A 109207-nucleotide genomic window follows, 5' to 3' on the forward strand; every position below is an offset into this window, starting at 1 on the left:
TGCCGCTCCACAGGTCGCCATGCAGCAGGGCCGGGCGGGGACGGGCCGGAAGACGCTCGGGGAGTATGGCCGCCAGGGCCTCGATCCTCCGCCGGAGCGCGGCGTCGAGATGAGGCGCGTGGCAGAGGAGGCGCCGCTCGGCCCAGAAGCCGGGCCAATCCTCGCTTCCGTGATTGTCGATTCGCACCGTCCCGAAAGCGTAGTCACGGCTCCAGCCGTAATCGTCGCCGGTCACGGCATGGAGGCGCGCCAACACGTGGCCGAGATCCGCATCCGCATTGCCGCCGCCGGCCGGCAGGGGCTCGATCACGAGAGTGCGAAGATCGGCCGCGAACACCTCCGGCGCGGGGATGCCGGCGGCGCGGATCGCGCGGAGCATCCCGGCCTCCGCCGGCGGATCGGGGCCATCCTTGACGATCGCCGCGCTGCCGTCGTCGAGCACGATCCGCACGAGGCTGGAGAGATCGCCGCCGCTCATGGGCTCGGCCCGCACGAGGCAACGCCCGAGCAGTGCCGCCCCGCGCTCTGCCAGTGGCATCATGCCGTGAGCGCGCGCACGAGGTGGCGGGCGCCTAGGGTCACGTCGGCCCAGGTGGTGTCGAACCCCGCATCCGCGCCGTAATAGGGGTCGGCGACCGCCTCGCCCCGGCGCCCCGGCACATGGTCGAGGAGAAGCGACAACGCAGCACCCTCCTGCGGTCGAAGCCGGCGCAGCGTGGCGAGGTTGTCGCCGTCGAGGGCGACGATGTGGCTGAAACGAGCAAAATCCGCCGGCTCGACCTGACGCGCACGGTAGCCGGAGATGTCGACGCCGTTGCGCCGGGCGACGGCCTGGGCGCGCCGGTCGGGCGGTTCGCCCGCATGCCAGCCGCCGGTGCCGGCCGAATCGACCTCCACATCGAGACCCGCCCGCTCGGCCTCCAGGCGGAACGCGGCCTCCGCCAGGGGCGAACGGCAGATGTTGCCCAGGCACACGAACAGGATGGCTGGCTTGCCTGCGGACATAACGGCTCCTCGAATGTCGATGTCAGTTGCCGCCCGACGGCCCGGTCGCCCGATCCTTGCCGGAGCCTTCCGCTTCTTCCATCGCGATCCGCCTCGCCTCCTGCCGACGGCCGAGCCAGAGGCTGTTCAGGAGCCAGGCGACCGAGAGCGGAACCGCTGCGATGGCCACGGCCGTCGAACCGAGGCCCAGCGCTCCAATTCCCTGGAAGGACCAAGCGCCGATCTGGTCGCCGGTCCGGTAGACCACGGTGTCGAGGAAGTTCTTCGCCTTGTAGCGGTCCTCACGCGGCACGACCGTGAACAGCACCTCGCGGATCGGCCGGGCGATGGCGAAGTTGCCGGCCCGCCGGAAGACCTGGAACGCCACGATGGCCGTGATCGTGGGTGAGACGGCGAGCGCCGCGAATCCGAGGATGCTGGCCGCCGGCAGGAGCGCGAGGGCGGGGCCGACCCCGATGCGCCGCACGATCCGGCCGGTGAGGAAGAACTGCACGCCGAGGGTGAGCAGATTCACCAGCAGATCGACGCTGGCGAAGAAGGCCGTCTGCGAGCCGCGATCGGGGAAGCTGCGCTTGGCGATGCCCGCCTGCTCGAAATACAGGAAGGATCTGGCCGAGGACGTCCTCGGCCGTGCCGTAGCTCGGCGCCGTGTCGATGACCGACCCGCCGAGCGCCACGAACCGCTGCACCGCCTCGCGCAAGGGCGCGATTTTTTCGGGGACCGGCTCGACCTCGTAGCGGCGCGAGGTGCCGATCCCCATGGCGGGGAGCATCTCGCCGGAGGACGGGATGGCGCGGCGGATCAGACCGCCCTCCTCCGCATGGGCCGGGGATGTGGCACGCTGCAGCAGCGGCACGATCAGGGGAGCGAGGCCGGCACCGGCCAGGAACGCACGTCGGGATGGCTGCATGCGGGCTCGGTCCTCATCGGGGATCGGGCAGGATCAACGCCGCTGCGCCGCCGAGGTGCCAACGGATCAGGAAACGGCCGTCAGCTTGTCGGCCATGGACTGCTCCTTGTCCCGCCGTGACGAGAAGGCCATGGTGAAGAAGACCCGCTGAACGCCGAGCTGGCTCAGCTTCTCCTCGCAGAGTTCGATGAGCCGGCAGATGTCGGCGAGCTCGCCCTCGATGTTCGTGCCGTTGGCATGCATCTCGGCGTTGAGGTGGCTGGCCTCAAGGATGGTCTTGATCTCCTTCACGTAGGAGGAGACCGAGGGGCCGACGCCCATGGGCACGATGCACAGATCCGCGACGACTTTCATGGACGTTCTCCTCGGGAATGCAGGTGAAACGGAACGGCCGATCCCCGTGATCTCGTAGGCCGCTCATGGGCCTGCGTCGCCAGCACCCAGGGGACGATGGGAACGGCCCGGCGCCCGGTCCGTTGATGAACATATCTCACAACAGGACATTTCGAATGCGCAAGCTCGCACTTCTATCGGCCGCGGCCGTCAGCCTCGGTGCCCTCCTGGCGGCAGCCCCTGCGGAAGCCCGTGGCTGGGGCCATGGCGGCGGATACGGCCACGGTGGCTTCGGCGGCCACGGTGGATACGGTCATCGCGGCGGCTATGGCCGTTACAGCGGTGGTTACGGTCGCTATGGCGGCGGCTACGGCCGGGGTTACGGATATGGCCGTCGCGGCATCGGTCCGGGCGCCGTCATCGGTCTCGGCGTTGCCGGTCTGGCTGCCGGAGCCATCGCGGCCGGCGCCTACAATGGTGGCTATGACGGTTACGGTTATGGCCGCCCCGTCGGCTATTACGGCGGTTACGCCCCCGCGCCGGCCTATGGTTACGGCTACGGTGGTTATTACGGCTACTGAGCCGGGACTGGATTTGGCCGAGACTGGATCCGGCAAGGAAGGGGTCGCCGCGAGGCGGCCCTTTTTTGCGTCGACTCGGCGCTGACGCCCCTGCCCGATCATCCAGGCCGGACGGAACGGCGCCAAGTCGGCAGCCCCGGACGTCCCATGCGATCCCGGCCGATCAGGGCGGCGCGAAGATCGTGATGTTGCCGTTGATCTGATAGGCGGCCGTCGGCGGCGTGTTGACGAAGCGCAGGCGGATGGGGCTCTCGCCCAGGATGGCGCCGAAGGACGGGGTCACCGGGATGGGAAAGCATCGGGACACGGCGTCCCTTGCGGACTCCTCATAGTGTTTCCGGGCTTCCTGATCGCCTTCGAGGCGGCGTGCCGTGACGAGAGGCGCACCGCGCAACTCACCGTTCTTGCTGATGCCGAACAGGAACGCGATCTGTGATCCGCTGGTATTCGGAGGGACAGACCAGCAGGAGGCGAGCGTCGCGCGAAGGTCCGCCCAGTTGTTCACGGCGGCTGGCGGCGACGGGGATTGAGCGAAAACTGGAGCCGTCATCGGCATGGACGATCCGCCGAGCATCGCCACGCCGAAGCGGCACGCGATGACAAACCGGCGGATCGGTTCATGGCTCATGGATGGCAGTCTCAGTGTCGTCGCGGGCCGGAGCAAAACGGCAAGCGGCTGCCACCCCGCGATTGCAGGACTATCCCTATCGCTCGCTGGCCGGCTTCACCGCTTCTTCGAAACATGGAAGATGGCAAAGCCTGCCAGGGCCGCGAGGCCCAGCGCGAGGGGCCGATTGTCGTGGAAGGCGCCGAGCGCGCGCGAGCCGGCATCGCGAAGGTCATCGACGACGGGGTTGCCCAGAAGGATGTTCTGAGCGCGATCCAGATTCTCCGCCTTCGTGCTGATGGAGACTTCGAACGCGTCATCGTGGCGTTCGATATCGATGCTGTTGCGGGCGAATCCGGCGCGAGCCAGCCGTTCCCTGGCCGAGCGGGCAGCCCGGAGAGAAGGGACGACGACCGAGGCTAAGGCACTGTCAGACATTCATGTCCTCCGATTTGGATGGACGAACATCTTTGAAGGCGCAACGGTTCCTTGCCGGAGACGGGCATTCGGCCCGCCATATCGCCCGACATCGTCCGGCCATCCCCGTCCAGGGGATGCTCAGCCCGTTGCCGTCAGCCGCAGAGGATTGCGATGCCGTCCGTCAACGCCGCACGGGCGGCCGGACCGGGCCTCGGGCCGCTCGGCAGGCTGCGTCAGGCCATCGTCCAAGTGAGGAGCATGATCCCGCTCAGGAAGATTCCATAAGTGATCGCGATGGCCGCGATTTCACGGTGTTCGTTGACGATGTTGCGGGAAGCGAGGATCATGGCGATGACCGGCAGGGGTTGAATGCCGGCTCTATAGTCGAAGGATCTCTAACGTGGGGTCGTCATGAATGGTTAATATGATTTTAACCATTTGGTGTCGCCCCGGAAGCACACTCGACCGACGCGAGAGCGATGGGGAGCCGTCGCGTCGAGCCGGAGCGACCGACGGACGCGGCGCGTCGGCCGGGTCACGACGGGTTGGACGGCCTCACGGGAGCCAGCCGGAGTAGTGTCTCCTTGTCGACGGAAAGCGCTTCGGCGATCTCCTCGAGGGCCTGGTGCTCGACGTCGCTGATTCCCTCATGGTCGGCGGCATCGGCGGCGATCAGAAACACCCCGTTCCGCTGTTCGAGGGAGCGGTCCGCGATGGCGGCCACGCGGCTCAGATTGTCCGCCCGTCCGACGCGGGTTCGAGCCCGCGCGATGCCGTCGAACAGCTCCGCCTCCAGCATCAGCGTGTCGTAGCCCTTCTCGATGATCGGATTGGCGCGCATGGCCGCGAGGGCGACCTCGACCTCCCCCTCGTCCACTTCGCTGTCGGCCACGATCACGTTCGAGGCCGCCGACACGGCCGCCTGCATGAGCGTCTTGTCACCGACATAGGCGGTGACGTGTTCGAGAAGGTTCTGAAAGATGCCCATCACGGACTCCATGGAGCGGTCCGGCCGAGGGGCCGTGAAGCAGCAACGCGCGAGCCTGCCCATCGGCGTCGTATGCAAACTTCCTTCGTCGAACGCACGCGCTTTCTTCGGCCCGGCCGGTAAGCGGGGCACTTACGGCATGGCGGGATCGCCCCGCCGCGCGGCCTCGCCGACAGGGCGATGACGGCTGGAACTGTCCGGGGTGCCCCCTCGTTTGGATCAAGACGTCCATGACGAAGATCAGAAGCAGGGGCGTTATGTGTCGATGCCACCTCGTTCTTCGAAAACCGGATCACGTATTCGAATCATAGATCTAAGTTATCGATCAAATCGGCGACAGCAAAAATTTGACGGAATGCCTTCACTCGATGGCGATGTATGCCGGAGCACATGAGGGATGACCTGGGACCGGCACACGAATAGGGCGTACGCCGCGGCCGTTGCCGTAGGCGGCCTCGTCGTGCTGATGATCCAGGAAGCTCCGAACTGGAATGCGACCCTGATCGGCATCGCGTCCCTCGTCGCCTTCGGCATCCTGTGGATTCTTCCCGAGCACAGGACAGTCGATAGGCGCCCGTCGACGGACAGGGGCGACGACGCATTGTGGAAGGTCGCGATACCCCGCGAAGCAGGACCGGCGCCGCACGAGTTGCTTCTGGGGCCGCCGGGTCCCCTCGGTCTCATCGAGCCGAGACGCCGGCCCACGATCCTTGCCCATCGACGCCTTCCAAAGCCGCGCTCGTGAGAGAACGAGCGCCCTGGTCGATCACGCGGCCTCGGCGAAGCTTCGCTCGGCGGTCACGAGGGCGCGGCCCAGCTTGATCGCCCCATGGTAGCGGCGGTCCGCGATCGCATCGTGGATCGCGAGAAGGTGGGGGGCGAGCGCCGGGCTCGCCCTCATGATCTCTGTGGCCTGGCGGGCGAAGAGGTCCTCGGCCTCGGCCGGGTCGTCGGCGAGGTAGAGCATCTGCAGGGTGACGCAGAGCATCTTCGCGGGCGTGTCGGCCTCGCTCTCCTTGATGACCTCGGATTCGCGCAGGAACTTGCAGTGGGTCTCGATGAGGAAGTCGGAGCGCCGCGATCCGTTGCGGATGAGCGCGCCGTTGATGAGGAAGCCCTCGTAGGGCTTGAGGTCGAGGCGCAGGGCCATGGTGGTGAATCCCTTCTGGAAACGGGCCTGAATCGATCGTCGGATAGCGCGGGGGCCGGCCCCGACGGCCGGTCCCCGCGTGTTGGCGCGCGCTTAGCGGAGGAGCTGGAGGATGCCCTGCTGCGCCTGGTTGGCGAGCGAGAGCGCCGAGGTGGCGATCGAGTTGCGGGTCGACAGGGCCTGTGAGTTGGCGGCTTCCTCGTTGAGGTCCGCGTTCACGAGGTTGGCAGCGCCGGTGTCGAGGATGTTGATCAGGTTCTTCGAGAAGTCCTGACGGTTCTGCACGATCGACAGGTTGGCGCCGAAGGTCGAGGACTGGGTCCGCAGCTGGGTGGTGGCTTCGGACAGCTGCTCGATGGCGGCGTTGATGTCGGTGTCCGACTGGAACCCGCCCTCGACGGCGTCGAGGCCGAGGCCGGCGGCATCGAACTTCACGCCCTTGATGTCGAGCGCCGAGGTGTTCTTCTCGTTGAAGGCGATGTGCAGGGTGTTGTCGGCGGCGCTGTTGCTGTTGCGGAACAGCAGGTTGACGCCGTTATAACCGGAATCCTGGGCCTGCTGGGTGATCTTCTCGAGGATCAGGTTGAACTGCTGCGCCAGGGCCGAGCGCACCGAACTGGTGCCCTTGCTGCCGCCCACATCCGTGCCCGACGCCGTCTGGGAGGTGGCACCCGATCCGGAGACGCCGAAGCCGATATCGACACCGGCCGAACCACCGGTCGTGACCTGGGCCGCCTGGATGGTCAGCTTCTGGTCGGAGCCGGAGGACTTCGTCGAGATGACGAGCTTGCTGTTGACGTAGCTCGCCTCGACCTTACCGGCGAGACCGGTATCGGCGTTGATCTGGTCGTTGATGGCCTTGGCGATGGCGGTCTGGCTGGTGGCGGCCGAACTGCCGAGGTTGGTGTTGTTGAGCGTGATCAGCTTGAGCGGGCCGCTGCCGAGCTTCAGGGTGAAGGACGCGTCCTTCGTGCCGCTGAAATCCTTGGTCGCGGTCTGCTCGGTGCCGACGATGGAGGCCTTGGACGAGCCGTCCGTCGCCTCGGTGCCGGAGGCGGTGACGCCGGCGGCGGCGGTGCCTCCGCCCGCGGCGGGGGTGCTGCTGGCCGTGGTGGTGGTGCCGAGGCCGAGGCCGGCGGTGTCGCTGGTCGCGGTCAGGGTCGGGGCGGCGGCGCCGGTACCGACGGCGTTCGATTTCACCTGGAGCTTGTCGCCCACGAAGGAGACTGTGGCCTTGACGCCGGCGGTGTCGAGCTGGACCTGGATGGCTTCGGCGACCTTGGCCTGCGTGGCCGCGTTGCCGATGGCGTTGCCGGCCTTGTCGAGGCTGGTGGACGAGATCGAGACGTTCTTTTTGGTAGTGCCGTCGCTGATCTCGAAGGCGCTCGACTTGCCGCCCGACAGGTCGATGGACCCGGCCGGGATGCCGGTCGCGGTCTGGGCTGGGTTGGCCACGCCCGCCGCCCCGATGCTGAGGCCGGCCGCATCCGTGCCCGGCGTCAGGGTGACGGTGCCGCTGGTGCCGACGCCCTTCGAAGTGAGTTCCAGCTTGTTGGAGCCGTTGAAGGACGCGGTGACGTTAACGCCGGCCGAGTCGAGCTGACGCTGGATGGCTTCCTCCAGCTCGACCTTGGTCGCCGAGTTACCGATCGCGTTCCCGGCCTTGTCTTTGCTCGTGTTGTCGATGGTGATGGTGGCCGTCGTGGTCCCGTCACCCACCGAGAAGCTCGAGGATGCGGTTGTTAGGTCGACCGGGAAGGTCACCGCCGTACCGGCACCCGTCACCTTCGCGGCGGTGCTGGCGGACGGCGTAGTTGCGGCGTTGGTGGCCGTCAGCGTGTTGGCGGTGCCGAGGCCGAGGCCGATCGTGTCGGAGGCAGCGGTGATGACCGGTGCGGCGGTATCGGAATTGGGGCCGACGATGACCAGCTTGTTGGCGTTAGCATCACCGGCGGCAGTAGTAGCGGTGGAGGACGTGATATAAGCCGAGTAGCCGCCGCCGAGCTGCTTGTTGATCGCCTCGGCCAGGGCCTGACGGTTCGGATTGGTGCCGATCGCCGTACCCGAATTGTCGGTGGCAGCCGCATTGAGGGTGACGGTCGAGCCGCCGACCGTGAAGCTCGCGCTCTTCCCGTTGGTGAGGTCGGTATTCGCGGAGATTTCGCCCGCAGTCGTCTTCGAAGGGGCGCTCAGCAGGCCGAGCTGATCGCCCAGCCCGGTGCCGACCGAGGTCACCGAGATCGACGTATCATTGCCCGCGCTGGTGAAGACCAGTCTATCAACGTTGTTGAGCGTAGTGACCGAAGCGGTCACACCGGCACCAAGCTGTTGGTTCAGTGCGCTGAGGAGGTCAGCCTGTGCAGGTGTGCTGCCGAGTTTCGTACCGTCCGCTTTTAATGAATCGGCATTGATCGTAATCGTCTTGGTTGTCGCCGCAGCGGCGCCGACCTTGGTCGTCACATTGAACGTCGAGCCCTGGCCGGCGCCGAAGGCGTTTGCGCCGGTGTAGTTGGCCAAGACGGCGCCGGCGGTTGCCGTGAGGGCGCTCGGGGCACCGGCGGCGGCAACGACGGAGAGCACGCCCGCTGTACCGGCAACGGTACCGGGGGTTGATGTCGTGGAAGTCGCCGCAGCAGTGCCGGCGACCGGCGTGCTCGCGGTGAAGGTGCTGAAGCCGATGCCGGCCGCGCCGTTGCCGCCCGTGGTGTCGATGCCGCCGATCACGGAGATCTGCGCGTCGGGGCCGACATCGGCCGACTTGAACACGAGGCTGTTGGTGCTGGACAGTTCGACCGTCGCGGTCGAGCCGCTATCCTTGAGCTGCTTGTTGATGGCCTTCGCGACATTCTCCCGCGAGGCCGAGGCGCCGAGGGTGCCGCCGAGCTCGTCGGTGGCCGAGTTCTTGTCGAGCTTGACCTGGACCGAGGTGTTGCCGTCGCTCACCACCAGGGAGGCGCTGCCGGTGGAGAAATCCGTGGCGACGGCCAGGGCGGCATTGGCGGTGACGGTGGCGGAGGTCGGCGTGGTGGTGGACTTGCCGTAGCCGATATCGATGGTGGAATTGGCCGAGCCCGCCACGGTCAGGCTGGCGGCCGCGCCCGTCGTCGTGGTCGCGAAGGTGATGCGGCCGTCGGGGCTGGTGCCGGCCGAGACCTTGCCGGCCAGCGCGCTGTTGTTGGCGATCTGGCCGTTGATGGCGGTGAGGAGCTGCTCCGACGTGACCTTGGAGAGGTCGGTGCCGGACGAGGCCAGGGTCGCCGAATCGATGCGGATGGTCGACTTGTTACCGCCCAGGGTGATCTCGAGGGAGGCGTCCTTGGTCGGGCCGGAGAAGTCGAACGTGGTCTCGCCGGTTGCGCCGGTGGTGCCGAGGGAGGCCAGGGTCGAGGTGGCCGTCACCTTGGCGGCCTGCTCCTTCGCGCCGCCGCTGATGCCGCTGCTGCCGCCGGTCTTGTCGGCGAGCGCCTGACTGGCCGTGGACTTGGCGGTTTCGAGGAGCTTGGTGATCGAGGTGATGCCCTGGCTCGCCGCCTGGATCGCCTGGACGCCGTTGGAGATGCCGTCGAGCAGCGAGCTGATGTCGCTGGAGCGTGCCGACAGGCTCTGCGCCGTGAAGAAGTTCGTGGGGTTGTCCAGCGCCGAGTTCACCTTCTTGCCGGTGGAGAGCCGGCTCTGGGTGGTCGAGAGCAGGTTTGCCGTGTCCTGGAGCGAAAGCAGGTTCTGGCGCGTTGCGGATGTGAGGGTGATGCTGCCGGACATCGAGTGGATCCTGTTGATCGAGACATCGCCCTGTTGGCGACGCCCCAGACAGGGGTCGATCCACTTATCGAGACCTTAATGCGGATCTCGACTGTGCTTGTGTTGAGGGGCGTTTCGTCTCATCTAAGTGATGTTTTGTCTCAAAATGCTTTTAAGTTACTTGATGTCTCAAACATAGTCGTTTTCGTCTCATAGTCGAGCCCGCCGGCGGGGCGTGCCGCTTGCCTTGGCCGCCGGTCCAATTCAGATGAGCGTGGCGGGAGACCGCAACTCCATCGGCCGACGATGCTTAATCGTCGCAGAAATAATTCGCTTTGATCCAAAAAATCGTTGATTAATCAATTATTAAATCGATAGTGTGCGCTAATTAATCTGCGCATCAACGCTTAAGTAGTCGAAGCTTTGAGCGTCTTAACAGGGCTGGTCGTCATGATCGATGACATATCGCATGTTGATCGATGATGATCTCGATCATTTGTTCGCATTGGGATGGGTATTCTCGAATATCTCTGGATCGGTACTGCTTGGTGCCGTCCATGGGTCTGCGTTGCATTGAAGGCCACTGATCCGTGACGGACATTCTCTGCGACCGTTTCATCGCTCCCACCGATCCGGCTCTGCTGGCTCAGTCCTGGTGCAATCATCTCGCGCCGGTCTTCGAGGCCGAGCTCGCGCCGGATGCCGACCTGGCCTCCCCGATCTCCCTGACCACGTATCATTTCGGGGAAGCCCTGGTCGGCTCAGTGACCGCGCCGGCCCAGCGCCTGAAGCGCTCGGCCCGGACCATCGCCCGGCAGGGCGTCGACCACATCCTGATCCAGTTCTACACCGCCGGCCAAAGCCGGGTGGGCGCCGCCCGACGCTCAGTGGAGATCAACGCCTCCCAGCTCGTGGTCTTCGACCTCACGCAGCCGATCGTCAGCGAGGCCGGGCCGGTCTCCGCCACAACCGTGATGCTGCCGCGCAAGCTCCTCGGCGACCAGATCGCCACCATCGAGAGCCTGCACGGGAAACCCCTCGATTACCGCTCGGCTCCCGTGCGGAACCTGTCCTACACCTACCTGTCCGGCCTCGTGGCCAGTGCCGCCTCCACCGAGGCGCACCAGCTGCGCTACCTGTCGAGCGCGGCGGCCGATCTCTGCGCCGCCTGCTTCCAGCCCGACGCGAACCAGGCGCCGGCCCTCGACCGGCTCAACAAGGTCGCCATCTGCCAGTACATCGAGCAGGAACTGGCCTCGGAATCCCTCGGGATCGACGCGCTGATCCTTCGGTTCGGGCTCTCGCGGGCCACCCTCTACCGGCTCTTCGAGGAGGAGGATGGGGTCGCCAGCCACATCCGCGAGCGACGCCTGCTGCGGGCCATGAAACTCCTCGGCGCGGCGGGCGGGCGCCCGCGCATCTCGTCGGTCGCCTACGCCACGGGCTTCTCCGACGAGAAGACCTTCAGCCGCGCCTTTCGCAGGCGGTTCGGATTCCTTCCGAGCGAGGCCCTGGCGGAGCGGTCGCTCGCGCATCGCGGCCACGACAGCGCCCCGGTGCTGCTCGGCTGGATGCGAAGCCTGAGCGCCTGAGCCCCGGGCGGGGTCGGCCGAGACGTCACCCGTCCGTTCGGCCGGAGCCCGGATCGGCGGCCTGGACCGGCATTGGCGCAATGCCCGCACGGTCTCGTCGCACAACCCCCGGCTCTTCGAGGGTAGCCGGATTTGACACGGTCCGATTTGAGTCGGCTTAGCCGAACAGTACCCCGTAGCCCTCCTCGAACACCCGTCCGAGTTGGCGGCGGTAATCGGCATAGGCCGGCATGCCGGACGTCACGCGTCCGTAGCTGAGTTCCGGGCCGGCCGAAGCTTCGGGGATGAGGGCGAGCGGAGCCGCGGCCGGGGTGAGTTGCGTGCCGCGTCCCGCATGCAGCGTCGTGAGCAGCCCGAACATCTCGCCATGGATGGTGGGCCGGCAGAGCACGGCAAGGCGACACTGTCCCTGCCAATTGGTGACGAGATAGATCATGCCCGATTGGTTCGGCACCGCGACGCTGCCGGTCTGGGCGAAAGGCGCATCGCTTCGCTCGGCCTCGCGGAAGGCAAGGCGTGCGCTCGCCGCGTCCCACGCGATCTCGGTGCGATAGGCGAAGACCGCATCCGCCATGCCGAAGGAGGGCCGCAGCGTCAGATAGCGCCCTTCGAGCCAGGCGGCGGATTCCCGGGAATAGGAGCCGAGTTCGGAAGGAGCATGCCGCGTCTCCGGTGCTGCGCTGACGGGCTCGGTGCCGTTGCGCAGGCGCTGGCCGAGCGCTTCCTCCAGGCGGATGGTGGTGGCGAGCGTGAAGGGCCGTCGGCCGGCCAGGGCCTTCTCCAGGGTGGAAATGCTGATCCGCGCCAGATCGGCGAGGGTTTGACGGGAGATCCGGCGACGGGCGAGCGCCTCGCGCACGGCCTGGGCAATGGCGCGGCTCTGGCCCTCGGGCAGCTCGGTTTCGGGTTCTTGCACGGTCTCTCGGCTCGTCGCTCGTCTCCGCAGAGATCCGCACGAAACCGCACAGGCTGGCAAGACATGGCCCAGTAAGAGGAGTGGTTCATTCCGTGTCGTCCACCGCCTCTGCCTCCACGACCAGGCGCAGCGGCCCCTGCACCAAGCCATCCAGAGGCCAGCAGGTCACGAGGGCGATGTTTCGTCCCGGGGCGGCCGGATCGATCCCCGATGCGTCCCAGGACACGACCCGGCTGCCGCTGATCCGGAAACGGACGGTGCGTCCGTCCCGCCGGGTCACCGAGACGACATCGCCCGGCTTCACCGCTGCGAGCACCGCGAATTGCGTATCGCGATGAGCCGCGAAGATGGCGGTGCCCGGTTCGCCCGCCTCCGGCGTCCCGTCGAGATGGCCGGGGCCGAAGGCCAGGGCCTGTCCGCTGCCGCCGCGCAGGGCGACGAAGCTCTGTCCCGCCACCGTGAGTCGTGCCACCGGCTCGGTATCGGCCGATGGCCAGGGCCGCACCGGGCGGCCCTCGACGAGGCTTCGGGCGAAGGCACGCTCGAGGAGCACCTGCGCGAGCGCGGCCTTGGCGGGAATCCAGGCGGCTCCGACCAGGACGCCGAGGCCCGCGAGGATGAGGAGGGTGGCGAGCACCCTCCCCCCGGTCATGCGGCTCATCACGCGCTCCGCACCCGGCGAAGGGTGAGCAATCCGCCGAGCAGCAGGACGAGACCCAAGAGGATCTGCGCCCGGGTGCCCGCCCCGGTCTGGGGCAGCGGGACCGCCTGGGCCGGGGCCGGAACCGTGGCCTGGGCCGGGATGAGAGCGGCGCGGCGCTCCCGCGGCGGCTGCGCGGCGCGCTCACCGAAGACTTTCGCGAAGTCCCAGCCCGCCGGCAGGTTCAGGGGCAGTTCGGTCGCCACGAGGGGAGCACCGGTCGGCCGGCGCGGGGTCGCGTCGACCGCGACGAGGCTCGTCAGACGGGTCATCAGCTTGTGCGCCAGGGCGAGCTGCAGGATCGTGGCATCGGCCTGGTTCGGCATCACGCGCCCGGTGACGCGGGCGGTTTCGGCCTCGGCGATCTTGGAGCGTGCCCAGACCTTCGAGATGCCCGTCCCCTCGGCCGCGTCGGCCAGGGACACGCTGGTCCGCCACGGCGCTTCGCCGATGCGGCCCGTCAGAGTCAGCGTGCCCGTCGGGTCGGCGATCTCGGCGGCGAGGACCACCGGCTCGCCACGGTAGAGGTCGGGCAGCGGATTCGGGGTGATGTCACCGCCATTCGACAGCGTCGCGGCAAGGTCGGTGACGGCGGGGTTCTCCAGCTTGGCATAGAGGCTGCGGGTGCGCTCGGCGACCTGATCGACGGTGTGGATCGCGGTGTAGCTGCCCCGGCCGATCTCGGCGGCGTGACGCATCAGGTGCCCGTTCGGAGCCGAGCCGATACCGACCATGAACAGCCGACTCCGGCCGAGCCCGTCATGGATCGCGGCGAAGATCCGGTTCTCGTCGCCGATGGCGCCATCCGTGAGGAAGACGATCTGGCGGACGCGGCTCCGATCCTCCGGATGGTTGTCGGCGAGGGCCGCACGGAGCGGGGCGAGCATCTCGGTGCCGCCGCTCGCTTCCAGTCCGGCGACGAAGCTCTCGGCCGCCCGCAGATTCTCGGGATTCGCCGGGACCGGCTCCGGAAACAGCCGGCTCATGGTGTCGTCGAAGCGGATGACGGTGAATCGGTCCTGGGGCGTGAGCCGAGCGAGGCCGGCGAGCAGCCCGGCCTTCGCCTGCCGCATCGATGCGCCGGACATCGAGCCCGAATTGTCGATGACGAAGACCACGTCACGGGGCTGGCGCTGCGCCGCGTTCGCGTCCGGTGGGGTGACGGTGGCCAGGAGGTAGGTGCGCCCGGCCACCGTTTCCCGGAACAATCCGAGGCGCGGCTCCATGCTCGGCACGGGTTCCCAGGTGAGTTCGAAATCGCGGTCGGCGGGGACGACGCCGTCGGCCAGGGTCACGCGCCGGGAATCCGGGCCGGTCTCGTCGACATGGAGCGGGTGGGTGGCGCTTCTCAGCGTGCCGAGCGGAAAGCCGGCCTGGAGCCGCACCGTGATACCGACGGGATTGACCGGGGCGGCCAGGGAGGGGTCGAGAACGGGCGCGGTGATCCGATCGCGATCGGGCACCGGGTCGGAACCGGTCTCATCGCGCGCCGAGACGAGATCCACTGCGGGCGGGGCCGGGTTGTAGCGAGGAGCCACCACCAGGGGCAGGCGCAGGGAGCGGGTGCCCCCGGATATGGCCACCGTCTGCTGGTACTCGATCTGCACCAGCACGGTCTCGCCCGGTCCGATATTGGCGACGGAGTTGGTGAAGACGTTCGGCCGCTCCTGCTCGGTCAGGGCCGCGCTCTGTCCGGCCGCCTTGGCCGCCTCATAGATGCGCTTGGCCGCCGCGCGTTCGCGGATCTCGGCGACGATCACCTTGTCGCCGATCACGAGCTTCATCGTATCGACCGCCGAATCTTCCGGCAGCGGGTAGAGGTAGGTGCCTTCCACCCAGGACCCGGTGGTGTTGCGGAAGGCCTGTGTCACCACCGTGCGGGCGGTCGGGCCGCTGACGGTGACGCTGAAATCGGTGCTGAGACGCGGCGCCTCGACCGGCGAGGCGGCATCCGGCCCACGCAGAACCAGGCTGCCGCTCGACGGTGCCGGCAGGGCACTGGCCGAGCAGATCGAGATGAGCAGCGCGAGAAGCGCCAGAAAGAGCGGCGAGACGGGCCGGGCTATTCCGGCGCCTTCCGGCAGGCGGAACCGCGTGGTGACGAGTGAGGGCAGCATGGGTCTGATCTCCGGGCTCCCGGCTCGATGGCCGGCTCGTTTCGAAGAATCACCTGCGCATCGAAGCTTCGCCATGGGACGCTTCGGCCAGTCTCGGGCCGCACCCGGACGATTGAGCCCGGCGCAGGCGGATCTGTCCGGTTTGTGTCCGGTCCCGTGCGGACAACGCGGTTCCGTTCCGCCTTCGGGAAGAGCCGAACCTCGCTGCAGTCGGCCGTGTTGCGGAAGGCTGGTCATCCGCGATTGCCGGGGGGGCGAGTTGCGACAGCCAACTCCAAACCCGTGAGATCCCCGCCGGCCTTCGAGTTCTGACTTGGGGCCGGTGAGCATGCCGCGCGGCGGGACGCGACCGCTCCGTTTCGGCAGGCCGGCCTCGCGATAGTAGAGTTCACCGTTGTCCAGCGATAGAGAGCGTCTCCCCGACCGACATTGTGGCTCTGACCCGTTTTATGCCGCCTCCATTCCCGTCTTTAAGAAGACCTGGCGTCTCCCGCAGGCCCATACTCCTGCGCTCGGACCAGGCAACATCTTCGATAAGAGCCCCGCTCCAACCTGTTTTGTAAAACAGGAGCGGATCGAAACTTTCGAATGCGCTCGCAGCACATCACAAATTAATCAAATTCGTCAAATAATGAGTCCTGCTGTTTATTGCAGTATAATTTGAAATTATGCAAAATAATCGAACTAAAAATTATTAACCAGTCATTTGTTCGAACAATAGGCCGTGTGGACATCATTTAACCGCGAATGTGTCTTTTATAGACTTTTGTGTTTAGCCTTTTTATCCATAAATCGGGCGGCAGGAACGCTTGAGACAGTGGAAAGGCTAGAACAGCCAGGGTCTGAAGAAGATCGGATCCGCACATGAAACAGACAATCCAAGATATTGGCCGGCGCTTCGAAGCAGTCTTTCCGCAACGCTGCCAGCCGCGGCGGCCACTGACGCGGGCCATCGGCAGAAACCTGCTCAAATGCTCAAAGTATAACATTCAAAAATAAAGCATAAACGCCGCCTGTCCCGCTCTTCGTCTATGTAGTTTTCTCGTTGTTTGGAGACCAGCCTGTGTCGTTGAAGTCCTTGCTGCGATGCGCAGTCTTTACACTTGCGTCGGTATGCACCGCGCTTCCAACGGTCGTCCAGGCTGAGGACGGTCCTTTCGCGGTCACTACGGGGTCGTACCGTTTCGCCGGTCGGGACGAGCCGCTCGTCGCCACCGACCGCAAGGTCGATCTCTGGGCCGAGGTCTACAGGCCCACGAAATTGTCCGGTGGACCGCTCCCGGTCGCGGTATTCCTCCACGGCAACCACGGCACTTGCGGCAAATTCGACAAGGAACTCCAGGTCCGTGTCGATTCCGGGGCTACCTATACGGATACGGGCAAGTGCGGGGCGGGCGAGGTCGTGGTGCCGAACCATCTTGGCTACGAGTACCTGGCCAAGCAACTCGCCTCGTGGGGGTACATCGTCGTCTCCATCAACGCGAACCGCGGCATCACTGCTGGTATTGGTGACGAGGGGGATTGGGGACTCAACTTGATGCGCGGCCGGCTCATCTTGCGTCATCTGGCGCTCTTGTCCGACTGGAACAGTGGGGTCGGCAAGATCCCGGTGCCGGAGACGCTCAAGTTCAAGCCGCTCGGAACGATGGATCTGTCGCAGGTCGGCCTGATGGGGCACAGCCGCGGTGGCGAGGGGGCCCGCGCGGCGATCCAGCAGTTTCGCGACGCGGCCAGTCCCTACCCGGCTCTGATCCGTGGCCTATCGATCAAGTCGGTCTTCGAGATCGGCCCTGTCGATGGTCAGACTGACCGTGTCCTCGACGCAGACGGGGTCAACAGCATGATCCTGCTGCCCGCCTGTGACGGTGACGTTCTGAACCTCCAGGGCTTGAAGGTCTTCGACCGCACCTTCCTGAGCAGGAAGCCGGACGCGTCGAAGACGTTCCACGGCACCGTCTATGTTTGGGGCGCCAACCATAACGCCTACAACACCGAATGGCAGACGTCGGATTCACCGGGCTGTTCCGGCACCGACGCCCTCTTTCAGCCGGCCGGTCGCTCCAAGCCGCAGCAACTGACGGCTGTTCAGACCTTGATCCCCTTCTTCCGCGCCACGGTCGGCGCCAAGGCGGACCCGTCGCTGGCAGGGCAGTTCGACCCGGCCAACTCACTGCCGTCGCCCCTCCTCGACATTACCAATGTCGATCGAGGTTACCTGCCGGCACCGGTGGGCGACGCTGTGCAGAAACTCGAGACGTTCTCACAGCAGACCGGCAAGAGCGACACCGGCATCCCCACCACGTCCAGAGGTGTTGAGGTGGTGCACCAGCGTCCTGGCAGTACCGAGTGGTGGTTCGAGCACGAGCCGGAAGCCCGGGTCGCGACCGTGTCGTGGACCGCAAATTCCAATCTGAGTAAGATGTTTCAGGTGAATTTCAGCCCAGCCAAGGACATGTCGGCGTTCAAGACCCTCTCGTTCCGCACCACGTTGCGCTGCTTCGGCGAGATCTGCGACTTCCCCGCTTCGGCCGACGGAGAGTTTGCTTACGGCGTGCGGCTTCTCGACGGCAACGGCCAGGCCTCGAGGACATATCTCACCAGCCGGGACGTGCGCATCAGCCGGCCGGTCGGAATGTCGGATACTCTTCACCCGATTCTGTACACCGTCCAGGTTCCGCTGTCGGCTCTGAGTGGGGTAGACCTGAGTCAGATCACGGCGCTACGCTTTACCTTCCATGACCAAAAGATCGGTACCGTGGATATTGGCGACGTGATGCTGTTGAAATCCGATCCGGCGCCTGCACAGGCCATTGCCCAGAGCTCGGCAAAGAGCCCTACGGCTTGGATGGCCGCCGCCAAAGTTCAGGCGATCTCCATGCCTCCGCACGATCCCGCGGCCGACGCCAACACCATGACGATCGTGCGCAAGCCCTCTTCCGCTCGGGCGACCTCCGCAGGGGCATCGCGCAGTGCACCGATGGTCGACATCGTGGTCACTTCGAAGCGGCCATTTCCTTTTACCAACGCCTTTCCCCGGTTCAAAGTGGGTAACAAGACCATCCCCGGCGGCACGATCGGGCCTGACGGCAAGACGATGACGATCAGCATCCCCGAGGCGACATTCAACGAGCTTCCGACCGGTGCTGACGTCTCGCTCTCTCTCCTGGCAAGTGCTCCCCCTTGGAAGTTCGGGCCGCTTAAAAAGTAGGTCGTCAGATATTTCTTAACTGAGGACAAAATCGAGGGTATTCACAATGTGGTATTGTGAATGCCCTCGATTTAATGCTGTGCAGACTTGAGAAAAATTCTAGGTTATCAAAATTATATACCCGCAAGACTGAATGGTGGCCTGCAGGTTTGCTTGCCTTGTTGCGAGAACCTTGCCGGTTTTGAGTCGCACCAACCCGGCCACCGACGCGGTGGTCCGCCTCGCCGATATGGGCGTCGAGCCCTACCTCATCGCCGCGAGCCTGCGCGGCGTCCTCGTCCGGTGCCTGTGCGAGCGGTGCCGCCGGCCGGCTCCCGAGCGCACCGCCGAGGTGCGCGACCTGTGCCGCGCCCGCGGGCTGACCGCGCCGGAAGGGACCGACTATCACCGCGCGGTGGGGTGCCCCACCTGCGGCGGCAGCGGCTTCCACGGCCGCGCGCGCCGACCTCCTCGCCGAGTCCTGGTCCGCAGTTGAGCGTTACTTTCCGCCCGAGGCGGTACTGCGGCGCAGCCTCGAGCTTCCGGCCACGGCGCGCCTCTATCTCGGCCCGATCCTGGCGCACCGCCTGGAACGCCTGACGCCGTGACGCCCCGACCGGATCCTGTACGGTTACCGCGTGGTCCACGAGGAGGCCGAGACGATCGGCGTCGAGTTCGCGGCCGTCCCGAACCACATCGCCGCCGGCCGTCGATCCGCCATCGAGGCCCTCGGCCTCGGCCTGACCGCGCTGGTGCCATCCGAGCGTGCCTGCCGCCAGCAGGGTCGTCGGCACAAGCCCCTGCTCGACGTCGGTCGCCAACTCGCCCTGCAGGCGCGCCGCTGGGTGCCGGGGCGCGACCTCGTGCCGGTGGGCGACGGCGGCTTCTCGGCCCTCAGGTTCCTCGACGCGATGCGCCGCAGCCACGTCACCGTCATCACCCGCCTGCGGCTCGACGCGGCCCTCTACGATCCTGCCCCGCCGCGGCCGCCCGGCACAATCGGATGGCCACGCACGAATGGCGTGCGCCGGCCCACGCTCGCCCAGACCCTAAAGCTGCTTAGTGGATAATACTATGCTCTGCAGGGGGGCGCGCTTACGTCTTTCGAATATTTTCCGCCAGATCAGCGCTGCCTGGCAGGATATGCGCTTGATGGATTTGCCAAAAACCAACGTCCAGAAAGACAATATCGGCGACGTAGCCGATATTGTGTCGGTCTTGCCGCCGATGGATGCTGCGGCATGAGTAATCTTTTTCGCCGAAGCGACGATTTTTCATAGCCAAGTTGAATATCTGCCGTTCTATTATGGCTAAATTTACGGGAAAATCTTTGCAATCCGCAGCTGGAGGAATGTCGACTGTTTCGTTCCATTTTCGACAATGAAGTCCTGGCCAATCATCGCTTGGATTTGAAGGGTCGGCTCGGGAAAATAGGCGACCGCGAGACGGCCATATTGGGTCGCCTGTGAATTTCGCAGTGACGTTTGCTCGAAGGATTGGTTGCCACCGATCTTACCGCCGAGGCCGCCGCCGACTTCCAAGGCAGGATTGATCTTGTATCGCAGATAGGCCTGCAATTCGAATTGAGGGTCCTGCGAGAGCCGACCGATGCCGCCGAGGTTGTAGCGTGTGTTGTCCGAGTAAAAGGCGACATCGCCGATCAGGTCGAGCGACCAAACCGGATTGAAGTGCTTGACGTAGGCCGCTTGAATGACCCCCTGCCAGCGATTGGTTCCAAAATTCAGCGCCTTGTTCTCGTCATACGTCCCCGTCGGGGCGATGAGATAAGGTGTGATGGCGAAGACATCGTTGAATTCGGTATTGAGTTTGAACTTGAAGGCGGTGGCCATGATGAGATCGCCCACGCCGCCCGGCGATCCAAGGGGTGACAGCACGCCGCCGGTCGAGATCGCCCCAACCGGGAGGAGGAATTGCGGGTCGACCGTCACGCCCGGGGCGATTTCATAAACATGCAACAGACGGATGATGCCAACATTCGTCTCGAGCTTCGCATCTGATGTCGTTTTGGCACCACGCGCGTAGGCTTCGTCTCCACGGCCATGCTGATAATACAGCAATCCGATTGTCGCCCCGGAGGGGAACTTTTCGTAATCACCGGGATTCGCTTCGAGCGCCTCGGCGCTAAAGCTCATGCATGTGGATAGAGCAGCCGAAATCAGGCTCAGGCCAAATCTTGATTTCATGAGAGACCCCTCGACCCCAGATCAAATGTCGGGGTTTTCTTCAGGGTCAGCATCCGGATTTTCTGCCTGCGGTCTTTATCCGCAACCATCTTTCGTTGTTCGATTCCTGCTGAAGCCGGCCGCGCGAGGGGGAACAGGCGTTCGCAACGATTTGATCGTCTCGATCCATCCGAAGGGATGGCCGGCCGACGGGAACTCGTCCACGCTCCGTGTCATGGCCGGGGCAGTAAGAAGAGCGCTCAATCGATCCTCTGATCTGCAGTCGTCTTGCGGACCACATCCATTTCCAGAGGCTGGAGACGTCTCTTCGGAGCAAACCACAGCGACTATTTCTGCGCGGAGGCCCGCATCTGGGCTGGGGTCACGCCCATCACCTTACGAAAGGCGCGCGTGAAATTCGCTTGTGACGAGAAGCCGATCGCCGCTGCGATCTCGGAGATCGGTGTATCCTCGGTCATGAGCCGATGCTTGGCGCGTTCGAGCCTGCGGCCACTCACATACTCGTATGGGGTCCGTCCCGTCGCCGCGCGGAAACTGCGGGTGAAATGCGCCACGCTCATGCAGGCGGCCGATGCCAGATCGGCGACCGCAAAGTCCTCGAAGAGGTGAGCGGTGATGTAATTCTCGACCCGTTCCAGGCGTCGTCGATCGAGGGGCTTGTCGCCGCTCTCCGGGATGCGGATGGTCGCGGCCGAATAGCGATGCACGAGATGGGCCGCCAGCGCGATTCCCAGTGTTTCGATGAGAAGACGCCCGGCTGCGGTTTCGTGCTCCATTTCATCGAGGACGCGAGAGGCAACGTATTCGATGAAAGGATCCTGCGGGATCACATCGTAGCGCAATTCACACCGGGCTGGGTCTATGTCGAGATCCCGCAGCATCGTCTGCTCGAATGGGTGAGCCGGCATGAACATATGCAGGCAATCGACCATCGGATCGGCAATATTGATATAGTTTTCCTCGATCCCGGCCGGGCAGAGCCAAATCGTGCCGCGATGGCCGTGAGTCTTTTGACGCCGTCCGTCCCCGACGCGTTCGACGAAGGTGCGACCGCCCAACTGGACGGCAATTTCGGTATCGCGTGGGGTGAGGGACGGGAGCTCGCCGGGCATATGGCTCCAGCGTTCGGCGTGCAGAGTCGACCAGCGCAAATCGTTGGAGGTGTCGAGCAACCGGCCTGTCACGTACTTGTCGACCGAATGGCCCAGCATGGCTCCCTCTCTCGCGTCAGCACTTGGAATTGCTCCAACCGGTGCACAAACCGCGCCATTGAGCCTGAGGTCTGGAAAGACCACCCGTTCCGCCGGGCTTGAGGACCGCAGTCGGGGAATACGAAGGCGCAGGTCCTGATAATGCCCGCGGCCTCGTTTATTGGCACGCTCTCCTCCTGTTCCAGAGTTACTCAACCGGAAAGTGGATATGGCTCGCGAAGTCGTCATCGGCGCATGCCCGCACGATTGCCCCGATACCTGCTCGATCCTCACGACGGTGGAGGAGGGCAAGGCGATCGCTGTCCGGGGCAACCCGGATCATCCCTTCACCAAGGGGCGCCTCTGCGTGAAGGTCAACGATTACCAGAACCGGGTTTATAGCGACCAGCGCGTGCTCTATCCGCTGAAGCGCGTCGGTCCAAAGGGAAGCGGCCAGTTCGCGCGCATCACCTGGGACGAGGCTCTGGACGAGATCGCGGGCCGTTGGAAGGCCATCATCGCCGAGAGCGGCGCCAAGGCGATCCTACCCTACAGCTATCTCGGCACCCAGGGCATCATCAACGGCCTCAACGTCGGCGATCCCCTCTTCAACAAGCTCGGCGCCACCGTTTGCGAGCGTACCTTCTGCGATTCGGGGGCCTGTACCGCCTACATGATGACGATCGGGCATACGCCGGGGGTGGACCCCGAGAGTTTCGTCCACTCCAAATACATCATCCTGTGGGCCTGCAACACGCTCAGCACCAACTCGCACCATTGGCCGTTCATCGAGCAGGCCAAGCGCAACGGCGCCAAGCTCGTCGTCATCGATCCCGTCCGCACCCGCACGGCGCGACTTGCCGATTGGCACATCCCGATCCAGCCAGGCACCGATGGCGCCCTGGCGATGGCGATGATGCACATCATCATCAAGGAAGGGCTCACGGACCGCGATTACATCGACAAACACACGATCGGGTTCGACGAGCTCGCCGTGCGGTGTGAAGCCTACACGCCGGAATTCGCCTCGGCCGAGACCGGTATCCCGGTCGAGGACATCCTGAAACTCACCCGCGAATACGCCACGACGCCGGCGGCCGTGGTGCGGATCGGCGTGGCGGTCGAGCGCCATGCGGGCGGCGGCCAGACCGTCCGGGCGATCGCCTGCCTTCCGGCGCTGATCGGCGCCTGGAAGCATGTCGGCGGTGGATTGCTCCAATTGCCGATCTGGGCCTTCCCCGTGAATTGGGCCGGCCTGATGCGGCCGGATCTCCAGCCGGAATCGATGCGGGTCATCAATTCCTGGCGCCTCGGCCCGGCTCTCACCGGCGAGATGCCCCTCGATCCGCCGATCCGCGCGCTGTTCGTCTACAACGCAAACCCGATGGCGATGGTCTCGCAGCAGCAGACGATCGAGCGCGGTCTCGCACGCGAGGACCTGTTCACGGTGGTCAGCGAGCATTTCCTCACCGACACCGCGCGCTACGCCGATATCGTGCTGCCTGCCACGACCCAGCTCGAGCAGAAGGACATCATGTTCTCCTGGGGGCACCTGTATCTGTCCTACAACAACCAAGCCATCGCCCCACTCGGCGAAGCTGTGCCCAACACCGAGCTGTTCCGCCGACTCGCCAAGGCGCTCGGGATCGACGATCCGTTCTTCTTCCGGTCGGACGACGAGATGATCGAAGCCTCGATGGATTGGTCGAGCCCGGTCCTCGCCGGGATCACGCTCGATGAGCTGAAACAGAAGGGCTACATGCGTCTGACGATGGACGCGGCCGATTCCTGGGCGCCCCATCGCGATGGCAACTTCCCGACCGCCTCCGGCAAGTGCGAGTTCAAGTCGAGTCTGGCCGAAGGCGGAAACTTCGTAGTGCCGTTGTTCCGCCAGGGCTATGGCGGCGATCAGGCGGGTGAGTCGGTCGATCCGCTGCCGCACTATCTGCCACCGAACGAGAGCCGCCGCACCGCGCCGGCGCTGGCCGAGCGCTTCCCCCTCAGCCTGATCTCGCCGAAAAGCCACGCGTTCATGAACTCGAACTACGGTAACCTTCCGGCTCAGGTGGCGCAGGCGGGCGAGCAGCAGGCGGTGCTCCTGCACCCGGAGGATGCCGCGCCCCGTGGCATCGGCGCGGGAACGCCGATCCGCGTGTTCAACGAACGGGGCGCCTTCGAGGCCTTCGCCACCCTGTCGGCCGACGTGATGCGCGGGGTGGTCGTTGCCCCGGCGGGCTTCTGGCAGCGCTCCAACCAGCGCGGGCCGACCGTCCACGCCCTGACGCCCCCGGCCTTCGCCGATCTCGGCCGTGCCCCGACCTTCTCGGACATGCTCGTGGACGTAGCCGCCGCCTGACGGCCCTCTCAGCCTCCCGTCAATGCCAGAGTGAGTAAGACGTCCATGGCTTATGTCGTCACCGATGCGTGTCGAGGGTGTCGTTACACCGAATGCGTCACCGTCTGCCCCGTCGAATGCTTCCATCTCGACGAGCAGATGACCTACATCGACCCTGAGAACTGCATCGATTGCGGCGGGTGCGCGCCGATCTGCCCGGTCGGCGCGATTCACCCGTCCTGGCAGATGCCGGCGGGCAAATCCGATTGGGTCGAGATCAATCGCCTGCGGGCGGCCGAGACCCCGGTGATCGCCGCCAAGATTCCGCCGTTGCCCGGCGCCGACGAGCAGGCAAGGCGGCTGGCCTCATGAGTGCGCTCGCCCGCATCGCAGTGGTCGGAAGCGGTCCTGCCGGCTTCTACGCGACCGAAGCGCTCCTGCGCTCCGGCGTGCCGGTGGCAGTGGACATGTTCGAGCGCCTGCCCGCTCCGTTCGGGCTGGTCAGGTTCGGCGTCGCGCCGGACCACCCGAAGTTGAAGCAGGTGACCACGGTGTTCGACCGGATCGCCGGCCTCCCCGGCTTCCGCTTCATCGGCGGGGTCGAGGTCGGGGCCGATGTCGGCGTGGCCGAACTCAGCGCCTGCTATCATGCCGTCATCCTGGCGAACGGCGCCTCCCTGGACCGGCGAATGGGCATTCCCGGCGAGGATCTGGCCGGCAGCCATCAGGCGGGCGCGTTCATCGGCTGGTACAACGGTCATCCCGACGCGGCCCACTTGAGCTTCGATCTCTCGGCGGAGCGGGCGGTGGTGATCGGACACGGCAACGTGGCGCTCGACGTGGCCCGCATCCTCCTCAAGACCGCTGACGAGTTGCGCCATACCGATATCGCGGCCCATGCGCTGAACGCCTTGGCGGAGAGCCGGATCCGGGAGGTTCAGATCGTCGGGCGCGGCGGCGTCGAGCGCGCACGCTTCTCCCCCAAGGAACTCGGTGAGTTCGGCGATCTGCTCGATTGCGAAACGGGGCTCGACCCCGATGATCTGCCCGAGGGCATTCCGGAGCCGTCGATCGACGCCGGCGTGGAGGCACGCGCCGTCGCTCCGATCCTGCGTGGTTTCGCCGACGCACAGGGCGGTACGGGCAAGCGGCGGCGTTGTCTGATCCGTTTCGGGCTGGAGCCCGTCCGCCTGGCAGGCAAGGACCACGTGCAAAGCCTGCAGCTGCGCCGGCCCGGCTCGGACAGAACGATCGACCTCGATTGCGGCCTCGTCATCTCCAGCATCGGGCGCCGGACCGCGCCGGTGCCGGGCGTCCCCTACGATGCGCGGGCGGGCATTCACGCCAATCTCGGTGGGCGGATTCAGGCGGAGGGCGTGCCGGTGCCCGGCCTCTACACCTGCGGCTGGAGCAAGCGCGGCCCCCACGGCACGATCGGGACGAATCGCGCCTGTGGCGTGGAGACGGCCACGGCCTTGCTCGCCGACCTCGCGTCTCTGCCGGCTCCGATCGGGAGCGCGGATGCCCTGGTGGCCAGCCTCGCGAAGCGGACCGGGCACACCCTCGATTATGCCGCCTGGCGCCGGATCGAAGCCGCCGAAGCCGCCCGTGGCCGAGCGGCCGGAAAACCCCGCGAGAAGTTCGTGACGCGCGCAGAGATGCTCGCGGTCGCGGGCGTGGCTGCTTGAGATGGCAGCACAGAGTGCGGCCTCGACCTGCGGGCTCATCGACAGCTTCGGACGACGCGTGACTTATCTGCGTCTCTCGGTCACCGACCGGTGCGACCTGCGCTGCGTCTACTGCATGTCGGAGGACATGACCTTTCGCTCTCGACGGGACATCCTCAGCCTGGACGAATTGGCTCGGTTGGCGCGTTTGTTCATTGCCCGCGGCATCGACAAGCTGCGCATCACCGGGGGGGAGCCGCTGGTGCGGCCCGGCATCCTCGGCCTGTTCGAGGAACTCTCGCAGCCGCTCCGGGACGGCTCGCTGCGCGAACTGACCCTCACGACGAACGGAACGCAACTCGCCCGCTTCGCCGATGATCTGGCCCGGACGGGGGTGCGCCGGATCAACGTCTCGCTCGACACCCTCGACCCGGAGCGCTTCCGGATGCTGACCCGTGGCGGTTCCCTCGCCAAGGTGCTGGAGGGGATCGCCGCGGCCCGCGCGGCGGGGCTCGCGGTCAAGCTCAACGCGGTCGCATTGAAGGACGGGACGGAGGGCGAGATCGACGAGCTCGTCGCCTTCGCCCACGACCGAAGCATGACCCTGAGCCTCATCGAGACCATGCCGCTCGGTGATGTCGGCATCGATCGCCTCGATCAGTACCTCCCCCTGGACGCCTTGCGCCGGCGGATCGAGGAGCGCTGGACGCTCATCGACGTCCCGATGCGAAGCGGCGGCCCGGCCCGCTACGCGCGTGTCGCGGAGACGGGCGGCCTGATCGGTTTCATCACCCCGCACACGCACAACTTTTGTGCGGATTGTAACAGGGTACGGATCACGGCGTCGGGCACGTTGCACACGTGCCTGGGCCAGGACGACGCGACGGACCTGCGGACACTCCTGCGAACCGGCGGCACGGACGACGATCTCGTGAGAATCATCGACGTGGCCCTCGGCCGTAAGCCCAAAGGCCACGATTTCGTTTTGAGCCGTGGCGCAGCCACTCAACTCGCGAGAAAGATGTCTGAGACCGGCGGGTGATCCTAGATATGTCTATACTATTGATAGGCATGTTGTGGAGATTTTAGCTTTGGACTATATTTCGCTAATTTAGTATCTAAGGATTTTACGGCAGATTAACGTTGCGAAAAATCGAAGCGCGTCGGCGGCAAATCACCCTCAGCGGACCTGCGGCGAACCAAGCATACGGCCATGATCAACGGCTAGCCGTTCTTCATGTCGGGCGTCTGCGCCGTCGTGAACCCGACGACCATCTTCACGCCGGTCTTGCCGTCGTCGACGAGCCGGAGGTCGTTGTTGCAGGAGGCGGCTTGTCCGTTGATCTTCAGTTCGAGGCAATGCCCCGCGTTCACGTCGTCGACGGGTGGGTTGGCTAGCGCTGCCTCGGCTGACCGCATGGCAAGGGCGAGCGCGATCATCGTCCGCTTCATGGGAGATCAGATTCCTGATGGGGTGGGAGGCGTGCTGCCGGGCTACTTGGCCGGATGGTGTCGATGGGGGTTGACCCCATCGCTACTCGTTCAGCGCCGCTTGAGGGTGCCGCCGAAGTCACAGGACGGTCCGTGGAAGTGGTCGCAGTTTTCCGAAGTCACCTGCACGCGGCTGCGATCGCCGTTGTAGCGAACCGTGATCTCGCAGACCTCGTTGGGCTCGCCCGCCTTCACCCTGAGACGAAGAGTGCTCGCGTCCAGCTTCCTATCGGTACCGCGAATTTTGCCAATGCATTGGTTCGGGATCGCAGTATCCACGATCACCAGATACGCGCTGTTCTCGTCATCTCTATCGAGGGCGAGCACTTGGAGTTCGAGGCGGCCGTCGCCACGTCCCTGGAAGCGACCTTCGAGTCTCAGAACTGCGGAAGCGCTTGACGTGAGTAGAGCCCCGATGGCTGCCAAACCGATATCCGCAAACGGCGGCGAGCGGGCTTAACCCAGCGGGAAGTCGCCGCGCGGGCGAATGTCGAAGGCATTGCGAGTGTCCTCTGCGCTCGGGAAAGCCGACAGAGGGGATTCACGTTGGCCCGCCTGAAATTTAAAGCGCCGCGTTGATTCTTGGTGTGGCGGACCGCCGCATGCTGTCGATGGCGCTGTAGACTGAGCCCTTAGGTGCATGGCCCGGTACGCCAATGAAGGGAGCTCGTGAGCTTCGGGTTTGCGCCATAAGTGGAAGTTGGCCGCCTGCCCGGAAGCAGACGTTCCCCCAATGCATACAGGTCGGCCAGGAAGATATCGGTCTCGATCTCGGTCATGCTGGGTCCAGGCGGTTGATCGCGTTCGAAAGTCGCCTCCCCACCATCGCTTAGAGATCGAGGATCACGCTCCCTTCCGCGCGCGAGACGCACGGGGTCATTCGGTTCTTGCGTTTCCCGACCGAGAGCACGGTATCGCGATGGATCACCGTGCCATCGCGGTAGCCGCACTCGCAGGCGCCGCAGACTCCGAGTTCGCACGAGGCGGGCTGAGAGACGCCGTGCTCCCGCAGGATGTCGAGGAGCGAACGGTCTGCAGGCACGTGAAGCAGGGTGCCTGTGGATGCGATGCGCGCCTCGAACGGCTCGGGCTTGAAGGTTTCGTCCGAGAGGGGGGCGAAGTGCTCCACATGGACCTGCTCCGGCGGCCAGCCCTGAGCGTCGAGGGCATACTGGACGGCGTCGGTGAGACGCCGCGGGCCACAGGCATAGACGTGCGTGTCCACCGTGAAGTCGCAGAGATGCGTCGGATCGAGGCGTCGACCTTCATCGGCGAACCAGCCCTGCAGTCGGTCACCGCAGATCGCGCGGACGTCCGCGAGGAGAGGCGCATGGGTGGCGGAGCGCGCACAGACATGAAGCGCGAAGTCCGCTCCTTCCGCCGCAAGCGTGCGTGCCATGGCGAGGAGCGGCGTCACGCCGATCCCACCCGCCACGAGAATATGGCGCCGTCCGTCGTGTGCGAGGGGGAAGTTGTTACGGGGTGCTGAGACGTCGACGACCGCGCCGACGGTGACGTTGCCGTGCACCCAAGTCGAACCCCCGCGTCCCGCCTCCTCGCGCTTGATCGCGATCTCGTATCGCGTGCGATCCGCAGGGTCGCCGCAGAGCGAGTACTGGCGCACGCGTCCATCCGGCAGCCGAAGATCAAGGTGGGCACCGGCTGTCCAGGACGGGAGCTCCGGCCGTCGCGGATGAACCAGGGTGAGATGCAGCACGTCGGGCGTCGTCGCCATAGCCGCTGCGACCTGCATCTTCATGACGAGGCGTGCGCTCACGACCTAGTCCGCCATCTCGATGGTGTCGCCGACCCGGATGATCCCCCCGCGCTCGATCCCGCAATTGAGGCCCGAGCGGTTGTAGAGAGGCAGGTAGACCGGCTGGCCCAGGAGTTCCTCGAGGTACTTGCACGGAAAGTTGAGCCGTCCGCCGCGCAGGATCACCTCGCCCACGCGAAAGCGACGTCCCACGAGGTGGTTCAGTGGGACGCCCCGAACCGTGAGGTTGCGGCGGTGGTCGATCGGCGCGATGTGCAGAGGACCGCTTTGTAGCGGCGGGTCGTTCCGGTTGATCGCGTCCAGCGCCTCCTGCTCGATCAGCGTCACCTCACGGGTGTCGGGCTTGGGCGAATAGGTGCCCGAACCGAGATAGTAGCGGTCGCCCTCGATGCCGCGCCCGGCGACGCACCGGGCCTCGGCGCGCTCTTCCATCTCGTAGCTCGCTGCCGAAGCGGTATGGATGTTGAGCAGGCTGCCCCGCCATCCCACGGCTCCACCCGGCACGCCGACAGCGATCGAACCGGCCGGGTGCGCGAATGCCTCGACCATGCGGGGGGCTGATGCGTCCGTCATCGCGTGGCCTCCGACTGTGTCGCGAGGGCGATGGCTTCGATCTCGACCATGGCATCGCGGGGCAACCGGGCGACCTCGATCGTCGAGCGTGCCGGGGCATCGCCGGGGAAGTGCTCCGCATAGACCGCGTTCATGGCGGCGAAGTCGTTCATGTCCTTGAGGAACACGGTCGTCTTGGCGACCGTCGCCAGGCTCGCGCCACCCGCCTCCAGAACCGCCGAGAGATTGGCCAGGGAGGCCCTGGTCTGCGCCGCGATGCCGTCGGGAAACCCGCCCGTCTCCGGGTTGATCGGGAGTTGCCCGGAGGCGAAGACGAGATCGCCGACGCGTGTGGCCTGGGCATAGGGACCGGCGGCCGGAGCAGCCTTGTCCGTCTTGATGATCGTCCTGTTCATCCGTCCTCCTCGAAGCCGGCGCGGCTCCACAACATGTCTACGATACTAGATAATTATCCACTGTGAAGGAGCCGCGAGCGGCGTTTCGCAGTTCGCGACTCCGAACATCGCAAAGAGGCGGTCGCTCAGTCGATCTGCCGCCGCGCGGTCTCGGGTGAGAGGAACGCGGCGACCAGCGTCACGCAGGCCAGCACGATCAGGTAGACCGAGATCGGCCAGGTCGCGCCGCTGCTCCAGGTCAGCAGGGCGGCGGCGATGAGCGGGGTGAAGCCGCCGCTCAGGGCCGCTCCGACTTGGAAGCCAAGCGAGGCGCCGCTGTAGCGCAGGCGCGCATCGAACAGCTCCGACATCCAGGCCGCCCCCGTCCCGAACATGATGCCCTGGCCGAAGCTCAGCGCCACCGCGACGGTCAGCGTGATGATGGTCGGATCGCGGGTGTCGAGAAGCTGGAACAGCGGGAAAGCGAAGACGATGGAAAACAAGCAGGCGACGACGAACAGGGTGCGGCGGCCGTAGCGGTCCGAGAGCCATCCGAAGACAGGAATCGTGAAGAGTTCGATGATCGCCGCGACCAGGATGCCGTTGAGGATGATGCTGCGCGGCAGGCCGAGTTTCCCCGTCACGTAGGAGATCGAGAACACCGTGACGATGCTGACATAGGCGATCTCCGACACTTTCAGGCCGACGGCCTTAAGGAAGGTCCGAGGGTGCTCGGTGAGGATCTCGACGACCGGGATCTTGGCAACGGCGGCGCGCTCTTTCACACGCTGGAACGAGGGCGTCTCGTGCAGGCGAAGCCGGATGAAGAGTCCGACGCCGACGAGGAAGGCGCTCGCGAGGAACGGCAGGCGCCAGCCCCAGGCCAGGAACTCGGCTTCGGGCATCAGACCCGTCAGGGCGAAGGCTCCGATGGAGAGGATGACGCCCAGGGGATAGCCGAGCTGGACGATGCTCCCGAAGAAGCCGCGCCGATGGGCCGGTACGCTCTCGACCACCATCAGGACCGCGCCGCCCCATTCCCCGCCGATGCCGATGCCCTGGACCAGCCGCAGGGTGACGAGCAGGATCGGTGCCCAGACGCCGATCTGCGCATAGGTCGGCAGGCAGCCGATCAGGAAGGTGCCGAGGCCCATGATCATGATCGTGAGGGACAGCATGGCCTTACGGCCGATCTTGTCGCCGAAATGGCCGAAGACGATGCCGCCCAGGGGGCGTGCCAGAAATCCGACAGCGTAAGAGCCGAAGGCGGCGATCGTCCCGACGACGGGGTCGATGCTCGGAAAGAAGAGCTTGTTGAACACGAGGGCACTGGCCGTGCCGTAGATCAGGAAGTCGTACCATTCGACAGTCGTGCCGATCACGCTCGACCAGACGATCTGCCGTCGGTCCGCGAGGGACACCTCGTTCCGGTCGAGACCGCCTTCGGTTTCCATCACAATCGCCGTACTCGCCATGGCCTTCGACCCTCCACAGAACTGGAGAAAATTCCACTGATGTGGAGGCAATCGCCATGCCAGATGCTGCAGCGATCGTTTGGCGCGCCCCGGGCGCGCATGACGGCGCCCGGCCGTGCGGCGAAAGCCGGGACGTCGCGGGATGGGGCGCGTGCAAACGTCGGGACGATCCCCTATTCAGGGGCGAAGCTGACCCGAACGGCCCTACTGCCGGTCTACCGGGAGGATGGGAGTGGATGACGGCATGTCGGTGAGGGAGATGGTTGCCCCGGCTCAGACAGCGGCAGAAACGAGTCCCCAGATCTATGTGTCCGAGGAGATCCGTCGCCGCCGCAGGGAGCTCCACCTTTCCCTGGAGGCGCTCGCGACGCGCTCCGGCGTGAGCCGCTCAATGATCTCGAAGATCGAGAGGGCCGAGGCGGTGCCCTCAACCGCTGTGCTCTCCCGCCTGGCCGAGGCGCTCGGCGTGACCTTCTCGCGGTTGATGTCCCCAGCGACCGAACTCGAGGTCCTGCTGATCCCGGCGCGTCGCCAGCCCATCCTTCGGGACGAAGAATCGGGCTTCCTGCGTCGCTGCCTGTCGCCGGTCCTACCGGGCCGAGGCATCGATCTGGTCCTGAACACCCTGCCGCCCGGTGGCAGCACGGGCGAGTTCACGGCCCATCGCCCCGGCGTCTCGGAATACATCTACATCCTGCGCGGCCGCCTGCGCGCCGTGATCGGTGACCGGACCGTGATCGCGGAGACGGGGGACAGCCTGTATTTCGAAGCCGATGCGGGTCACGCTTTCACGAATCTCGGCACGGACCCGTGCGAGTATATCCTGGTGATCGATCCGTCCCGCGCTCGGTAGCGATCTTCCGTCGGAAGATCGGGGTTTCGCATGCGTTGCAGAGAATCGGCTTGAGTATCAACCGGAGCGCATCCTGCGATGGAAGACCGTTTTGACATCGCCGTCGTCGGCCTTGGCGCCATGGGCAGCGCGGCCCTCTATCAACTGGGGCTGCGGGGCGCGAAGGCGGTCGGCCTCGATCGCTTCGCCCCGCCGCATGCCCTGGGGTCGAGTCACGGCGAGAGCCGCATCACCCGGCAGGCCGTCGGCGAGGGCCGCGACTACGTCCCCTTCGTCCTGGCTTCGCACCGGATCTGGCGCGCTCTGGAGGCGGAGACCGGGGAGACCCTGTTGACCGCCTGCGGCGCCCTGGTGTTGGGGCCGGGCAGCGGTGACACCTCCCATCACGGCAAGCCGGATTTCGTCGGGCGTTCGATCGATGCCGCGCGGGCCTTCGCGATCCCGCACGAGGTCCTCGACGCAGGCGAGATCGCGCGCCGCTTCCCGCAATTCCTGAATCTCAACGGCGACGAGAAGGCCTATTATGAGCCTGGCGGCGGTTACGTTCGCCCCGAACGCTGCATCGCCGCGCAACTGCGCCGCGCCGGTGAGCTCGGCGCCGACATCCGCACCGGGACGACGGTGCTGTCGATCCTCCAAGAGCCGGGCGGAGTCCGGATCGAGACCGACCGTGGCGTCGTCCTGGCCGATCAGGTGGTCGTCTCGGCGGGAGCCTGGACCGCGCCCCTCCTGGGCTCGCCTTTCACGGACTTGCTCACGGTCAACCGCCAGCTCCTGCACTGGTACGCCCTCGATGACGCCTCGGCCTATGGCCCCGAGGCGCCGGTCTTCATCTGGATGCATGGATCCGGTGAAACGGACTACCTCTACGGATTCCCGCCTCTGCCGGGCGAGGCCCAGGTCAAGGTCGCCACCGAACAGTACGAGACCTCCACGAGGGCCGATGTCCTCGACCGCGCCGTGGGACCCGAGGAATCCGCCGCGATGCATCGGCACCACGTGGCGGGCCGGCTCGCCGGCGCGACGGCGCGGGTGACCAAGGCCGCCGCCTGCCTCTACACCGTGACCCCCGACCGCGGATTCATCATCGACCGCCACCCGCGGATGGACCGGGTCCTCGTCGTCTCCGCCTGCTCAGGGCACGGCTTCAAGCACTCGGCCGGGATCGGCGAGGCCGTGGCAAACGAGATGTCTCGGGCGAGCGGGCGCATCGATCTCGAACCGTATTCGCTCGCGCGGTTCGACCGATCCCCACAGTGATGGCCTGCCGATTGCTTGACCCGCTTGGACCGGACAAGGCAGTCTCTCTGGCGAGGGATCGTGGCACCCGGGTCTCGTACCCGGTCGACCCGGATGTCCCAAGAACAGGTGTCGTTTCATGCGCAAGCCGACAATAGCGTTCCTCGGCTCCAGTCTGCTTGCAGCGGCAACATTGCTTTCAGCCTCTTTGGCCACGGCCGCGGATGGAATCGAGGCGATCAAGCAGCGCGGGACGCTCATCGTCGGTGTGAAGGCGGATTACCGTCCCTTCGGCTTCCGCGATCCGAGCGGAGCGATCATCGGGCTGGAACCGGATCTCGCCGCCGACGTCGCCAAGCGCCTCGGCGTGAAGCTCGAACTCGTGCCGGTGGTCTCCTCCAACCGGATCGAGTTCCTGCAGCAGGGCAAGGTCGACCTCCTCATCGCTACGATCTCGGACAAGCCGGAGCGCCGCCGCGTCGTGCAGGCCATCGACCCGCAATATTATTCCGACTTCGTCAACGTGATGCTGCCCAAGAAGGCCAACATCACCGACTGGGCGCAGCTGAAGGGCAAGCCCCTCTGCGCCACCTCCGGCGCCTGGTACAACAAGGACGTGGCCCGTACCTACGGTGTCGAGATCGTCGCTTTCGACGGCTCGGAGAAGCCGCTCTTCGCCCTCAAGCAGGGCAACTGCCTCGGCTACGTCTACGATCAGAGCATGCTGCAGGGGAAGCTCCTCGACGCCGACTGGAAGGCGGATTACGCCCTGCCGCTGAAGGGCATCTTCGACGCCCCCTGGATGATGGCGGTGGCGCCGGGTAACAGTTCGCTGCAGACGATGATGGAGGCCACGACCAAAGACTGGATGAAATCCGGTTTCATCGTCGAGGGCGAGAAAAAGTGGGGCATCGAGCCGACGGAATACTCGAAGGCGATGCACGAGAAGTACAAGAACGCGACCAACTGAGTGTCTCTCACGAAACTCCCGCTGCGCGGTAGGGGGCAGGGTGAGAACCGGCCACGGTCGGGAGTTTCGTGAGGCATTCCGCGCCGGGCCGATCGACTCGCCGTCTTGAGGAGCACGATGGACGCCGTTCCGAACTGGTTCCGGACCCTTTACGACACGACGGGCTTCAACTTCACGGTCTTCTACGACCCCTATGATTGGGACCGCTACGTCAACGGCCTGAAGACGACCCTGCTGCTGGCGGTGACAACGATTCTGGCCAGTCTCGTCATCGGCGCCGTTGGGGCACTCCTCCAGGGTGGTCCGTCGCGGCTCCTGCGCGGAGTCGTGAACGGCTTCGTCGTGGTGTTCCGCAACACGCCGCCGTTGGTGCAGATCTTCTTTTTCTACTTCGGGCTGGGCACCCTGCTGCCGGCCGCCCAGACCGCCGACGGCCTGCGCGTGCCGATCCTCGACAACGTGCAATGGGCCATCGTCTCGCTGTCGCTGTTCGCCGGAGCCTTCAACGTCGAGATCTTCCGGTCCGGCATCGAGGCGGTGCCGCGTACCACCATCGAGGCGGCCGAGGCCCTCGGCTATACCCGCCTGAAGGCCTACCTCTACATCGTGCTGCCGCTCGCTCTCCGCGTTTGTCTGCCGGCACTCAACAACAACCTCATCAACCTCCTGAAGACCACCACCCTGGCCTACGCCATTGCGGTGCCCGAGACGCTGTACGCAGTGAAGCAGATCTGGTCGGAATCGCAGAACGTGCTGGAGATGATGATCGTACTGCTGGCGACCTACGCGGTCCTCGTCGGCGTGCTTGTCTGGATCATGCATCGCTGGGAGCGGGCCCTCCGGATCCCGGGATACAGCCGGTGAGGGCGGCACCACCGAGTGCCGGCGACCTGCCGGTCCTGCTGCCGTTCCGGGTCTCGCGCACGCGGACCCGGTTCGCCCTCCGCCCGACTCAAGCGTGGCTCCTCGGGGCGTGGCTCGCTGGCCTCGTGCTCGTGGTGCCGGCCTTCGCGCAAGGGCCGGACGCCGTGCTGTCGCCGCTCCAGGTCGTCCTGCGCTGGGCGCCGCTGCTGCTGACGGGCTTTGCCTTCAACGTCGCGATCTCGCTCGTGGCGATGCTCCTCGGCACGGGGGCGGGTCTTGGGCTGGGACTCGCCCTGGTGAGCGAGGGGCCGGTCCTGCGCCGCATCGCCTGGGGCGTGACGCAGGTCTTCCGCAACGTGCCCTGGCTGGTGCTGCTGTTCTTCGTGATGTTTCTCGTGCCGTTCCAGGTCACGGTGTTCGGCTTGCGCGTGCCGCTGCCCGACTGGGTCAAGGCGACGGTGGGGTTCGCGCTGCCGGTGATGGCCAATGTCGCCGAGATCGTGCGCGGCGCCGTGCGCTCGGTGCCGGCCACCCAGTGGGAGGCGGCCGAATCCCTGGCCTTCACCCGGCGGCAGACGCTGTTCCGGATCATCCTGCCTCAATGCCTCAAGCGCATGCTGCCGCCCTGGATGAACGTCTACGCCCTGATCGCCATGGCGACGGTGCAGGCCTCCATCGTCGGCGTCACCGAGATGCTGACATTGACGGCGCAGGTTCACGCCGCCGAAGGGGGCCGGCCGGAACTGTTCGCTCCCCTCTACGGCTTCGCCCTGCTGTGCTTCTTCCTCTACTGCTATCCGATCGACCGGCTGACCGCGCGCCTGGAGCGGCGCTTCGAGACGGCATGAGGCCAGTGTTCCCTATGGTGCGTCCCCGATGCTGAAGGTTCTGACCGCCAATGCGCCAATCATCCAGCTGCTCGACGTGCACAAGTCCTTCGGCGAAGCCGAGGTACTCAAGGGCATCAGCTTCGACGTGCGTCGGGGTGAGGTCGTCTGCATCATCGGGCCGTCCGGCTCGGGCAAGTCGACGCTGATCCGCTGCATCAACGCCCTCGTTCCAGTCACCTCCGGCACCATCCGGGTCGACGGGATCGAAGTGGCCGACCCGAAACTCGACAAGCTGGCCCTGCGGCGCAAGGTCGGCATGGTGTTCCAGCAGTATAACCTGTTTCCGCACAAGACGGCGCTGCAGAACGTCATGATGGCGCCCATCCACGTGCTGGGCCAGGACAAGCGGGAGGTCGAGGCCCGGTCACGGGCGCTCCTTGCCAAGGTGCGGCTCGCCGGCAAGGAGGCGGCCTATCCCGGCGAGATGTCGGGCGGGCAGCAGCAGCGCGTGGCCATCGCCCGCTCGCTCGCGATGCGGCCGGACGTGATGCTGTTTGACGAGGTCACAGCCGCCCTCGATCCCGAGACGGTCAAGGAGGTGCTGGTCACCATCCGCGAGTTGGCCGAGGAGGGCATGACCTGCCTCCTCGTCACCCACGAGATGAACTTCGCGCGCGAGGTCGCCGACCACGTCTACTTCACCGATCGCGGTGTCATCGTCGAGCACGGGCCGCCCGAGACTTTGTTCTCGTCCGCCGTCGATCCGCGCACGCGGCGATTCCTGTCCCAGGTTCTCTAGAAACCCATTCAAGCCTATTCAGACGAGCTTCGAGGTCGGGGCTTTGGCTGCACACCCCGGCGGGCTTAACGTTTCATTGCCGAGCGTTGCACGAAGCCGGCGCGGCGCGGAGCCCGTCAATATTGGGCACGGACGACAAGGTCGGCCTCAGACGCGATCCCTCGTCTATCTCCCGAGCAACTCATCAGGTTCCTGACCCAGCCCATAGCTTGCACGAGATCCTCCGCGGAGCGGGTCGAGATGCCCAGGATGTAGGCCTTCTGGATCACCGCCGTCAGTGTTCCTCATCCTGAGCTTGTCGGAGGGGTCGGCCGTGCGCTGCGGCTTCAGGAGGCCGGGAAGGCACACCCCTTGCGCAGCCCTCCCACGCCGTCAGCCGCTCGGCCGCAAAGCCGATCATCGCGGACCACCCCGCGCGCTACATCACCGCCCTACATAACTGCCTTCCGATACAAGTAAAAAATTAACATTGCACCGATCTGTAAGGCGCCCGATCGGTGATCACCAGTGTTATGGTTTGATCTGCGTGAATAAATAGACAGGAGCGGATAATCAATATCTTGGGCGCGGCAAGACATCGATAGGCATCTGAAGCGCGACCGGACCGATTTGAGGCTCCACAATGGGTCGATCACTCGTGGGAACGGGATTGCCCGGCCCCGCGACGATGCCTGCGCGTTCACAGTCGCGAGCTTCATCGAGACACGGATGCGGCGGACGTTGCACGGCAATCACCCCAGCAACTCATCTTTGCCCCGACGCTGTTGGTTGGCTGCAGTGATCTTCTTCATCAGGCGGATCAGGGTCGCTTGCTCGTCTTCCGAGAGGGATTCGAGCGTCGCGTCGTGCGCCTGTCGTGCGGCCGCCTCCATCCGGCTCAGCAAGACGCGGCCGGCCTGAGTCAACCGGCAGCGTTGAGAGCGCCGGTCGGTCGGTGAAGCAGAGCGTTCGACGAATCCGCGTGCTTCCAGACGTTTGATGGCGCCGGTCGTCGTCGTACGGTCGAGAGCCACAGCATTGGCTAATGTTGTCTGATCGGCTTCGCCGCATTCTGCCAGTAAAGAGAGCAGGCTGTACTGCAGCGGAGTGATACGGAAAGCGCCACAACGCTCTGAAAAGAGGCTGACGTGAATCTGATGAAGGCGCCGGATGAGAAATCCCGGCCGCTCCGGCAAAAGCCAAGGTGTTCCGATGGGCTGAAGAGCCTCCGGTGATGGCGCCGCATTCGCTTCAGCCAGCCCGCTTTCGTTCATCCGCGTCTCGTCTCCCGCTCCCGATCCGAAGCCCGGACCGTTCCTGGCACGTAACATGCCTTGGCAGATATACGAAGCATGCTTCGCATTTCCTTGGTCACGTCCGTGCGAGGCAAGGCGAAGGCCGACACGCGACGATGGAGGAGACGGAATGGACGCTGGTCGCTACGACATGCTGCTGCGCGGCGGACGGGTCATCTGCCCGGTTTCCGGCATCGACGGCATCAAGGACGTCGCCATCCGTGACGGGCGGATCGCCGCCGTCGAGGACCACATCGTCCCCTCCTCGTCGACCGAGGTGGTGAACGTCCAGGGCAAGCTGGTCCTGCCGGGGATGATCGACACCCACGGCCACGTCTACCAATACGTCACAGGCCGGTTCGGACTGCCGCCCGACATGGTCGGCGTGCGCTCAGGGGTGACCACGGTCATCGACCAGGGCGGCGCCTCCTGCATGACCCTGCCGGGCTTTCGCCACTTCGTCTCCGAGAAGGCCGAGACCCGGATCTACGCGTTCCTCTCCGCCTATCTGGTCGGCGGCCTCGAAGGGCACTTCTATCCGAACCTCTACAGCCCGGACGGAGTCGACATCGACGCCACGGTGAAGTCGGCGGTGGAGAACCGCGACCTCGTGCGCGGCATCAAGGGGCACGCCGAGATCGGGGGCTTCGCCCGCTGGGGCATCAAGGTGATGGAGATGGCGGCCGAGATCAGCCGCCGGGCCGACCTGCCCCTCTACGTGCATTTCGGCCAGCTCTGGGGCCTGCCCGAGAGCGGCGCCAACGGCGAGGACGCCAACACCATCATGGAGCGGGTGATCCCGCTGCTGCGCCCCGGGGATTTCCTCGCCCACCCGTTCACGCGTCATCCGGGCGGCTTCATCAACGAGGAGGGCGTCGTCCACCCGATCATCCGGGCGGCGATGGATGCGGGCCTCCGGGTCGATGTCGGGCATGGCAGCCACTTCTCCTATCGGGTGGCCCGCGCCTCCCTGCCGGCGGGCGTCGTGCCCTACACGTTGGGCGCCGACATGCACGGCTACAACACCGAGGTGCCGCGACCGGCGGGCACGCCCGAGGAGCACCACGACGACGAGAACCACCCCTTCCTCGGCCAGGCCCGCTTCAGCCTGACCCAGGCCATGAGTTCGATGATGGCGTTGGGCCTCAGCCTCGAAGAGGTGGTGCCCATGGTGACGAAGCATCCGGCCGAGATGCTGGGCCTGTCCGACCGGATCGGCGCCCTGACGCCGGGCTTCGCCGCCGACGTCTCGGTGCTGCACGACCATCGCGGTCGCTTCCTGTTGCGCGACAACGAGGACACGCAGGTCATCGCCCAGCGCCTGCTGCAGCCGGCCTTCTGCCTGCGCGCTGGCCGCCGCTTCGACGCCGACTCGCCGATCCTGCCCAGCGCCGTCGCGGCCTGACCCTGGCACTCGAAGGAGACGACCGCATGAGGGCCGATCCGTCCCCACTGCCGCCCGACCCCCGGCGCGATTGGTCCCGCCTCGACCGGGCGGCGCGCGATGCTGCCTACGATAACAATGCGGCGGTACCCGATGCCGCCGCCCAGGCCGCTGCGCGGAACGCGGCCTCCGCCGCCTACCGCGCCGCGCATCCGGGCGCCCTCGACATCCCTTATGCGCCGGCGCCGCGCACGGCCCTCGACCTCTATCCGGCGACAAACCCGGCCGCGCCCTGCCTCGTCTTCATTCACGGCGGCTATTGGCAGCGCAATTCCCCTGACCTGTTCGCCTGCTTCGCCGAAGGCACTGCCGCCGCCGGCTGGTCCGTGGCGATGCCGGGCCACACCCTCGCCCCCGAAGCGAGCCTGACGCAAATCGTCGAGGAGATCGGCTTGTGCCTCGACTGGCTGGCAGAGCACGGGCCGGCTCACGGCGTTGCCGGTCCGTTGGTGATCGCCGGCTGGTCGGCGGGGGCGCATCTCGCGGCGATGCAGCTCCATCATCCGGCCGTTGTGGCAGGGCTCGCGATTTCGGGCGTCTACGAACTCGGGCCCATCCGTGACACCGGCCTGAACGATGCCCTCTCACTCACCGACGCTGAGGTCGCGGCCTTCTCACCCCTGCGCCTGCCGGTGATGGGGAAACCCTTGGCCATTGCTTATGGCAGCGCCGAGCGCCCGGCCCTCGTCCACGACGCCCGTGACTTCCATGCCCTGCGCAGCGCCCACCACGCGCCGGGGCCGCTCGTCCCCGTGGCGGGGGCCGAACACTTCTCGATCTTGAACGAACTGCGTCGTCCCGGCGGCGTGCTGGTGCGCGCCGCGATCGACCTCATCGAGGGGAGACACGCATGAGCGACGCGAACGGCCTCACCGAGGGCGTCGGCGCCCGCCTGCCCCGCAAGGAAGACGACCGCCTGATGCGCGGGCGCGGACACTATGTCGGCGATCTGCGCCTGCCCGGCCTGCAGGATGTCGCCTTCGTCCGCAGCCCCCTGGCGCATGCCCGCATCCGGGCGATCCACGTACCTGACGCGTTTCGCGGGCAGGTGTTCACGGCGGCCGACCTCGCGGACGTGCAGCCGATCCGGGCCGTCTCGGGGCTCGCCGGCTTCAAGGTCTCCGAGCAGCCGGTCCTGGCCAAGGACAAGGTCCGGCAGGTCGGGGAATTGCTGGCGATCTGCCTCGCGCCGACGCGGGCGCAAGCCGAAGACATCGCCGCCGCCATCGTCCTCGACCTCGAGGAGCTTCCGGCCGTGCACGACATGCTCGCCGCCCGCGAGCCCGGCTCCGCCCTGGTCCACGAGCATTGGGGCGACAACGTTTTTCTTGAGACCCTGGTCGACGTGAACTTCACTTCGGCGCTCGACGCTCCGATCAAGGTCTCGCGCACCATCTCCACCGGACGCCAGTGCATGGCGCCCATCGAGGGGCGGGGCACGGTGGTGCATCTCGACCACCGCATGGACCAGCTCGTGGTCCACACGGCGAGCCAGATGCCGCACATCGTGCGCAACGGCCTCTCCGAATGTCTCGGCATCGAGCAGGGGCGCCTGCGCATCGTCTCGCCCGATGTGGGCGGCGGCTTCGGCTACAAGGCGATCCTGCTCGCCGAGGATGTCTGCCTCGCCTGGCTGGCGCTCCGCGTCGGCCACCCCGTGCGCTGGCTGGAAGACCGGCGCGAGCACCTCACCGCCAACGCCAATTGCCGCGAGCACCATTACCGCATCACCGCCTATGCGGAACGGGACGGCACCCTCCGGGGCATCGATTGCGAGGCCACGGTCGATTCCGGTGCCTACTCGGCCTACCCGTTCTCCGCCTGCCTGGAGGCCGCGCAGGTGGCCAGCATCCTGCCCGGCCCCTACGACTTCCCGGCCTATCGCTGCCGGACCTGGTCGGTGGCCACCAACAAATGCCCGATCCTGCCCTATCGCGGGGTCGCCCGGACCGGCGTGTGCTTTGCCATGGAACTGATCCTCGACGCGGTGGCGGCCGAGGCGGGCATCGAACCCTGGACGGTGCGCGAGAAGAACCTCGTGCGGGCCGAGCAGATGCCCTTCGACAACATCACCGCCAAGCATTTCGACAGCGGCGACTACCCGCAGGCGTTGAGACGCGCCCTCGCCGCCATCGACGTCGACGCCGTTCGGGCGCGCCAGCGGACACCCGAGGCCGACGGGCGCCGCATCGGCCTCGGACTCTCGATCTATTGCGAGCAGGCGGCGCACGGCACCTCGGTCTATTCCGGCTGGGGCATCCCCATGGTGCCGGGCCACGAGCAGGCCGGCGCGCGGCTCACCCCCGATGGCGGCCTCGAACTCCGGATCGGCGCCCATTCCCACGGGCAGGGATTGGAGACGACCCTGGCGCAGGTGGCGCACGAAATCCTCGGCGTGCCGGTGGCTCGCACGCGCCTCGTCCATGGCGACACCGCGATGACGCCGTATTCCACCGGTTCCTGGGGATCGCGCGTCATGGTGATGGCGGGCGGCGCCGTGGCGTCGGCCTGCCGCGAGCTCAGCTTGCGGGCGCTCCGCATCGGGGCGCACCTGCTCCAGGCCGACCCGGCGGACTGCCGCTTCGAGGCGGGTCGCGTCGTCGGCCCCTCGGGCGATGTCGGCCTCGCCCAGATCGCCCACACCTGGTACCGGCGCCCGCAGGATCTGGCCCTCGATGTCGATCCGGGCGGCCTCGAAGTCACCGCCGGTTACAAGCCGCAACGCGATTCCGGCACCTTCTCCTACGCCGCCCATGCGGCCCTCGTCGCCGTGGACCCCGATTTAGGGGCGGTGGAAATCCTCGACTACGTCATCGTCGAGGATGGCGGCACCCTCGTGAACCCGCTGGTGGTGGACGGCCAGATCTATGGCGGCCTCGCGCAGGGGATCGGCACGGCCCTCTACGAGGAGATGCGCTTCGATTCCCGGGGCCAGCCGCTGGCCTCCACCTTCGCCGACTACCTCCTGCCGGGGCCGGCGGAGGTGCCCGAACCTCGCATCGACCACATGGAGACCCCCTCCCCCTACACGCAGTTCGGCGTGAAGGGGATCGGCGAGGGCGGGGCCATCGCGCCCCCGGCCGCGCTCGCCAACGCCATCAACGACGCCCTGCGCCCCCTCGGTGTGGCGATGCTGCATGCGCCGGTGAGCCAGCATCGGATCGTCGAGGCCGTGCTGGAGGCCCGCGACGCGGCCTCTGCCCGCAGCCGGGAGGCCGCATGAAACCCGCCCGTTTCGCCTATGAGCGCCCCGGCGATCTGCCCGCCCTGCTCGCCCGGCTCGCCACCGCCGAGGGCAGCGTGAAGCTGATGGCCGGGGGGCAATCCCTCGGACCGATGCTGAACCTGCGCCTCGTCGAACCCGACCTCGTCCTCGACATCACGGGCATCCCCGAGCTGCGTCGGGCGTCCGTCGAAGGCGAGACCCTGGTGCTCGGCGCCTGCATCACCCATGCGGATATCGAGGACGGGCGCGTCCCCGACCTGACGGGCGGCGCCATGGCGCGGGTGGCGATGGCCATCGCCTACCGGCCGGTGCGCAATCGCGGCACGATCGGCGGCTCCCTCGTCCATGCCGATCCGGCCGCCGACTGGGTCACGTCGCTGATCGCCCTCGGCGCCGAAGTCGAACTGGCCTCGGCCTCCGGCCGCCGCCGGCTGGCCCTGGAGGACTTCGTCACCGGCGCCCTCGACGTGGCCCTGGCGCCCGGCGAAATGCTGGTCGCCGTGCGGATTCCCGCCCTCCCTCCCGGCACCGCCTGGGGCTACGTCAAGCATTGCTCCAAGATCGGCGAGTTCGCCCACGCCATCGGGGCCGTGCGGATCGAGCCCCATGCCGGACGCGGCCGCGTGGTGATCGGCGCCATCGAGCGTACGCCCCTCGTGCTGCCGGACGCCTCCGAGCTGTTCGGCGGCCGGATCGGCCCCGACTTCGCCGAACGCTTCGATGCACGGGCCGCCGATGCGCGCCTGCGCGGGGCCGGGATGATCGACGCCGTCGACCGCCACGTCCACGTCACCGTTCTGGCGCGCGCCATCGCGCAGGCGGCTGCCGCGCCGCCCTCCCTCACACGCACAGTCGGCGAGGCCGCATGAGCACCGCATCGTTCGCCCTCCGCGACGAGAGCCCGCCCCTCGCTCTCACCGTCAACGGCCGGGCGCGGAGCCTTCGGGCCGAGCCGCGCACCCATCTCGCCGACGTCCTGCGCGACACCCTCGACCTCACTGGAACCCATCTCGGCTGCGAGCACGGAATCTGCGGCGCCTGCACGGTGCTCCTCGACGGCGAGCCGGCGCGGGCCTGCCTGACCATCTCCGGCGCCTGCGCGGGCGCCGAGGTGACCACCATCGAAGGGCTCGACGACGACCCGGTCGCCGGAGAACTGCGCGCCGCCTTCAACCGCGAGCACGCCCTTCAGTGCGGCTACTGCACGCCCGGCATGCTCATCGCCGCCCGCGACCTCGTCCTGCGCCTGCCGGACGCCGACGAGCGCCGCATCCGTGCCGGCCTCTCGGGCAATCTATGCCGCTGCACCGGTTATGTCGGCATCGTCCGGGCGGTGCGCGGCGTCATCGCCGAGCGTCGCGCCCGCGGCATCGGGCCGACGACCGGCGGACAGCGCGGCCTCGGCCCCGTCGGCGCGCGCCTCGGCACATCGTCCGGCCCGGCATCGGATGCGGCCCGCACGCCCCTACGGCCCGTCGCGCAGGCCGAGACCGCACCGTCGATTGCCGATCTCGACGGCGATTTCGTGCCCGCGCACCGGTTCGACCAGGCCTTCACCGTGGCGCACCCGCCCGACACCGTTTTCGCCTTGTTCGGCGACGTCGAGGCCGTGGCCGCCTGCCTGCCCGGCGCCATGCTGACGGGCCAGCCGACTCCGGACGCCGTCGAGGGCGCGCTTCAAGTGCGGATCGGGCCGATCGCCGCGCGCTTTCGCGGTCGCGCCCGGATCTTTCGCGATGAGGCGGTTCGCACGGGACGCATCCTCGGGGCCGGCAGCGACGCGGGCGGACGCTCCGCCACGCAGGGCGAGATCCGCTACCGCGTCGGACCGGGCGAGATCCCCGGTACCGCCCGGATCGATCTCGCCGTCGGCTACACCCTCCAGGGGCCGTTGGCGCAGTTCGGGCGGCCGGGGCTCGTGCGCGACCTCGCCGGACGCCTCGGGGCCGACTTCGCCGCGAACCTCGAAGCCCGGCTCTCCGGTGCGCCGGTCCCGGCCGCCACGGGCCTCAACCCCCTGCGCCTGCTCCTCACGATGTTGACGACCTCCCTGCGCCGGCGCCTCGCCGCATGGGGCCGCCGTCCCTGACCGTCGCCTCCTCCCCGCGATCCTGCCCGCGATCCTGCCAAAGACCGGAGACCACCATGACGCGCAGCCACACGATCCCCGCTCTGACCCTCGCCTTCGTCCTGTCGGCGGGGGTGGCCCACGCGCAGGCCATCCGGATCGGCGTCAACGAGCCCCTGACCGGACCCTTTGCGGCGTCGGGCACCTACGTGGTCAATGGCGCCAGGATCGCCGCCGACCAGATCAACGCCAAGGGCGGTGTCTTGGGACGTAAGCTCGAACTCGTCGTCGAGGACAACAAGAGCAACCCCACAGAAGCGGCGGCGGTGGCCGAAAAACTCATCACCAGCGACAAGACCCCGGTGCTGATGGGCGCCTGGGGGTCCAGCCTGACGCTCGCGGTGATGCCCAAGCTCGCCGATTACGAGACCGCGATGCTGGTGGAGACCTCGTCGTCGGGCAAGATCACCACCTCGGGCAACCCCTACGTCTTCCGCATCTCCCCGCCCTCGGCCCTCGAAGCCGAGGCCTTCGCGCCGATGGTCGAAAAGCTCGGCCTGAAGAAGGTCGATTTCCTGGCCATCAACAACGACTGGGGCCGGGGGGCGGCGGCCGATTTCGGCAAGATGCTCAAGGGCAAGGGTGTCACGGTCGGCCTCGTGGAGACCATGGACCAGGGCGCGCAGGACATGAGCGCCCAACTCTCCAAGCTGAAGGGCTCGGATGCCGACACGCTTCTGATCACGGCCGCCGTCGATCAACTGACGCTCCTGTTCAAGCAGATGGCGGCGCTCGGCCTCAAAAAGCGGATCATCACCACCGGCGGCTCCCAGAATCCGGACCAGATCATCGCCCAGGCGGGTGCTGCCGCCGAGGGGACGATGCATCTCACCACCTTCCTGCCCTGGTACCCGGAGAAGACCCCGAACCCGACGGCCACCGCCTACTTCATCGGCGAGTGGAAGAAGCGCGGCTTCGAGTTCGCCGGCGTCACCGAGAGCTTTCGCGGCTACGACGGCATCCGCGCCATCGCGGCGGCCATCGAGAAGGGCGGCGCCGCCGATGCGGCCTCGATCAAGAAGGGCTTCTGGTCGGTCGATTTTACCGGCCTCAACGGCCCGATCCGCTTCGCCAAGTCCGGCCCCGTCGGGTCCGAGAGCGGCCAGAGCAAGCCCGACGTCTACCTCGTCAAGATCGACGGCGGAAAAGTCGTGGTGCCGACGCTCTAGCCGCGCGCATGCCTCCCGGCTCGCACCCCTCGGGTATCACATGCGGAACAGGCTCTCCTCCTTAGGGCTACTGGATTCCCCATCTGTTTTTGCAGGCAGAGCGCGTCCCTCTCCCCCTTGTGGGGAGAGGTTAGGAGTGGGGGTGGCTCCGCTAGCCCCCGCAAGCTGAGGGTCGCTCAACCACCCCCACCTCCAAATCCTCCCCACAAGCTCGACGGATCTCGGGCAGGCCCGAGATCCGCTGGGGAGGAGGGCCGCCCATCCCGCGCAATTGCCGTCACGCTGACGGACAGGGATCCGCGCCAAGCTTGCTGACCCTGCACTGACGCTCAGCCGACGATCGTATCACCTGCTTACAGGCGAGGCCTCGATGACCGAATTCCTGCAGCACCTCCTCAACACCTTGGTCCTGGGGGGCACCTATGCCCTGCTCGGCATCGGGCTGACCCTGATCTTCGGGATCATGAACGTGGTGAACTTCACCCACGGGGCGCTCTACACGGTGGGCGCCTACGTCATGTACCTCGCCGTCACGGCCCTCGGGCTCGGCTTCTTCGCCGCCCTGCCGACCGCGATCCTCGGCGGCCTCCTGCTCGGCGCAATCCTCGACCTCGTGCTGCTGCGGCCGTTGCGCGGCGCGGACATGGACACGACCATGCTGGTGATGATCGGGGCCGGCATCGTCCTGCAATCGGGCACGCTCTGGCTGTTCGGCGGTGTCGCCAAATCGATCCCGACCCCTTTCCCGGATGCGCCCCTTCAACTCGGACCCGTCTCGGTGTCGTGGTTGCGGCTGTTCGTGCTGGGCGCGGCCCTCGCGCTGATCGGGCTGACCTACTGGCTCATCAACCGGACCCGCCTCGGGCTGGCCATGCGGGCCACCTTCCAGGACCACGACACCGCCTCGCTGATGGGGGTCAACGTACGGCTCATCTACACCGCGACCTTCGCCATCGGCTCCAGCCTCGCGGCGGCGGCGGGCGCACTCCTCGGGCCGGTTTACGTGGTGTTCCCGCAGATGGGCGGCATGGCCGAACTGAAGGCCTTCGCCATCGTGATTCTCGGCGGGCTCGGCAACATCACCGGGGCGGCCATCGGCGGCTTCATCCTGGCGCTCGCCGAGGAACTGGGCGCCGGCTACATCTCGTCGGGCTACCGGGACGCCATGGGCTTCCTGATCATCATCGCGGTGCTGATCTTCAAGCCGACGGGCCTCTTCGCCAAGGCGGAGCGCATCGGATGACCCGGCACCTCCCCGCTCTCGCCCTCCTGGCGGCGCTGGCCGCCCTGCCCTTCGCGCTGGGCCACAACCCCTACCTGCTCAACGCGTTGATCACGACGGGCATCGTCACCATCGCGGCCATGAGCCTGAACTTGCTCCTCGGCTTCACCGGGCAGCTCAGCCTCGGGCACATCGCCTTCTTCGGCATCGGCGCCTATGTCAGCGCCCTCACGAGCCTCGGCTTCGACGTGGAACTGCTGGGGGGCCTTCGCGTCGTGCACGAGCCCTGGCCGCCGGTGGTGGGGTTCGGCCTCGCCGTACTGGCGACGGCCSCCTGCGGCTACCTCGTCGGCCGCCTCTCCTTCCGGGTGCGGGGCGCCTATTTCGTCATCGTGACGATCTCCTTCGCCGAGGTGGTTCGCCTCGTGGCCCTCAACTGGGTGGAGCTGACCCAGGGCCCCCTTGCGCTGACGGGTATCCCGCCTTTCAGCCTCTGGCTCCCCGGCCTCGGCACGACGACCCTGCGCACGAAGCTGCAGAACTACTACCTCGTCCTCGTGGTCGGCACGCTCTGCTACGCGCTCATCGCGCGTCTCGTGCGCTCGCGCTTCGGCCGGGCCATGCGGGGCCTGAAGGAGAACGAGTCCCTCGCCCTCTCGGTGGGCATCAACGCCACCCGGACACTGACCCTCGCGGCGGTGATCTCGGCAGCGATGGCGGGGGCGGCCGGCAGCCTCTACGCCCATTACCTGCGCATCATCGACCCCGACGTGTTCCTGTTCTCCACCACGGTGACCATGGTCATCATGGTGGTGGGCGGCGGCAAGGGCACGCTGCTCGGCCCCGTCGTCGGCGGCCTGATCTTCGGCCTGCTCCCCGTCGCCCTGCGTCCGGTCATGGTCCCTGAGGCGCAGTGGATGGTGTTCGGCCTCGTGCTGATCGTGATCCAGTTCGTCATGCCCCGGGGCATCGTGCCGGGCCTCGCTCGCCTCGCCACGCGCCGCCGCGCTTCGGAACCCGCCCGCGTTCCCGTGGAGGTCAGGCCATGAGCGAGATCCGCGCTCCCATCCTGTCGGTGGACCATGTCGGCGTGCGCTTCGGCGGCCTCGTCGCCATCGCCGACCTGCATTTCGACGTCCATCCCGGCGAGATCGTCAGCCTGATCGGCCCGAACGGGGCCGGCAAGACGACGGCCTTCAACGTGATGACGGGCTTCCTGAAGCCCAGCCAGGGTCAGGTCCGGTTCCGCGGCACCGGCCTCCAGGGGTTGCAGCCCCACGAGATCGTCCGTCTCGGCCTAAGTCGGACGTTTCAGCGTACCAGCGTGTTCCCCGACGACACCGTGTTCGACAACGTGATGATCGGCCTGCATCGGCGGGGCCGCACGCGGCTGGTCGACACGCTGCTCGGGCGGGACCGCGCCGGTGAGGCGGCTCTGCGAGACCGGGCCCGTGAACTCCTCGACTGGGTCGGGCTCTCCGGCCGGTCCCAGGACAAGGCCGGGTCGCTGGCCTATGGCGAGCAGCGCCTCGTCGGGGTCGCGCTGGCGCTGGCCACGGAGCCCGCCATGCTGCTCCTCGACGAACCGGTTTCCGGCATGAACGCCTCCGAGACCCAGGTCTTCGTGCGCCTGATCCGCTCGATCCGCGAGCGCGGCGTCACCGTCCTCCTCGTCGAGCATGACATGCCGATGGTCATGGAGGTCTCCGACCGGATCGTGGTGCTGAATTACGGCCGCCTCATCGCCGAGGGGCCGCCGGCGGCGATCCGATCCGATCCGACCGTGATCGAAGCCTATCTCGGCCAGGGCAGTGCCGCCCGCGAAGCCGCACAGGCCGCCAGGGAGACGAACGATGCTTGAGATCCGGGATCTCGTCTGCGGCTACGGCGCGGTAACGGCCCTGAAGGGGCTCTCGCTCAAGGTGGACGAAGGGCAGCTCGTGGCCCTGGTGGGGGCCAACGGCGCCGGCAAGTCGACGACGCTCCGGGCGGTGTCGGGGCTCATTCCGGCGCGCTCGGGCAGCATCCACTTCGCCGGCCGGGACATCACCGGCACCGACCCGCGCAAGGTGCTGGCCCAGGGCATCGCCCATTGCCCGGAGGGGCGGCGGGTCTTTCCGCAAATGAGCGTCGCGGAGAACCTCGCCATGGGCGCCTACCTGCGGCGCGATCCGGCCGGGGTGTCCGCCGATCTCGCGCGCATCTACGGCGAGTTCCCGCGCCTCGCCGAGCGCAAGCACCAAGCCGCCGGCACCCTTTCGGGGGGCGAGCAGCAGATGCTGGCGATCGGCCGCGCGCTGATGTCCCGTCCCCGGCTCGTCCTGTTCGACGAGCCCTCCCTGGGCCTTGCCCCCAACATCGTCGAGCGCATGTTCGCCGTCATCCGGGCGATCTGCGACACCGGCACCACGGTCCTCCTCGTGGAGCAGAACGCCTTCGCGGCCCTGGAACTCTGCGACTACGCCTACCTCTTGGAGACCGGCCGGATCGTGCTGGCGGGAACAGGCTCGACGTTGATCGCGGATCCTCATGTGCGCCAAGCCTATCTCGGCGGCTGACAGCGGGCGCTGGGTTCACGTCTGCCGTATCGAGGCGCTCGCCGGCAATGCGATCATCCCGGTCTTCGTGGCGGGCCGTCATCTCGTCCTCGTGCAGGACGGCGACGGGATCTTCGCCGCGGAACGGGCCTGCCCGCATGAGGGGGCGGATCTCGCCCTGGGCCATTGCTCCGGAGGGCGCCTGTTCTGCCCGCGGCACCTGGCATGGTTCGCGCTCGCGACCGGTGCCGTCTCGGCGGGATGGTCCTTTCGTGCTCTTCGCACCTACCCGACCCGCAGGGAGGGGGAGGATATCCAAGTTCTGATCGAGTTCCGTGGATGAGGGTGACGAAGGGTGCAGGCCGGTGACGAAACACGTCGTCCTGTAGAAGGGGGATGACCGAGACTGCACCGTTGGCGGACGTGCAGCCCATCTCCTTGTCGAAGGTGGCGGGATCGAGCAACAGGGCTCGAAACGGGCGCTTCGTTCGGCGCGGAGACGGAGCCTTTCGATCAGAGCGCCTTCGGGAAGGCCGGCCAGCATGGATCGTTCATGATCGAACGGGCACGCATGTGCTTCCAGATACCGTACTTGTAGAAGTCGAAGTCGAGGCTGGAGATCGTGTGCTGCACCATCGCCCAAGTCCACCATTTCACATCGGCGAGCGCCTTGTGGACCATCCGGCGAGCGAACGAGGCCTCGTCGTAGCGCCCGAAATACGCCTCGATCAGCTCGCGATCGACACTTTCGGAGGAGAACATCTCTCCGCTCCAGATCGCGAAGTCGTAGAGACGGTCGTTGTTGGACGCGTATTCGAAGTCGATGAGCAGGATGGAGCCGTCCTCGCCGACGAGGAAGTTGCCCGGCATCGGATCGTTGAAGCAGGGTACGAGATCGAGACCGGAGGCTTCGAGCGCCGCCTGTGCCAGGCGAGCCTGGTGGGACAGCCACGCGTGGTCGGGCGGCACGGGCGCCCGAAGTTCCGCCACCTGCCGGTCGTGCTCGGCGATCATGTCGAACACGGTCTTGGTGAGCGGCAGCAGCGGCGCCGCATGGAAGCGGCGATAGACGTCCATCGCCTCGGTCCGCAGGGCGGCGTCGGCAAAGTCGCGGTGGGTCGAGGGGCGCCGGCCATCCACGAACTCGGCGATCTCGATGTCCTGTGCATCGAGATGGTCGAAGGTGCGGGGGGCGAGGCCGATCCCTGCCGGCTGGCGGCGCGGGCGGCGGCGCGGTCGCTCCCTTTCCGCCGTCAGCACCTGTGGGACAGTGATCCTCCCCCGGTTTCGCGGACACCTCTGATACGCTTCTCGCGGGCGGGGAAGGTGTTTGATGGCCAAGACGAGACGCGAGTTTGCTTCGCTGCACCTTTCGGTGTCACCCCGGAGTTCAAACGCGAGGCGGTGGCGCTGCTGGAGAGCAGTGGCCGACCACAGATGCAGATCGCCGCGGAACTTGGGATCCAACCGTCGATGCTGAGGCAATGGCGCACGGCGCTGACGGGCGGCTGCCCGCCACCGCGGCCAGCGGGATTCCCAGGAACCGCGCCGATGAGCCCGGTGTCATCGCCATCCGATCAGGCGGCCGAGATCGCCCGTCTGCGGCGTGAACTCGACCGGACGCGCATGGAGCGCGACGTCCTAGAAAAAGCGATCGGCATCTTCGCGGAGATGCCCAAGTGACGTTCGCTTTCATCGCGCAGCATGCGGGCACCTGGCCGGTGCGTCTCATGTGCCGCGTGCTCGAAGTCTCCCCGAGCGGCTATTACGGCTGGCGATCACGCCCCGAGAGTGCCCGGTCGGCGTCGAACCGTCAGCTCTTGGCCGACGTCCAGCGTATCCATGCCGGGCATCTCAGGCGCTACGGCGCGCCTCGCGTGCATGCCGCGCTGCGGGCAGAGGGCCGAACGGCCAGTCGCGGGCGGGTGGAACGCCTGATGCGCCGTCACGGCATCAGGGCTCTGGCAGGACGTCAGTTCCGGCCCTGCACGACCGACAGCCGTCATGACCTGCCGATCGCACCGAACCTCCTGAAGCAGCAGTTATCGGCCGCGCTGCCCAATACGGTCTGGCTGGCAGATATCACCTATCTGCCGACCGGAGAGGGCTGGCTTTACCTGGCCGCCGTCCTCGATCTCGCAACCCGCAAGATCGTCGGCTGGTCCATGCGCGAGAACATGCGGACCGAATTGACGTCGGCGGCTCTGATGATGGCCACCCAACGGCAACGACCGGGGGCTGGCCTCATCTGCCACTCGGATCGCGGCAGCCAATACGCCGCCGAAGCCTATCGCAAACAGCTCGCCGACATGAAGGCGACGCCCTCCATGAGCCGGACGGGCTGCTGTTACGACAACGCTCCCATGGAGAGCTTCTTACACACCCTCAAGCTCGAACTCGTCCACCAACAACGATGTGCGACCCGGGACGAGGCTCGACGCGACTTGTTCGCCTACATTGAGGGCTACTACAATCGACAGCGCATCCATTCGGCTCTCGGCTACATCACCTCCGAGCAGGCCGAACGGAATGCGAGCTAACCCCCGTGTCCGCGAAAGCGGGGGAGGATCACTGTGCACGACGATGCAGGCCAGCGACGTCACCGCCACGCTCGACCTGGCGCTGGGTGCGGCTGGGCTCGATCAGGCGCGGGTGATGCAGCGGCCACGCCTGCTCTCCGATAACGGGCCGAGCTACGTCGCCAGCGACCTGACCGACTGGCTCGGCATTCGGGGCATGACCCACATCCGCGGTGCGCCATGCCATCCTCGAACGCAGGGCAGGATCCAGCGTTGGCATCAGACGCTCAAGAACCGCATCCTGCTCGAACACGCCTACCTGCGAGGCGAGCTGGAGACGCAGGTTGCCGATTTCGTCGAACGTGACAACCATGCCCGAGCCCATGAGAGCCTGAGCAACCTCACGCCCGCTGACGTCTACTTCGGACGCGGCGAAGGGATCCTGGCCGAGCGGGAACGCACCAAGCACCAGACCCTGATGGATCGCCGCTTGCGCCACCACGCGCAGGCCGCCTGACCTCATTACCCCAGATGGACCAGAGCCTCCGCTCCTGGATACCGCCGAATGTCCCAAATCATCTGACGACGGACACGTCCACGCAGGACGACATTCGCGATCGGCGCCACTCCGCTCCTTCGGCACCTGGCTGGGTGCCTTGTGTAGCAGCGGTGTGTAGCAACAGGCTCACACCGCAGGGCGACTGCGAGAGGAGCTCAATGATCTGAAGGGCTTAGATGTGACAGTGGCTGGGGGACGAGGATTCGAACCTCGACTAGAGGAGTCAGAGTCCACTGTTCTACCGTTAAACTATCCCCCAACGAACCCGTGAAAGACACGACGTTTTTGCCGCCGTTCTCCGAGCTTGGCCGGAAGCTTCGTGAGCGCTTCCGAACGAGGTTGTTCGCATAAGGCACTGTTCCTGTCCGGTCAACCACCCGAATGAAGCCAAACAGGGCGATCGCTCGAAGGGAAGGAATCCCGGAGCTGCGTTTGGCCGGAGTCACGGGGGGCCTGTCACGTCGGAGCGGCAAGCGGTCCGCACTTTCGGGCCTGCGTCGCCCGTACCCCGTGGAGATGCGGCCCGTGGAGGCGTGCGAGATCGAGGCCTGATGGACGTGCGGGGCAGTCGACCCGCGCATGCTCCGTGCCTCGAGCGGGTTCCCTATGGGCCGGACGCATGGCGGCCGGTCGGCTGCCGGTCGAATGGGGAGGATCGTGCCGGAAGGCCGGCTTGTCGAAACGGATATGCCGTTTTAGCCCTTATATCGAGCGGCGCTCATCCCGACCGATGGGTCGTCCTCAGCACGTTCGGCGGACGCCCGCCGCAGCGCAGTCGCGCGGGCGGCCGACGATGAGGTTTCCTCATCGTCGGCCGGTATTAGTGAAAACATCTTGAGGTCCGATGACTTCTCGTGTCGTCTCGATCCGGGCCGGTCGCCGATATCCCCGATCCCGCGATCTCCGGCGCGGGCATCCCTGACGGAGGCGGCCGTGCCGGCTCGACCTGTCCCCCCTCAATTATCGGGAGGGCTTCGAGGATGGGGAGAGAGAGGTCACGGCTTGGACGCGAGCGATTACGATCTCCTCGTCATCGGCGGCGGCATCAACGGCGCGGGCATCGCGCGCGATGCGGCGGGGCGCGGCCTTCGGGTGATGCTCTGCGAGCGCGGGGATCTGGCCGAATTCACCTCGTCCTCCTCCACCAAGCTCATCCATGGCGGCCTGCGCTACCTCGAACATTACGAGTTCCGGCTGGTGCGGGAGGCTCTGGCCGAGCGCGGACGCCTGCTGCGGCTGGCGCCCCACATCATCTGGCCGTTGCGCTTCGTCCTGCCGCATGACGAGGGCCTGCGCCCCGCCTGGATGCTGCGGCTCGGACTGTTCCTCTACGACCATCTCGCCCGCCTGCGCGCCCTTCCCGGCTCCGCCTCGGTGACTCTCCCAGGCTCGGATTTCGGCCTGCCGCTGCAGCCGCGTCTGACGCGGGGCTTCGCCTATTCGGATTGCTGGGTCGAGGACAGTCGCCTCGTGGTGCTCAACGCCATGGATGCGCGCGAGCGCGGGGCCCAGATCCGGACGCGCACCACCGTCGAAGCGGCCCGTCGCGACGGGACATCCTGGGTCGCCACGATCCGCCACATGGGGACTGGCCGCAGCGAGGCCGTGCATGCGGGGATGATCGTCAACGCGGCCGGTCCCTGGGTGAGCGAGACCCTTGGGCACACGCTCGGCCTTGCCAGCCGGGCGGCGGTCAGGCTGGTGAAGGGCAGCCACATCGTCGTCCGCAAGCTCTACGAGGGCGATCACGCCTATATCCTGCAGCAGCCGGACGGGCGCATCGTGTTCGCGATACCCTACGAGGGCGCTTTCACCCTCATCGGCACCACCGACGTGCCCCATTCCGGCGAACCGGGGCCGGTCCGCATCTCCGAGGACGAGACCCTCTATCTCTGCGACTGCATCAACCGGTCGCTCCGGGCTCGGATCCATCCCTGCGACGTGGTCTGGAGCTTCTCGGGCGTGCGCCCGCTCTTCGACGATGCCGCCGCGAAGGCCTCCGCGGTCACCCGCGACTACGTCCTCGACGTCTCCGACCGGGATGGCCGCCTGCCCGTGCTCTCGGTCTTCGGCGGCAAGATCACCACCTACCGGCGCCTCGCCGAACACGCGTTGGCCAAGCTCGCCCCCTATCGCCCCGGGATGAAGCCCGCCTGGACCGGCGATGCGGTTCTGCCGGGCGGCGACATGCCGGGTGCCGATTTCGAGGGGTTCCTCGCCGACCTCATGGCGCGCAGGCCCTTCCTGCCACCCGCGATGGGACGGCGTCTCGCCCGGGCCTACGGCACGCGCACGGACGGCCTGCTCGGCACGGCTCGGACCCTCGCCGATCTCGGGGCGGATTTCGGGGAAGGGCTCACCGAGGCCGAGGTGGCGTATCTGATCGACCGGGAATGGGCGCGCAGCGCTCAGGACATCCTCTGGCGCCGCTCGAAGCTCGGGCTGCACCTGCCGCCCGAGGGACGGGCGCGGCTCGAAGCCTATATGGAGGCCAAGGCCAAAGCCGAAGCGGCCTGACCGGGGACGCGAACCCGCTTCGCTCTTTGCTGTGTCGCGGGTTTTTATCGCAGAACCGGGGGTCACTTCTGCGAAACCTGCTTAGGGGGAGACGGCCATGTCGCGCTATGTCGGGGCGATCGATCAGGGCACGACCAGCACGCGCTTCATCGTCTTCGATCGCGTCGGCGCGATCATCACGGTCGCCCAGCGCGAGCACGAGCAGATCTACCCCCGACCCGGCCATGTGGAGCACGACGCCAACGAGATCTGGCGCAACACCCGGACCGTGATGCGCGAGGCCCTGGAGACGGCGGGGCTGCAGCCGTCCGATCTCGTTTCCATCGGCATCACCAACCAGCGCGAGACCACCCTGATCTGGGATCGCGCCAGCGGGCGCCCGCTCCACAACGCCCTGGTCTGGCAGGACACGCGGGTGGACGGGCTCGTGGCCGAGTTCGCCCGCGACGGCGGCAAGGATCGTTTCCGTGCGCTCACCGGCCTACCCTTGGCGAGCTATTTCTCCGGCCTCAAGCTCGTCTGGCTCCTCGACCGGGTGCCCGGTGCCCGCGCGGCGGCCGAGGCCGGGGATGTCCTGTTCGGGACCATCGACACCTGGCTCGTCTGGAACCTCACCGGCGGCCCGCAGGGCGGTCTCCACATCACCGACGCGACCAATGCCAGCCGCACCCAGCTCATGGCCCTCGACACCCTCGACTGGGATGCCGGCATGATTTCGGCCTTCGGCATCCCGCGGGCGATGTTGCCGAGGATCGTCTCCTCGAGCATGGTCTATGGCGAGACGCGGGGCGCCCTCCCCGGGGTGCCCATCGCCGGCATCCTCGGTGACCAGCAGGCGGCCCTGTTCGGCCAGGCCTGCTTCTCGCCCGGCAAGGCCAAGAACACCTACGGCACCGGCTGCTTCGTGCTGATGAACACCGGGACGGCTCCGGTGCCCTCCACCTGCGGCCTCGTCACCACCCTCGCCTACCGGCTCGGCGACGAGGCGCCGGTCTATGCGCTGGAAGGCTCCATCGCCATCACGGGCGCCCTGGTCCAGTGGCTGCGCGACAATCTCGGCCTCATCCGGGACAGCGCCGAGATCGAGCCCCTCGCCCGCACCGTGGAGGACAATGGCGACGTGTACTTCGTGCCGGCCTTCTCGGGCCTCTACGCGCCGCATTGGCGGGAGAGCGCGCGCGGCATCATCGCCGGCCTCACCCGCTACGCCAACAAGGGTCACATCGCCCGTGCCGCCCTGGAGGCCACCGCCTACCAGACCCGCGAGGTCATCGAGGCGATGGAGACGGATTCCGGAATTGCGATCACGGAACTGCGGGCCGATGGCGGCATGGTCTGCAACGACCTCCTGATGCAGTTCCAGGCGGACCTCCTCGCCGTGCCGGTGCTGCGACCGAAGGTGACGGAGACCACGGCGCTGGGCGCCGCCTACGCGGCGGGGCTCGCCTCGGGATACTGGGCCGGCACCGGCGATCTCGTGGCCAATTGGGGCGTCGACCATCGCTGGCACCCGCGTATGGACGAGGGCCGGCGCAACCGGCTCTACGCCGCCTGGGGCAAGGCGGTGACGCGCTCGTTCGGGTGGACCGAGCCGACGGGATGAAGCGCCCCGGCCATGACCGGGAGCTCTTCCTTGCAAAACAGGGGATCGAGAAAGATTTGGAGGCCTCGCCCGGAATCGAACCGGGGTGCAAGGATTTGCAGTCCTCTGCGTAACCACTCCGCCACGAGGCCTCGGCCACATCCCATCGAGGAAGGAATGGCGCCTCCGGATCGGGCGGGCGATCCGGGGTGACGGGTCTCTTACAGAGCCCGGGCCGGGTCCGCAACGGGGATTCCGCGACAGGAGGCCAAACGGAGGCGAGGCCGTAAACAAAGCCGACAAATATGCGAAGAGGCCTTGCGTCCCGCCAAAGCCGTGTGTAGAGACCCCGCCATGGTCCCCGATAGCTCAGTTGGTAGAGCAAGCGACTGTTAATCGCTTTGTCGTAGGTTCGAGTCCTACTCGGGGAGCCAAATACCTTCTCCGTTCCCCGGCTGTGCCGGACGAGACGCCGGATGAGGGTGGTGAACCTCTTCTCCCCAGCACTTCCCTTGTCGCCGTGATGCCTGCCATCGAGATCGATGGGGCCGCCTTCGGCCTGACCGGCTATGCGCGGTTGGTGCGATGAAGTAGCCTCGTCCGGCAGTGGGATGAGGTCATAGTTTCGACGCGTCGTGCACGCACTTGGCCACTGCGTTTTTAAAGAGGCGGGGCGTTCCGAACGATGGCGAGAATCGCTGACTCCGGGGGCGGTCAGAGAAGGATGCATGTCATGCGGCGATGCCTGTCCATCGTCGGAACCAAAATGCAGGTTCCATGACGGCTTCGAACATCTTGATGGATTACACGGATCTGGTGTCCTTCTTCAAAAGAGGGCTTCCGATCACGGGGATCCAACGGGTCGTCTACGAAATCACCAGCGCGATCCAGGCGGACGATCTCGACTGCGTCATCACACCGATCGGCATCACGCCCTTCAAGCGGCGGCTCGCTCCCATCAGCGCTCCGATGCTGGAGCTGATCGAGGCGTATGGCCGAACCAACACCGTCCAGGGCCGCTCCCTCGTCGCCAAGGCGGTGGAGGAACTGAGCTATGTCCGCATCTTCAAGAACCAGCCGGCGGCGGCGGCCGACAGTTCCATGCCCCGGTCGGCTCCGTGGCTGGTGATGCTCGGGGCGAGCTGGTCGCGCTCGAACTATGCCGGCATCGTCAGCGCGCTGAAATCCGCCGACATCTCCTGTCGCAAGGCGGTCCTCGTCCACGACATGCTGCCGATCGAGCGGCCCGAGCTCACGTTCCGGTCGGCCCATGCCACGTTCAAGCGCTGGATCGACCTCGTGCTCGAGACGGCGGATGTGATCTTCACGCCGTCCCGCGCCACCGCGGACGCGCTCATTGCCTATCAGGGGTTCGATTGTGGGCGGATCGTGACGCTCAATTTCGGTGTGTCCCAGATCGGCGACAACACCCCGCCGAAGCCGCTGAAGGTCAAGGGACCCTACATCCTCTACGTTTCGTCGGTGCACCCGCGCAAGAATCACCGCGTCGCCATCAAGGCCTGGTCGCTGGCGTTCAAGGGCAACGAGGAGGCGGCCCCGAGCCTCGTCTGCGTCGGGCACAGCAAGCGCAAGAAGCGCATGATGCTGCGCGCCATCGTCAGGCGGACTCCGCTCGCGCGGAAGCTCCACTTTCTCGCCAAGGTCGACGACCTGGCCCTGCGGACGCTCTACAAGAACTGTCAGATGTTCGTGTTTCCGTCCCGCTACGAGGGGTGGGGACTGCCGGTGGCCGAGGCCCTGAGCTTCGGCAAGTTCGGCATCGTCTCGAAAACCACCTCCCTGCCCGAGGTCGGCCAGCATTTCGTCGATTATGCTCTGCCCCATATGACGAGCGAATGGGTCGCCAAGATCAAGGCCTACGCCACCGACCCCGAGTCGCTCCGGGAGAAGGAGCGCGAGATCGACAGGAATTATAGGCCCGCCACCTGGACGGAGACCGGCCGGCAGATCCTGGCGGCCCTGCAGCGCGTGGATGACGAGGCCAAGGCCGCCTCTGTCGCCAAGCGCCCCGCCCCGCCGCGCCGCGTCGCGCCGCAGTCGGACGCGGCGCGGCAGCGCGTCCCTCAGACCACGTCGTGATGGCACTCGTCCCCTCCCCGCCTTTCGTCGGCCGGAGCGAGACCGATGGCATCCCGCGGTTTTGCCGATGCCGCGACCTCTCGGCCTGGACACCCCGCGGAATCAGCCTTAATCAGGCGCACCAATGACTTGGGAGGATTGGCGGGCTTGGCATTCAGGCACTCAAATGCAGGATGACCTCGGCGTCCGCCGACAGGACAGGGTCGGCGAACGCTCCGAACTGCCGGAAATATAGTCACTCGAGCGGCGATGGCATTTTTGCGCAGCCCGTATTCCTGGTTGCGGTGGGACGAATACGAGAGCGTCCTGACGATGCTGGCGGATTTGAATCACACCATTACGATACGATCATTGTTTTCGTTTTAGAGAATCCAAGAACCAAGGACGTGATCTATGGCGACATCCATCACCCGGTACGTGCGTGAGAAAGGCGAGATTCCGCTGGCCTGGGCCGGTTCGACCCTGGACATGAACTATCTCAACTTCGGCGACGCTCTGAGCCCGGTGATGATCGCGCTGCTCTCGGGCAAGCCGATCCGCAGGGCGCCGATGAAGTCGTTCGCGCCTCGCCTGTCCTGCGTCGGTACGATCGGCCACGGTTTCGCCAACGGCGAGGTCTGGTTCTGGGGCACGGGCTGCTCCAACTGGGCCAACCCTTCCGCTCCGGCAGCCGAGAAGAAGCCCTTCGTCCCGTCCCCGGAATCGCATTTCACCGTGACCGCCACCCGCGGCCCGGTCTCGGAATCGCTCCTCTCGGCCAAGACCCTCTCGCATGCCGTTCCGTACGGCGACCCGGTCTGGCTGCTGCCTCGATTTTACAAGCCGACGGTCAAGAAGCGCTACAAGCTCGGCGTCATCCTCCACCTGTCGGAACTCGCCAACCGAGAGATGGAGGCGGTGCCGCGCAAGGAGATCGCGCGGTTCCGGATTCCGGCCGAACTCGCCGACGACATCCATCTCATCACGACCGTCACCGAACTGCATGTCGGTGCGCTTCAGTCGAAGATCGACGAGATCCTGTCCTGCGAGCGCATCGTCTCCACCAGCCTGCACGGCATGGTGATCGCGGAATCCTACGGCATTCCCTGCCTGTATTTCGCGCCGAGCCTGAGCAAGGACGGGCTGCAATCGGTGGAGCTCACCCCCGGTGGCGACGTCGACCTGCGCATCGTCGATCTCTATACCGGCCTCGGCCTGCCGAAGATCGACGTCTACAATCAGCCCCGGCCCAAGCCGAGCGACTGGCCCGCGATCATGAAGGCCATCGACAAGAGCTGGTCGCCCAAGACCTTCGATGGCGATGCCCTGATCAACGCCTTCCCGGTCGATCTGAGCCCCATCTCCGCCGCGCCCGGCGAGACGATCTGGGAGCACAAGGCGCTCACCGACCTGAAACTCCGCCACGATGTCGGCGAGTTGAACCGGCTCGACCGCAAGGAATTTCCGGGAGGAGCCAAGGTGGCCGCCGCCCGATTTCCTGACGAATCTCCCAAAGGCGCTCCCAAGGCCGCTGCGAGAGCTGTGGCCGAAAAGACTGTCTCTGAGCCGGCTGGCGAAGATGCTGCGGCGAAGCTAGAAAAAAAAAAGAGCTCCGTCGCTCTCCTGAAGCGCATTAAATCGACCCTGCCGCCCGGCTCGGTGCCCCTGGCCTGGGCGGCCAGTTCGCCGAAGTTTCCCTACGCTAATTTCGGTGACGCGCTGAGCGCCGTCATGGTCGCCGCCATCTCCGGACGCGTCGTGCGGCATGCGGGCTTCGACAGCAATTCCGAGCGCCTCGTCGCGGTCGGAACCATCGGCCACGCCATCAGCAAGGGCACGGTGCATATGTGGGGCACCGGTCTCGATGCCCAGCGCTGCCCGGGCAATCCGAACCCGGCGCCCTATCAGCGTCCGGCGGGAACCGAGTTCCACGTCCATGCCGTGCGCGGCCCCAAGACCGGCGCCGTACTGAGGGCGCAGGGCATCGCGGTGCCGGAGATCTACGGCGACCCGGTCTACCTGCTGCCCAAGTTCTGGCCCATGGACCATGTGGCGAAGACCCATGAGATCGGCGTTATCGTCCACCTGACCGAGCTCGCCTCCCAGGATCCCGCCGCCACCGTCCTCGACGTGATGACGCGCTACGGCATCCCCCCCGAGCGCAAGGGCGATATCCGGATCATCAACACGATCACCGAACGCGACGCATCGTCCCTGCGCGCCAAGGTCGAGGAGATCGTGTCCTGCCGGCACATCCTCTCTACCTCGCTCCACGGTCTCGTGATCGCGGAATGCTACGGTATTCCCAGCGCCTGGTTCGCCACCTATGGCCAGGGCGAGGGCCGTGAACTCAAGCTCGACGACGATGAGGAGAGGGTCGATCACCGGGTGCGGGATTTCTATCTCGGCGCCGGTGTGACCCGCCTCAACGCCTTCTGCCTGGAGCGGCGCGCCAAGCCCGAATGGGACAAGGCCGTCGACTGGATCAAGGCCACATGGCGGCCCCTGACCTACTCGCCCCAGGCATTGTTCGAAGCCTTCCCGCTGCCGAAGGCGGTCGAGTTCGAGGCGACCCCCTGGCCGGTGGAGCCGAAGGTGCTCAAGGCGCTGAAGTTCTAGGCGCCCGGTCCTACGGGACGAGTCGCATCGTCGAGGCCACGCGGCGATCGAGAAGAGGCGAACTCCGTCCTCCTGGAGGCGTCAGCGCCCGAGGAGGAACGGTGTTCGGACAGCACGAGGGGCCGAGCCACCGGCGCGTGAAATCGCATGTGGTCCGAGTCTTTCATTTCTATCGCCAACGACCCCATCGCAGAACCATCCGAGGAAGTCCGGAATGCCTAAAAGTGTGATGTTGGATGGGTACAATCTCGGCCTGGAGAAGGGGACCGGCGTCGCCACCTACGCCCGCAACCTGAGCTACGAGCTGCACGAGCTCGGCTACCGGACCGATGTCCTCTACGGGACCCGCGCATCTCCGGGCCTCGACCCGCTGCTTCGCGAGATTTCGTTCTTCGATCCGGCGGTGGGTATCCCGCCGCAATGGCTGGTGATCCTGCGCTACCTGCGCGACCAGATGACCTCGCCGCTCGGGCGGCGGGCGGTGAAGGTGCCGATCACCGGCACCGTCATCAGCAAGACGTTCGAATCGCGGATGCCGTATTTCGACCAGATCTGGAACAGCGTGAACCTGTTCGACGTCGCGCTCTCCTATTTCAAGACCTACAATCGCACCCTGCGCGTCAGCGGTCTGCGCACGCCCGACATCATGCACTGGACCTATCCTCTGCCGATCCGGATTCCGGGCGCCAAGAACATCTACACCCTGCATGATCTCGTGCCCCTGCGCCTGCCCTTCACCACCGGCGACATCAAGCGGCGCTACCTGCGCCTGATGCGGCGCATCGTGAAGGATGCCGATCACATCGTCACCGTGTCCGAGACCTCGCGCCGCGACATCATCAACCTGCTCGGCTGCCCCGAGCACCGGATCACCAACACCTACCAGTCGGTGGAAATCCCCAAGAAGTTCTCCGAGAAGCCCGAGGACGTGGTCCGCCGCGAGATCGAGGGCGCCTTCGGCCTGCCGTACAAGGGCTACTTCCTGTTCTTCGGCGCCATCGAGCCCAAGAAGAACGTCGGCCGCCTCGTCGAGGCCTATCTCGCGAGCCAGGTCTCGGCGCCACTCGTCATCGTCGGCGGCGCGGCTTGGAAATCGGATATCGAGTTCAAGTTCATCAATCCGGCGACGAACTCGTATCTCGAGCAGATCGACAACATGACCTACCAGCGCGACCGCATCCGGCGGTTCGACTACGCGCCGTTCTCACTCCTCGTCAGCCTCATCCGCGGTGCCAAGGGCGTGGTGTTCCCCTCCCTCTACGAAGGCTTCGGCCTTCCCGTGCTGGAGGCCATGCTGCTCGGCACCCCGGTCATCACCTCCAAGGAGGGCTCGACGCCGGAAGTCGCCGGCGACGCGGCCCTGCTGATCAACCCCTACGACACCCGCGACATCGCCGATGCGATCCGCGCGGTGGATTCGGATGCGGACCTACGCGGGCGCCTCTCCGAGATGGGCAAGGTCCAGGCGGCGAAATACAGCCCCGAGATCTATCGCGGGCGCCTCAAGGAACTCTACGAGCGACTCTGAACGGACCCTTCCGGATCGCCGCCGGCCTCGTCGGCAGGCGGTCCGGGCGACGGTGAGGCCTCGACCCGACAATGGCGATTCTCGTGACCGGAGCCGCGGGCTTCATCGGCTACCATGTGGCCGATCGCCTGCTCGCGCGTGGCGAGACGGTCATCGGCATCGACAATCTCAACGATTACTATTCCGTCGCGCTCAAGCGGGACCGGATCGAAGATCTCGCGACGCGCCGGGGCGACGCGTTCCGCTTTCTGCCCATCGACTTCTCCGATCACGAGGCCCTGGACAGGGGGCTGGACGAGCATGGGATCGACAGGATCGTCCATCTCGGCGCGCAGGCCGGGGTGCGCTACTCCATCGAGAACCCGCGCGCCTACGTTCAGGCCAACGTGGTCGGTCACCTCAACATCCTGGAATTCGCGCGCCACCGGGGCGTGGCGCACCTCGCCTATGCCTCGTCCTCTTCGGTCTACGGCGGGAATACCTCGCTGCCCTTCCGGGTCGAGGACCGCGTCGACCATCCGGTCTCGCTCTATGCCGCCACCAAGAAGGCGGACGAGTTGATGAGCGAAACCTACGCCCATCTCTATCGCCTGCCCCAGACCGGACTGCGCTTCTTCACCGTCTACGGGCCATGGGGACGGCCCGACATGGCTCTGTGGCTGTTCGCCAAAGCCATCTTCGCGGGCGAGCCGATCCGCGTGTTCAACGACGGCGCGATGCGACGGGATTTCACTTACATCGACGATATCGTCAGCGGGATCCTCGCCTGCCTCGACAATCCGCCCCCCGATAACGGCGCGGAGAAGGCCGGCGGCAGCCATGCGCCGCACCGGCTCTACAACATCGGCAACAACACGTCCGTGCCGCTCCTGCGCATGATCGACGTGCTGGAGGAGGCCTGCGGGCGCCCGGCGATCCGCCGGTCCGAGCCGATGCAGCCCGGCGAAGTGAGGGAGACCTACGCCGATCTCGGCGCCATCGCCCGCGACCTCGGCTATGTCCCGACGACGCCGATCGAAGTCGGCATCCCGGCCTTCGTGCGCTGGTTCAAGGCCTATCACCGCCTCGGCTGACGCGGCCCGCTTCCGCCCGAGGCGCCGATCCGCCGGCGGGACAGTCGTCATACCCCATATGGGGGATGGCAGGATTGAACGGGATGGTAGGGGTTCCGTGATCCAGGGCCGCGATCTTGCCCACCACCATGTGGACCACCGATGTTCATCGATTGCCGCATCACCTACGACCTTCGTTCCGATGACCGGAGCCTCGACAGGTGGACGGTCTTCGACACCAAAACCGGTCGACCGGCATGGGTGAAAGGACTGCGGCAGGTCGGGCTTGCCTTCGCCGTGGCCGACCAACTCGTCGACGCATTGAACGCCATGGAGCGCGCCGCACCGGGATCGTCGGTGACCTGGTCGGATCGCTTGAGCGGGCCGCTGCTCGCCCCCGTGTGATCGTCCGTCCCACCGTGCCGGTTCCGTCAGTCCCTGCCTCGATCCACCCACTCGACGATGCGGTCTTAAGACAACGCTAACCCTGTTCTTTTACCACGATGGGGTCGGCGAGGAGCCGTCCCGCATTGGTCTGGCCGCGTCCCGAGGGGGCGCGATCCCCCGGGACGATCTTCGGCCGCCGCGTCCGTCGCGCCGGTCCGGGATGCGCGAAGGGACGTCCGTGAAACATCCCGGGCAGCGGTCCTGTCGCGCGCACCGCTCGAGGCGGGGACCCGCGGAGAGACACTCGTCCGTGATGCGTGCAGGGCCGATCGCAGGATGGCGCAGGAGGGGGCTTCACGGCCTGATCCTGACGGCCGCCGTCGCCCTGCCCGGAAGCCAGGCGGAGGCCCAGTCGAGCCCGACGCCGCGACCCGCCACACCGACCTTCGGCAGCACGAATCCATCCTCGGCCACGGGTGCGGGTAGTACGGGCGGCCCGACCCTGCGCGGCAGCGGTCCCTCCGGCGATGCGTCCACCGGCGCCGCCTCCCCGAGCGAGGGCGCTGTCTCACAGACCGATGACGGTTCGGCCGGCACCCCCGCCCGACGGCGCTCCCTCGCGCCTGTGGCGCGTCCGGCCACGAGCGCCGGCAACAACCGCAATCCCACCGATCTCCTGCGCCTGCGCGCGATCCCGCCGCGCCGCTTCGGCGTGGCGACGACGCGGCCGGTCCGCTCCATCGTGCAGACGCCGCCGCCGGACCTGCGACTCACACCCGTGATCCGCAATGCCGTCGTCGGTGCGCCGCTGCCGACCCCCTCGCCCGCTCCGCCCCCGGCGCCGTCCCTGACCCTGTTGCCATTGGCCGGAATCGGCACGCCAGGCGCCTTCCTCGGCGCCGCCCTGCGCAGGCCGCTGGTGGTGGACGAGGCCTATGCCCCCCTCGGCATCAAGCTCGGGACCTTCACGTTCCTGCCGGTGTTCCAGCAGAGCGTCGGCTACGACACCAATCCGGACCAGATCACCGCCAACCGCGCCAAGGGGTCGCTCGCCCTGCGCACCGAGGGCGAGCTCGCCTTCCGCAGCGACTGGTCCTCGCATGAACTCGCGGGCGAACTCCGCGGCGGCTATCTCGACTTTCCTGACAACCAGGCCGCCAGCCGGCCCAATGGCGCTGGTACGGTTCGCCTGCGCCTCGACGCCAACCGCAGCACCACCGTCGACGTGGAAACCCGCTTCCTCGTCGAGACACAGCGGCCGGGCTCGCCGGACATCAACGCCACGCTGTCGAACCGCCCGATCGTGGCGAGCTACGGCACGACGATCGGCGTCACCGAGACGTTCAACCGGCTGCAGGTCTCCCTGCGCGGCCTCATCGACCGGTCGGAGTTCGAGAGCGCGACGCTGTCGAACGGTGCGATCCTGAACCAGAGCGACCGCAACCTGAACCAGTACGGGTTGAGGCTGCGCGCCTCCTACGAGATCTCGCCCGTCATCTCGCCCTTCGTCGATGTCCTGGCCGATACCCGCGTCTACGACCTGCGCACCGATTCCAACGGGATCCGCCGGAATTCCGACGGCATCACGGTCACGGGCGGCGCCCGCGTGGCGCTCACCCGCTTCGTCAGCGGCGAGGTCTCGGCGGGTCTCCAGCACCGGACCTATGTCGATCCAGGCCTGAAGGACCTCACCGCCCCGATCGTCAACGCGGCCCTGATCTGGACGGCGAGCCCGCTCACCACCGTGCGGCTCAACGCGGCCACCGGCATCATCGAGACCGCCGTTGCGGGATCGAGCGGCGTGCTGACCAAGGCGGTGACGCTGGAGGTGCAGCACGACCTCCTGCGCAACCTGTCGATCACCCTGGGCGGCGGCTACCTCGCCAGCGACTACGACCGGGTCAACATCACCGAGCGCGGCTTCTCCGCCACCGCCCGGCTCGACTACCGCTTCAACCGCTGGCTCTCCATGCGCGGCAGTTACATCTACCAGCAGATCGACAGCAGCTCCGCCGGGTCGAGCTTCAGCGCCAATACCTGGCTGCTGGGGCTGCGGGTTACGCCCTGAAACTCAGCCCTGACAAGACTTTATGCGGGCTTTCTCATGCAATGACGTAAGTCCTTACCTAGCCAGGGCGAGCGAGGCGCCGGACTTGGAGAGCGCTCCGTCCAACGCACCCCCACCCTGGCGCAGGCGGGCCGTCACGGTCCCGCCGGGCTGGTAGAGATAGACCTCGCCGTCGCGGTAATCCCAGGCGGTGACCTTCGCCAGATCCTTGTTGGCACAGCCGGAGGCGTTCGCCTTGTAGAGGTCGAGGGCGGGGGCGCTCGACAGGGAGACCTTGCAGGTCGCGCCCGTGGCGTCCTTGGCATTCCAGCTTCCCACCACCGAGGAGCGTCCGCTCGACACGATCGGCGGGGCCGGCGGCGGCACGTAGACCGGTTCGGCGACGACCGGGGCCGGCGCCAGAGCCACGTCCGCACCCACCGGAGGCGGAGCGTCGACAGGGGCGGCGCTGGCGCCGGGCGGGGGCGCGAGGGGGGCGGACGTCACCGGGCCGGCGGGCATGGCCGGGGCGACCGGCTCGAGGGCGGCCTGGGCGCCGAGGCCGGTGCGGCTGCCGCGGCTCGGCCCGTCGAGGCGCGACGAGCTGCAGGCCCCGAGGCCTGCGGCGAGGGCGACGAGGGCAACGGTCGACAGGAACTGACGCGGCATCGATCTCTCTTCCCGGCGGGGACTTCGGCAATGAACCGTTGCGTCACCGCCAATTGCGCTGACGGCAAGGCAATGCCGCGGGCCTGACAAGGGAAAGGCGCGTCGCCCCGGCTTTTCGGACACGGTGTGGCGGCAAGGCCGCAATCGTGTCCGAGCGAGGTCAGCGGCGGGGTGCCACTCCGTCGATGGCGAGCCGAAGATGCATGGGGCCGCGCAGGGCCGCGCCCGAGCGATAGGGCGGCGGATCGTCGATGAGGCGCGGATGGACGAGGCGCTGTGCCAGCGCCACAAGGGCCGCCTCGGCCTCGAATCGGGCGAGCGGCGCGCCCGCGCAGTAATGGAGCCCGCCGCCGAAACCGAAATGGCGGATATCGGGCCGATCCGGGTCGAACCGGTCCGGATCGCGGAACACCGCCGGGTCGCGATTGCCGGAGGCGAGGAGGAGCACGATGTCGGCGCCTTCCGGGATGGTGGTGCCGGCGATGTCGATGGCGCTCAATGCCCGCCGCGTCCGGAAATGCACCGGCGGGTCGTAGCGCAGCATCTCCTCGATGAGGCGCGGCGCGAGGTCCGGCTCGCCGGCGAGCCGCGTGAGGATGTGGGGGTGTCGTACCAGAGCCAGCATGCTGTTGGCGATGAGGTTCACGGTGGTCTCATGGCCGGCCACCAGCAGCAGGATGGCGGTGGCGATGAGGTCGACCTCGCCCATCCCCGCTCCACCGTCCTTGCCCGATTCGCCGCTCATGCCGGACAGCATGTCGTCCTGCGGGTGCCGGCGCTTCTCCTTGATGAGGCCGCGCATGTAGGTGGAGATCTCGTCGAAGGTGGTGATGTTCTTCGCCCGTGCCTCCTCATTGCCGAGGTTGTCCGGTTCGAGAGCCGAGGCGAGCTGCGTCGCCCAGCCGTGGAATTGCGGCTCGTCCTCCGGCGGCACGCCCAGCATCTCGCAGATCACCGTGACGGGAAGCGGATAGGCGACGTCGCAGACGAGATCGAAGCTCGTCGCATCGCTCTGCTTGTCCAGGAGATCGGCCACGAGGTCATGCGAGCGTCCGCGCATGGCATGGACCCGCTGATGCGTGAACTGCCCCATCACGGCCATCCGCAGCCGGTCATGGTCCGGCGGATCGCGGAAGATGAACGGGCGATGGGTGTTTGTGACGTGATCCTTGACCGGGTTGACGATCCAGTCCGAGAGCGGGTTGCCGGTCCGCGGGCGTTCGCTCGGCGGCAGGGTCTCCGAACTGATCCGCGGATCGTGCAGGAGGCTCGTGATCGCCGCATGGGTCGAGACCACATAGGTGCCGTCGTCCTGGCGCGAGACAGGCGTCTCGCGCAAGCGGGCGTAGAGCGGATAGGGATCGGCCCGGTTGGCCTCGTCCTTGACCGCCTCGAACAGGCGTCCGGCCTTCATGACGATGTCCGTTCCTCGGGAAAGCCCGGCTGCAGCACCGCGAGACCGTGCAGGTCGACCCCGACGCGGATCGGTGGGAACGGGGCGCGCGCTGCGATCTGCTCGGCATAGGCGGGGAGCCAGCGCCCTGAATCGAAGGACAATGCGGCGATGCAGCGTCCCTTGGCGCCATAGACGACGACGAAGCGGCCCTCCTTCGGGCTTCCCTGCGCGAAGACCATGGCATCCGCCCCCTCGGTCAGGCCCACCGACTTGATGGTGACGCCGCCCTGAGACGACCAGAAAGCGGGCATCTCGGCATAGGCCGCGCCCGTGGCCGCTCCTGCCAGGAGGCGCCCGGCATGCTCGCCCTGGGCCACCGCGTGGCCCCAATGTTCGAGGGCGACCGGGCGGCCGTCGTAAAGCGGATGGGGGAACCGTGCCACGTCGCCGGCCGCGGCGATGGCCCTGTCGGGGCGTCCCTCCGTGTCGAGGACGTAGCCGGCCTCGTCGCAGAGGACGCCGCCTGGGCCGGCATCGAGCCCGGAACCGCTCAGCCATTCGGTGTTGCGCACCGCGCCCAACGCCACCACCACGAGGTCGGTTTCCACCTCACTGCCGTCATCGAGAATGGCCCGGACCACCCGGCCCGACGCATCGCCTTCGAGCCGCGCGACCTTGGTCCGGCTGCGCAGGTCGACGCCGAGAGCTCGGTGCAGGGCGGCGACGATCTCGCCCACCGGCTGCCCGAGGATTCTAGCGAGGGGTGCCGGTCCCGGATCGATCAGGGTGACGGTGCGGTCGAGGGCCCGGCAGGAGGCCGCGACCTCGCAGCCGATGAAACCCGCGCCGATGATGAGGACGCGCTTCGGGCCGGCGGCGAGCGCCCGCCGGAGGGCGGCGGCATCGTCGCGCCCGCGCAGGGTATGGACCCCGGCAAGGCCCGCCTCAGTCGGATTCGACCAGGGTCGGGCGCGCGATCCGGTGGCGATGAGGAGCCGGTCGTAGGACAGGGTCGCGCCATCGGCGAGGCGGACCTCGCGCGCCTGCCTGTCGAGGCCTGTGGCGGCGACGCCGAGCCGCCATTCAGCATCCAGGGCATGGAGGTTGGGCAGCGCGGTCGCCTCGGGCGCGATCTCGCCGGTGAGGGCGGCCTTCGAGAGCGGCGGCCGGTCGTAGGGGCGGTGTGGCTCGTCGCCGACGAGGGTGAGGCGTCCGGCAAAGCCCGCCTGGCGCAGGGCCTCGGCACCGCGCAGGCCCGCGAGGGAGGCGCCGACCACCACCGCATGTCCTTCGGCATTCCTGCTCGTCATCGGCCTTGCCGCTCCGGGTCCTCGACGCGGATCGCCTGGACCGGACAGGATACCCGCGCCCGCTCGATGGCGAGACGGTCGGACGCGGAGGGCGCGGGGTCGTAGAACAAAGCTTCGCGCCCATGCAGCACGAAATGCTCCGGCGCCGCGTAGCAGCACTGGGCGTAGGCCTGGCATCGGTTGAGATCGACGGTGACGCGCAGGGGCGAGCCGTTCGGCGGCGGGGAGGGATCGGGCATGGGGCTCGCTGAGGGAAGCACCCGACAAGGTTTCCCGCGTGCCGAGGTTCCGTCGCGAGCGCAAAGGTCGCGCGGGCGCTTTACGACGCGTCGTCGGCCCCGAGCTTCCTGTGCATCACCAGGGCATCGACCAGCCCGAGGCTCGGATGCCGGAACGCCTCGGGCAAGCGGGCGATCCGCGAGAAGCCGAGGCTTTCCCACAGGGCTACCGCGCGGGTGTTGCTGGCGACGACGAAATTGAACTGCATGGCGAGGAAGCCCTGGCGGGTGGCACCCTCGATCGCGTGCCGTCCCATGGCGCGGGCGATGCCGCGACCCACCGCATCGGCATGGGTCATGAACCCGGCATTGGCCACATGGGCTCCGCCGCCCTGCTGGTTCGCCTTCAGCATGTAGGTGCCGAGCACCCTGCCCCCGTCCAGGGCGACGAAGACCTGGTTTGCCGGGGCGAACCAGTAGGCCAGCATGGCCTCGCGCGAGCCGTCGCGGGGCAGCGCATAGGTCTCGCCGGCCCGGATCACCGGCTCCAGGATGGACCAGATCGCATCGGCGTAGCCGGGTTCCGCCGGGCGGATGAGGAGGGGTGTCGTCATGCCGTTCCGATCCTGCCCCAGCCGGGGAGTTTGATCGCGGGGCGGCGCAGGTCGAGCCCCGCGACGAGGCCGAGGAGGTTCAACTCGATGCCCTCGACCCAGCCGACGGTGAGCCCGGCATAGCCGCCCAGGGTCAGCCGAATGCCGGTGCCGCTCGGCGTCCGCTCGACGATGCGGCCCGGCGGCGCCCAGTCCTTCCCCATGGCCGTCGGCGGCAGGATCGCCTGCGCCTCCGGAAGGCGGGCCAGCACATGGGCGGTGAAGCTATTGGAGTTCGGCCCGGGCCAGGCCTGATAGGTGCCGAGCGCCCGGTAGGGATAATCGGCCACCGCCGCGCGGATCGACGGGATGGCGCGGGCCGCATCGTCCCCGTCGAGGGCGAGGACGGTCTGCGGATCGTTGCCGAACCAGCGTCCGTCCGCGGCCCAGCCGTCCGTGCGGACCGGCATCCCCCAGCCGACCACGTCGTAGCGGGTGTAGCGGGCGGCGCCGTCAGGCTTCACCACGATCCAGCTGTGATGGGCGAAGATCCCCCGCCAGCGCCCGACCCGCGCCGCATAGACCCGGACGAGTGCCGGGTCCGACGCTTTGGGCGGGCGCAACAGCCCGGCGCTCGACCAGTCGGCCACCGCCCAGTCCGCCGCACCACCGCCCCGCGCCATCCACCACAGGGCATGGCTGCCGAGCGGCAGAAGAAACAGACCGAGCAGGAGGAGGCCGAACACGCGAAAGATCGCGCCGAGGAGGGACAGGGAGATCACGACGGGGATCTTTGCCCGCGCGAGGCCGCGCGCAAGCGCCGCCTTCGTCGCATCCACAATCATCGCTCGCCGCCGACCGTTTCGGCGATGATGCGCATCGGCCACAGTCGGGTTTCAACCGCGACGCGGACCATATCTCCCCTTGCCGCATGAAACGCACTCAGCAATGAAACATTATAACATAGTGATTTCGGGGCGTGATGCGGATGAGACGATCGAGGATCTGGCTGGCCGGGACGATGCTGTCCGGTGCGGGCCTCACATCCGGCGCGATGATCGCCCCCGCCGCGGCCCAGCAGGCCGAGGTGACGCTCTCGGAACTGAGCGTGACCTCCGCGAGCCCGATCCTCCCCGCCCCCGGCCCTTCCGCCGCAGGGGGCTTTCCCACCGGTGTGCTGCCGGTCGTCGGCGACAGTCTCTCGCCCGTCACGGTGGTCACCCGCTCCGAGATTCAGCGCAACCAGCCCCGCACCCTCGGTGACGCCCTCTCCGACCGCCCCGGCATCTCGTCCTCGACCTATGCGCCCGGAGCGGCTTCGCGGCCGATCATTCGCGGCCTCGACAACGCGCGGGTGCGGATCCAGGAGAACGGCATCGTCAATGGCGGCGTGTCCGATCTCGGCGAGGACCATGCGGTGCCGGTCAACCCGCTCACCGCAGACCGGATCGAGGTGATCCGCGGCCCCGCGACCCTGCGCTACGGCTCGGGCGCCATCGGCGGCGTGGTCTCGTCCGAGAACAACCAGGTCCCCACCTTCATCCCGGCCCGGGGCGTCTCCGGCCAGGTCACCACCGGCTATTCCAGCGGCGATAACGGAAGGCTCGGCGCGGCGAGCGTCGATGCCGGGGCCAACGGCATCGCGGTCCATGCCGACGGCTTCAAGACGGCCACCGATTCCTACGCCATTCCCGGCGGCATCCAGCGCAACTCGGCCACCGAGACGCAGGGCGGCTCCATCGGGATCTCGGCCATCGGCGATCGCGGCTTCGTCGGCGTGTCGTTCAGCCACTACGAGGCGATGTACCAGATTCCCGGAGGCGACGCGGAGGAGGCCCGCACACGGCTGACCCCGAACCAGGATCGCGTGCTCGCCCGTGGCGAGTATCGGCCGCTTCAGGGGCCGTTCGAGGTTCTCCGGTTCTGGGCCGGCGGGTCGGTCTACCGCCATGAGGAGATCGGTATCGCGCATGAGGGTTCCGGGGGGGCGAACGGCCTCGAGGGCGTGCAGGCGATCTTCAAGAACCGCGAGGTCGAGGCCCGGTTCGAGGCGCAACACGTGCCGGTCGTCACCGCGCTCGGCACCCTCACCGGCGCGGTCGGTCTGCAGACCGGCCGGCGCGTCCTCAATTCGCAGCTCGAGAGTTTCCTGCCGGCCACGGAATCGCGTTCCCTCGCCACCTACCTGTTCGAGGAACTGGCGGTCGGGGGCGGCCTGCGCTTCCAGGCGGCGGGCCGCATCGGGAACGACCGGCTCAACAGCACCGCCACGCTGTTCCCCGCCGACTACCTGCCCAATGGCACGGATCCGTCGAGCTCCGCGCTGACGCGCCGCTTCGCCCCCAAGAGCCTCAGCTTCGGCGCGCTGCAGGACCTGCCCTACGGGTTCGTGGCGAGCGTCAACGGCTCCTATGTCGAGCGCGCGCCCACCAGCTACGAGCTGTTCTCGCAGGGGCCGCACGATGCCACCGCGACCTTCGAGATCGGTGACCCGACCCTGAAGCTGGAGCGCGCCCGCACGGTGGAGCTCAGCCTGCGCCGGGCCGAAGGTCCCCTGCGCCTCGACGCCACCGGATACGTCACGCGCTATACCGGCTTCATCTACCGCCGGGATACCGGCAACCGCTGCGACGACGATTTCGCCTCCTGCGGCAGCGGCGACGAGTTGCGCCAGATCGTCTACTCACAGGCCACCTCGACCTTCTACGGCGCCGAGATCGGCGCGCAACTCGACATCCTTCCCGTCGGCGACGGCTGGGCCGGGATCGAGGCGCAGTACGATTTCGTGCGGGCGCAGTTCGACGACGGTTCCTACGTTCCGCGCATCCCCCCCCATCGCCTGGGTGGCGGTGCTTTTCTGCGGGCGAATGGCTGGTTCGGCCGCGTGAACCTGCTCCACGCCTTCGACCATACCGAGATCGCGCCGTTCGAGACACTGACGCGGGGTTGGAACGATCTGCGCGCCGAGCTGGCGTATACGCAGTCCCTCGATCCGGTGATCTACGGTGCCAGCGAGGTGACGGTGGGGCTCCAGGGTCGCAACCTCCTGGATGACGACATCCGCAACTCGGCCTCGTTCAAGAAGGATGAAATCCTGCTGCCCGGCCGCAACGTCCGGCTGTTCCTGACGGCCCGGTTCTGAAGCCGGTCCCGGTCCCGTCAGGGGACCGGAACGGTCTGGCGCCGGACCGTCGTTCGCCGTGTCGGACAGTTAACTGCCCGCTCGGCGGCAAACCGTGCTAGAACACGGCCAACCCCGCACGAACCCGTGCCCTGGGCAACTCCATGAGGCCCAAGTGGCGAATGCGTTCAAGAGTGGTGCGTCTCAGTCGCGTACCACCAACGATTTCAACGAGCGGGCCAAGCAGCTCTCCGAGCGTCTCGGCGCCATCGAGAAGCCCGCGCAGATGAAGCGCGGCAACGCTCCGCGTCGTTCGTTCAAGGCCGGCCCCCGCCCCGAGGCGGATACGGAGCCCAAGGGCGAAGTCGAGACGACGTCCGAGAAGGACGAGGGCGAAGCCGAGAACGAGGCCTGACACAGGCGCTCTCGCCCGACTTCGGCGTGAGCCTCGGCGACGACGCGAAAGGGCCCGGATAGAAGCACCGGATACGAGATCCGGTACAACCATCCGAGCCCTTGGCGGTCATCGAGACGACGAGGCCTCCCTTGCGAGGGATGGCCCATCCAGGCCTTCAGCGACGGGCCTTGGCCTTGCGAGCGGCATAGCGCGCATCGCGCTGGGCCTTCTTCTCGGCCAGGTCGATCGCCTTGCGCTCGGCGGCGAGACGAGTCTCTTCCTCTTCGCGGGCGATCTGGGCGGCGAGCTCCGCCTCTTCGCGAGCGCGCTTCTCCTCGGCAGCCTTCTTTTCGGCGGCGATGCGGGCGGCTTCGCGTTCGCGAGCCCTCTCGTCCCGGGCACGGGCGATTGCGGCGCGGGCCTGGGCCTTGGCAATCATTTCCGGGTCATCCGCCGGGGGACGGGCCTTGAATTTTTCCAGCAGCATCTGCTTGGCGCTGGCGGAGTTCTTACGGCGGTCGTCGAAATTCCTGTAGTCGAAGGCGCTCATCTGACCTTTCTCGGGTGGTGCGTCTCGGCCCGTTCCGCGAGCGGAAGCGCGCGGCGCTGAGCCTTGCTGTGAATCATCGAAGGACGGAATCGAATCGGATAGCCCAATGACTCACGATTCGGCCGGAATCAACTGAAGCCGCCCATGGCAGGGCGGCTTCTTATGCATGTGTTGAACAAAGGCCTCACCGGGAGGGCCCTCGTTCGTCCAGACCTCAGGCCGCCTGGAGGTTGCCGGCGGATTGCTTGCCGGTGCGGCGGTCGTTCTCGATCTCGTAGGACAGCTTCTGCCCCTCGATGAGGTTGCGCATGCCGGCGCGTTCCACGGCCGAGATATGGACGAACACGTCCTTGCCGCCGTCATCCGGTTGAATGAAGCCGTAGCCCTTGGTCTCGTTGAACCATTTCACGGTGCCCGTGCTCATGGATATGTCCTTCTCGCCGTCGGGAGGAACGCGATTGCAGGGGTCGCGCCCTCGTCTCGAATAAAGTGTGGAGGGGCCTCTCGGGCCGCGGTTACGCTACGCGCGGCCGACAGGGCGCAGGGTCTCGGAGATGCGATGGGATCGAAGCGACGGCCCGCGGCAGTTCTGCAGCGACTGCTGGGCGTGCGACCCGGAATGAACCGGCAGGGGATCGTTGAAGACAAGGTCCGATAGGTGAAAGTTAGGGTGCCTGCGATTCTCAGACAAGGCTCCCGGCCGTTCCGGGTTCCCGACATGGCCTGCGATTTCCATCGCGAAAGCGAGCCGACTGAATGACGGACGGGTTCTGCGGCGCGGACATGACGGGGCCGGGCTGCGGCACTGCCTGTGGTTGCCCTCGCCGGGGGCGACGGCTAGGCTTGCCACTCTGCGACATGGGGCGAGGAACGACCTTAACGACCCGGTGAGGGGTCGTCACGGAAGGTTGACCGGCATCGAAGCGGGGGCGGGATGACGGAATCGAAGGTGGGCGGACGAACCGTCGGGGTTGCGCCGTGGCGGATCACGAGGGCGGGTCGCGCTTCGTGATGTCGGGCATGCAGAATTCCAAAGGCAGGGGTTTGAGACACGGCTGCGCGGGCGTGGCCATGGCCGTCCTCGGCGGTGTGTCGATGGCCGCCCTCGCCTCCTCCCCGGCCGTCGCCTTCGACCTGTTCGGCCTGTTCGGCTCCGAGGAGGAGCCGCCGGCGCCGAGCCGCGAGACGCTGCCCTATTCGGTGAAATTCCAGGGGCTCGAGGACGACGACGTTCTGCAGGCCCTGCAGGACACCTCCACGCTCTATCGTCTGCGCCAGGACGCGCCGCCCGATGGCGAGGGCATCGTGCGGCGGGCGGAGGCGGACCTTCGCCGCTTGTCCGACGTGCTCTCCGGCTACGGTTACTACCAGGGCAAGGTCGCCATCCGCATCGACGAGGTCGAATTGTCGGGCGAGGCCTCGGTGGCGGCTGCGGCGCGGGCCGCCGAGGGCGGCCGGAACCGGGCCTTGGTGCCCGTGAAGATCGTCGTCGATGCCGGTCCGCTCTACAAGCTCCGCACGGTGGCGGCCTCCGATCCGCGCGGCAACGATTTCCCGTCCGAGGTGTTGCCCGAGCGTTTCGTCCGGGTGGGCGACGACGTCCCCGCCCGCTCGGCCACCGTGCTGGCCCGCGAGGCGAAGATCGTCGATCGCTTCCGCGCCCTGGGCCATCCCTTCGCCAAGGCGGTCTCGCGCGATCCGGTGGTGGATGACGCCGCCCATGTCATGGACGTCCGCTTCACCATCGATCCCGGCCCCATAGCGGGGCTGGGCGAGGTCGCCGTGCGCGGCACCACCGGCATCGACCCGGCGGTGGTGCGCTCCTTCATCTACAGCGAGCCGGGCGACCCCTATTCGCCCAAGGCCGTGGCCGACATCCGCCGGTCCGTCGCCAAGGTCGAGGCCTTGGGCTCGGTCCGGGTGCGCGAGGGCGAGGCGCTCGACGCGCAGGGCAACCTGCCGATCTTCGTCGACGTGACCGAGCGCGACCGCAACCTGATCGGGGTCGCGGCCCGCTTCTCCACGGTCGATGGCCCGGGCATCCGTGCCTATTACGCCAACCGCAACCTGTTCGGCGGCGGCGAGACCCTGCGGCTCGACGCCGACATCTACTATCTCGGCAACGACCTCTACGCTGCGCAGCGCAAGGCCGCCGGGATCGATTCGAACGGGTTGGGCGGCCGGATCTCCGCGACCTTCGTCAAGCCGGCTTTGTGGGGCACGCGCAACGATCTCGTGGCCAATGTCTTTGCGGGCCGCGAGGCCCAGCAATCCTACGTCTCGGACGCGGCCGGCGGCACGATCGGCATCCGGCACCGGTTCTCCGACACGTTCTACGCGCAGATCGGCATCGACGGTCAGGCCGGCCGCTCGCAGGACGCGCTCGGCAAGGTCGATTACCGCCTCGTCGGCGTGCCGCTGTCGGTGGCCTACGATTCCACCGACAACCTGCTCGACCCGACGCAGGGGTTCCGGGCCACCGCCTCGGTGACCCCCTATGCCGGGTTCCTCGGCTCGGACCCGTCGATCTTCGTCGCCAAGGCGCAGGGCTCGACCTACTACGCCATCGACGACGAGGCCCGCTACATCCTCGCCGGCCGCATCGGCTTCGGTTCGATCTCGGGCGCGAGCCTCGAGGACATCCCGGCCAATATCCGCTTCTTCGCCGGCGGCGGCGGCTCGGTGCGCGGCTTCCCCTACCGGACGCTGGGCCCGCGCGGGCCGTTCAACCTGCCGGTGGGCGGGCGCAGCCTCCTCGAAGCGTCGGTGGAGGCGCGGGTCAAGATCACCGACACGATCGGGATCGTGCCGTTCTTCGACGCCGGCACCGCCTTCGAGGGCAGCCTGCCGGATTTCGAGGAGCGCATCCGCTACGCGGCGGGCCTCGGCCTCCGCTACTATACCGGCATCGGCCCGATCCGCGTCGACGTGGCGTTCCCCCTCGACCGCATCAAGGGGAACCGCGAGCGTCCCGTGGCCCTGTACATCAGCCTGGGGCAGTCGTTCTGATGGAATTTTTCGGACGGGTTTCCGGTCGGTGCGCATCGACCCTCCCCCCTCTGCGGGGGAGGGTGTCTGCGGAGCAGGCGGGAGAGGGGACGACCTCTCCGAATGCGGCGCTCCCCTCTCCCGACCCGCTTCGCGGGCCACCCTCCCCCGCAAAGGGGCGAGGGAGAACGCGCGTCATCGTGGCCGTCATCGGCCTGACCGTCTGCATCGCCGTTCCCGCCACCCACACCCGTGCCGACGACGGCGAGAAGACCGTGCTCGGCGGGCTCCTGTCGAAGGCTTTGTCCACGCCGGGCTCCCAGGTGTCCATCGGTGCCGTGGACGGGGCGCTGTCTTCCAACGCCACGATCCGCGACGTGGTGATCAGCGACCGCAACGGCGCCTGGCTGAAGCTCGACAAGGCGCGCCTGGTCTGGAGCCGCCTCGCCCTCCTCTCGGGTCGCCTGCAGGTGGACAGCCTGGAGATCGGCCGCCTCGAAGTGCTGCGCCGTCCCCTCCCCGCCCCGGTCTCGGCGACGCCGGAACCCGATGGCTCGCTGCTGCCCGAATTGCCCGTGAAGGTGGAGATCACCGCCTTCAAGCTCGCCGAACTCGTCCTCGGCGAGACCGTCGCCGGTCAGCCGGCGCGCCTGTCCGCCGAGGGGAAGGCCAAGCTCGGCGCCCCGTCCGAAGGGCTCGACCTCGACCTGTCCGTGCGCCGCCTCGACGCCACCGGGCAGTTCGTCGCCCGCCTGCTCTTCGTGCCCAAGGGCGAGAAGCTCGAGGTGAAGACCACCCTGGTGGAGGCCGCCGGTGGCCTCCTCTCCAAATTCGCCAATCTCCCCGGCGAGCCGCCGATCAACCTCGATCTCGACGGACGCGGCACCCTCGATGCCTGGAACGCCCGGCTCGATTTCGATGCCGGCCCCGATCTCGGCGCCAAGGGCACGGCCCGCATCGCCCGCGCCGGCGCCGACCGCTCCCTCACCCTCGACCTCTCCTCGCGGATCGAGGGCCTCCTGCCCGGCCCGGCGGCGGCGATCTTCTCCGGCACCACCAAGCTCGACGGCGCCCTGCGCTTTGCCGATAACGGCGCGTTCGGCATCGACCGCCTCGCCCTCGCCTCCCGCACCGCCCGCCTCGACGCGTCGGGCGGCCTCACGCCCGACCGGGTCGCCGACTTCACGATCTCCGCCCGCGCCGTCCCCACCGAGGGCAGCGTCACCAAGGCGGCCAATGCCGAACTCGACACCCTCGTCTTCGACGGGACGGTGAAGGGGCCGATCGCGCGGCCACGGGTGAATGGCGACCTCAAGGCGGCGGGCCTGCGCGCGGACGGCAACGTCCTCGAACGGATCGCCGCCAGCCTCGCCATGGAACCCACGGGCGGCGATCCCAGCGCCACCCGCTTCGCGCTCCGTGCGGATGCCAATGTGGAGGGGTTGAAGCTCGCCGACCCGGCCCTGCGCCGGGCGGTCGGATCGCGCGGTGCCTTCACCTTCCGGGGCACGCTCCAGCCCGACGGCGTGGTCGATGTGGCGGCGTTCGATCTCGACGCGCCCACCGCCACGCTCTCCTATGCCGGCCGCGTCGGCCAGAACACGCTCACCGGCACGCTGAAGGCGGGGCTCGCCGACCTCTCCGCCTTCTCCGATGTCGCCGACCGGACTCTGGCCGGCAGCGTCGCCGTGAAGGCGAATTTGAGCGGGGACCCCGCCCGCAAGGCAGTGACCGCCGATGTGGACGCGACGACAAAGGGACTCGTCCTCGGCCTGCCGGCCCTCGACCGGCTCCTGGGCCGCGAGCCACATTTCTCGGGCAGGCTCTCGCAGGTCTTCGACGGCTACAGTTTCGACGGCGTGAAGCTCGACGGCGCCGAAATGGTGGCTCGGCTGGAGGGCAAGGCCACGGCACGCCTCGCCGACGCCAAGCTCCTGGTGGACGTGAAGACCCTCTCGGCCGTCGATCCGCGCCTTGCCGGCCGCGCCCTCCTCGACGGTCGGCTCTCCGGAACCCTGGAGAAGCCGGACCTCACCGCCACCCTCACCGCCGCGGACGGACGGGCGCTCGGCCGCCCGATCCGGGACGTGCGCGTGGCCGCGACGCTCAAAGACCTCACCGGGGCGCTCGACGGAACGATGGCGCTGGGCGGCGAGATCGGCGGCAAGACCCTGCGCGGGGACGTGCATCTCGCCCGCACGGGTGCGGATTGGTCCCTCGACCGGCTCGCGGTGAATCTCGGCTCGGCCACCCTCGCCGGCAAGGCGGCCGTCGATGCGGCGACCCTCCTGACTCAGGGCAGCGTCACGCTCTCGGCCGCCAATCTCGACGACCTGTCGCCGCTCGCCCTCACGCCGCTGGCCGGAAGCCTCGACGCGACCGTCGCCCTCTCGCGCGAGGGAGGACGCCAGGACGCGTCGGTGAAGGCGAAGGGCGCCTCCCTGCGCTCGGGCGAGATAGGCCTCGCGCAGCTCGACGCCGATCTCACCGGCCGCGATCTCCTCGCCCATCCCGTGGTGGACGGGCGAGTCAATGCCGACCGGGTCATCGCCGCCGGCGAGTCCATCGACACCGTGCGCCTCCTGGCTGTGGGGTCGCCCAATGCCAGCGACATCACCCTCACCGCCAAGGCGCGTGGGTTCGATCTCGACGGTGCCGCCCGGCTGGTTCCGGCCGAGGCCACGCGGATCGAGCTGTCGCGCTTCTCCGCGTCACGCGGCAAGGACCGCCTGGCCCTGGCCGGTCCCGCCACGATCACCCTCGACAAGGGCTCGGCCCTCATCGACGGTCTCGTCATCGCCGCCGGCACCGGGCGGGTCAGCCTCGCCGGACGGGCCGGATCGAATCTCGACCTGAAAATCGGCATCCGGGCGCTGCCCCTGGCGCTTGCCCGTATCGCCTCACCGAGCCTCGCCCTCACCGGCACCCTCGACGGGGACGCCGATATCCGCGGCACGGCCTCACGGCCGGAAGGGCGCTATGCCCTGTCGGTGGCGAAGGTCGTGACGCCGGAGACGCGCAAGGCCGGCCTGCCGCCCATCGACGCCAAGGCGAGCGGCACCCTGAGCGACGGCCGCGCCGGGATCGAGGGCCGGGTCTCGGCCGGTCGCGGGGCCGAGCTGACGCTTGCCGGCTTCCTGCCCGTCTCGGCGGGCGGACCCATCGCCCTGAAACTGCGCGGCACCTTCGATGCGGCCATGGCCAACAGCCTGCTCAGCGTCGGCGGCCAGCGAGTCGCCGGCCGGATCGCCCTCGACGGGGGCGTGTCGGGCACCCTCGACGCGCCCCGTGCCGAGGGTGCCGCCACCCTCTCCGGCGGCAGCTTCACCGATCCGCTCCAGGGCATCGCCCTCAAGCAGATCGAGGGCCGCGTCACCGGGCGCGGCGATACCCTCGTGGTGGAGCGCCTCACCGCGCAGACCCGGAACGGCGGCGGCCTCCAGGCCAGCGGCCGCGTGGCCCTGGACCCGAATGGCGGGTTCCCCGGCACGTTCAAGATCACCGCCGAGCGGGCCGAGCTCGTCTCCAGCCCCATCGTCACCGCCACCGCGAGTCTCAACCTCGCCTTGAGCGGTCCTCTGGCGCGGACGCCGAAAGTGTCGGGGCGGGTCGACCTCGTCTCCGTCGACGTGACCGTCCCCGATCGCCTGCCCGCCACGGTGCAGCCCCTGCCCGGCGTGCGCCGGGTCAATACGCCCGCGGACGTGCGGGCGCGCGTCGATGCGAAAGCCGACCGCAAGGCGAAGGTCGCGGCTCTGGGCAAGCGCAGGAAGGCGCCTCCACCCTTCGACGCGACGCTGGACGTGGCCGTCCATGCGCCGAACCGCATCTTCGTGCGCGGGCGCGGCATCGACGCGGAACTCGGCGGCGACCTGCGCCTCACCGGCACCTCCCGTGACCCGGTGGCGGTGGGTGATTTCGCCATGCGCCGCGGCCGTCTCAGCATCATCGGCCAGCGCCTCGACTTCACCCGCGGCCGCCTCGCCTTCAACGGTGAACTCGCGATCCCCGATCTCGACTTCCAGGCCGAGACCAAGGCCGCCGAGGTGACCGCCCGCGTCGCCGTGACCGGCCCGGCCAACCAGCCCGACTTCGTCCTCACCTCCGACCCGTCCCTGCCGCAGGACGAGGTGCTGTCGCGGCTGCTGTTCAAGAAGGCGGCCGGGGGGCTGTCGCCGTTCCAGGCGTTGCAGCTCGCCCAGGCGGTGTCGCAGCTCTCCGGCGGTGCCGGCGGCCCGGACGTGTTCGAACAGGCCCGCAAGGGCCTCGGCCTCGACAGCCTCGACGTCTCCACCGGCGCCAGCGGCGGGCCGGCCCTGGGGGCCTCGCGCTACCTCAGCGACCGTCTCAGTGTCGGCGTGAAGGCGGGCGCCAAGCCGCAGGATACCGCCGCCACCGTGGATTACGACGTGACCCGCCGCATCAAGATCCAGGGCGAGGCCGGCAGTGACGGCCGCACCGCCGTGGGGGTGGGCGCAGAATGGGAATATTGACGGCGTCGGAGCGAATGACCGGCACCGGAGCGGCCTCGAAGACGTTACCGACCGGCAGGACTCTTAAGGCCACGGTGGCACGACGGCTGACATAGCCTGCCGTGCCGAACGGAGAGTGCCCGCCACATCGGGAAGGGGCACGCCGAATGATGGGCTGGTTTCGGGCCTTGATGCCGCGGGAGGATCGCTTCTTCGACCTGTTCGAGCGCCATTCCCAGACCCTCGTCGCGGGTGCGGAGGCGCTCCAGGGCGTCCTGAAGGGCGGCGACGGCGTGCCGGACTACTGCCAGGTGATCGTCGACCGTGAGCATGAGGCCGATGCGATCACCGCGGAGGTCCTGCTCGCGGTCCGGCGCAGCTTCATCACCCCCTTCGACCGCGGCGACATCAAGGACCTGATCCAGTCGATGGACGACGCCATCGACCAGATGAACAAGACCGTGAAGACCATCGCCCTCTACGAGATCCGCTCCTTCGAGCCTCTCATGCGCGAGATGGGCGATACCGTGCTCGAGGCGGCGCGTCTCACGGCCGAGACGATCCCCCTGCTCAACGCCGTCGGCACCCATGCGGGACGCATCAACACCCTCACCGAGCGCATCACCCGCGTCGAGGGCCGCTCGGACGAGTTGCAGGAGCGTGGCCTCAAGGCCCTCTACCGCGCCCATCGCAAGGATGGTGGCGACGGCGACACCATGGCCTACATCATCGGCGCCGAGATCTACGGGCACCTGGAGGATGTGGTCGACCGGTTCGAGGACGTCGCCAACGAGATCAGCGGCATCGTGATCGAGAACGTGTGACGGGCATGGACGCCGCCTCCCTCGCGCTGCCGGCGCTGGCCGGCCTCATCGCCGTCGCCCTCTTCTTCGACTTCCTCAACGGCCTGCACGACGCGGCCAATTCCATCGCCACCATCGTCTCGACCCGGGTGCTGCGCCCGCAATACGCGGTGCTCTGGGCGGCGTTCTTCAACTTCATCGCGTTTCTGTTCTTCGGCCTTCACGTGGCGCAGACCCTGGGGACCGGGATCGTCGATGCCGGGATCGTCGATCCGCGCGTCATCCTGAGCGCGCTGGTCGGCGCCATCGCCTGGAACATCGCCACCTGGGTGCTCGGCATCCCGTCGAGTTCTTCGCACGCCCTGGTCGGTGGCCTCGTCGGGGCGGGCGTCACCAAGGCGGGGCTCGACGTCGTGGTCTGGTCCGGCCTGTCGAAGACGATCGCCGCCATCGTGCTCTCGCCGCTCGTCGGATTCCTGCTCGCCCTCCTCCTTGTGCTGATCGTGTCCTGGACCTGCCGGCGCGCCACGCCGTTCGGGGTCGACCGGAGCTTCCGCCTCCTGCAATTCGTCTCGGCCTCGCTCTATTCCCTCGGCCATGGCGGCAACGACGCCCAGAAGACCATGGGGATCATCGCCGTGCTGCTCTACTCGCAGGGGCATCTGGGGAGCAGCTTCCACGTGCCGCTCTGGGTGGTCCTGGCCTGCCAATCGGCGATGGCGCTCGGAACCCTTCTCGGCGGCTGGCGCATCGTCCATACGATGGGCTCGAAGATCACCCGCCTCAACCCGATGCAGGGCTTCTGCGCCGAGACGGGTGGCGCCATCACCCTGTTCCTGGCAACCTGGCTCGGTATCCCGGTCTCGACCACGCACACCATCACCGGCGCCATCGTCGGCGTGGGCGCGGCCCGCCGGACCTCGGCGGTGCGTTGGGGCATCGCCGGCAACATCGTCGTCGCCTGGGTCCTGACCCTGCCCGCCGCGGCCCTCATCGCGGCATGCTGCTACGTCCTGACGGGCTGGCTCGCCTGAACGATCTCGCCCGGCGCGCTTGGAGCCCTGACGCCGCGAACCTCCGCGCGAGACCTCTGTGCGCGTGGTCGGGGGAGATCAGGCACGACTCACGCTACCGCTGCTGCACGGGGATTGGCGGCAAGTCGTGATGCTCATGGATACTGAAACAGTTTCGCGGTAACGTTTTCGTGAGTTTGGCGTGACAATGCATGGCTTGTCGTTATTCAAGTTATCGAGGGGAATTCGAGTTTTTATTTAGGTGTCTTGGAATACGCGACCGTTCAGGGAAGATAAATATAAATCACTTTCAAGACGAATTATATTGCACGCAAGTAGTCATGGAATATTAAATAAGACTCTCTATCCGGTTGATATTGCCGTATCGTTTGGGGGGGTATAAGTCATGCGTTTGTCGGTCAAGACCATGCTGATCGGTCTGTTCAGCATCGTCGTTTCGATTTCGGCCGCGCAGGGCTTGGTGGCCCTATACAAGCTCCAAGACATCGGCACGAAGATCGACGTGCTGGTCGACAATGCCGTGCCGTCGGTGACTCAGGCCGACAAGATCAACCGGCTGGTGCTCCGTGTCCGCACGACACAGCTGCGCTACCTGACCGCTCCCAACAGTACGGTCGAACAGGCCGATCTCAAGCTCGCGAATGAGCTGATGCTGGAGCGCAACAAATCGGTTGAAGACTACAAGCCCCTGATCACCGGAGCGGATGAGAAGGCCGCCTACGACGATCTCACCGCCAGGATGGAGATTCTGAAGGCCGATTGGAGGAAGCTCCGTTCCATGCGCGAGACCGACAGGGACCAGGCGCTGAGCTTCTTCCGCGAAGGCAACCACGCGAATTATCGGGCGGTCGCCGACGCGGCCACCCGTCTGGTGGAGATTAATGTGGCGGCCGCCAACGCCGCCGGAGAGGCGGCGCGCAGCCAGCAGGCCGAAGCGATCCGGATCTCGGCCATCATGCTCACGGTCTGCCTCGTGATGGCGGTCTCGGCCATGATCTTCTCGTTCCTCGGCGTGGCCCGCCCGATCGAGCGCATGACCCAGGCCATGCGTCACATCGCCAGCGGTGACGAGACGACCGCCGTGCCCTCCATGGGCCGCCGCGACGAGATCGGCGAGATGGCCCAGGCGGTGGAAGTGTTCCGGACCAACCTGATCCGCACGCGTCAGCTCGAAGAGGACACGGTCCTCGCTCGGGCTTCCGCCGAGGAGCAGCGCCGGGCGGGCATGCGCAAGATGGCCGAGGATTTCGAGACGGCCGTCGGCGGCATCATCGGCATGGTTTCCTCTTCGGCCACCGAGCTTCAGGCCACGGCGCAGGCCATGACGGTGACGGCGACGCAGACCGCGTCGCAATCCACCACCGTCGCCGCCGCCGCCGAGGAAGCCGCCGTCAACGTCAACACGGTGGCCGCCGCCGCCGAGGAACTCGGCACATCGGTGCAGGAGATCGGTCGGCAGGTTTCGAGCTCCGCCACTCTCGCGCAATCCGCCGTCTCCGAGGCCGACACCACGGCGGTGCTCGTGCAGGAACTCAGCGGCGCCGTCAGCCGGATCGGTGACGTGGTGAGCCTGATCTCGACCATCGCCAGCCAGACCAACCTGCTGGCCCTCAACGCCACCATCGAGGCCGCCCGCGCCGGCGAGGCGGGCCGGGGCTTCGCGGTGGTCGCCGCCGAGGTGAAGGAACTGGCCAACCAGACGGCCCGCGCCACGGAGGAGATCTCCCAGCAGATCGGCTACATCCAGGGCGCCACCGGCCAAGCGGTCTCGGCCATCGGTTCGATCACGACGCGGATCCGCGACATCAATGCCGTGGCGACTGCCATCGCGGCGGCGGTCGAGCAGCAGAGCGCGGCGACCCAGGAGATCGTGCGCAACGTCTCGCAGGCCTCGGCCGGTACCAACGAGGTGACGAGCAACATCGCCGGCGTGGCCAGTGCTGCCGAAGAGACCGGAGCCGCCGCGAGCCAGGTGCTCGGCGCCGCTGGCGAACTGTCCCAGCAATCCGAACATCTCACCGGAGAAGTGCACCGCTTCCTCGCCACGGTGCGGGCCGCCTGACCCGACTCCACCGCGCGGACCTGCAAACGGGTCGGGCTCGCGGGAGCCCGGCCCGTTCTCATGTCGACCGACCGGGTTCACCCCCGGAGGGCGAAACCCTCACCGTCCGTCGGCCACTCTCTGTCCCGTCTCGCCGTAGCCGAGGCGGGCTCCCTGGCGGTTGACGCTTCCGAAGCGCAGGACGGCCTGTTCGAGGTAGTCGATCGCATCGATGAGGGCATCCCGCGCGGCCCCGACCGTCTCCTCGCCGTCCTCGGGCGGCGTCTCGGCGAGATTGACCGCGGCGATGAGGACCCGGTCACGCTCCTCTTCGATGCGGCGGTCGCGTTCCACATGTCCGCGCACATCGGCATCGAAGGCCTCGACCACCGCCCAGGGCAGTGCGTCCTTCGACGACGATGCGTCGAACGCGCGGGCCTTGCGCCGGGCCTGCGTGGCCGCCGCCCTGACGATGTCGGCAAGCTTGGCATCCATGGTCGGTCTCCTGGGGTGATCGGGTTCGAGGCGCTTTGGTTGCCGTGCATCCCCTCGCCCCGCCCGCGGGGAGAGGGGGAAACCAGCCGCTCAGCTCCTCAGCCCCGGTGCCTCCTGGCCGGTGCGCGCGACGTATTCGGTGTAGCCGCCGCCATATTGATGGATGCCGTCGGCGGTGAGTTCGAGGACGCGGTTCGACAGGGCGGCGAGGAAGTGCCGGTCGTGGCTCACGAACAGCATCGTGCCCTCGTAGTTCGCGAGCGCGGTGATGAGCATCTCCTTGGTGCCCATGTCGAGGTGGTTGGTCGGCTCGTCGAGGACGAGGAAGTTCGGTGGGTCGAACAGCATCTTGGCCATGACCAGCCGGGCCTTCTCGCCGCCCGAGAGCACGCGGCAGCGCTTCTCCACGTCGTCGCCCGAGAAGCCGAAGCAGCCGGCCAGCGCCCGCAAGCTCCCCTGCCCCGCCTGCGGGAACGAGCGCTCCAGGTCCTGGAATACGGTGAGCTCGCCGTCGAGGAGGTCCATGGCGTGCTGGGCGAAGTAGCCGAGCTTGACGCTTCCCCCCACCGCGATGCTGCCGTCGTCGGGCGGGGTCGAGCCGGTCACGAGCTTGAGCAGGGTCGACTTGCCGGCGCCATTGATGCCCATCACGCACCAGCGCTCCCGGCGGCGGATGGAGAAGTCGAGCCCCTCGTAGATGGTGCGGCTGCCGTAGCGCTTGTGCACGTTCTTGATGATGACGACGTCGTCGCCGGAGCGCGGCGCCGGCTGGAACTCGAACGCCACCGATTGCCGGCGCTTGGGGGGCTCCACCCGCTCGATCTTGTCGAGCTTCTTCACCCGGCTCTGCACCTGCGCGGCGTGGGAGGCCCGCGCCTTGAACCGCTCGATGAACTTGATCTCCTTGGCGAGCATCGCCTGCTGGCGCTCGAACTGCGCCTGCTGGTGCGTCTCGTTGAGCGCCCGCTGCTGCTCGTAGAAGACGTAATCCCCCGAATAGGTGGTGAGGGTGCCGCCGTCGATCTCGATGACCTTGGAGACGATGCGGTTCATGAACTCGCGGTCGTGCGAGGTCATCAGCAGGGCGCCCTCGTAGTTCTTGAGGAAGGCTTCCAGCCAGATCAGGCTTTCGAGATCGAGATGGTTGGAGGGCTCGTCGAGGAGCATCACGTCCGGGTTCATCAGGAGGATGCGGGCCAAAGCCACACGCATCTTCCAGCCGCCCGAGAGCTTGCCGACGTCGCCGTCCATCATCTCCTGGGAAAAGCTCAGGCCCGCCAGAACCTCGTAGGCCCGGCCCTCGAGGGCGTAGCCGTCGAGCTCCTCGAACCGGGCCTGGACCTCGCCGTAGCGCTCGACGAGGGCATCCATCTCGTCCATCCGGTCCGGATCGGCGAGGCCGGCCTCGATCTGCTTCAGTTCTGTGGCGACCACGCTCACCGGGCCGGCCCCGTCCATCACGGCGGAGACGACGGAGCAGCCGGCCATCTCGCCGACATCCTGGCTGAAATAACCGATGGTGATGCCCCGGTCGGTGGCGACCTGGCCCTCGTCGGGCTCCTCCTCGCCGGTGATCATCCGGAACAGGGTGGTCTTGCCGGCGCCGTTCGGCCCCACGAGGCCGACCTTCTCGCCCTTCTGGAGCGCGGCCGACGCCTCGATGAAGACGATCTGCCGTCCGTTCTGCTTGCCGATTTTCTCGAGGCGGATCATGCGCGCATCGGTGTCCTGAGATGTGTCCCGCGGCCTTACGGCATGGAGCGCGGAAGCGGAAGGCGGGCGCTCCCGCCACCATGCGTCGCGTTTGGACACCGCCCGGTCGATCGCGTATCCACGCCCCAGCCCATTCCGTGAGGTGCCCTGCCCCGTGCCGGTCCAGTCGCTGATCCTCTATCCCGATCCAAGGCTGCGCTTGGCCGCCGAGCCGGTCACCGTGTTCGACGACGCCCTGCGGCGGGATGCTGGGGAGCTGGTGGAGGCCCTCTCCCGCGTCTCCGCCATCGGTCTCGCCGGGCCGCATGTGGGCTGGATCGCCCGGGTGGTGGCCCTGCGCCTGGAGCCGGGCACGCCGGCTTCGATCTACGTCAATCCGCAGATCACCTTCGCGTCGGACGAGACCGCTCCCCAGACAGAGGGCAGCGTCTCCATGCCCGGCGTCACGGACGTCGTGGAGCGGGCGGTGACGGTGCGGCTGCGCTACGACGACCTCGACGGGACCGGGCACGAGATCGAGGCGGAGGGGTTCGAGGCGGCCTGCCTCCAGCACGAGATCGACCAGCTCGACGGCATCTTCTGGATCGAGCGCCTGTCGCGGCTTCGGCGGGAGCGGGCCGTGAAGCGCTATGCCAAAGCGAAGCGGGCGGCATGAGAAACGGGTATCGTCGCCACCTGCCGGCAGCCGTGATCCTCGCCGTCGCGGCAGGATGCCCGCGCGCCGAAGCGCAGCCGGCCAAGCCCCCCGCTCCCCCGGTTTCCGCATCGGCCTCGGCGCCCGCGATCGGCTGTCCGTCGCTCGCCAATCTGCGTCTTCTCCTTCGGCAATCGGGGGGCGACGCGAAGATCGCGGCGGCGACCCTGGCCGATCCCAAGGCCGATCACCTGAGCTGCAACCTCCTCGGCCGCGATACGGTGAATGCCATCACCGACCACGCGGCGCTCAACGGCAACGAGTACGATTGCGTCGGCGTCACCGGGACCAGCATCTGTTCCTGGACCATCGCGGGAACGGTCGTCCCGGTCGATCCCGCGCGCGCGGCCAAGAAGGCGCCTCCCGCCAAAGCCAAGCGCTGACGGCCGATCCTGAACCGCCACAGGTGGCGGACGGCTCATCGGTCGCGGCCGCCGATGCCCCGGGCGCCCTATATTCCCGCCGCTAAAGCAACGCTGGAGGAGGTCACGCCATGATGCCGCAGAAGCGCTGGGGATTCGTCATCCTGCTCGTCATGGCTGCGACGAAGGCGGCCTCGGCCGGCGATGCCTCGCCGCGCGACGTCGTCGCCTGCGATACGTTGGTTCAACTGCGTGTCCTGATGGGACGGACGCCATCCGATCCTGCCGCGGCATCGGCCGATCTCTTCGGTCATCCCGGATGCCGCCGAATAGCCCGTGATCGCGTCGGCGTTCCCGAGCACCGCGCCATGATCGGCGGAGCCCCGTTCGAATGCCTCGCGGTGACCGGGGAGGCCTCCTGCCTCTGGATCATGCCGTAGGCGTCGATTCCTGCCGAAGTCGATTCCTGCCGAAACCGGATCTTCGGTGGATAATACCGATGCGCTTTCCGTCGATCCGCCCTAACTTGGCCGTAACGACGGGGGCGGAAATGATGGGCGGAATGGCCGGATCGTGCGGTGGGACTTCGGCGGTGCGTCGACGAGGCTGGATCGTCGGAATCGCCGTTGTGGGATTCTTGGGAATCGTGTCCCCGACCCATGCCGAGGCCCCGATCAAGAGCCCTCAGGACGCCGCCTGTCGCAACGAGGCGCGCGCGAAGGTGTTCGTCACGCCCGACCCGGGTGGGATCGGGCTCTACGCCATCGGCCGCCAGATCTACTCGGCCTGTATGGCGCGCTCGCAGCCCCGCACCGCTCGTCGGCGGCGCTAAAAGTGCCTCACGAAACTACCGATCACGGTCGGTTCTCGCTCCGGCCATGAAGGCGGAGCGGGAGTTTTGTGAGAGGCACCGAGCTGGTGATCAGACGCTGCGCGGAGCGCCGATGCGTGCCCGCAGACGCAGGCGCAGGTTTTCGTTGGCCGTGGCGTCCGCATCCACCGCGAACATCAGCCGGAGCAGCCGGCTGATCGGGGTCGTGCCGTCCTCGACTGCGGCCTCGACCTGGTCCTGGAGCGCCATCCGCTCGTAAGGACGCTGAGAATCGAAGCTCGACTGGGCCTGCTGCGCCATGGTCTGCGTTCCGTCGCTCGGGGTCATTTTCCCCGGGCGGTTGGCTACGCGAAGACGTCCGCCTCCGCCAGTCCCTTTCGTCGACTATTCATAGACGACGACCGGTTCTGACGCATTTGTGTCATGTGTGGCTTGCAGAGCGGTTCCAGACAGGACGCTCAGCGCGGGACGATATGGAGCCCGTCATCGGGGAGCAGGTTGCGCGCCGGACCACCGGTCTGCTGTCCGCGCCCCTGCTGGTAATAGGGCAGTTCCGGCCGGCGGTCGTTGTCACTGCCCGAATCGTATTCCCAGGCCTGGTTCCAGGGCGCGCGACCGCCCACGCCGATGCCGCCGGTGGAATCGACCTTCCGCAGCACCGGCCGCTCCCGATAGGGGCCGGCCCCAGCCTCGGCAGTCGAAGAGGCGGCGACCAGGGGCACGGCCATCATCGACACGGCGAACAAGGCGGAGAGGGCGGAGAGGGCGGTCGTCATGGCGGGCCTCGAAAGGGTGGGCCGGGAATCGGCTCGCGTCGATGCGATGACCGTATAACGGCAAAGGTTGTCGCGCCGTTCCCCGCGGGCTGCCTCTCCCTCCCCTCTCGGCATCTCCCCGACCCGGATCCCGCGCTCCACGTGATCGGTCACGATCGCCACCACCGCCTCGCCTGGCGTCCTCGATGGCGGGTGCTCTCGGGGACCGGTTCGGCCGCGGCCCCTGAACCCCGTGGCGCAAAAAGAAGCCCGACGCCCTGCGAGGGGCGACGGGTTTGAACGGTGCCGCTCGGTGTCAGTGGACGGTCGCGGCGGATTCCATCGGGGCGGCAGCGCGCGGCTTGGCGACCCTGAGCGGCTTGGCGGCCGTGGTGGTGCTCGACGCTGCCTTGGTCGCCTTGGAAGCGGCAGGCGCCTCGGTGGAAGCAGACTTAGCGGAAGCAGTCTTGGTGGAGGCAGGCTTCGCCGATGCGGATTTGGCGCTGGCCGTCCTGGTCCGGCGCGGCGTGGTCTCGGACGGCCGGGCGACGGCCTTTTCGGCAACGGCCTTGGCGGCGGTGCCTGCACTGCGCGAGGCGCGGGGCTTCAGGGTCTTGGCCGGGCTCGGTGCCAGGCTGAGATCGGCGGTCACGGGCTGAACGTAGACCGGCGCCGTGAGGCTCACTGCACGCAGCTCGGCCTCGGCCATCAGCCAATGCTCATCGGCGCGGCCGAACACCCGGCCCTCGCCTTCCCAGATGGAATAGGCGCGCTCGCGCACCTGCTGTTCGAAAGGGATCATCCGCGCTCTCCTCGTGGGTGGTCGCCCCGATGGAAGCGGAGGTTGGTTAATCTCCGGTTAATGCCGCGCTGCACCGAGGCCGTGTCAGTCCTGCGAGAGCCGCCTCGCATTGGCGCGGACCTTCCGGCGGTATCCCGTGACCATGCTCTGGGTCGAGCCTCCGGTCGCCATGAGCAAGGCCGCTTCGCCGGCCGCCATGATCTTCTCGCTCACCATGCGTTGCGCCTCGATCTGCGCGGCCGGTCCGCCGAGGGACAGCTTTGCGAGGCGAAGGCCGATCACCTGCTGCGATTCCATCGCGAGCAGGGTCGCATCCATGCCGAGCTTCCACCACGCACCGAACATGTCAGTCCTCTCTGCGCCGCCGGGCGCGCCGGCCGCGCTTATGCCATGCGGCCGTTCCTCGCGGTAAGGGCGACCTCGGCCGAAAGGCCGCTGCCGCCTCACGATCTCGCGAACGGGTGCTCGGTCGCGGGCGCTCAGTCGAAGGAGCGCGACTTCGCCGACGATCCGCCGAGGCTGATCTTCTTCGGAGCCGAACCGCCGCCGAGGCTGATCTTGCGCGGCGGCGGGGGGGCGGCGGGATTCGGGGCGGCGGGCCGCGCGGATTTCATCTGTGCCTGGCCGTGGACCACCGAGCCGATTTCGCCTGCGACCCGGATGAGATCGTCCCGCTCGCAGGCACGGGCCACCGAGAGGCCGAGCTGATGCATGTGGCTCTTGCCGTAGAGGTAGACCGCGAGCTTGGCGCGGGTGGTGGGAGGGATCTCGGCGAGGATCTCGGGCAGATCCTCGGGCTCGGCGCGATAGACCGCCCCGAGGAGATCGAGGGAGACCGGGCAGGCCGGATCCGGCTCGGCGCCGCTGGTGGGATGCGACTGGGTCATGGAGTACCTGTCTGGCTGGTTGAGCTCTGGGCGAGGATATCGGCCGGGGCCGTGTCGCCGGTGGCGGGCGGCTCGGGCGGTGTCGTCTGCGCCCGGACGATGGCATCCTCCAGGCGCGGTTGAGAAGTGAGCCGCGCCGCCGGACGCTCCGGCTGCAGACAGCCGCTGCAGACGGAGGCGATCGCGATGCGGGCGCGGCGATCCGCCCGCTCCCACACCGCTTCGCGCGCGGCCCGGGCCCGTGCCACCTCCTCCGCCGACGGCATTCCGCCGCCCGCGCCGATCTCGGCCGGAGCGGCGTCCGGAGGCCTGATTCTCAGGAGGAGCGGTTCCTGAGCCAGAACCGGCGATCCCGCAAGAGCCCAGGCGAAAGAGGATGCGGCGAGCCGGCAAGCGAGGATCGTGCGGCCCATCGGCTCCTCAATCGGGTCGACAGACCCCTTGTCCAACGCCGGAACGATCGTCGGCACAGGGTTAACATGAGCTTAACGCGAAGACGACCTTGCCCTTTGGGCTCCCCCGGTCTGACCCGGCACCGCTGTGCCTCTCCATCGAGTGGGAGCGTCTTGCGAGGGGGAGCGTCTTGCCCGTCCTACGCCGGGCGGCCCGGAACGGGTTCCGGACGCCTCGCCTGCACAAGACCGGATCGGGGAAATCGGCGACAATGCGTAAGGTTCGAACGCGCAGCCGCTGGACGAAGGCCCCTCTTTCCTTCTACGGGAAGAGGCGCAGGGCCTGTAGCTCAATGGTTAGAGCCGACCGCTCATAACGGTCTGGCTCCATCCCCGCCGCCCTAGGGGAAACGCCCTCTCCCAAGCTTCGCGGGACCGATTGCGGGACCGAATGCATGTTTAGAGACCCCGCTCGGACGGGGTCCGGCATGGTGGCAGGCGACGCGGCGAGACCGGTTCGACCCGGTCCGCAAGGGCGGCACAGGGTCATTGGAGCACGGCCCCCGTGGCTCGATCAGGGGCACATTTTTGAGCCGGCCGGCCCCCACGGAATGACCGCATAGGCGGACACGCTGGCGACTGGGCAGGGACCAGGCCCTCCTCGGGCGCGCTCCGTTCGGCCTCTCGAATTGGGGGGGGCATACGCCAGCCGGGGCTATTCCCCTCAACCCCTGTCGGGGTCCTCCACTCCGTTCCGGCGCTGCGCGTGCGGGTCGCCCTCGGCTGTCTCCAGGTCCTCCCATCGAGGCCGCATCGGGTGGCCAGCGGGAGAGCACCATGGCCCAGGACATCCACCAGATCGTCACCGACAAGATCATCGCAACCATGGAAGCCGGCGAACACGGGAACTGGACCTGCCCCTGGCACCGCACGGGCGGAGGCCTCCCCCGCAACGCCCTGACCGGCAAGGCCTACCGCGGGATCAACACGCTGAGCCTCTGGGTCGGTGCCCAGGCGTCCGGATACACGGACGACCGGTGGGCCACCTACAAGCAGTGGAACAAGCTCGGTGCCCAAGTCCGCAAGGGCGAGCGCAGCACCCTGGTGGTCTTCTTCAAGGAGATGGAGACCGAGGGCGAGGACCGGAAGCGGTTCGTGGCCCGAGCGAGCTACGCCTTCAACGCCTCCCAGGTAGACGGGGCCCCCGCGGCCGCCTCCCTCCCGGCCCCAAGCGACTGGACCCTTCCCGGCGAATTCGAGCGATTCGTTTCCGACACCGGCGCCTCGATCACGCACGGCGGGGACGCGGCTTTCTACCAGCCCTCCGAGGACCGCATCGTCCTCCCGAAACGGGATCGGTTCCCCACCGCCCAGGGCTACGCCAGCACGGCCGCCCACGAGCTCGTGCACTGGAGCGGGGCGAAGGGGCGCCTCGACCGGGACCTGACCGGGCGGTTCAAGACTTCCGCCTACGCCGCGGAGGAGCTCGTTGCCGAACTGGGTAGCGCCTTCCTCATGGCCGAGCATGGCCTGGAGGCGGAGCCGCACCCGACCCACGCGAGCTACCTGGCAAGCTGGCTCAAGCTCCTCCGGTCCGATCCGAAGGCAATCTTCACCGCGGCGAGCGCGGCCTCCCGGGCGGCGGGGTACCTGACCTCACTCAAGGCTGAAATGGCTTAGGCAGCGTGAGCCTTAGGGCCCCGGGAGACCGGGGCCTATTTCCTACCTCACTCAATCGTCCGAGATGGGTGGCTGCCCGCCACTTCGGTCTGAGGTTGGAATATTCAGAGAATTAGACCCTGCCTCCGAAAGCGGCGGCACGCAGCGTTGTGCCAGGAGCGGACATCAGCCCACCGCCCGGCAGCGGACATTCAGTTTCCGGTAAGCGACCGTCCGTTGTCGACCCACGCCAGCCGCTCGGGCCGTCATTAACACTTCCACAAATCGGCCGTTCGGCTGCCGTCCGGCAACTTCAATTCAGGATTAAGAATAGACCCTAGCCCTTCGCCTTGGGGCAAGCATTCGCGGTCCGACCCAGCCTCGTCATCCAGTGCCGACTCGGGTGTTCCTAGGACGGCGAATTTCAACACAGCGCTGCAATAAAAGGAGATTATCTTAAATCACTGTGGCTCTGACTGCTCCAGATTCAGGGTCAAATTCAAAATTAACTCCCGGATACATTTTTGAATTTCCGGTATCAAGATCGATCATCATTTCATCTATTGGTAAATCCCGGACTTTTATCCAAACATCGATTTCTGGCACTGGTGGCCTGTAGACGAAGAGCACATCAAAAAATGCTTCTTTATCGCCTTCTGACCCATAGTATTTTAATTCCTTCATAAATAAGTTCGGAAATCGAGGTGACAAACCGGAAAATCTATTGACAGTGTATTTTAACATTTCGGCAATTGAAAAGCGATTTACAACGTTAAAATCGACTCCAGGCGGCGGAAGTCGGTGATTGATCTTGTTTGAATGTTCATGTAATAAGCTACACAAATATAGCAAATCACTTCCGTTTGTGCAGACGATATGATTTTTCTTGAACCAAGCATAAATGAGTTGAGGACTATCAATGCAAATTGTTTCATTAAGATTTTTAACGTAATCCATTGTTACGACTTCACTCGTATAAATTTGACGAACTCCGTATCTCTCAAATATCAACTTTGAATATTTAGTATGATCTTTTGCAATCAATAGCTCAAAAAAGATCCATCCGCGTTTACACATCGCGGCCAAATCTTCATCATCGGAATTACCGCTTATGCTTACTAATGTCGCGTGCCTAAGCAGTGATATTGTTTTCCGTATGTTTCCTAAGCCGCTCTGAAATATAATATTCTCTGCCTCGTTCCTGGGCTTCTGTGGCAAACTCATATAATCGAGCCATACGTTGATAGCCTTATGGTCTCCACTGTACCGAGCTTGCTTGCCCCAGTTGATGAGAGCTTCGAGCTGCCACCCCGTTGGGTCTGGGTGTTCAAGTCCATCCCACCTGTGAGAAACGAAATACGTCTCTTCGTTCGGTTCTGGGCGGTAGCAGATAAGCTCAGGATAATCTGATTGTATCTCGTTCCAGGATGGCATACGGGCTCGCGGTTTAAGAAGCGCCTCGCACTCTATTAGGGCTTTAAGCGATACAAGATGGCCAAGTGTTCTGTCCTCCCACATTAATTTGCCCTTATAATGCAAACAACAAGTGCGCTATATAAGATCGCGTGATTTAATTTTACCATAGAATTTCAAGTCAAATCAGCTGAGGGCTGCAGCGATTCGCGGGCGATCCCAGCGGCCATGTCCGCTCCGAGCATATGCCGCCCGGATGCAGACGGGCAAAAAACCACCCAACCAAGCCGTTCAGTATTGCCCCTCTGCGCCAGTTGCAGACGTGGGCTCACTGCCCAAGTTCGGACATTCAGCCCGCCCTCGAACTCATTGCTAACATTGGGATCGGGCCTGTTTGGTAGTCAGGGTGAGCGCGAGTGCGGATGGACCCAGCCATTCTGGGGCTCAGACCGCTGGTGATGCATGTTACGCGATTGTAGGTTGCCTGACAATGTCCGGAGAAACCTCTGTAGACACGCCGGACTACCATCGAAGCGAGTTTCACTCAGTCAAATAAGAATGAACAATCCGGCAAAAACGGCCAGCATTTGGCTATGCGTATTGGCGTTCGGTTGGAATCAGTACTTGCCCAGCAATTACTGAGAAGTTGTTTCGTATATGTGGCCGTGACGCGGTTGCCGCTTCCCCTTACAAACGTCAAACAGCAGGTGTGCGCTTGTTGCTCCGTCGATTGACATAGAGGACTCTATGCCGAGCGCTCGCGAAGGCCCACGCGAACTGCGCGACAGGTTGCCAGCTTTCGAACTCTACTGAGCGTTTAATCCCTCATTTCCGCGACCAGCACTGGAGATTGCCTGATATTCCTGTCAGTACTCGAGATCCAATCCACCACCTGCGCGCAAGCAGGCGTTTCTTCGAACCAGCGTAGCCAGATCGTGACTTCCGAATTTTCGAAAGCGCATCGCGACGCCCGGAGAATTAAGAAACGATGGTAGCACCAAGCGTCCGTCGCGTCGGCCGGTGGCACGAGGCACAGCCGGCAATGCTACGATCTCTGGGTGCGCCTTCTCTGCCCGAGGGCACTTAAATATAAATTCATCACGAGGATAGTGTCTTCGCGAGACAAGTCTGGGTCCGTCCTTTCGTGGTAACTATCACGAAATTCTTCTTTAACGTATCTGTAGGCTTACGAGCATCCTCATCTTAGCCCGAAGGCGGAACGCGATATGAGGAGTCAATCGTTTGGTGACCTCTGGATTAGTATCGTGTAACGTGCTCGCAAGGGTTTTGGAGCCGGGGACGATGTGACGATCTATCTCGACAACATGGCCGCAACGCCCGTCGATCCGCGCGTCGCGGAGCGTCACCGCGCGGCAATGACTGAAAATCCCGCGAACCCCAATAGCTCGGAACACTCCCTTGGCGTCGATGCCCAGAGGACGATCGAAGGGGCCTCGGCGGCTTTAATCGACGCTCTAGGCGGAGTCGACGTCGAGGTCACATTCTCGCCCGGCGCTTCCGCCGCGCTGTGGCTAGCCGTCGAGGACGCGATTGGGCGCGTCGCCAGTCGGCCTGCGTATATCGCCGCCACCAAGGTTGAGCACCCCGCCCTGCTCGGTGCACTTCGCCGGGCCGAGCGCGAAGGGCGCGCAACGATTGTGACTATCGCCGTCGACGAGCACGGCGCGCCGAGGACCGAGGCAATCGAGCAGGCACTCTCGCATGGTGCCGATCTGCTTTGCACAATGGCCGCGAACAATGAGGTTGGGACGATCACCGACATAGCAGCAGTGTCGGGCGTCGCGCGGCATCACGGCGTCCGGCACCTCGTCGACGCCAGCCAGCTCGCCGGCCGCACCGGGATGCCCGGCATCCTCGACGCAGACCTGATAGTTGTTAGCGGCGCGAAGGCCTACGGGCCTCGACGCGCGGGCGCGCTACTCGGTAGGCTCAGCGACCACGCCTCCCGTTTGGCTCACGATGTCTTCGGAAGTCCCGACGCACCTGCAGCCGTCGCACTCGCCTACGCCATGTCGCTCCGCGCCACCGAGCGTGATGCCGATGAGCGGCGGCTGGCGGCGATGCGCGACGCGCTGCAGACCTATCTGGTCGGCGCCGTGCCGGGGCTGCGCATCAACGGTTGCCAGTCATCGCGCCTGGCGGGAAGCCTTCACGTTTCGACGCCCCACCTTCCGGGCGAGGCCGTAGTCGGGCGGCTGTGGGGCAAGGTCGCGCTGTCGACAGGCGCCGCTTGCCAGTCGGGCGCGCCTGGCCCCTCCCACGTGCTTTCCGCCATGAACATCCCCGAATGGGCCAGGGAAGGCGCTGTTCGCATCGGCATCGGCCGCTTCAACACCGAGTACGAGGTCGTGCAGGCCGGCGAGCTGATCGCCGCCGCCCTAAACGGAGCCACGCCCGTACGGAGATATGCATGAGACTCACCGCCGTGAGGCCCCGCTTCAGCGGGCATGAGACATTCGCCTGCCGCTTCGCTTGGCTGCCTAAGGCCGTCCGCCTGATCGCGCGCGATCCCAAAGCCCTCTCCGACGACGATCGTGCGATCCTCGAACTCGGTCTCGGCAAGAACATGGTCCGTGCGCTTAGGTTCTGGCTCGAGGCTTTTGACGTCGCCTCCGCGGATGCCGGCGCTTGGTCACTGCGCCCGTTCGGTGAGGCGCTGTTCGGCAACGGAGGCCTCGATCCCTTCATTGAGCGCGTCGAGACCCAGTGGCTCTTGCACTGGCGCCTCAGTACAGCAGTCGAAAACCCGCTGTTCGCTTGGCGACACATCCTCTACCGGCGTATGCGACCCGACTTCACGCGCTCCGAACTCCTCGTAGAAATCCGCAACGAGGGCGAACGCCTGGGCTACGAGCACTCCGACATCACGCTGCTCCAACACGCCGATGTGTTCATCCATAGCTATCTCGGCTCGCTAAACCCCGCCTCACCGGAAGACGCGCTCGACGGCCCGCTCGTTGATCTTGGACTTCTCCGGCGGCTGGGCCGTCGTCGGGGCGCTGATCGCATCGAGCCGGTATTCACGCTCACGCGCATCCCGATTGGCGAAATCGGCGGTGCGGTCGTCGATTACGCAATCGCCAGCTACTGGACTGCGCGCCGTGCGGGAGAGTCGGTCGTGAGCTTCCGCGATCTCGCCTACGGCGAGGGCTCGCCTGGCGCGACTCTGCGCATGGAGACAGATGACCTCCGAGACTACCTCGAGCGCTCGCCCGCGCTCTGGTCCTACCGACCCTCGGGCGATGCCGGAAGCGTAATGGCCGTGGCCGACCTCAGCCCCGCCCGCCTGCTGCGTGAGATCTACGCATGAACAACGCACGCATCTCCGACCTGCTCGGCACGCCCAGCATGTTCTACCGCTCCGTGGCGCTGGAACGCGACGCCGGCGACCCGTCGGCCGGACGCTCGTTCGTCATGACACCCTGGCTCGAACGCGGCGCCGCCGAAATCCTCTCGGGCATGCAACCCGGCGGGACGCGACGGGCGTGGCGGATGATCGGCGACTTCGGCGTCGGAAAGTCCTCACTCGCCCTAGCTATCGTCCAGGCACTTGATCCTCGTATCTCCACCCCGGAGATGCCTATGCGACGGCTCACCGAGAAAATCGGCGGCGCCCCCCGCATGTTTCCGCTGCTCGTCACTGGGTCGCGCGAGGGACTTTCTGCGGGTCTGGCTTCCGCGATCGCCCGAGCGGTCGCGATAAAAGGCCTCGTCCAGGCTAAGCACGTCGCGAAGCTGGAGAAGATTGCCGATCCGTTCGATGCCATCATCAAGCTGCGCGACGCCCTGCGCGACAATGGTGCATTCGACGGCCTGCTGCTCGTCGTCGACGAGATGGGCAAGTTCTTGGAGGCGGCCGGCGAGGAGGAGGGCTTCGATGTCTTTCGGCTCCAGTCGCTTGCCGAAAGCGCCGCCCGCAGCGGCGACGCGCCACTGTCAGTCATTCTCATCCTCCACAAGGGCTTCCAATCCTACGCAGAGGATTGGCACAGGGCCCGCCGCAGCGAATGGGAGAAGGTGGCGGAGCGCTTCGAGGAAATGGTCTTTGACCACCCGCTGTCGCATACCGCCGCGCTGCTGTCGGCTGCTGTGGCAGTCAACGAGGCCGCCATCCCCGCTAAGACCCGAAGGTCGTATTCGGATGCGTTGGAGCGGGTGCGCGCGCTCGGCTGGCTCGGTCCGCGCAGTGGTAAGGAAACCGGCGGCTGCTGGCCGATCCATCCGTCTGCCATCCCGACGATGGCGCGATTCTTTGCTACCTTCGGCCAGAACGAGCGGTCGCTCTTCGGTTTTGCCGCGAGCGAGGAGCCGAATAGCCTTCGCGCATTCGCGGACGAGACTCCCGTCGCTGGCGGGCTCTTCGGTATTCGACACTTCTTCGACTACGTCGCGTCGTCGTTCGGCCATAGGATGACGTCGCGTGGCGGCGCCAGCGAATGGTCGCGGATCAGCGCCGTGCTCCATCGAGCCACCGAGGCGGACGCAGTCGAGAGTGCCGTCCTGAAGACAATCGGCATCCTCAACCTCCTCGATGCCCCAGATCTCCCAGCAACGTGGGATGGGGTCCGCGAAGCGCTCATCTCGGACTTCAGCGCCGACGAAGTAGAGACGGCGCTCGACCGTCTCATTGCCGGAGGGCTCGTCTTCCGCCGTCCGGGCCGGGCCGAGCTCAGGCTGTGGACCAGCCGCCGTATCGATCTGTCTGCCATCTGGTCCGATGCCGAGCGCGAGCTCGACGCCCGCACCGTGATCGACAGCCTGAACCGTCATCTCGTCAGCCTGCCGGTCAGGACCCACGTGCTCGCCCGCAGGCACTCGGTGACGACTGGCACGAATCGTCGGTTCGCGGTCCGGTGCACCCACGCCTCCGCCCTCGATGGCTATGGCAGTTACGGCGGCGCGGACGGCGCCCTCATAGCGGTTTTATGCAGCAACGCCGAGGATGTCCGCATCGCCCGCGCATGGTGCGCCGAGGTGACAAGCGCGGACGAAGCGGTGATTGCGGTCGCCGTCCCTCCGATGGCCGATCTCGGCCACGCGATGGTCGACCTTCTCCGTCACCGCTGGGTCGTTGCGAACGCTTCCGCCTTGAAGGAGGACGCGCACGCGACCGCCGAGATCGAACGGAGCATCGGCGAATTGGAAGCTCGTCTCGTCGCCTCGATCGAGGGGACCCTCGGTCTGCGCGGCCATGCGCCGGCAACCCCGCTTGACGTCTTCAGGAAGGGCGAGGCAGCTCCGCTGGACGGTCCCGTCCATTCACTGGTCTCAACGCTGTGTGACCGGATCTACCATCAGGCGCCGCTCGTCGAGAACGAACTGGTAAACAAGCAGTCGCTGACATCGGCCGGCGCCAGCGCTCGTCAGCGGCTGATCGAGAGAATGTTCTCCCAGCCGCACGATCCGGATCTCGGCTTTGTGGAGGGCAAGAACCCGCCAGAGAGAGCGCTCTACCTTTCGCTGCTACGTCGCGGCGGCCTGCATCGCGAGCAGGCCGGCAGCTGGAGCATCGCGCCCCCCGGGCAGGGAAAGGACACGCTTCGGCTGGCGCCGGCGCTTACTGCGATTGACGCATGCTTGTCCGGAACGGAGGAACGCGTGCCCGTCCTGACCATCTACGCTGCGCTTGAGGCACGACCCTTTGGCGTGCGACCGGGGCTCGCGCCGCTGCTCATGGCGGTGACGCTCGTCGCAGCCGGCCACCGCGTCGCGCTTTTCGAGCGCGGCACATACTGCCCGCGCATAGACGGCGCGGCGTTCATGCGCATCCTCAAGTCTCCCGAGCACTTCTCGCTGCAACTTGTCGCGCTTGAAGGCATTCGCGCCGATGTGTTCCGGCGCCTGGCCAAGCTCCTCGACTGCCAGCCAAGGGGATCCGGCATCCGGACCGTGGTCGATCCACTGATCCGCTTCGGCGTCAACCTACCCTTCCACGTGCAGAGCACCGCAGCGCTCAGCTCTGAGGCTCGGGGCGTCCGGGAAGCGCTTGCCAAGGCCCGTAGCCCAGTCGACCTAGTGTTCAGCGACTTGCCCCTGGCTTGCGGCTTGGAAGCCTTTGGCCGCGACACCCAGCCAGACGCGGCCCGCGTCAACGAGTTCGTCATCCGGCTCGACACCGCAATTACTGAACTGCGCGGCTGCTATCCGAAGCTTCTTCAGGAAATGCGGGAGGAGGTGTTTGATACCCTAGGCGCAAAGGACCGCATATCGCTTGCCGAACGAGCGGCTTCACTCACGTTTCGACTAACCGAGCAGCACCTTCGGACCTTCGCGCTGCGCCTTTGCGACCGAGGCCAGTCTGAGGAAAGGTGGATCGAGGCACTGGGCGGCGCCATCCTGAGCAAGCCGCCGGTGCGCTGGCTTGACCACGACGTGTCGACTTGGCGGTCCCGGCTGGCCGACGTCGCCTCGCAGTTCCGCCGTGTCGAGGCCGCCGCGTTTGGAATGGGCAAGTCCAAGCGGAACGCGGTTCGCGTGTCACTCACCCGCGTGGACGGACGGGAGCGCGCGGTAATCGTCGATGTCGAAGGTCTCAGTGAACACCACTCGACGGTGCTGAGTGCAATTGAGCGCATGGCGACCGAGGCGAACCTCAGCCTGGACACAGTAGCGGCGGTGTTAACGCTTGAAAGTATGCAAAAGGAGAAGGACGTGGAACTGAGCCGACGCGAAGCGGAGCGAGAACACGGATGACCCGCCATGTGCTGAGCCTATCGGGCGGTAAGGATAGCGCCGCTCTGGCCGTTTACTTGCGCGACCGCATACAGGATATGGAATACATCTTCCATGACACCGGCAAAGAGCTTCCCGAGACCTACGATTACATGGCTAGGCTGGAGAGCATTCTCGGCCAGCCGGTCACGCGGACCACGCCGGAGGACCCGTTCGAGCATTGGCTGGCGGTCTATGGCGACATGCTACCCTCGAACCATCGACGCTGGTGCACGAAAATGCTGAAGCTGAAGCCGTTCGAGGCATTCATTGGCGACGACCCCACCATCAACTACGTTGGCTTGCGGGCGGATGAGAAGCGAACCGGCTATATTAGCACAAAGCCGAATATCGTCGCCGTCTACCCATTTCAAGAAGACGGCTTGGTGCGCGCAGACGTGATTCGGATACTCGAGGACAGCGGTCTAGGTCTTCCGCCTTACATGGAGTGGGGCCGATCTCGCTCGGGTTGCTACTTCTGTTTCTACCAGCAGAAGATCGAGTGGGTCCGTCTGAAGCGGAAGCATCCTAAGTATTTTGATCTCGCCAAGGAATACGAGGTCCGCAGCGGGGCGGTCAGCAAGAGCTTCACTTGGTGCAGCGGGGAATCGCTGACAGAGTTGGAGCAGCCAGAGCGCATGGAACAGATCGAGCGCAACCACGAGGCGGCGACTGCGCGACGTGCGGCGAAGCGCAAGAACCTACCGCTGTCGGCCGTGCTGGGCGGAGCAGAGGTCGAAGAGGAGGAGCCCGAAGGCTGCCTCATCTGCACACTTTAAGCGGCAGAGCTAATTGAACCCTCCGTGATTTCGAGCTCGACCTGGATCTCACCGGCGTGACCACCTTGCGGGCCTGGTTTGGGGGTAGCCGCGTCCTCGCGGATCTCCACCATCACGCGTGGCTTGTTATCGGTCCAGCCTGAGCCGACAACAAACCCTATTGGACCTACCGCCTTTACGCTTCCGGGAGTGTTTAACTCTACACCATCCAGCAGCTTAATCCAAAAGTCGTCATCGTCGAGCGCGGTTGTTATGCTGTCCATCTTCCGTTGAAAGTCTTGCTTCTTCTTAACGGGCGCCTGATCGAGCTGCTCCTCAACCTTGATGCGAAGTTCCTCGCACTGCTGCTTCAGGATGCCAGCTACGCGAGGCGTTACGCGCAGCCAAGTCTGCTTCTTGAAGCGCGTCAACATGAGTTCGCTCGCGTCGAACTTCGCTCCCTCCTCCGGATCTGGAGCGCAGATAAACACCTGGCCCACGGCCTTTGTCGTCATCGGCGGCATTATAGGCGGCCCCACCCGCATGAGATGTGCACCGAACTCCTGCTGGAGCTTGAGTCCAAATAGCGGGCGTAGACGGTCACGGTTCGTGACGTCGTAACCTTCCGCGACAAGCCAACTCCGGAGGGTACCAAGCGCCACCGACCGATACTTCGCGAACTGCCACACGATCCGGTAAACTTCTTCCCGGTGAAGAATTCCGTCGGTGTTGGCATCGGCTTCGTCGTCGCCGTCCTTTGCATCCTTCAGCTTTACCGGCGTGCCGGGCACGAGCATCACGGGCGTGTCGGCGTCGGGCGCCCGCTCGGGCATTGGCGAGAAAGCCAGATCGCAGTCCGCCGACATTACAACGACGGCCTTCGAGCGGTCGCCGTTGAGAAAAACGTCCCCCAGCTGCACCAGCGGGAAGTGCGCATAGGGGGTGCCTGGCTTCGCGCGGGGATGCGGGCCGAGCGGACCGATGTTGCGCGAAACCAAGGCGCTGTGCAGAAGATTAGCGACGACGGTGGATGGTTCGGTCGCCGCGAAGGGTGCCCCGACGAATTCCAGCGTGTCGAGCGCCCGTTGCCGCTCCCTCATCTCATCGCGCTCGAACGCCAGCGCCATTAGTTGCGACGAGAGTAGCCAGAAAACGTAGTCGCCGAGTGGGTGACCGTCTTTCATCAGAGCCCGACCTTGGAGGAACGCATAGTCACCGATGTCCAAGTCGTCGACCAAGGTCAGGAGGTCTGTCCGCGCTTGCTCGAGTGACTCTTCCAGCTTCGCGCGATAGTCGATGAAGGCAGGCGCATAGGGTCGCGCACGCTCTAGCATGCCCAGGTGGGCCTTGACCTTCCAGGCCTCGTTCAGGTCCGGTTTGCCGATAAAGGCGAATGCGGAACCGGTGAGGTCGGTCTCCGTCCGGAACTGACCGCGTAGGTCGCGCACTGACTCGAGCGACGACATTAGGACGATCTGCTGGTTGGGTGCGCGGTTTGCCTGGTTTCGAATGTTGGTGGCCACCGTGACCGCTAAGTCACCGCCCCGGGAAGGACCGTTCAAGTAGTAGTCCAGCAACAGGAGGTTGTGCGCCGAGAGGTCGGGCAGCGCTTGGTACGGATCGCAGATTGCGACGTCCTGCACCTCCTCCCTCAGCATATCAAGCAAGCGCCTAAAGGATCGGTGCTCCTCGATCATACGCGCTGCTTCGCCCGAGATCGGACCGACAAGGGCGATCGATATCAGGATGTCGTTGCTCTCGGCGATCGCGAGCAGCCGCTGGTCCGCCGTTGCTTCCGCCGGGCATCCGAGTGCAGCCAACTCAGTCTGAACTTCCGCATTATTCGCAAGCAGATTCGTAAGCGGCAAGCGCTCCGCTTCAGGGATCCGATCCAGTCTCGGAGGGTGCATCGCGTCATCGATGATCGCAACTGTTAGTGCTCCCCACGGCGGCGGCGCGGGCGTCTCCCCAGCTACAGTCAGAGCTGCATCGGCGCCCGGGGCGGCCGCAGCCGCGGTTCCTCCAGCATTTTTTGCGGAAGCTTCAGTCGACACAGGCGCTTCGTTCGCCAGCGCCGCTTCTTCCACCGGAGCAACGACGGCTTGACCTTCGGCCGTGATCGGCGATCCGGCTTCCGGCGCTCCGCTTCTCTTGGTTGCCTGCGGCTTGCGCTCCGGTCCGTCCTCGTCGCCCATGACAGTCTTAGGCATCGACGTTCCCAACTTCAAAGATGACGGAATTGATCTGCCCGAGGTCGTTCGCCTCACCCAAATAAAGTGAGCCCGCGTGGTATTCAGCAATCTCTCGGCTAATATACAGGCCGAGACCCTTGCCTTGCTTCTGTCGCTTCGTGCTGAAGAAGGGCTCGAACACAGTCTCCCGGCGCTCCTCCGGGATCCCCGGACCATCGTCCGTTACTACGATACGGCGCCTCGGTATGTCGATGTTGACGTCGATGTGACCAATTGGCTCGTCGGCGTCATCTGGGACCAACTTCAGCCGCACACGTTCCTTGTGCTGTTCGACAATCCAAAAAACGGAGTTCGTCAGCAAATTCTCAAGGATCTGAACGAACATTCCCTTGACAGCCCGGACATCCAGTTCTCCGTTCTCGGGTTCGACGGTAGTGCTGATGTAAAGTCGCCGTCCTTCATGGCGGCTCGCGAACCCGCTCACGATGTCCCCAATCCAGTTGACAAGCTCGAAGTCCTCCTTTGTCTGACGCGCATTGGTACTTAACGGGTCGAGGACTTTGAGGCGCTTCTGAAGGGTGCGCAGCTGCGAATCTAGCACGCGCAAGGATGTTCCTGCGTTGCTCGGGTTTCGAGATCGTCTAGCCTGGGCGATCGTTTCAAGACCAGCGGAGGTGGCGCGATAGAGTTCATGCGCCAAGCTTTCAATCATCAAGCCGATGCTCGCAAGGTGAAGGACGCGGCTGCGCTCCTTCTCCTGGGCGCCGGCCGCGCGCTGGACCACCTCGGCAGCTGCTCTCAGTTCAACCATGGTGGTGCGGACCTGCTTCGTGAGGTCCCGACCGGCACTGCTCTCCTTGAGCGCCTCTTCCAAGGCTGGCAGAAGAGATGCCAACCGCTCATCCTCATCCCGAAAGCGCTCAAGTGCTTCCGCAGCCGTTACTCTCCGCGCCCGGTCCACGTCGCGGTCGATTTCGTTCAAAAATTGGCGGTAGATCTCAACGATTGCGGCGAGGACCCGGACGAACGCTTGCTTTTCCGGATTCTCTTTCAATCCCTCGCGGTTAGTCTGATCGATAAGGTATGGATTTCCGCGCTGAGTGATCCGCGCCCGCCCTACGATCTGCCCGCGGTTCAGCTTGAAACCGCTCGTGGAAAACGCGTCGCGGTCGAGATCCAGCCAGTCGTCGTTCGCATTACCATAAGGGTTCACGCGATATCCGTCGCGGTAAAGTGCAACACCGCCCGTCCATTCGGACAGAATACGCCGCACGACCGTCAGGTTTCCGATGCCCTCAATCTTCGTTAGCAGGCGGCGATTGAACCAGTACATGTCTATTGAGAAGTCGCCGATGCGCTCGATTGACGGGATGTCCAATCCAGTGAGAGTTTTCAGCTCGAGCGGCCTGAGTGTTAGATCGCGACTCCGGTCATGCAAGAGATACTGCATGCGACCGGTGACCAGAGGTGTGTTAGGCCCAACCGTCCGCAGGTTCGCGCGGAAGCGGCCATGCGCCTGCTCTAGCAAGAAGTCGGCAAATCGTGGGATCAGAACCTCTGCCTCGTTGAACCTGAGCGTCAATGGAGGCGGTGGCGCGCTGCTGAGCGGATCGGAGAGCTTGGAGAAGTGCTCGATCGCTAACGCATAAAGTTTCTCGCTAGACCATTCGCTCTTCAGAGCAGAGATGCGAATCAAGGTGCCCTTTTCGCTGGCGTTCTTCTCGTTGCCGACCTCTGGTTTAACCTCAACACTGTCTAAATCTGCATCTGCAGCGTCGGAGAAGTCGTTCCAGTCGATCTCAAGCTGGTTCCAGTTCGGATTGCCTTCTTGTCCCGTGATGACAAGTACCTTGTCGCCGAGCCGCATCGCGGAGAGCCGTCCGAGCCCCTTTTCTCCTAGAATAACGTCGGTCTCGACCTCATTATCCTGGTCATCCTCCTCCCCGGCGGCATACAGGTCGCGCTTCTGGTCTGCTCGATAGGAGGTTCCGATCGTAAGATAGACTTGGCTCAGGATTTCGAATGACATGCCGTCGCCCGTGTCATCGATTTCAATCGTGTTGGCGTTACGAAGCGTGCGCAGGAATTTACCCCTCGTCTCAGCGTTTTCCAGCCGTGTTTCCAAACGGTCGACGCCGGGAGCACCTTCGACCAGGCCCGTAAGCGCATAGTCTCTAAGCTGCTGCCAAGTGCGTCGGCGCGGGAGTGAACGGATGTATCTCTCGCGAAGGACTTCTGGGGTGTCACGATCCTCACCCAGCTCGCGAAGAATTTCCGAATATACTGGATATCTCAGGCGGTAAAACACATCGACGGTAACGCTCGCCGCTTTCGCGTCTAATGAATTCTTAATAAGTTCGTAGAACGCGACACCATCGGAGCTTATGAGCTCCGAGCCAAGGTGAAGTATCGTCCGCGCTGAGACCCTGAAATTCAAACCGATCCCCCAAACGCCGCGGAGCCCTTGCTTACTGGCGAGGCTGCGCGGGAGGCCGCTTACGCAAGAGATTTCCTCCCGTCCGCGCATGCCCGCAACCGCTCCTGGTAGTGTCTCATTCTCAGGACGATTGGCAAGCCCCTCAGCGCCGCATCGGCAGATACAGCACCGCGCTACCGAATGACCCTTCCACTGTGCACGCTCGTTCTGAAGCTCGGTCCGTTGATCAGCATTGGGACGATGAATAAAAGCCAAGAGGGAGCAGATGATCGGCGTAGTGAAGGAGCAGCAGGCCTGGCTGACGGTGACGGAGATCTGCCGCAAGCACGGAATCAACGACGCGACGGTCTACAGGCGGCGGTTTCGCTGGCGAGATGGAGGTGTCGGACGCTCTGCAGTTGCCAAGATTATGTTCGGCCCATTCCTTTCGGTAGAGCACTGCTGCCAGAAAGCAGACATCTTGAATGCCGGCTATGGGTCATTAATTGCCGTCGAATGAAGCCCTGCCCAATGTCGGCTTTTAGGCATCGCTTGCTACGGATTGTGCAACTGTATTTAGAGCGCCTAACAGAACCGTTTGATCTGGTTGAGGGTGATGAGGCTGGCCGCGAGGCTCGTGAAGGCCTCGTAGATGTCGCTGCGTCGCTCGTAGCGGACGGGCAATCGACGGAATCGGTTGAACCAGGCGTGGGTGCGCTCCACGAGATCGGAAGAGCA

Annotated in this window: 92 protein-coding genes, 3 tRNA genes and 5 pseudogenes (1 of these 100 running past the window's edge); 55 read left to right on the top strand and 45 right to left on the bottom strand. The window is 66.3% G+C overall.

Annotated features, from left to right (window positions below):
* The 5 genes and pseudogenes from ASF08_RS04405 to ASF08_RS04420 form a co-directional block, all read right to left on the bottom strand.
* Nucleotides 1-541, bottom strand: partial view of a fructosamine kinase family protein gene (locus ASF08_RS04405; RefSeq protein WP_056141846.1) — the 5' portion only. Its footprint begins 260 nt before the window's first position; the window shows 541 of its 801 coding nt (coding positions 1-541); it begins with the start codon at nt 539-541; the stop codon falls past the left edge of the window.
* Entirely contained in the window at nt 538-1005 is a 468-nt protein-coding gene (locus ASF08_RS04410; protein WP_056141849.1) for a low molecular weight protein-tyrosine-phosphatase, read from the bottom strand. Before ASF08_RS04410 ends, ASF08_RS04405 begins: the two co-directional genes overlap by 4 nt.
* Before the next feature lie 22 nt (nt 1006-1027).
* A pseudogene (locus tag ASF08_RS04415) lies at nt 1028-1624 on the bottom strand (MFS transporter); the annotation flags it as partial.
* Nucleotides 1605-1916: pseudogene (locus ASF08_RS25635) on the bottom strand (aldo/keto reductase); the annotation flags it as partial. The pseudogenes ASF08_RS25635 and ASF08_RS04415, both read right to left, overlap by 20 nt.
* A gap of 66 nt (nt 1917-1982) precedes the next feature.
* Nucleotides 1983-2270: an MTH1187 family thiamine-binding protein gene (locus ASF08_RS04420; RefSeq protein WP_018043812.1), complete on the bottom strand. Its 288-nt coding sequence runs from the start codon at nt 2268-2270 to the stop codon at nt 1983-1985.
* Nucleotides 2271-2425: 155 nt separating this feature from the next.
* On the opposite strand from ASF08_RS04420, the gene ASF08_RS04425 reads away from it, so the two are divergent.
* Nucleotides 2426-2830 (top strand): hypothetical protein, encoded by a 405-nt coding sequence (locus tag ASF08_RS04425; protein WP_056141852.1) that lies wholly within the window; start codon nt 2426-2428, stop codon nt 2828-2830.
* A 163-nt stretch (nt 2831-2993) separates the two neighbouring features.
* Here ASF08_RS04425 and ASF08_RS04430 read toward each other — a convergent pair whose 3' ends face one another.
* The 3 genes from ASF08_RS04430 to ASF08_RS04440 all read right to left on the bottom strand — a co-directional run bounded on the left by ASF08_RS04430 (nt 2994) and on the right by ASF08_RS04440 (nt 4845).
* Nucleotides 2994-3458 carry a hypothetical protein gene (locus tag ASF08_RS04430; protein ID WP_187273481.1) on the bottom strand — a complete coding sequence of 155 codons (465 nt, stop codon included), beginning with the start codon at nt 3456-3458 and terminating at the stop codon, nt 2994-2996.
* A gap of 96 nt (nt 3459-3554) precedes the next feature.
* Complete coding sequence (locus tag ASF08_RS04435; protein WP_018043815.1) at nt 3555-3875, bottom strand: hypothetical protein; 321 nt, start codon at nt 3873-3875, stop codon at nt 3555-3557.
* Nucleotides 3876-4392: 517 nt separating this feature from the next.
* Nucleotides 4393-4845, bottom strand: coding sequence for a tellurite resistance TerB family protein (locus tag ASF08_RS04440; protein WP_026175937.1), 453 nt, complete (start codon nt 4843-4845; stop codon nt 4393-4395).
* A 397-nt stretch (nt 4846-5242) separates the two neighbouring features.
* Between ASF08_RS04440 and ASF08_RS04445 the strand changes: the two genes are divergently transcribed.
* Nucleotides 5243-5590, top strand: a complete 348-nt coding sequence (locus tag ASF08_RS04445) for a hypothetical protein (RefSeq protein ID WP_056141855.1) — start codon at nt 5243-5245, stop codon at nt 5588-5590.
* A gap of 21 nt (nt 5591-5611) precedes the next feature.
* Here the strand turns inward: ASF08_RS04445 and ASF08_RS04450 are convergent, their stop codons facing one another.
* Nucleotides 5612-5995: a flagellar biosynthesis repressor FlbT gene (locus ASF08_RS04450; protein WP_056141859.1), complete on the bottom strand. Its 384-nt coding sequence runs from the start codon at nt 5993-5995 to the stop codon at nt 5612-5614.
* A 93-nt stretch (nt 5996-6088) separates the two neighbouring features.
* On the bottom strand, nt 6089-9754 hold the full coding sequence (locus ASF08_RS04455) for a flagellin N-terminal helical domain-containing protein (RefSeq protein WP_056141862.1): 3666 nt from the start codon (nt 9752-9754) through the stop codon (nt 6089-6091).
* Between the two features lie 569 nt (nt 9755-10323).
* On the opposite strand from ASF08_RS04455, the gene ASF08_RS04460 reads away from it, so the two are divergent.
* Nucleotides 10324-11325, top strand: a complete 1002-nt coding sequence (locus tag ASF08_RS04460; protein ID WP_018043821.1) for a helix-turn-helix domain-containing protein — start codon at nt 10324-10326, stop codon at nt 11323-11325.
* A gap of 157 nt (nt 11326-11482) precedes the next feature.
* Here ASF08_RS04460 and ASF08_RS04465 read toward each other — a convergent pair whose 3' ends face one another.
* The 3 genes from ASF08_RS04465 to ASF08_RS04475 all read right to left on the bottom strand — a co-directional run bounded on the left by ASF08_RS04465 (nt 11483) and on the right by ASF08_RS04475 (nt 15058).
* Nucleotides 11483-12241, bottom strand: coding sequence for a helix-turn-helix domain-containing protein (locus ASF08_RS04465; protein ID WP_056141865.1), 759 nt, complete (start codon nt 12239-12241; stop codon nt 11483-11485).
* 85 nt (nt 12242-12326) lie between these two features.
* On the bottom strand, nt 12327-12902 hold the full coding sequence (locus ASF08_RS04470; RefSeq protein ID WP_156629454.1) for a class GN sortase: 576 nt from the start codon (nt 12900-12902) through the stop codon (nt 12327-12329).
* Nucleotides 12902-15058, bottom strand: a complete 2157-nt coding sequence (locus ASF08_RS04475) for a marine proteobacterial sortase target protein (RefSeq protein ID WP_056141868.1) — start codon at nt 15056-15058, stop codon at nt 12902-12904. The genes ASF08_RS04470 and ASF08_RS04475 overlap by 1 nt, the downstream gene beginning before the upstream one ends.
* 1069 nt (nt 15059-16127) lie before the next feature.
* Between ASF08_RS04475 and ASF08_RS04480 the strand changes: the two genes are divergently transcribed.
* From ASF08_RS04480 to ASF08_RS04490, 3 genes are all read left to right on the top strand, one after another.
* The gene (locus tag ASF08_RS04480) at nt 16128-18266 is read left to right on the top strand and encodes a hypothetical protein (protein WP_156629455.1); all 2139 of its coding nucleotides are present in this window, start codon (nt 16128-16130) and stop codon (nt 18264-18266) included.
* A gap of 172 nt (nt 18267-18438) precedes the next feature.
* The gene (locus tag ASF08_RS04485) at nt 18439-18741 is read left to right on the top strand and encodes an ATPase, T2SS/T4P/T4SS family (protein WP_147831839.1); all 303 of its coding nucleotides are present in this window, start codon (nt 18439-18441) and stop codon (nt 18739-18741) included.
* Between the two features lie 142 nt (nt 18742-18883).
* Complete coding sequence (locus ASF08_RS04490; RefSeq protein ID WP_056141877.1) at nt 18884-19315, top strand: transposase; 432 nt, start codon at nt 18884-18886, stop codon at nt 19313-19315.
* Nucleotides 19316-19561: 246 nt separating this feature from the next.
* Here the strand turns inward: ASF08_RS04490 and ASF08_RS04495 are convergent, their stop codons facing one another.
* Both ASF08_RS04495 and ASF08_RS04500 read right to left on the bottom strand, forming a co-directional pair.
* Nucleotides 19562-20449 carry a transporter gene (locus tag ASF08_RS04495; protein ID WP_082473061.1) on the bottom strand — a complete coding sequence of 296 codons (888 nt, stop codon included), beginning with the start codon at nt 20447-20449 and terminating at the stop codon, nt 19562-19564.
* A 326-nt stretch (nt 20450-20775) separates the two neighbouring features.
* Nucleotides 20776-21660, bottom strand: a complete 885-nt coding sequence (locus ASF08_RS04500) for a helix-turn-helix domain-containing protein (protein ID WP_056141884.1) — start codon at nt 21658-21660, stop codon at nt 20776-20778.
* A gap of 208 nt (nt 21661-21868) precedes the next feature.
* Between ASF08_RS04500 and ASF08_RS04505 the strand changes: the two genes are divergently transcribed.
* Genes ASF08_RS04505 through moaA form a run of 4 tightly spaced genes read left to right on the top strand, consistent with a single transcriptional unit; the run spans nt 21869 to nt 26683 of the window.
* Nucleotides 21869-23995 (top strand): molybdopterin-containing oxidoreductase family protein, encoded by a 2127-nt coding sequence (locus ASF08_RS04505; RefSeq protein ID WP_056141888.1) that lies wholly within the window; start codon nt 21869-21871, stop codon nt 23993-23995.
* Nucleotides 23996-24040: 45 nt separating this feature from the next.
* Nucleotides 24041-24346, top strand: a complete 306-nt coding sequence (locus ASF08_RS04510) for a ferredoxin family protein (RefSeq protein WP_056141891.1) — start codon at nt 24041-24043, stop codon at nt 24344-24346.
* Entirely contained in the window at nt 24343-25662 is a 1320-nt protein-coding gene (locus ASF08_RS04515) for an FAD-dependent oxidoreductase (protein ID WP_056141894.1), read from the top strand. The genes ASF08_RS04510 and ASF08_RS04515 overlap by 4 nt, the downstream gene beginning before the upstream one ends.
* Before the next feature lies 1 nt (nt 25663).
* Complete coding sequence (moaA, locus tag ASF08_RS04520) at nt 25664-26683, top strand: GTP 3',8-cyclase MoaA (RefSeq protein ID WP_056141896.1); 1020 nt, start codon at nt 25664-25666, stop codon at nt 26681-26683.
* 182 nt (nt 26684-26865) lie between these two features.
* Here moaA and ASF08_RS04525 read toward each other — a convergent pair whose 3' ends face one another.
* The 6 genes from ASF08_RS04525 to ASF08_RS04545 form a co-directional block, all read right to left on the bottom strand.
* Nucleotides 26866-27093 carry a hypothetical protein gene (locus ASF08_RS04525; protein WP_056141900.1) on the bottom strand — a complete coding sequence of 76 codons (228 nt, stop codon included), beginning with the start codon at nt 27091-27093 and terminating at the stop codon, nt 26866-26868.
* 90 nt (nt 27094-27183) lie between these two features.
* Nucleotides 27184-27558 (bottom strand): hypothetical protein, encoded by a 375-nt coding sequence (locus ASF08_RS24540; protein ID WP_162238939.1) that lies wholly within the window; start codon nt 27556-27558, stop codon nt 27184-27186.
* Between the two features lie 403 nt (nt 27559-27961).
* Nucleotides 27962-28909 (bottom strand): PDR/VanB family oxidoreductase, encoded by a 948-nt coding sequence (locus ASF08_RS04530; protein ID WP_056141902.1) that lies wholly within the window; start codon nt 28907-28909, stop codon nt 27962-27964.
* 3 nt (nt 28910-28912) lie between these two features.
* Entirely contained in the window at nt 28913-29482 is a 570-nt protein-coding gene (locus tag ASF08_RS04535; RefSeq protein WP_082473062.1) for an MOSC domain-containing protein, read from the bottom strand.
* Nucleotides 29479-29877, bottom strand: a complete 399-nt coding sequence (locus ASF08_RS04540) for a Rid family detoxifying hydrolase (protein WP_056141905.1) — start codon at nt 29875-29877, stop codon at nt 29479-29481. Before ASF08_RS04540 ends, ASF08_RS04535 begins: the two co-directional genes overlap by 4 nt.
* A gap of 125 nt (nt 29878-30002) precedes the next feature.
* Nucleotides 30003-31310: an MFS transporter gene (locus ASF08_RS04545; protein ID WP_187273408.1), complete on the bottom strand. Its 1308-nt coding sequence runs from the start codon at nt 31308-31310 to the stop codon at nt 30003-30005.
* Between the two features lie 328 nt (nt 31311-31638).
* Between ASF08_RS04545 and ASF08_RS04550 the strand changes: the two genes are divergently transcribed.
* The 6 genes from ASF08_RS04550 to ASF08_RS04575 all read left to right on the top strand — a co-directional run bounded on the left by ASF08_RS04550 (nt 31639) and on the right by ASF08_RS04575 (nt 36886).
* Nucleotides 31639-32184 carry a helix-turn-helix domain-containing protein gene (locus ASF08_RS04550; RefSeq protein WP_238254157.1) on the top strand — a complete coding sequence of 182 codons (546 nt, stop codon included), beginning with the start codon at nt 31639-31641 and terminating at the stop codon, nt 32182-32184.
* Nucleotides 32185-32262: 78 nt separating this feature from the next.
* The gene (gene solA, locus ASF08_RS04555; protein WP_056141913.1) at nt 32263-33444 is read left to right on the top strand and encodes an N-methyl-L-tryptophan oxidase; all 1182 of its coding nucleotides are present in this window, start codon (nt 32263-32265) and stop codon (nt 33442-33444) included.
* A gap of 118 nt (nt 33445-33562) precedes the next feature.
* A complete protein-coding gene (locus ASF08_RS04560) occupies nt 33563-34393 on the top strand; it encodes a transporter substrate-binding domain-containing protein (protein WP_056141917.1) in 831 nt (276 codons plus the stop codon).
* 117 nt (nt 34394-34510) lie between these two features.
* Nucleotides 34511-35257, top strand: a complete 747-nt coding sequence (locus tag ASF08_RS04565) for an amino acid ABC transporter permease (protein ID WP_056141920.1) — start codon at nt 34511-34513, stop codon at nt 35255-35257.
* Nucleotides 35254-36105 (top strand): amino acid ABC transporter permease, encoded by an 852-nt coding sequence (locus ASF08_RS04570; RefSeq protein WP_056141921.1) that lies wholly within the window; start codon nt 35254-35256, stop codon nt 36103-36105. The genes ASF08_RS04565 and ASF08_RS04570 overlap by 4 nt, the downstream gene beginning before the upstream one ends.
* Before the next feature lie 28 nt (nt 36106-36133).
* Complete coding sequence (locus ASF08_RS04575; RefSeq protein WP_056141924.1) at nt 36134-36886, top strand: amino acid ABC transporter ATP-binding protein; 753 nt, start codon at nt 36134-36136, stop codon at nt 36884-36886.
* A gap of 731 nt (nt 36887-37617) precedes the next feature.
* On the opposite strand, the gene ASF08_RS04580 is transcribed toward ASF08_RS04575, so the two are convergent.
* Nucleotides 37618-38139 carry a MarR family winged helix-turn-helix transcriptional regulator gene (locus tag ASF08_RS04580; RefSeq protein WP_056141927.1) on the bottom strand — a complete coding sequence of 174 codons (522 nt, stop codon included), beginning with the start codon at nt 38137-38139 and terminating at the stop codon, nt 37618-37620.
* A 151-nt stretch (nt 38140-38290) separates the two neighbouring features.
* Here ASF08_RS04580 and ASF08_RS04585 point away from each other — a divergent pair, with 151 nt between their 5' ends.
* The 11 genes from ASF08_RS04585 (at nt 38291) to ASF08_RS04635 (ending at nt 50229) form a co-directional block, all read left to right on the top strand.
* Nucleotides 38291-39565, top strand: a complete 1275-nt coding sequence (locus ASF08_RS04585) for an amidohydrolase/deacetylase family metallohydrolase (protein ID WP_056141930.1) — start codon at nt 38291-38293, stop codon at nt 39563-39565.
* 26 nt (nt 39566-39591) lie between these two features.
* Entirely contained in the window at nt 39592-40458 is an 867-nt protein-coding gene (locus ASF08_RS04590) for an alpha/beta hydrolase (protein WP_056141933.1), read from the top strand.
* A complete protein-coding gene (locus ASF08_RS04595; RefSeq protein ID WP_056141936.1) occupies nt 40455-42827 on the top strand; it encodes a xanthine dehydrogenase family protein molybdopterin-binding subunit in 2373 nt (790 codons plus the stop codon). Before ASF08_RS04590 ends, ASF08_RS04595 begins: the two co-directional genes overlap by 4 nt.
* Complete coding sequence (locus ASF08_RS04600) at nt 42824-43699, top strand: FAD binding domain-containing protein (protein ID WP_056141939.1); 876 nt, start codon at nt 42824-42826, stop codon at nt 43697-43699. Before ASF08_RS04595 ends, ASF08_RS04600 begins: the two co-directional genes overlap by 4 nt.
* Nucleotides 43696-44919, top strand: coding sequence for a xanthine dehydrogenase family Fe-S subunit (locus ASF08_RS04605; protein ID WP_056141941.1), 1224 nt, complete (start codon nt 43696-43698; stop codon nt 44917-44919). Before ASF08_RS04600 ends, ASF08_RS04605 begins: the two co-directional genes overlap by 4 nt.
* Nucleotides 44920-44975: 56 nt before the next feature.
* Complete coding sequence (locus tag ASF08_RS04610; protein WP_056141944.1) at nt 44976-46127, top strand: ABC transporter substrate-binding protein; 1152 nt, start codon at nt 44976-44978, stop codon at nt 46125-46127.
* A 370-nt stretch (nt 46128-46497) separates the two neighbouring features.
* Nucleotides 46498-47370: a branched-chain amino acid ABC transporter permease gene (locus ASF08_RS04615; RefSeq protein WP_056141947.1), complete on the top strand. Its 873-nt coding sequence runs from the start codon at nt 46498-46500 to the stop codon at nt 47368-47370.
* A complete protein-coding gene (locus tag ASF08_RS04620) occupies nt 47367-48398 on the top strand; it encodes a branched-chain amino acid ABC transporter permease (RefSeq protein ID WP_056141952.1) in 1032 nt (343 codons plus the stop codon). The genes ASF08_RS04615 and ASF08_RS04620 overlap by 4 nt, the downstream gene beginning before the upstream one ends.
* Nucleotides 48395-49210: an ABC transporter ATP-binding protein gene (locus tag ASF08_RS04625; protein WP_187273441.1), complete on the top strand. Its 816-nt coding sequence runs from the start codon at nt 48395-48397 to the stop codon at nt 49208-49210. The genes ASF08_RS04620 and ASF08_RS04625 overlap by 4 nt, the downstream gene beginning before the upstream one ends.
* Nucleotides 49203-49907: an ABC transporter ATP-binding protein gene (locus ASF08_RS04630; RefSeq protein WP_018042461.1), complete on the top strand. Its 705-nt coding sequence runs from the start codon at nt 49203-49205 to the stop codon at nt 49905-49907. The genes ASF08_RS04625 and ASF08_RS04630 overlap by 8 nt, the downstream gene beginning before the upstream one ends.
* Nucleotides 49879-50229, top strand: a complete 351-nt coding sequence (locus tag ASF08_RS04635) for a Rieske (2Fe-2S) protein (RefSeq protein WP_056141955.1) — start codon at nt 49879-49881, stop codon at nt 50227-50229. Before ASF08_RS04630 ends, ASF08_RS04635 begins: the two co-directional genes overlap by 29 nt.
* Nucleotides 50230-50399: 170 nt before the next feature.
* Here the strand turns inward: ASF08_RS04635 and ASF08_RS04640 are convergent, their stop codons facing one another.
* Entirely contained in the window at nt 50400-51146 is a 747-nt protein-coding gene (locus tag ASF08_RS04640) for a phosphotransferase family protein (protein ID WP_238254161.1), read from the bottom strand.
* A 73-nt stretch (nt 51147-51219) separates the two neighbouring features.
* On the opposite strand from ASF08_RS04640, the pseudogene ASF08_RS04650 reads away from it, so the two are divergent.
* A pseudogene (locus tag ASF08_RS04650) lies at nt 51220-52426 on the top strand (IS3 family transposase).
* Between the two features lie 31 nt (nt 52427-52457).
* Nucleotides 52458-52922, top strand: a pseudogene (locus ASF08_RS04655) (integrase core domain-containing protein); the annotation flags it as partial.
* Between the two features lie 227 nt (nt 52923-53149).
* Here the strand turns inward: ASF08_RS04655 and ASF08_RS04660 are convergent.
* Nucleotides 53150-53223: transfer RNA gene (locus tag ASF08_RS04660), tRNA-Gln, on the bottom strand.
* Nucleotides 53224-53966: 743 nt separating this feature from the next.
* Between ASF08_RS04660 and glpD the strand changes: the two genes are divergently transcribed.
* Complete coding sequence (gene glpD / locus ASF08_RS04665) at nt 53967-55481, top strand: glycerol-3-phosphate dehydrogenase (RefSeq protein ID WP_056141962.1); 1515 nt, start codon at nt 53967-53969, stop codon at nt 55479-55481.
* A 97-nt stretch (nt 55482-55578) separates the two neighbouring features.
* A complete protein-coding gene (glpK, locus tag ASF08_RS04670) occupies nt 55579-57084 on the top strand; it encodes a glycerol kinase GlpK (protein ID WP_056141964.1) in 1506 nt (501 codons plus the stop codon).
* 57 nt (nt 57085-57141) lie between these two features.
* Here the strand turns inward: glpK and ASF08_RS04675 are convergent.
* Nucleotides 57142-57215 (bottom strand) — tRNA-Cys (locus ASF08_RS04675).
* A 206-nt stretch (nt 57216-57421) separates the two neighbouring features.
* Here ASF08_RS04675 and ASF08_RS04680 point away from each other — a divergent pair.
* The 7 genes from ASF08_RS04680 to ASF08_RS04710 all read left to right on the top strand — a co-directional run bounded on the left by ASF08_RS04680 (nt 57422) and on the right by ASF08_RS04710 (nt 66796).
* Nucleotides 57422-57497, top strand: a tRNA-Asn gene (locus ASF08_RS04680).
* 364 nt (nt 57498-57861) lie between these two features.
* A complete protein-coding gene (locus tag ASF08_RS04685) occupies nt 57862-59163 on the top strand; it encodes a glycosyltransferase family 4 protein (protein ID WP_238254163.1) in 1302 nt (433 codons plus the stop codon).
* 393 nt (nt 59164-59556) lie between these two features.
* Nucleotides 59557-61761: a polysaccharide pyruvyl transferase family protein gene (locus tag ASF08_RS04690; protein WP_056141971.1), complete on the top strand. Its 2205-nt coding sequence runs from the start codon at nt 59557-59559 to the stop codon at nt 61759-61761.
* A gap of 214 nt (nt 61762-61975) precedes the next feature.
* Nucleotides 61976-63289 carry a glycosyltransferase gene (locus ASF08_RS04695; protein ID WP_238254165.1) on the top strand — a complete coding sequence of 438 codons (1314 nt, stop codon included), beginning with the start codon at nt 61976-61978 and terminating at the stop codon, nt 63287-63289.
* A gap of 71 nt (nt 63290-63360) precedes the next feature.
* Complete coding sequence (locus ASF08_RS04700) at nt 63361-64362, top strand: NAD-dependent epimerase/dehydratase family protein (RefSeq protein WP_056141976.1); 1002 nt, start codon at nt 63361-63363, stop codon at nt 64360-64362.
* Nucleotides 64363-64503: 141 nt separating this feature from the next.
* Entirely contained in the window at nt 64504-64746 is a 243-nt protein-coding gene (locus tag ASF08_RS04705; protein WP_056141980.1) for a hypothetical protein, read from the top strand.
* A 295-nt stretch (nt 64747-65041) separates the two neighbouring features.
* Nucleotides 65042-66796 carry an outer membrane beta-barrel protein gene (locus tag ASF08_RS04710; RefSeq protein ID WP_082473063.1) on the top strand — a complete coding sequence of 585 codons (1755 nt, stop codon included), beginning with the start codon at nt 65042-65044 and terminating at the stop codon, nt 66794-66796.
* A gap of 54 nt (nt 66797-66850) precedes the next feature.
* Here the strand turns inward: ASF08_RS04710 and ASF08_RS04715 are convergent, their stop codons facing one another.
* The 6 genes from ASF08_RS04715 to ASF08_RS04740 all read right to left on the bottom strand — a co-directional run bounded on the left by ASF08_RS04715 (nt 66851) and on the right by ASF08_RS04740 (nt 71806).
* On the bottom strand, nt 66851-67444 hold the full coding sequence (locus ASF08_RS04715; RefSeq protein WP_056141981.1) for an AprI/Inh family metalloprotease inhibitor: 594 nt from the start codon (nt 67442-67444) through the stop codon (nt 66851-66853).
* Nucleotides 67445-67604: 160 nt separating this feature from the next.
* Nucleotides 67605-68858, bottom strand: coding sequence for a cytochrome P450 (locus ASF08_RS04720; protein WP_056141985.1), 1254 nt, complete (start codon nt 68856-68858; stop codon nt 67605-67607).
* Entirely contained in the window at nt 68855-70150 is a 1296-nt protein-coding gene (locus tag ASF08_RS04725; RefSeq protein ID WP_056141988.1) for an NAD(P)/FAD-dependent oxidoreductase, read from the bottom strand. Before ASF08_RS04725 ends, ASF08_RS04720 begins: the two co-directional genes overlap by 4 nt.
* Entirely contained in the window at nt 70147-70389 is a 243-nt protein-coding gene (locus ASF08_RS04730; protein ID WP_018043856.1) for a ferredoxin, read from the bottom strand. Before ASF08_RS04730 ends, ASF08_RS04725 begins: the two co-directional genes overlap by 4 nt.
* A gap of 80 nt (nt 70390-70469) precedes the next feature.
* Nucleotides 70470-70982 carry a GNAT family N-acetyltransferase gene (locus tag ASF08_RS04735; protein ID WP_056141992.1) on the bottom strand — a complete coding sequence of 171 codons (513 nt, stop codon included), beginning with the start codon at nt 70980-70982 and terminating at the stop codon, nt 70470-70472.
* Complete coding sequence (locus tag ASF08_RS04740) at nt 70979-71806, bottom strand: DUF3750 domain-containing protein (RefSeq protein ID WP_244474454.1); 828 nt, start codon at nt 71804-71806, stop codon at nt 70979-70981. Before ASF08_RS04740 ends, ASF08_RS04735 begins: the two co-directional genes overlap by 4 nt.
* Nucleotides 71807-71943: 137 nt before the next feature.
* On the opposite strand from ASF08_RS04740, the gene ASF08_RS04745 reads away from it, so the two are divergent.
* Together ASF08_RS04745 and ASF08_RS04750 are read left to right on the top strand one after the other, a co-directional pair.
* Nucleotides 71944-74103, top strand: a complete 2160-nt coding sequence (locus ASF08_RS04745) for a TonB-dependent receptor (protein WP_056141995.1) — start codon at nt 71944-71946, stop codon at nt 74101-74103.
* A 154-nt stretch (nt 74104-74257) separates the two neighbouring features.
* Nucleotides 74258-74497 (top strand): hypothetical protein, encoded by a 240-nt coding sequence (locus ASF08_RS04750; RefSeq protein ID WP_018043860.1) that lies wholly within the window; start codon nt 74258-74260, stop codon nt 74495-74497.
* A 157-nt stretch (nt 74498-74654) separates the two neighbouring features.
* Here ASF08_RS04750 and ASF08_RS04755 read toward each other — a convergent pair whose 3' ends face one another.
* Nucleotides 74655-75029: a DUF6481 family protein gene (locus tag ASF08_RS04755; RefSeq protein ID WP_018043861.1), complete on the bottom strand. Its 375-nt coding sequence runs from the start codon at nt 75027-75029 to the stop codon at nt 74655-74657.
* A 214-nt stretch (nt 75030-75243) separates the two neighbouring features.
* Nucleotides 75244-75453 (bottom strand): cold-shock protein, encoded by a 210-nt coding sequence (locus ASF08_RS04760; RefSeq protein WP_018043862.1) that lies wholly within the window; start codon nt 75451-75453, stop codon nt 75244-75246.
* Between the two features lie 647 nt (nt 75454-76100).
* Here ASF08_RS04760 and ASF08_RS04765 point away from each other — a divergent pair.
* The 5 genes from ASF08_RS04765 (at nt 76101) to ASF08_RS04785 (ending at nt 86388) form a co-directional block, all read left to right on the top strand.
* Complete coding sequence (locus tag ASF08_RS04765; protein WP_056142082.1) at nt 76101-78038, top strand: autotransporter assembly complex protein TamA; 1938 nt, start codon at nt 76101-76103, stop codon at nt 78036-78038.
* Nucleotides 78039-78214: 176 nt separating this feature from the next.
* Entirely contained in the window at nt 78215-82510 is a 4296-nt protein-coding gene (locus tag ASF08_RS04770; protein ID WP_443136800.1) for a translocation/assembly module TamB domain-containing protein, read from the top strand.
* Nucleotides 82511-82656: 146 nt separating this feature from the next.
* Nucleotides 82657-83313 (top strand): DUF47 domain-containing protein, encoded by a 657-nt coding sequence (locus ASF08_RS04775; RefSeq protein ID WP_056142001.1) that lies wholly within the window; start codon nt 82657-82659, stop codon nt 83311-83313.
* 5 nt (nt 83314-83318) lie between these two features.
* Nucleotides 83319-84326 (top strand): inorganic phosphate transporter, encoded by a 1008-nt coding sequence (locus ASF08_RS04780; protein WP_056142004.1) that lies wholly within the window; start codon nt 83319-83321, stop codon nt 84324-84326.
* A 385-nt stretch (nt 84327-84711) separates the two neighbouring features.
* The gene (locus ASF08_RS04785) at nt 84712-86388 is read left to right on the top strand and encodes a methyl-accepting chemotaxis protein (RefSeq protein WP_056142008.1); all 1677 of its coding nucleotides are present in this window, start codon (nt 84712-84714) and stop codon (nt 86386-86388) included.
* A 99-nt stretch (nt 86389-86487) separates the two neighbouring features.
* Here the strand turns inward: ASF08_RS04785 and ASF08_RS04790 are convergent, their stop codons facing one another.
* Both ASF08_RS04790 and ASF08_RS04795 read right to left on the bottom strand, forming a co-directional pair.
* Nucleotides 86488-86862 (bottom strand): hypothetical protein, encoded by a 375-nt coding sequence (locus tag ASF08_RS04790; RefSeq protein WP_056142009.1) that lies wholly within the window; start codon nt 86860-86862, stop codon nt 86488-86490.
* A gap of 90 nt (nt 86863-86952) precedes the next feature.
* Nucleotides 86953-88575, bottom strand: a complete 1623-nt coding sequence (locus ASF08_RS04795) for an ABC-F family ATP-binding cassette domain-containing protein (protein ID WP_018043869.1) — start codon at nt 88573-88575, stop codon at nt 86953-86955.
* A 154-nt stretch (nt 88576-88729) separates the two neighbouring features.
* Here ASF08_RS04795 and ASF08_RS04800 point away from each other — a divergent pair, with 154 nt between their 5' ends.
* From ASF08_RS04800 to ASF08_RS04815, 4 genes are all read left to right on the top strand, one after another.
* Nucleotides 88730-89230, top strand: coding sequence for a peptide deformylase (locus ASF08_RS04800; RefSeq protein WP_056142085.1), 501 nt, complete (start codon nt 88730-88732; stop codon nt 89228-89230).
* A complete protein-coding gene (locus ASF08_RS04805) occupies nt 89227-89652 on the top strand; it encodes a hypothetical protein (protein WP_244474455.1) in 426 nt (141 codons plus the stop codon). Before ASF08_RS04800 ends, ASF08_RS04805 begins: the two co-directional genes overlap by 4 nt.
* Before the next feature lie 110 nt (nt 89653-89762).
* Complete coding sequence (locus tag ASF08_RS04810; protein WP_056142016.1) at nt 89763-90071, top strand: hypothetical protein; 309 nt, start codon at nt 89763-89765, stop codon at nt 90069-90071.
* A 206-nt stretch (nt 90072-90277) separates the two neighbouring features.
* On the top strand, nt 90278-90463 hold the full coding sequence (locus ASF08_RS04815; protein WP_244474456.1) for a hypothetical protein: 186 nt from the start codon (nt 90278-90280) through the stop codon (nt 90461-90463).
* Between the two features lie 90 nt (nt 90464-90553).
* On the opposite strand, the gene ASF08_RS04820 is transcribed toward ASF08_RS04815, so the two are convergent.
* The 6 genes from ASF08_RS04820 to ASF08_RS04845 form a co-directional block, all read right to left on the bottom strand.
* A complete protein-coding gene (locus ASF08_RS04820; protein WP_238254168.1) occupies nt 90554-90790 on the bottom strand; it encodes a hypothetical protein in 237 nt (78 codons plus the stop codon).
* A 131-nt stretch (nt 90791-90921) separates the two neighbouring features.
* Nucleotides 90922-91194, bottom strand: a complete 273-nt coding sequence (locus ASF08_RS04825) for a hypothetical protein (RefSeq protein ID WP_156629461.1) — start codon at nt 91192-91194, stop codon at nt 90922-90924.
* 340 nt (nt 91195-91534) lie between these two features.
* Nucleotides 91535-92020, bottom strand: a complete 486-nt coding sequence (locus ASF08_RS04830) for a DUF2934 domain-containing protein (protein ID WP_056142018.1) — start codon at nt 92018-92020, stop codon at nt 91535-91537.
* 84 nt (nt 92021-92104) lie between these two features.
* Nucleotides 92105-92365, bottom strand: coding sequence for a hypothetical protein (locus ASF08_RS04835; RefSeq protein ID WP_018043877.1), 261 nt, complete (start codon nt 92363-92365; stop codon nt 92105-92107).
* A gap of 134 nt (nt 92366-92499) precedes the next feature.
* Nucleotides 92500-92907, bottom strand: a complete 408-nt coding sequence (locus ASF08_RS04840) for a hypothetical protein (protein WP_056142020.1) — start codon at nt 92905-92907, stop codon at nt 92500-92502.
* Nucleotides 92904-93320 (bottom strand): hypothetical protein, encoded by a 417-nt coding sequence (locus ASF08_RS04845; RefSeq protein ID WP_056142023.1) that lies wholly within the window; start codon nt 93318-93320, stop codon nt 92904-92906. The genes ASF08_RS04840 and ASF08_RS04845 overlap by 4 nt, the downstream gene beginning before the upstream one ends.
* Before the next feature lie 816 nt (nt 93321-94136).
* On the opposite strand from ASF08_RS04845, the gene ASF08_RS04850 reads away from it, so the two are divergent.
* Nucleotides 94137-94979: an ArdC family protein gene (locus ASF08_RS04850; protein WP_056142024.1), complete on the top strand. Its 843-nt coding sequence runs from the start codon at nt 94137-94139 to the stop codon at nt 94977-94979.
* Between the two features lie 435 nt (nt 94980-95414).
* On the opposite strand, the gene ASF08_RS24545 is transcribed toward ASF08_RS04850, so the two are convergent.
* Entirely contained in the window at nt 95415-96476 is a 1062-nt protein-coding gene (locus tag ASF08_RS24545; RefSeq protein ID WP_162238940.1) for a hypothetical protein, read from the bottom strand.
* A gap of 1199 nt (nt 96477-97675) precedes the next feature.
* Between ASF08_RS24545 and ASF08_RS04855 the strand changes: the two genes are divergently transcribed.
* The 4 genes from ASF08_RS04855 to ASF08_RS04870 are packed head-to-tail and all read left to right on the top strand — an operon-like array spanning nt 97676 to nt 103882.
* Nucleotides 97676-98806, top strand: coding sequence for a cysteine desulfurase family protein (locus ASF08_RS04855; protein WP_056142028.1), 1131 nt, complete (start codon nt 97676-97678; stop codon nt 98804-98806).
* A complete protein-coding gene (locus tag ASF08_RS04860) occupies nt 98803-99702 on the top strand; it encodes a DUF4007 family protein (protein WP_056142032.1) in 900 nt (299 codons plus the stop codon). Before ASF08_RS04855 ends, ASF08_RS04860 begins: the two co-directional genes overlap by 4 nt.
* Complete coding sequence (locus ASF08_RS04865) at nt 99699-103085, top strand: hypothetical protein (RefSeq protein WP_056142035.1); 3387 nt, start codon at nt 99699-99701, stop codon at nt 103083-103085. Before ASF08_RS04860 ends, ASF08_RS04865 begins: the two co-directional genes overlap by 4 nt.
* Nucleotides 103082-103882 carry a phosphoadenosine phosphosulfate reductase family protein gene (locus ASF08_RS04870; protein WP_056142037.1) on the top strand — a complete coding sequence of 267 codons (801 nt, stop codon included), beginning with the start codon at nt 103082-103084 and terminating at the stop codon, nt 103880-103882. Before ASF08_RS04865 ends, ASF08_RS04870 begins: the two co-directional genes overlap by 4 nt.
* On the opposite strand, the gene ASF08_RS04875 is transcribed toward ASF08_RS04870, so the two are convergent.
* On the bottom strand, nt 103879-106071 hold the full coding sequence (locus tag ASF08_RS04875; RefSeq protein WP_156629457.1) for a hypothetical protein: 2193 nt from the start codon (nt 106069-106071) through the stop codon (nt 103879-103881). The genes ASF08_RS04870 and ASF08_RS04875 overlap by 4 nt on opposite strands.
* Nucleotides 106064-108580: a sensor histidine kinase gene (locus ASF08_RS04880; protein ID WP_056142046.1), complete on the bottom strand. Its 2517-nt coding sequence runs from the start codon at nt 108578-108580 to the stop codon at nt 106064-106066. Before ASF08_RS04880 ends, ASF08_RS04875 begins: the two co-directional genes overlap by 8 nt.
* A gap of 175 nt (nt 108581-108755) precedes the next feature.
* Between ASF08_RS04880 and ASF08_RS26160 the strand changes: the two genes are divergently transcribed.
* Nucleotides 108756-108989, top strand: coding sequence for a hypothetical protein (locus tag ASF08_RS26160; protein WP_056142049.1), 234 nt, complete (start codon nt 108756-108758; stop codon nt 108987-108989).
* A gap of 65 nt (nt 108990-109054) precedes the next feature.
* Here the strand turns inward: ASF08_RS26160 and ASF08_RS24550 are convergent.
* A pseudogene (locus ASF08_RS24550) lies at nt 109055-109207 on the bottom strand (IS5/IS1182 family transposase); the annotation flags it as partial.

This window comes from Methylobacterium sp. Leaf85, assembly GCF_001422125.1.
In the GTDB taxonomy this organism is placed as follows: Bacteria; Pseudomonadota; Alphaproteobacteria; order Rhizobiales; family Beijerinckiaceae; genus Methylobacterium; species Methylobacterium bullatum.

Bases quoted from the DNA above. Each gene is read 5' to 3' on its own strand.
- ASF08_RS04775 (WP_056142001.1), top strand. From the start codon at position 82,657: ATGATGGGCTGGTTTCGGGCCTTGATGCCGCGGGAGGATCGCTTCTTC.
- ASF08_RS04805 (WP_244474455.1), top strand. From the start codon at position 89,227: ATGAGAAACGGGTATCGTCGCCACCTGCCGGCAGCCGTGATCCTCGCC.
- ASF08_RS04430 (WP_187273481.1), bottom strand. From the start codon at position 3,458: ATGAGCCATGAACCGATCCGCCGGTTTGTCATCGCGTGCCGCTTCGGC.
- ASF08_RS04870 (WP_056142037.1), top strand. From the start codon at position 103,082: ATGACCCGCCATGTGCTGAGCCTATCGGGCGGTAAGGATAGCGCCGCT.
- ASF08_RS04510 (WP_056141891.1), top strand. From the start codon at position 24,041: ATGGCTTATGTCGTCACCGATGCGTGTCGAGGGTGTCGTTACACCGAA.
- ASF08_RS04615 (WP_056141947.1), top strand. From the start codon at position 46,498: ATGACCGAATTCCTGCAGCACCTCCTCAACACCTTGGTCCTGGGGGGC.
- moaA (WP_056141896.1), top strand. From the start codon at position 25,664: ATGGCAGCACAGAGTGCGGCCTCGACCTGCGGGCTCATCGACAGCTTC.
- ASF08_RS04420 (WP_018043812.1), bottom strand. From the start codon at position 2,270: ATGAAAGTCGTCGCGGATCTGTGCATCGTGCCCATGGGCGTCGGCCCC.
- ASF08_RS04705 (WP_056141980.1), top strand. From the start codon at position 64,504: ATGTTCATCGATTGCCGCATCACCTACGACCTTCGTTCCGATGACCGG.
- solA (WP_056141913.1), top strand. From the start codon at position 32,263: ATGGAAGACCGTTTTGACATCGCCGTCGTCGGCCTTGGCGCCATGGGC.
- ASF08_RS04880 (WP_056142046.1), bottom strand. From the start codon at position 108,580: ATGCGCGGACGGGAGGAAATCTCTTGCGTAAGCGGCCTCCCGCGCAGC.
- ASF08_RS04575 (WP_056141924.1), top strand. From the start codon at position 36,134: ATGCTGAAGGTTCTGACCGCCAATGCGCCAATCATCCAGCTGCTCGAC.
- ASF08_RS04785 (WP_056142008.1), top strand. From the start codon at position 84,712: ATGCGTTTGTCGGTCAAGACCATGCTGATCGGTCTGTTCAGCATCGTC.
- ASF08_RS04515 (WP_056141894.1), top strand. From the start codon at position 24,343: ATGAGTGCGCTCGCCCGCATCGCAGTGGTCGGAAGCGGTCCTGCCGGC.
- ASF08_RS04455 (WP_056141862.1), bottom strand. From the start codon at position 9,754: ATGTCCGGCAGCATCACCCTCACATCCGCAACGCGCCAGAACCTGCTT.
- ASF08_RS04605 (WP_056141941.1), top strand. From the start codon at position 43,696: ATGAGCACCGCATCGTTCGCCCTCCGCGACGAGAGCCCGCCCCTCGCT.
- ASF08_RS04725 (WP_056141988.1), bottom strand. From the start codon at position 70,150: ATGACGAGCAGGAATGCCGAAGGACATGCGGTGGTGGTCGGCGCCTCC.
- ASF08_RS04845 (WP_056142023.1), bottom strand. From the start codon at position 93,320: ATGGGCCGCACGATCCTCGCTTGCCGGCTCGCCGCATCCTCTTTCGCC.
- ASF08_RS04505 (WP_056141888.1), top strand. From the start codon at position 21,869: ATGGCTCGCGAAGTCGTCATCGGCGCATGCCCGCACGATTGCCCCGAT.
- ASF08_RS04635 (WP_056141955.1), top strand. From the start codon at position 49,879: ATGTGCGCCAAGCCTATCTCGGCGGCTGACAGCGGGCGCTGGGTTCAC.
- ASF08_RS04625 (WP_187273441.1), top strand. From the start codon at position 48,395: ATGAGCGAGATCCGCGCTCCCATCCTGTCGGTGGACCATGTCGGCGTG.
- ASF08_RS04820 (WP_238254168.1), bottom strand. From the start codon at position 90,790: ATGACCCCGAGCGACGGAACGCAGACCATGGCGCAGCAGGCCCAGTCG.
- ASF08_RS04790 (WP_056142009.1), bottom strand. From the start codon at position 86,862: ATGGATGCCAAGCTTGCCGACATCGTCAGGGCGGCGGCCACGCAGGCC.
- ASF08_RS04495 (WP_082473061.1), bottom strand. From the start codon at position 20,449: ATGAAATCAAGATTTGGCCTGAGCCTGATTTCGGCTGCTCTATCCACA.
- ASF08_RS04810 (WP_056142016.1), top strand. From the start codon at position 89,763: ATGATGCCGCAGAAGCGCTGGGGATTCGTCATCCTGCTCGTCATGGCT.
- ASF08_RS04735 (WP_056141992.1), bottom strand. From the start codon at position 70,982: ATGACGACACCCCTCCTCATCCGCCCGGCGGAACCCGGCTACGCCGAT.
- ASF08_RS04825 (WP_156629461.1), bottom strand. From the start codon at position 91,194: ATGATGGCCGTGCCCCTGGTCGCCGCCTCTTCGACTGCCGAGGCTGGG.
- ASF08_RS04580 (WP_056141927.1), bottom strand. From the start codon at position 38,139: ATGAACGAAAGCGGGCTGGCTGAAGCGAATGCGGCGCCATCACCGGAG.
- ASF08_RS04585 (WP_056141930.1), top strand. From the start codon at position 38,291: ATGGACGCTGGTCGCTACGACATGCTGCTGCGCGGCGGACGGGTCATC.
- ASF08_RS04740 (WP_244474454.1), bottom strand. From the start codon at position 71,806: ATGATTGTGGATGCGACGAAGGCGGCGCTTGCGCGCGGCCTCGCGCGG.
- ASF08_RS04765 (WP_056142082.1), top strand. From the start codon at position 76,101: ATGGCCGTCCTCGGCGGTGTGTCGATGGCCGCCCTCGCCTCCTCCCCG.
- ASF08_RS04445 (WP_056141855.1), top strand. From the start codon at position 5,243: ATGACCTGGGACCGGCACACGAATAGGGCGTACGCCGCGGCCGTTGCC.
- ASF08_RS04710 (WP_082473063.1), top strand. From the start codon at position 65,042: ATGCGTGCAGGGCCGATCGCAGGATGGCGCAGGAGGGGGCTTCACGGC.
- ASF08_RS04540 (WP_056141905.1), bottom strand. From the start codon at position 29,877: ATGAACAGGACGATCATCAAGACGGACAAGGCTGCTCCGGCCGCCGGT.
- ASF08_RS04760 (WP_018043862.1), bottom strand. From the start codon at position 75,453: ATGAGCACGGGCACCGTGAAATGGTTCAACGAGACCAAGGGCTACGGC.
- ASF08_RS04410 (WP_056141849.1), bottom strand. From the start codon at position 1,005: ATGTCCGCAGGCAAGCCAGCCATCCTGTTCGTGTGCCTGGGCAACATC.
- ASF08_RS04500 (WP_056141884.1), bottom strand. From the start codon at position 21,660: ATGCTGGGCCATTCGGTCGACAAGTACGTGACAGGCCGGTTGCTCGAC.
- ASF08_RS04780 (WP_056142004.1), top strand. From the start codon at position 83,319: ATGGACGCCGCCTCCCTCGCGCTGCCGGCGCTGGCCGGCCTCATCGCC.
- ASF08_RS04720 (WP_056141985.1), bottom strand. From the start codon at position 68,858: ATGAAGGCCGGACGCCTGTTCGAGGCGGTCAAGGACGAGGCCAACCGG.
- ASF08_RS04525 (WP_056141900.1), bottom strand. From the start codon at position 27,093: ATGAAGCGGACGATGATCGCGCTCGCCCTTGCCATGCGGTCAGCCGAG.
- ASF08_RS26160 (WP_056142049.1), top strand. From the start codon at position 108,756: ATGATCGGCGTAGTGAAGGAGCAGCAGGCCTGGCTGACGGTGACGGAG.
- ASF08_RS04610 (WP_056141944.1), top strand. From the start codon at position 44,976: ATGACGCGCAGCCACACGATCCCCGCTCTGACCCTCGCCTTCGTCCTG.
- glpK (WP_056141964.1), top strand. From the start codon at position 55,579: ATGTCGCGCTATGTCGGGGCGATCGATCAGGGCACGACCAGCACGCGC.
- ASF08_RS04450 (WP_056141859.1), bottom strand. From the start codon at position 5,995: ATGGCCCTGCGCCTCGACCTCAAGCCCTACGAGGGCTTCCTCATCAAC.
- ASF08_RS04850 (WP_056142024.1), top strand. From the start codon at position 94,137: ATGGCCCAGGACATCCACCAGATCGTCACCGACAAGATCATCGCAACC.
- ASF08_RS04425 (WP_056141852.1), top strand. From the start codon at position 2,426: ATGCGCAAGCTCGCACTTCTATCGGCCGCGGCCGTCAGCCTCGGTGCC.
- ASF08_RS04745 (WP_056141995.1), top strand. From the start codon at position 71,944: ATGCGGATGAGACGATCGAGGATCTGGCTGGCCGGGACGATGCTGTCC.
- ASF08_RS04545 (WP_187273408.1), bottom strand. From the start codon at position 31,310: ATGGAAACCGAAGGCGGTCTCGACCGGAACGAGGTGTCCCTCGCGGAC.
- ASF08_RS04600 (WP_056141939.1), top strand. From the start codon at position 42,824: ATGAAACCCGCCCGTTTCGCCTATGAGCGCCCCGGCGATCTGCCCGCC.
- ASF08_RS04470 (WP_156629454.1), bottom strand. From the start codon at position 12,902: ATGAGCCGCATGACCGGGGGGAGGGTGCTCGCCACCCTCCTCATCCTC.
- ASF08_RS04590 (WP_056141933.1), top strand. From the start codon at position 39,592: ATGAGGGCCGATCCGTCCCCACTGCCGCCCGACCCCCGGCGCGATTGG.
- ASF08_RS04440 (WP_026175937.1), bottom strand. From the start codon at position 4,845: ATGGGCATCTTTCAGAACCTTCTCGAACACGTCACCGCCTATGTCGGT.
- ASF08_RS04840 (WP_056142020.1), bottom strand. From the start codon at position 92,907: ATGACCCAGTCGCATCCCACCAGCGGCGCCGAGCCGGATCCGGCCTGC.
- ASF08_RS04875 (WP_156629457.1), bottom strand. From the start codon at position 106,071: ATGCCTAAGACTGTCATGGGCGACGAGGACGGACCGGAGCGCAAGCCG.
- ASF08_RS04835 (WP_018043877.1), bottom strand. From the start codon at position 92,365: ATGTTCGGTGCGTGGTGGAAGCTCGGCATGGATGCGACCCTGCTCGCG.
- ASF08_RS04730 (WP_018043856.1), bottom strand. From the start codon at position 70,389: ATGCCCGATCCCTCCCCGCCGCCGAACGGCTCGCCCCTGCGCGTCACC.
- ASF08_RS04630 (WP_018042461.1), top strand. From the start codon at position 49,203: ATGCTTGAGATCCGGGATCTCGTCTGCGGCTACGGCGCGGTAACGGCC.
- ASF08_RS04865 (WP_056142035.1), top strand. From the start codon at position 99,699: ATGAACAACGCACGCATCTCCGACCTGCTCGGCACGCCCAGCATGTTC.
- ASF08_RS04860 (WP_056142032.1), top strand. From the start codon at position 98,803: ATGAGACTCACCGCCGTGAGGCCCCGCTTCAGCGGGCATGAGACATTC.
- ASF08_RS04475 (WP_056141868.1), bottom strand. From the start codon at position 15,058: ATGCTGCCCTCACTCGTCACCACGCGGTTCCGCCTGCCGGAAGGCGCC.
- ASF08_RS04535 (WP_082473062.1), bottom strand. From the start codon at position 29,482: ATGACGGACGCATCAGCCCCCCGCATGGTCGAGGCATTCGCGCACCCG.
- ASF08_RS04690 (WP_056141971.1), top strand. From the start codon at position 59,557: ATGGCGACATCCATCACCCGGTACGTGCGTGAGAAAGGCGAGATTCCG.
- ASF08_RS04695 (WP_238254165.1), top strand. From the start codon at position 61,976: ATGCCTAAAAGTGTGATGTTGGATGGGTACAATCTCGGCCTGGAGAAG.
- ASF08_RS04715 (WP_056141981.1), bottom strand. From the start codon at position 67,444: ATGCCGCGTCAGTTCCTGTCGACCGTTGCCCTCGTCGCCCTCGCCGCA.
- ASF08_RS04830 (WP_056142018.1), bottom strand. From the start codon at position 92,020: ATGATCCCTTTCGAACAGCAGGTGCGCGAGCGCGCCTATTCCATCTGG.
- ASF08_RS24545 (WP_162238940.1), bottom strand. From the start codon at position 96,476: ATGTGGGAGGACAGAACACTTGGCCATCTTGTATCGCTTAAAGCCCTA.
- ASF08_RS04560 (WP_056141917.1), top strand. From the start codon at position 33,563: ATGCGCAAGCCGACAATAGCGTTCCTCGGCTCCAGTCTGCTTGCAGCG.
- ASF08_RS04595 (WP_056141936.1), top strand. From the start codon at position 40,455: ATGAGCGACGCGAACGGCCTCACCGAGGGCGTCGGCGCCCGCCTGCCC.
- ASF08_RS04435 (WP_018043815.1), bottom strand. From the start codon at position 3,875: ATGTCTGACAGTGCCTTAGCCTCGGTCGTCGTCCCTTCTCTCCGGGCT.
- ASF08_RS04700 (WP_056141976.1), top strand. From the start codon at position 63,361: ATGGCGATTCTCGTGACCGGAGCCGCGGGCTTCATCGGCTACCATGTG.
- ASF08_RS04565 (WP_056141920.1), top strand. From the start codon at position 34,511: ATGGACGCCGTTCCGAACTGGTTCCGGACCCTTTACGACACGACGGGC.
- ASF08_RS04795 (WP_018043869.1), bottom strand. From the start codon at position 88,575: ATGATCCGCCTCGAGAAAATCGGCAAGCAGAACGGACGGCAGATCGTC.
- ASF08_RS04685 (WP_238254163.1), top strand. From the start codon at position 57,862: ATGGATTACACGGATCTGGTGTCCTTCTTCAAAAGAGGGCTTCCGATC.
- ASF08_RS04755 (WP_018043861.1), bottom strand. From the start codon at position 75,029: ATGAGCGCCTTCGACTACAGGAATTTCGACGACCGCCGTAAGAACTCC.